This is a genomic window from Streptomyces sp. NPDC002935 (assembly GCF_040611295.1).
GTDB lineage: Bacteria > Actinomycetota > Actinomycetes > Streptomycetales > Streptomycetaceae > Streptomyces.
Genome location: NZ_JBEXNW010000001.1, coordinates 1 through 115343 on the forward strand (window position 1 = coordinate 1; position 115343 = coordinate 115343).

Genomic DNA, 115343 nt, shown 5'->3' on the forward strand with positions numbered 1-115343 from the left:
GGTTGATAGGCCAGATCTGGAAGGCGGGTAACCGCTGGAGGTGACTGGTACTAATAGGCCGAGGGCTTGTCCTCAGTTGCTCGCGTCCACTGTGTTGGTTCTGAAACCACGAACAACCGTCGTAGCCATGCCACGGCTCCGGTTGACAGTTTCATAGTGTTTCGGTGGTCATAGCGTGAGGGAAACGCCCGGTTACATTCCGAACCCGGAAGCTAAGCCTCACAGCGCCGATGGTACTGCAGGGGGGACCCTGTGGGAGAGTAGGACGCCGCCGAACTAAATGTAGAGAGCTGGTCCCCGAACTTCGGTTCGGGGACCAGCTCTTTTTTGTTTTGCGACACTTGGAGTTCACGTTGCGCGACAAACATCCACACCATGAGTACTGCAGCAATGCTCAGGGCCGCAGGCATCGGAACCGGTGACGAGGTCATCGTTCCCGCCTTCGGAAACGTGGAGGTCGCCGACGCCGTGACCCAGGCCGGCGCCACGGTCGTCTTCGCCGACATAGACCCGGCGACGTACTGCCTGGCCCCCCGGGCGATCGAGGCCGTTGTGACGCCCCAGACGGCGGCGGTCGTCGTCGTGCACCGCTTCGGGCGGACCGCCGACATGGTGCGGCTGCGCGAACTCGGCCAGCGGCACGGGCTGCTGGTGCTGGAGCAGGGCGAGTCCGAGGCGCCGTACGACGAGATCGCGCAGCGCAGGGAGCGGGCCGCCTACCTCGACGGACGGCTCAGCGGCGTACGGACACCGAACAGTGGTGACGGGCACACCTACCAGCAGTACGTCGTGCGGGTGCCCGGCAACGGGCGGCCGGACCGGGACGCCTTCGCACGCGCCGTGCGGGCCAGGGGAGTTGAATGCAGGGTGCCGGTGAAGACGCCGGTGCACCGCATGCCCGGGTTCCGCCGGGACGTCCAGCTGCCCGAGACCGAGCGGGCCGCGGACGAGACTCTTTCGCTGCCTGTGGACGGGGCGTTGACGAAGCGGGAGATGCAGCGGATCGTCTCCGCGTGCAACGCGCTCGGCGGATTGCTGCAGCCGGCCTTCTGAACCCGACCGGATCGGTAGGCAGCGGGACTGGTTGGGAGCACGGTTCAGTTCGGGGTATGATCTATTCCGTTGCCGCGAGGGAAACCTCGAAGGCGACATGCCCCCCTAGCTCAGTCGGCAGAGCGTCTCCATGGTAAGGAGAAGGTCAACGGTTCGATTCCGTTGGGGGGCTCCAGCAGAAACGGCCTCCGCCCTTGTGGGCGGGGGCCTTTCGCATGTCCGGGGCCGGCACGGGGGCCGGCGGGACCTCAGTCCGTCTGGAGGCCCGGTACGCGCATCGCCAGAATCGCCATGTCGTCCGACGGGGCGTCGGAGGCGAAGCGTTCGACCGCGCGCATGATGCGCGCGGCGACGGCGCCGGCCGTCAGCCCCGTGCACGTGGTGAGGACGTCCGTGAGGCCGTCGTCGCCGAGCATGCGGGTGCCCTCACGGCGCTCCGTGACGCCGTCCGTGACACAGAGCAGGACATCGCCCGGATCCAGCGTGACCGTCTGCTCGTACAGCTCCAGGTCCTCCATGACACCGAGGAGCGGCTGCGGTTCGGCGGCCGGCTCGACCGTGCCGTCCTGGCGCAGACGCAGCGGCAACGGGTGGCCTGCGCAGACGACCTTCAGGACGGCGCTGCCGTCCTCCTGGGGCCACAACTCGCCGTAGAGGAGGGTCAGGAAGCGGCTGCGGGCGCCCTCGTCGAGGATCGCGGAGTTCAGCCGCTCCAGGACCGCGGGGCCGCCGTAGCCCTCGCGCGCGAGCAGGCGCAGTGCGTGCCGGGCCAGGCCGGTGACCGCCGCCGCCTCCGGGCCCGTACCGCAGACGTCTCCGATGGCGAAGCCGTACGCGCCGTCGCGGATCGGGAAGAGGTCGTAGAAGTCGCCGCCGACTTCGTTGCCCTCGCCGGCCGCCCGATAGATGACCTCGACCTCGACGCCCTCGATCTGGGGGAGCTCCGGGGGCAGGAGGCTGCGCTGGAGGGACTGGCTGATGGCCGTGCGCTCCGAGTACAGGCGGGCGTTGTCCAGGGCGAGGGCCGCTCGACGGGAGAGATCCTCGGCCAACTCCAGGATCTCCTGGCGGAAGTGCTCGTCCGACGGCTTGCCGAGCGTCAGCATGCCGATGACGCGGTTGCGGGCCACCAGGGGGAGGACGACGGTCTCGCCGCCGACGGCCGCGGCCGTCGCCAGTGTCGTACCGATGCCGGAGCTCATCGAGGCCTGCTCGCCGAGGCCCAGGCTGCGCATGGACGTCCGTAGGGCCGCATCGTGGGCCGCCGCGGCCGGTGCCGACCAGACGCGGGCGCCCGGGGTGGGTACCGGGTCGGGTGGGGCGATCTTCGAGAGCAACGCCTTGAGGCCGTCGATGCGTTCCTCGTCCTCGTGCAGGACGTACGAGAGGTACGGATCGGAGGCCTGGTCGGCGATCGTGTAGACGGCGCACCAGGTGGCGAGGGTCGGGACCGTCATCTGGGCCATGAGGGCGAGCGTCTGGTCGCGGTCCAGGGTGCCTGCGAGGAGGTCGGAGGCCTCGACGAGGAAGGACAGCGAGCCGCGGCGCAGGCGTTCAAGCTCGCCGAGGCGGGCCGATTCCACCGCCAGGGCGATGCGGTCGGCGGCGAACTGGAGGCGCAGGGCCTCTTCGTTGGAGTAGCGGCCGGGTGATTCGGCCGCGACGCCGAGGGAGCCGGTGAGGCGGCCCTCGACCTTCAGCGGGACCGTGACGACCGAGCGCATGCCGGTACCGCCGAGGAGGGGTACGGCACCGGGGACGACCGTCAGGTCCTCGTGGACGGCGGGCATCCGGGCCGAGCCGTAGCGTCCGGGGCCCGCCTCGACGGGGACGCGGGCGAAACGCTGGCGCGCGGAGGGCAGGCCGGTGGAGGCGCGTACCTCCAACTCCGTTTCGTCGTCGGTCGCGAGGAGCAGGAAGGCGGAGTCGCCGTCGAGCATGTCACGGGCCCGTTCCACCGTGCGCTGGAGAAGGCCGTCGAGGTCGTCCGGGGCCGGCGATCCGATGAAGACCTCGAACGGGTCCGTGGTCTGGCCCTCGTGGGTGCCCGAGTCGGAGGCGGGCCCGCGCAACGGGGTCTGCAGGACGGCGCGTTCGTGGTCGCGTACCAGGAGGCAGACCGTGGAGGGCTCGCCGCTCGTGTCGCGGACCCGCAGGTGTGAGGCGTACACCGGCGTGACGCGGCCGTCGGCGCAGCGGACGCCGTAACTGCCTTCCCAGCGCGAGAGTTGGAGGGCCTCGACGATGCCGGTACTGGTGCCGGGGGTGTGCGGCCAGGCCGCGAAGTCGGTGAGCGGCTTGCCGGTGACCTGCTCGGCCGCGTAGCCGAAGAGCTCCTCGGCGTCCTCGTTCCAGGCGTTGATGGAGCCCGAGCGGTCGATCTGGACGACCGCCACGCGCACGCGGCCGTCGGCGAGGGGGAGGAGGTGGGCGGGGAGGGAGGGGCCGGCGGTGCGGGTGCCGACCGCGCGTTCGGGGAGGGCGAGCTGGAACCAGACGCGCTTGTTGGTGGGCGTGTACTCGACACCCCAGCGGCCGGCGAGGGCCGCGCACAACTGGAGACCGCGGCCGCCCTCGCGGTCGGGGCTGCCCATGTTGACGGCCGTCGCCTGGAGTGGGATCTCGCGTTCCGGGTAGTGGTCCGCCACCTCGATGCGCACGCCGTCGTCGCTGCGCAGACACAGAACGTCGGCGGAGGTGCCCGCGTGCACGACGGCATTGGTGACCAGTTCGCTGGTCAGAACGACGGCGTCGTCGACGATGTCGGCGAAGCCCCAGCCCTGGAGAGTGTCCCGGACGAACGAGCGGGCCGTCGCGACGGACCGTCCCAGAGGCTCGAAACTGGCGGCCGCGCGCGCGGTGATCACAGAACTCCTTGTCCGGTTGTCGGCATGCGGGGTTCCGTGGCCGACCCGTTCCTGCGTGGGCAGAGCCTGGTTCCCCGTCGGCCGGGGATCCTGAGGCGCTTCCCCAGGATGCAGTCCGGTGGTCATGGTGCGGTGCCCCTCCGATGCCTGCCCGCTCGTACTCGTGCCACCGCCCAGGCCGGACGGGACCGGCGCGGCTGGACAGCCGCTTGCAAGGTTACTTACCTTCGCGGTCCCTGCGGATGCCGGTCACCAGTGTTTCCGTGTTGAAGAGTCCGGAGTTTCCGTTCGGACAGGTGCGTGTGGTTGCGTCCGGCCAGGGCCGGGCTTCCGTCCCGATGGTGTGCGGACGATGTGCGAAGCTGCCGAACTGTTATGGCCTGGTTCAGCCGGGGTGAAACACTGGGCAGGCTCCAGGAGAAGGTCCGGGCAGGTCGAGTGCCTCCCCTGAACACCGAGCAGAAGTACCCGAGTACGCCGAGCAGTATTGGTCGACCCTTGCGGGAGGGACACAGTGGAGTCTGGCGCAGCGACGCGGGGCGGTAGGACGCGCGCGAAAGGCGGACAGTCCCTGAACAGCGGGCGCACACCGCGCAACGGCACCACCGAGGTGGACACGGCGGCCCTGAACCGGCTGCTGGCGGCCCTGGTGTCGATGCGGGACGGCAACTTCCGCAAGCGGCTCACCGTTTCCGGTGACGGCGTGATGTCCGAGATCTCGGCCGTCTTCAACGAGGTGGCCGACCGCAATCTGCACCTGACCGGTGAGCTGTCGCGGGTACGGCGGGTGGTGGGCCGTGAGGGAAAGCTCACGGAGCGGCTGGAAACGGGCGCCGGTGAGGGCGCCTGGGCCGCCGCGATCGATGCCTCGAACGCGCTGGTCGACGATCTCGTACGACCCGTCTCCGAGGTCGGCCGCGTACTGTCCGCGGTCGCGGAGGGCGATCTGTCGCCGCGTATGGACCTGCGCGCGCAGGCCGCCGACGGCAACGGGCATCCGCTGCGCGGTGAGTTCCTGAAGGTCGGGCGGACCGTCAACAACCTGGTCGACCAGCTGTCGACGTTCACCGACGAGGTCACACGGGTGGCCAGCGAGGTGGGAACCGAGGGCAAGCTGGGCGGACAGGCCCGGGTGCGCGGAATGTCCGGTTCGTGGAAGGACCTCACGGACTCGGTCAACACGATGGCGTACCGGCTGACCGCTCAAGTGCGTGACATCGCTCTCGTGACGACGGCCGTCGCCAAGGGTGATCTGTCCCGGAAGGTCACGGTTCACGTGGCCGGCGAGATGCTGGAGCTGAAGAACACCGTCAACACGATGGTCGACCAGCTGTCCTCCTTCTCCTCCGAGGTGACGCGAGTCGCGCGTGAGGTGGGTACCGAGGGTGAGCTGGGCGGCCAGGCGCAGGTGCCCGGTGTTGCCGGCGTGTGGAAGGACCTCACCGATTCGGTGAACCTCATGGCCGGCAACCTCACGGCCCAGGTGCGCGGGATCGCGCAGGTGACCACGGCGGTCGCGAGCGGTGACCTGTCGCAGAAGGTGACCGTCTCCGCGCGCGGCGAGGTCGCGCAGCTCGCCGAAACGATCAACCAGATGACCGAGACGCTGCGGACGTTCGCCGACGAGGTGACTCGCGTCGCCAACGAGGTCGGTGGCGAGGGCAGGCTCGGCGGTCAGGCGAACGTGCCGGGGGCGGCGGGGACGTGGAAGGACCTCACGGACTCGGTCAACACGGTCTTCCGGAACCTCACGACCCAGGTGCGTGACATCGCCGCCGTGACGACGGCTGTGGCCAACGGCGACCTCTCCCAGAAGGTCACCGTCGACGTGGCCGGCGAGATGCTGGAGCTGAAGAACACCGTCAACACGATGGTCGACCAGCTGTCGTCGTTCGGTGTCGAGGTCACGCGGGTGGCGCGCGAGGTCGGCGTCGAGGGTGAACTGGGCGGCCAGGCCCAGGTCCCGGGAGTGGCCGGTACCTGGAAGGACCTCACGGATTCCGTCAACACGGCGTTCCAGAACCTGACGGGCCAGGTGCGCAACATCGCCCAGGTGACCACGGCGGTCGCCAACGGCGATCTTTCGCAGAAGGTCACCGTGGATGTCTCCGGCGAGATGCTCCAGCTGAAGAACACCGTCAACACGATGGTCGACCAGCTGTCGAGCTTCGCCGACCAGGTGACGCGGATGGCCCGTGACGTGGGTACGGAGGGCCGCCTCGGCGGTCAGGCCCGCGTGGACGGCGTGTCCGGTACCTGGAAGGAGCTCACCGACTCCGTCAACTTCATGGCGGGGAACCTGACTTCACAGGTGCGCCAGATCGCCCAGGTCACCACGGCGGTGGCCCGCGGTGACCTGTCGCAGAAGATCGACGTGGACGCCCGCGGCGAGATCCTGGAGCTGAAGAACACCATCAACACGATGGTCGACCAGCTCTCCGCGTTTGCCGACCAGGTGACGCGGGTGGCCCGCGATGTGGGTACGGAGGGTCGCCTCGGCGGTCAGGCGCAGGTGCCCGGCGTCGCCGGTGTGTGGCGCGACCTGACCGACTCGGTGAACGGCATGGCCGGCAACCTCACCGCGCAGGTGCGCAACATCGCGCAGGTCGCGACGGCGGTGGCCCGCGGTGACCTGTCCCAGAAGATCGACGTGGACGCGCGCGGCGAGATCCTGGAGCTGAAGAACACCCTCAACACGATGGTGGACCAGCTCTCGAACTTCGCCGAGCAGGTGACCCGGGTGGCCCGCGAGGTGGGCACGGAGGGCATGCTGGGCGGGCAGGCCGAGGTGCAGGGTGTCTCCGGCACCTGGAAGGACCTCACCCAGTCCGTGAACTTCATGGCCAACAACCTGACCATTCAGGTGCGCAACATCGCCGAGGTCACGACCGCGGTCGCCAAGGGCGACCTGTCGAAGAAGATCACCGTCGACGCCAAGGGCGAGATCCTCGAACTGGTCACCACCGTCAACACGATGGTGGACCAGCTGTCCAACTTCGCCGAGCAGGTGACCCGGGTGGCCCGCGAGGTGGGTACCGAGGGCAACCTGGGCGGGCAGGCGCGGGTGCCGGGTGTCACGGGCATCTGGAAGGACCTGAGCGACAACGTCAACGTGATGGCCAACAACCTGACCAATCAGGTGCGGAACATCTCGCAGGTCGCGACGGCGGTGGCCAACGGCGACCTCACCAAGAAGGTCACGGTCGAGGCGAGCGGCGAGGTCGCCCAGCTCGCCGACACCGTCAACACGATGGTGAAGACGCTGAGTTCGTTCGCCGACCAGGTGACCCGGGTGGCCCGCGAGGTGGGCACGGACGGCATCCTCGGCGGGCAGGCGCGCGTTCCGGGCGTGTCGGGTACGTGGAAGGACCTCACCGAGTCGGTGAACGGGATGGCGTCCAACCTGACCGGCCAGGTGCGCAACATCGCGATGGTCACCACGGCCATCGCCAAGGGCGACCTGACCAAGAAGATCGACATCGACGCGCGCGGCGAGATCCTGGAGCTCAAGACCACCATCAACACGATGGTCGACCAGCTGTCGTCCTTCGCGGAGGAGGTCACCCGAGTCGCCCGTGAGGTGGGCACGGAGGGGCAGTTGGGCGGCCAGGCGCGCGTGCGTGACGTCGACGGCACCTGGCGCGACCTCACCGAGTCGGTGAACGAGATGGCCGGGAACCTGACCCGGCAGGTGCGCGCCATCGCGCGCGTGGCGACCGCGGTGACCCGCGGCGACCTGAACCTGAAGATCGACGTGGACGCCTCCGGCGAGATCCAGGAACTTCAGGACTACATCAACAAGATGATCGCGAACCTGCGCGACACCACCATCGCCAACAAGGAACAGGACTGGCTGAAGGGCAACCTCGCCCGCATCTCCGCCCTGATGCAGGGCCGCCGCGATCTGGACGACGTCGCTTCGCTGATCATGAGCGAGCTGACCCCGGTGGTCTCGGCCCAGCACGGTGCGTTCTTCCTCTCCATGCCGCTGGTCGACGGCAAGGACGCGGGCACCGAGGACGAGGAGGCGTACGAGCTGCGCATGCTCGGGTCGTACGGCTACTCGATGGGTTCCATGCCGACGTCGTTCCGGCCCGGTGAGGCGCTGATCGGGACGGCCGCCCAGGAGAAGCGCACGATCCTGGTGGAGAACGCGCCGAGCGGTTACCTGAAGATCTCCTCCGGGCTCGGCGAGGCGCCTCCGGCGCAGGTCATCGTGCTTCCGGTGCTCTTCGAGGGGACCGTGCTCGGTGTCATCGAGCTGGCGTCCTTCACGCCGTTCACGCAGATCCAGAAGGACTTCCTGAACCAGATCGCCGAGATGATCGCGACGAGCGTCAACACCATCTCCGTCAACACCAAGACGGAGGTGCTGCTCCGGCAGTCGCAGGAGCTCACCGAGCAACTGCGGGAGCGTTCGGCGGAGTTGGAGAACCGGCAGAAGGCGCTCCAGGACTCGAACGCCGAACTGGAGGAGAAGGCCGAGCTGCTCGCCCAGCAGAACCGCGACATCGAGGTGAAGAACACCGAGATCGAGGAAGCCCGGCAGGTCCTGGAGGAGCGCGCCGAACAGCTCGCGGTCTCCATGCGCTACAAGAGCGAGTTCCTGGCGAACATGTCGCACGAACTGCGTACGCCGCTCAACTCCCTGCTGATCCTGGCCAAGCTGCTCGCCGACAACGCGGACACGAATCTCACCCCGAAGCAGGTCGAGTTCGCCGAGACGATCCATGGCGCGGGCTCCGACCTGCTCCAGCTGATCAACGACATCCTCGACCTGTCCAAGGTCGAGGCGGGCAAGATGGACGTGTCGCCGACCCGCATCGCGCTCGTCCAGCTCGTCGACTACGTGGAGGCCACGTTCCGCCCGCTGACCGCGGAGAAGGGGCTCGACTTCTCCGTACGGGTCTCGCCGGAACTGCCCGCCACGCTGCACACCGACGAACAGCGCCTTCTCCAGGTGCTGCGCAACCTGCTCTCCAACGCGGTGAAGTTCACCGACTCCGGAGCGGTCGAGCTGGTGATCCGGCCCGCCGGGGCGGACGTACCGGTGGCGATCCGGGAGCAGCTTCTGGAGTCGGGGTCGCTGCGTGACGCGGACGCCGATCTGATCGCGTTCTCCGTGACCGACACGGGCATCGGGATCGCCGCCAGCAAGATGCGGGTGATCTTCGAGGCCTTCAAGCAGGCGGACGGCACGACGAGCCGCAAGTACGGCGGTACGGGCCTGGGGCTCTCCATCTCACGGGAGATCGCGCGGCTGCTGGGCGGCGAGATCCACGCGCAGAGCGAACCGGGGCGCGGCTCCACCTTCACGCTGTATTTGCCGCTGCACCCGAGCGAACTGCCGCCGCAGGGTTACGGGCAGCTCGCTCCGGCCCTGGAGGCGGGGGAGTTGCTTGCCTCCGAGGCGGAGTTGCAGGACATCGGGATGCCGGCCGAGGTTAAGTCGTACCAGGAGACCCAGAACGGGCCCGCCGCACTGTTCAGGAGGCGCCGCAGGGCGCTGCCCACGGCCGAGCAGCGCACCGCCGTCCCCGGACAGCCGGACGGCTCCGTGGGCGCGGCTCAGGAGCAGTGGGTGGCCGCGGGTCAGCAGGACGCGGGACCGCAGCAGAACCGGGGCATCCGGTTCGAGGGCGAGAAGGTGCTGATCGTCGACGACGACATCCGCAATGTCTTCGCGCTGACCAGCGTCCTGGAGCAGCACGGCCTCTCGGTGCTGTACGCGGAGAACGGCCGCGAGGGCATCGAGGTCCTGGAGCAGCACGACGATGTGACGGTCGTTCTGATGGACATCATGATGCCCGAGATGGACGGCTATGCCACGACTACGGCGATCCGGCGGATGCCGCAGTTCGCGGGGCTGCCGATCATCGCGCTCACGGCCAAGGCGATGAAGGGCGACCGGGAGAAGGCGATCGAGTCGGGTGCCTCCGACTACGTGACCAAGCCGGTCGATCCCGATCACCTGCTGTCCGTGATGGCGCAGTGGATGCGTGAGGAGTGACACACTCGCGTGGGGCGACGCGGGCCGTCACGTTGTGTCGGAGGCCGGGACGCTGTGTGGCACGTCCGTACCGGCGGCTCCGCCTCGGATAACTGACTGTGCCCGAAGCCGTGTAGAAGCGCGGGATACGGGGAACCTTCTGGTCTCCCGCCGCGTTTCTGCTACGTGCACAGTGACATCGCGGTGACAGGGTGTGGCGACAGGCGGGGTGCGGCTAGCATGACCGGCACAAGGACGGGCGGCGCAAGGGAGTCGTCCCCTGGGGCGGCGTCCGGTGCTTCCCCAAGTCCTGTGGACAGGGGAGGCCCCATGCCGGGGCGAGGAGGGCGGGCCATGGTGCAGAAGGCCAAGATCCTCCTGGTCGATGACCGGCCGGAGAATCTGCTGGCGCTGGAGGCGATCCTCTCCGCGCTCGATCAGACACTGGTGCGGGCATCGTCCGGGGAGGAAGCGCTCAAAGCGCTGCTTACGGACGACTTCGCGGTCATTCTGCTGGACGTTCAGATGCCGGGCATGGACGGTTTCGAAACCGCCGCGCACATCAAGCGGCGGGAACGGACCCGGGACATCCCGATCATCTTCCTCACCGCCATCAATCACGGTCCGCACCACACCTTCCGGGGGTACGCGGCCGGCGCGGTGGACTACATCTCCAAGCCCTTCGACCCGTGGGTGCTGCGGGCGAAGGTCTCCGTGTTCGTCGAGCTCTACATGAAGAACTGCCAACTCCGGGAGCAGGCGGCCCTGTTGCGGCTCCAGCTGGAAGGCGGCGGCAAGGCGGCGCTCGGCGAGGCCAAGGAGCCCGCCGGACTCCTCGCCGAACTCTCGGCGCGGCTCGCGGCCGTCGAGGAACAGGCCGAGGCGCTGTCCAAGCAGCTCGACGACGACTCGGCGGACGCGGCGGCGGTGGCGACCGCGGCCCATCTCGAACGCAAACTCACCGGACTGCGCAGGGCGCTGGACGCACTGGAGCCGGGCACGGGGAGCGGGGCACCCTCGGTGCCGTCGCAGAACTGAGGCCTACACGGCCGCGTCCGGGCCGCTCGGACGGTGTGAGGACGCGTCAGTTCCGGTCCCCGGCAAGGGTGACACGATCGGGTGAAGCTGGGGTCCCCCCTGTTCGAGCGAAGTCGAGAACTTGGGGGAGGCACACGTGTCGCTGTCGTCTCCACCGGTAACCTCACACACATGGCCCCACGTCAGTCCGCAGCCAAGAAGCCGCCCGCGAAGAAGGCGGCCGCTCCGACGAAGGCTCCGGCGAAGAAGGCCCCAGCAAAAAAGGCAGCCGCCAAGAAGGCGCCCGCCAAGCGGGCCGCGGCGAAGAAGCCCGCTCCCGCGCCGGCGCCCAACCCGACCTCGGGCGTGTACAGGCTCGTACGCGCCCTCTGGCTGGGCATCGCGCATGCCGTCGGAGCCACTTTCCGTGGCATAGGGCGGGGCGCGAAGGGGCTCGATCCGGCGCACCGCAAGGACGGCCTCGCGCTCCTGCTGCTCGGCCTCGGCCTGATCGTCGCGGCGGGTACCTGGTCCAATCTGCGCGGCCCCGTCGGCGACCTAGTCGAGATGCTGGTCACCGGTGCCTTCGGCCGCCTCGACCTCCTTGTCCCGATACTCCTCGGCACGATCGCGGCCCGGCTCATCCGGCACCCCGAGCAGCCCGACGCGAACGGCCGTATCGTGATCGGCCTGTCCGCGCTCGTGATCGGCGTGCTCGGGCAGGTGCACATCGCCTGCGGGGCGCCCGCGCGCAGCGACGGCATGCAGGCCATAAGGGACGCCGGCGGGCTCATCGGCTGGGGCGCGTCCACTCCGCTGACGTACACGATGGGCGACGTCCTCGCCGTACCCCTCCTCGTGCTGCTCACGATCTTCGGGCTGCTGGTCGTCACGGCGACCCCGGTCAACGCGATCCCGCAGCGGCTGCGGCTGCTCGGCCAGAAGCTCGGCATCGTCCAGGCCGACTTCGACGAGGACGCGTTCCGCGAGGACGAGGAGCGCTACGACGAGCAGTGGCGCGACGGGCTTCCGGCGGGCGCCCGCAGGCGATCGCGCGCCCCCGAGGCGTACGACCCCGACGGTGCGGAGCAGGAGGCGCTCACCAGGCGCCGGAGCCGCCCCCGGCGGCCCGGCGTGCAGCAGCCCGACATGAACCGGCCGATGGACGCCGTGGACGTCGCCGCGGCCGCCGCCGCGGCGCTGGACGGTGCCGTGCTGCACGGGATGCCGCCCTCGCCGCTGGTCGCCGATCTGACGCAGGGCGTCAGGGTGGAGCGTGACGGGTACGAGGAGACGACGCCGGTGCCGGCGGCCCGCGCCAAGGCCGTGCCGGGCGCCAAGCGGCCCAAGCAGGAGGCCCTCCCGGTCGAGTCCGTCGTGCCCGACCTCACCAAGGCCGCGCCCGACGCCCCGCGCGAGCTGCCCCCGCGCGCGGAGCAGCTCCAGCTCTCCGGGGACATCACCTACTCGCTGCCCTCGCTCGACCTCCTGGAGCGCGGCGGCCCCGGCAAGACACGCAGTGCCGCGAACGACGCGGTGGTCGCCTCCCTCCAGAACGTCTTCAGGGAGTTCAAGGTCGACGCCGCCGTCACCGGCTTCACGCGCGGGCCGACGGTCACACGCTACGAGGTCGAGCTCGGCCCCGCCGTGAAGGTCGAGCGGATCACGGCGCTCACCAAGAACATCGCCTACGCGGTCGCCAGCCCCGACGTGCGGATCATCAGCCCGATCCCCGGCAAGTCTGCGGTCGGCATCGAGATCCCCAACACCGACCGCGAGATGGTGAACCTCGGTGACGTGCTGCGGCTCGCGGACGCGGCGGAGGACGACCATCCGATGCTGGTCGCGCTCGGCAAGGACGTCGAGGGCGGCTATGTGATGGCCAACCTCGCCAAGATGCCGCACGTCCTCGTCGCCGGAGCCACCGGTTCCGGCAAGTCGTCGTGCATCAACTGCCTGATCACCTCGGTCATGGTCCGGGCGACCCCCGAGGACGTGCGGATGGTCCTCGTCGACCCCAAGCGCGTCGAGCTGACCGCGTACGAGGGCATCCCGCACCTGATCACGCCGATCATCACCAACCCAAAGCGGGCCGCCGAGGCGCTGCAGTGGGTCGTACGGGAGATGGATCTGCGCTACGACGACCTCGCGGCGTTCGGGTTCCGGCACATCGACGACTTCAACGAGGCCATCAGGAACGGCAAGGTGAAGCTGCCCGAGGGCAGCGAGCGGGAGCTGAGCCCGTACCCGTACCTCCTGGTGATCGTCGACGAGCTCGCCGACCTGATGATGGTCGCGCCGCGCGACGTCGAGGACTCGATCGTGCGCATCACCCAGCTCGCGCGCGCGGCCGGCATCCACCTGGTCCTCGCCACCCAGCGGCCGTCCGTAGACGTCGTCACCGGTCTGATCAAGGCGAACGTGCCCTCCCGGCTCGCCTTCGCCACCTCGTCCCTCGCGGACTCGCGCGTCATCCTCGACCAGCCCGGCGCCGAGAAGCTGATCGGCAAGGGCGACGGACTCTTCCTGCCGATGGGGGCCAACAAACCCACCCGTATGCAGGGCGCCTTCGTCACCGAGGACGAGGTCGCGGTCATCGTGCAGCACTGCAAGGATCAGATGGCGCCCGTCTTCCGGGACGACGTCACCGTGGGCACCAAGCAGAAGAAGGAGATCGACGAGGACATCGGCGACGACCTCGACCTGCTGTGCGCGGCCGCCGAGCTGGTCGTCTCCACGCAGTTCGGGTCCACCTCGATGCTCCAGCGCAAGCTGCGCGTCGGCTTCGCCAAGGCGGGCCGTCTCATGGACCTCATGGAGTCGCGCGGGATCGTCGGGCCCAGTGAGGGTTCCAAGGCTCGTGACGTGCTGGTGAAGGCCGACGAGCTCGATGGGGTGTTGGCCGTGATGCGCGGGGAAGCAGAAGCGTAGAACCCTCGGCGAGGGAAGGCGGGACGGCGCATCACGGCTCGGTGGGTGCGGGGCGGGTCGCTCAGGGAGTGGGCGGCTCGTCGGGTGGATGGCGGAACGTCATGTTCCGACCCGGGCTGAGATGGGAACGTGACTCACCCGTAAGGAGTGAGCGGGCAACCGTTTCCCTTCGTCGCACGTCAAGTTGAGCGAAGGGACGCCACCATGTCCCATCATCAGGATGACCGGCCATTCTGATGGCGTACAAAGTCCCGCCGCCCGGTTGCCCCACCCTTTCGTACCCCCCCTAGACTGAACCTCCAGCACAGGTGGCTACACGCTCGAAAGGCGCCCCCGTGTCCATCGTCAACTCTCCTGATGGCAACTCACCCGAAGACGAGCGTCCGTTCGAAGACGACCGTACGGCCGAGCGGCTCTCGATCGGCCGTGCCCTTCAGAAGGCACGCATCGAGGCCGGTCTGACCGTCGACGACGTCAGTAACGCCACCCGCGTCCGAATCACCATCATCCACGCCATCGAGCAGGACGACTTCGCGTCCTGTGGTGGCGACGTCTACGCGCGCGGGCACATCCGCACCCTCGCCCGCGCCGTCCGTCTCGATCCGGCCCCGCTGCTCGCGCAGTACGACGCCGAGCACGGTGGACGTCCCGCGCCGACGCCCGCCGCCCCGCTCTTCGAGGCGGAACGCATCCGTCCCGAGCGGCGCGGGCCGAACTGGACGGCCGCCATGGTCGCCGCGATCGTCGCGGTGATCGGCTTCGTCGGGTTCACCGTGGTCAAGGGCGGTGACAACGGCGACGACTCCAAGACCCAGGTCGCCGAGGGGTCCACGCCGACCACCAAGAAGTCCGCCTCGCCCAGCTCGGCCGCCACCAAGCCCGCCGACCCGAAGCCGGAGCCGTCCGACAGCGCCATCGCGGCCGCCCCGCAGGACAAGGTGACCGTCCAGGTCTCCGCCCCCGACGGACGCAGCTGGATCTCCGCCAAGGACCACAACGGCCGGGTGCTCTTCGACGGACTGCTGAAGCAGGGCGAGTCCAAGACCTTCCAGGACAGCTCCAAGATCAACCTGATTCTCGGGGACGCCGGAGCGGTCCAGCTGTACGTCAACGGCAAGAAGATCGAGGACGACTTCCAGCCGGGCGCGGTGGAGCGTCTGACGTACACGAAGGGCGACCCGCAGGTCGGATAGGGGTCCGACGGGGTAAGCCGGTACGGGGTTGGCCAAGATCGGCCAACCCCGTCGACGTGGGCTGTCGGTAAGACAAAGTAGTCTTGAGCCCATGCCTGAACGCCGTACCGTCGCACTCGTCACCCTTGGCTGCGCCCGTAACGAGGTGGACTCGGAGGAGCTCGCAGGCCGCTTGGAGGCGGACGGCTGGCAACTCGTGGAGGACGCCGAGGAAGCGGACGTCGCCGTCGTCAACACCTGTGGCTTCGTCGAAGCCGCCAAGAAGGACTCCGTCGACGCCCTCCTCGAAGCCAATGATCTCAAGGGCCACGGCAGAACCCAGGCCGTCGTGGCGGTGGGCTGCATGGCCGAGCGGTACGGCAAGGAACTCGCCGAAGCGCTTCCCGAGGCCGACGGCGTGCTCGGCTTCGACGACTACGCCGACATCTCCGACCGCCTCCAGACCATCCTGAACGGCGGCGTCCACGCCTCCCACACCCCGCGCGACCGGCGCAAGCTGCTGCCGATCAGCCCGGCCGAGCGGCAGAGCGCTGGCGAGGAAGTGGCCCTTCCCGGCCACGGCACCCCCGCGGACCTCCCCGAGGGCGTGGCCCCGGTCTCCGGCCCCCGCGCGCCCCTGCGCCGCCGCCTGGACGGATCCCCCGTCGCCTCGGTGAAGCTGGCCTCCGGCTGCGACCGCCGCTGCTCCTTCTGCGCCATCCCGTCCTTCCGCGGCTCGTTCATCTCGCGCCGTCCCAGCGACGTCCTGAACGAGACCCGCTGGCTCGCCGAGCAGGGCGTCAAGGAAGTGATGCTGGTCTCCGAGAACAACACCTCGTACGGCAAGGACCTGGGTGACATCCGTCTCCTGGAGACGATGCTGCCCGAGCTGGCCGAGATCGATGGCATCGAGCGCGTACGGGTCAGCTACCTGCAGCCCGCCGAGATGCGCCCCGGCCTCATCGACGTCCTGACGTCGACGCCGAACATCGCGCCCTACTTCGACCTGTCCTTCCAGCACTCCGCGCCCGACGTGTTGCGCTCGATGCGCCGCTTCGGCGACACCGACCGGTTCCTGGAACTGCTCGACACCATCCGTTCCAAGGCCCCCCAGGCCGGCGTGCGCTCCAACTTCATCGTGGGCTTCCCCGGCGAGAGCGAGGCCGACCTCGCGGAGCTGGAGCGTTTCCTCACGGGAGCCCGCCTCGACGCGATCGGTGTCTTCGGATACTCCGACGAGGACGGCACCGAAGCGGCGACGTACGAGAACAAGCTGGACGAGGACGTCGTGGCCGAGCGGCTCGCACGCGTGTCCCGGCTCGCCGAGGAACTGGTCGCGCAGCGCGCCGAGGAACGCGTGGGCGAGACCGTGCACGTGCTGGTGGAGTCCCTCGACGACGAGGAGGGCGCGTACGGCCGCGCCGCGCACCAGGCACCGGAGACGGACGGCCAGGTGCTGTTCACGAGCGGCGAGGGTCTGACCGTCGGCCGTATCGTCGAGGCCAAGGTGGTCGGTACGGAAGGTGTCGACCTGGTGGCCGAGCCGCTGCTCCTTGGCTCGCTCGCGTGTACTGAGGAGGCGGCCAGATGACCGGAGTCCCGGCATCCGCGGCAGGCGGCTCCCCCGGCGCCAAAGGTGCGACGGGCGCTCCCGGCGCATCCGGTGCTCCGGGGGACGCGAAGCCGGTGCGGGGCGGGAAGCTGGGCGCTGCGGCCGTCAACCAGGCCAGCCTCTGGAACATCGCCAATATCCTGACCATGATCCGGCTCGTCCTCGTGCCGGGCTTCGTGGCGCTGATGCTGGCCGACGGCGGCTACGACCCCGCCATGCGCGCGTGGGCCTGGGCTGCCTTCGCCGTCGCCATGATCACCGACATCTTCGACGGTCATCTGGCGCGCGCGTACAACCTCGTCACCGACTTCGGGAAGATCGCCGACCCCATCGCCGACAAGGCGATCATGGGCGCGGCGCTGGTCTGCCTGTCCGCCCTCGGTGATCTGCCCTGGTGGGTCACCTTCGTGATCCTCGGGCGGGAGCTCGGGGTCACCCTGCTGCGCTTCGTCGTGATCCGCTATGGGGTCATCCCGGCGAGCCGCGGCGGCAAGCTGAAGACGCTGGCCCAGGGCACGGCGGTCGGCATGTACATCCTGCCGCTGACGGGGGCGCTGGCCTCCCTGAGGTTCTGGGTGATGGCTGTGGCGGTCGTCCTGACCGTGGTCACCGGCCTCGACTACGTGAGACAGGCCATTGTGCTGCGCCGCCGCGGAATCGCCGAGCGGCGGGCCGCTGCCGCGGAGACCGAGAGGTGAGTTCCACGGCCGCCGAAGTGGTGCGACTACTCACGGTGAGGGGCGAGACGCTCGCCGTCGCCGAGTCGCTCTCCGGTGGCCTGGTGGCGGCGGAGATCACCGCGGTGCCGGGTGCCTCGAAGGCGTTCCGGGGCTCGGTGACCGCGTACGCCACCGAACTGAAGCACGAACTGCTGGGCGTGGACGCCACTCTTCTGGCCGAGCGCGGCGCGGTGGATCCGCAGGTCGCGGCGGAGATGGCGACCGGGGTGCGCAAGGCGCTCGGCGCGGACTGGGGGATAGCGACCACCGGCGTCGCCGGTCCCGACCCTCAGGACGGACAGCCGGTCGGTACGGTCTACGTGGCTGTCGACGGGCCCCCCGGGGCGGCTTCCGGCACCGCCCGTGGCGGGAAAGTGGCGCCGCTGCGGTTGAACGGCGACCGGGCGGAAATCCGTATGGAGAGTGTACGCAGCGTACTCGCGCTGCTCCTGCAGGAGCTCGCGGGCGAACAGACCGGGAATGAGCGGGCACAGGATACGGAACAGAACGGGGGGTTTTGATGTTTGCAGCCCTGAGTGAACACGACATCGCTCCCCGCACGGCCGCGGCGCAAGGCGGTACGGTGGGGCGTGAAGGATGCGGCTACGCGGTCCGAGGAGGGAGCCACCGATGATTCTGCTCCGTCGCCTGCTGGGTGACGTGCTGCGTCGGCAGCGCCAGCGCCAGGGCCGTACTCTGCGCGAAGTCTCCTCGTCCGCCCGAGTCTCACTCGGCTATCTCTCCGAGGTGGAGCGGGGGCAGAAGGAGGCATCCTCCGAGCTGCTCTCCGCGATCTGCGACGCGCTGGACGTACGGATGTCCGAGCTCATGCGGGAAGTGAGCGACGAGCTCGCCCTCGCCGAGCTGGCACAGTCGGCTCGGGCAACCGAACCGGTGCCCGCACCGGTGCGTCGCCCGATGCTCAATTCCGTATCGGTGACCGGAGTGCCACCGGAACGGGTCACGATCAAGGCGCCTGCGGAGGCGGTCGACGTCGTCGCCGCCTGACGCTCACCAGCTCGCGTTCCTGAGCTGAGCACGCGTATGCGAAAGCCCCGGCCGGGGCTTCTCCAGGGAGATCTGGAGGAGTCCGGCCGGGGCTTTCGCGTTGCGCGGGGTCCACGTCAGTCCCTGGCGGTTCCTGGTGGTCACTTATGGATGCATTTGCCGGTACCCGGCGCGACCTCCATGGTGGAGGTGCGGCGAGGCAGGTCGCCGGAGTCGTCGTGAATCGGAGGATGTGGATGTACGTCGTGAAGAGCTCCTTGTCCGACGCGGACCTGAAGACCGCCGCCGAGGCGCTGCAGGGTGCCCTGGTGGACCTCTCCCTCGTGGCGAAGCAGGTCCGCTGGAACGTGGTGGGGCCCCGCTTCCAGGCGGAGAACGGGTGACGGCCTCCGAGTCGCTCCGCCCCGGCTGTTGCCGTGTGCCGTCGGTGTGCACTGCTCACGCGTGAGATCGGCGGCCTGGTCCTGGGCCGGAGGAGGGTGCCATGGCAGGCCGAATAGCGCGCCGGGGGGCTGCGCTGGTGCTCGGCGCGCTGTGGTGGTTCAGCGTGCTCCGGCTCGCGCTGGTATCCGACGCCGGGGTGCTCGAAGGAGCGGTCGCGGCGGGTGGGTGGGGGCTCAGCCTGCTGCCGGTCCACTGCGTGCCGAAGTCCCGGGCCGCCGGCGCCGTGGGGTCGGACCGGTGGTGGGACCACTGGCGAGAAGCCTGGCGCCGTTCGCGGGGTCTTCGTGGGTGAGGCCGGGCTTCGAGTGGCGGGCTACCAGGGCATGGCGACGCCGCCGTTGGGGCGGAGTATCTGGCCCGTGGTGAACGCCGACGCGTCCGAGGCCAGGTGCAGCACGGTGTGGGCGATGTCCTCGGGTTCGCCGACGCGGCCCAGCGGTGACAGGCGCGCCATGAACGCCTCCGTGTGTGCCTGCTTCTCGCCGTGACGATCGGTCATGGGGGTGCGGATCCAGCCGGGTGCCACGGCGTTGACGCGAATACCGTGCGGGCCGACCTCGGTCGCCAGCGTCCTCGTCAGCTGTACGACGGCCGCCTTGGCCGCGCTGTAGCAGAGCAGGCCCGGACCGCCGGTGTCGATCGCGCCCGAGGCCATGGTGATGACGCTGCCGCGGACGTTGTTCGCGATCATGGAGCGCGCGGCCTCCTGGCACGCGTACAGCACGCCCTTGAAGTTGACGTTCAGCACCCGGTCGAGGTCCTCGTCCAGGGTCTCCAGGACGGGGCTGCTGTGCATGATCCCGGCGATCGCCGCCATGACGTCGATGCGGCCGCACGACGCGACGGCCTGTTCGAGCTGGGCGCGGTCGGTGACGTCGAGCGGGTGGCTGAGGGCGGTGCCGCCCTGGTCCTTGATCAGCGTCGCCGTCTCGTGCAGGCCCTGCTCGTCGACGTCCGCGCAGTGAAGGGTGGCGCCCGCCTCTGCGAGCAGGAGCGCGGACGCGCGGCCGATGCCGCCCGCCGCGCCGGTGACGAATGCGGTGCGTCCGGTGAGGTCGTACGCGGGGAGGGCCATGAAGGGACGGTACGAGGATTTCTGACGGGTCGTCAATTAGTTGGGCGGAGTTGATGCGTGGTCCGGCGTGCGGCTTCGCACAGGGTCCGGCGTGCGCCCGATCTCGGCCCGGCGTGTGGCCCGGGCGCGTTCTTTTAGTGGCGCCGCCGGTCGGGCGTCGGCGACTCGTACCTGGTGGGGCGGTTCCCCGGGGCGGTGCGCCGGCCGCCTGACGGCGGCGTGGGGCCGGTCTGGCACCGGGGGCACCAGTACGTGGGGCGCTCGCGGGCACCGTCGCCCTGGTTCGCCGAACGGATCGGCGTTCCGCAGCGAAGACACGGGCGAGGGGCGCGGCCGTAGACGAAGAGGTGCTGGTCACGGCGCCCCGTGGTGACGCGGGCCGGACGGTCGCGGTTGAACTCCAGCAGCTTCTTGGCGAGGACCGGGAGTTGGGCGGCGCGGTCGGTGGGCAGGGCGCCGACGGGGAGCCAGGGGGTGGCGCCGAGCAGGAAGCACAGCTCGCTTTTGTAGACGTTGCCGATACCGGCGAGATTCCGCTGGTCGAGGAGGGCCTCGCCGAGGGCGCGGTCCGGTGCGCGAAGGAGGTTCTCCAGGGCCTTGCCCGGGTCCCAGTCCGGACCCAGGAGGTCGGGGCCGAGGTGACCGACCGCGCGGGCCTCGTCAGTGGTGCGGAGCAGTTCCAGTACGGGCAGGCGGTAGCCGACCGCGGTGCGGTCCGGGGTGCCGAGGATGGCCCGGATCTGGTGTGCGGGGCCCCCGCTCCAGCGCCGGCCGGGCTCGTACACCTTCCACGAACCGTCCATCCGCAGATGCGAGTGCAGGGTCAGACCGCCCTCGATTCGGGTCAGGAGGTGCTTGCCGCGCGGGGTGACGTCCAGGACGGCGCGACCGGTGAGGTCGGCCGTGGCGTACTGGGGCACGCGCAGGTCGGATCGGGTCAGTACGTTGCCCGCGAGGGCGACGTGCAGCCGCCTCGCGGCCTGCCAGACGGTGTCTCCTTCGGGCATGACTCCAGGGTGGCACGGGCGGGTGGGGGCTCGGGGGTCAGGCGCGAAGGCGCAGTCCGCGTGGTGTGGCGATGAAGCCCGCTCCCTCCAGGAGGGTGCCGAGGGGGGAGGTGAGGGCCGAGGCGCCGTTGACGCGCTCGACGGTGACCGTGCCGAGCGAGCCCGCGCGGGCGGCGGTGGCGAGGGCCTCCGCCGCGGCATGCAGACGGGTGTCCTCGGTGACCGGTCCGTCCGGGTCCGAGGGCCACGCCAGCAGGGTCTTTCCGCCGCGCTCCATGTAGAGAGTCAGCTCACCGTCGACCAGGACGACCAGCGAACCTGCCTTGCGGCCCGGCTTGTGGCCCGCTTCGGTCGGGGGCTCGGGCCAGGGGAGGGCCGCGCCGTAGGCGTTCGCGGGGTCGGCGGCGGCCAGTACGACCGCCGGGGAGGCGGTGCGGGTGCGGGAGCGGGTGTTCGGGAAACCCGGACTGTTCGGGTAGCCGGAGCTGTTGGTCGGGTACGGCGAGCCGTTGCGGTGGGAGGAGGTGTTCGGGCGGTGGGGGGCGTCGGGGTAGTGGGAGCCGGCCGAGAAGCCGGAATCGGCGGAGTCGGCGGAGAAGGTGTGGTCGTCGCCGAAGGCGAGGTCGGAGTCGGGGCTGAAAGCGGGGTCGGAGTTCGGGTTGAAGGCCGGGCTGCCCAGGAGCCCCGGACCGTCCGCGAGGTCGGCCCTGTCCGCGAAACCGTCGCTGCCGCCGTCGAAGGAGAAGCCGGAATCCGGGAATCCGGGGACGCCTGGGAAACCGGGGGCGTCCGGGAAACCGGGGACGTCCGGGAACCCGTGTGCGCCGGGGGAGTTGTTCGGGAGAGGCGGGTCGGGCAGGGCGTCGCCCCGGTCCCGTGCGTTCGCCGCCGCGCGGAGGCGGTCCACGGCGCCGTCCATGGCGAACTGGGCGGCGCCGAGACCCTCGACCACGTAGCCGCGCCGTGCCTGGCCGCTGTCCTCGAAGGCCGACAGGATGCGGTACACCGCCGAGAAGCCGCCCTCGACGCCCTCCGCGGCGACGGCGCCCCGGGTCACCACGCCGTGCCGGTCGAGCAGGGTGCGGGCCAGGGCGTGGGCGCGCACGGTGGCGTCGGGTTCGCGCTCGGGCAGCAGTGACCAGCGGCCCGCCACGGTGGGGGGTCCGGTACGCGACTGGGGGCGCGCGCCTCCCGTCAGGGAGCCGTAGCGCCCGCGGGGGACCGAGCGCTTGGCGCGGTGGGCCGTGGACCCCGCGGTGCGGCCCGAACCCAGCAGGGAGCGCATCGGCGCGAGCGTGTCGTTCGTGAGGCGCCCGGACCAGGCCAGATCCCAGATCGCGTCGGCGAGTTGCGGATCGGTGGCGTCGGGGTGTGTGGTGGCGCGGACCTGGTCGGCGATCTGGCGGAAGAAGAGGCCGTAGCCCCCGGAGAGGGTGTCGAGGACCGACTGATGCAGTGCGGTCGGCTCCAGGGGGTGCGCGGCCGGAAGGAGCAGGGGGGCGGCGTCCGCCAGATACAGCGAGACCCAGCCGTCCTTGCCCGGCAGCGAACCCGCCCCTGCCCAGACCACCTCCCCGGCGGCCGTGAGCTCGTCGAGCAGCGCGGGCGCGTAACCGGCGACCCGGGACGGCAGGACGAGCTTCTCCAACGCGGACGCCGGCACGGAAGCGCCCTGCAACTGCTCGATGGCGCGCACCAGTCCGTCGATGCCGCGCAGTCCGTGACCGCTGCCGACGTGCTGCCACTGCGGCAGGAACTGGGCGAGCGCGGCGGGTGGGACCGGTTCGAGCTCATGACGCAGCGCCGCGAGCGAACGGCGGCGCAGTCTGCGCAGCACCGCGGCGTCGCACCACTCCTGGCCGATGCCCGCCGGATGGAACTCCCCCTGGACGACCCGGCCGTTCGCGGCGAGCCGATGCAGCGCGCCGTCGGTGACGGCCGTACCGAGACCGAAGCGGGCGGCGGCCGCCGTCGAGGTGAACGGCCCGTGGGTGCGCGCGTACCGGGCGAGGAGGTCGCCGAGCGGATCCTTGACCGGTTCGGTGAATGCTTCCGGGACACCGACGGGCAACGCCGTGCCGAGCGCGTCGCGCAGCCGCCCGGCGTCCTCGATGGCCGCCCAGTGATCGGCTCCGGCGATCCGGACCCGGATGGCGCGGCGGGCGGCGGCCAGCTCCTTGGCCCACTGCGGCTCCGCGCCCCGCTCGGCCAGCTCCGCGTCCGTGAGCGGCCCCAGCAGGCGCAGCAGGTCGGCGACTCCCTCCACGTCCTTGATGCGGCGGTCTTCGGTCAGCCACTGGAGTTCGCGCTCCAGCTCGGCCAGGACGTCGGCGTCGAGGAGTTCGCGCAGTTCGGCCTGGCCGAGGAGCTCGGCCAGCAGGCGCGAGTCCAGCGACAGCGCGGCGGCCCGCCGCTCGGCGAGCGGCGAGTCACCCTCGTACAGGAACTGGGCGACGTAGCCGAAGAGCAGGGAGCGCGCGAAGGGGGAGGGCTCGGGTGTGGTGACCTCGACGAGCCGCACCTTGCGCGACTCGATGTCGCCCATCAGTTCCGTGAGGCCGGGGACGTCGAAGACGTCCTGGAGGCATTCGCGTACCGCTTCCAGGACGATCGGGAACGAACCGAACTCACTGGCCACCTGGAGCAGTTGGGCGGCGCGCTGCCGCTGCTGCCACAGGGGGGTGCGCTTGCCGGGGTTGCGGCGCGGGAGTAGCAGGGCGCGGGCGGCGCACTCGCGGAAGCGGGCGGCGAAGAGGGCCGAACCGCCCACCTGGTCCGTGACGATCTGGTTGACCTCGCCCTTGTCGAAGGCGACGTCCGCCGCGCCGACCGGCGCCTGCTCGGCGTCCCACTCCGTGCCCGCCTTCGTGGGTGCCTGGTCGAGCAGGTCCAGGCTCATCAGGTCGGCGTCGGGCAGCCGCAGCACGATGCCGTCGTCGGCGTGCATGACCTGGGCGTCCATGCCGTACCGCTCGGAGAGCTTGGCCCCCAGGGCGAGAGCCCAGGGGGCGTGGACCTGGGCGCCGAAGGGGGAGTGCACGACGACCCGCCAGTCGCCCAGCTCGTCGCGGAAGCGCTCGACGACGATCGTGCGGTCGTCCGGGATGTGACCGCACGCCTCGCGTTGTTCTTTCAGGTACGCGAGGACGTTGTCGGCGGCCCAGGCGTCCAGGCCCGCGGCGAGCAGCCGGAGCCGGGCGTCGTCCTCGGGGAGCGAGCCGACCTCGCGGAGGAACGCGCCCACCGCGCGCCCCAGTTCGAGCGGACGTCCGAGCTGGTCGCCCTTCCAGAAGGGCAGCCTGCCAGGGACACCGGGCGCCGGGGAGACCAGGACCCGGTCCCGGGTGATGTCCTCGATGCGCCAGGAACTCGTGCCGAGCGTGAAGACATCGCCCACCCGGGACTCGTAGACCATCTCCTCGTCGAGTTCGCCGACCCGGCCGCCGCCCTTCTTGGGGTCGGCCCCCGCGAGGAAGACCCCGAAGAGCCCGCGGTCGGGGATGGTGCCCCCGGAGGTGACGGCGAGACGCTGGGCGCCGGGGCGGCCGGTGATCGTACCCGCGACGCGGTCCCACACCACGCGGGGCCTCAGCTCCGCGAAGGCGTCGGACGGATAGCGGCCCGCGAGCATGTCGAGCACCGCGGTGAACGCCGACTCCGGGAGCGAGGCGAAGGGGGCCGCCCGGCGGACCGTGGTGAGGAGGTCGTCGACCTGCCAGGTGTCGAGCGCGGTCATGGCGACGAGCTGCTGGGCCAGTACGTCCAGGGGGTTGGCGGGGACCCGCAGGGACTCGATGGAGCCCGTGCGCATCCGCTCGGTGACGACGGCCGCCTGCACCAGGTCGCCCCGGTACTTCGGGAAGACGACACCGGTGGAGACCGCGCCGACCTGGTGGCCCGCGCGCCCCACGCGCTGGAGTCCCGACGCCACGGACGGCGGTGACTCGACCTGGATGACGAGGTCGACCGCGCCCATGTCGATGCCCAGTTCGAGGCTGGAGGTGGCGACCACGGCGGGCAGACGGCCGGCCTTCAGATCCTCCTCGACCTGCGCCCGCTGCTCCTTGGAGACCGAACCGTGGTGGGCACGGGCGATGACCGGCGGCGCCCCCTGCGCCGCGCCCGAGCCGCCCATCAACTGGGCCGGCGCGTGCGCCTCGTCCAAGGGCTCGCCGGTCGCCCTCTCGTACGCGATCTCGTTGAGCCTGTTGCACAGCCGCTCCGCCAGGCGACGCGAGTTGGCGAACACGATCGTCGAGCGGTGGGACTGGACGAGGTCCGTGATCCGCTCCTCGACGTGCGGCCAGATGGAGGGCTTCTCTGCGCCCTCCTTGCCGTCGGAGGCCGGGGACCCGCCCAGCTCGCCCAGGTCCTCCACCGGGACGACCACGGTGAGGTCGAACTCCTTGCCGGACGGCGGCTGGACGATCTCCACCTTGCGCTGGGGCGAGAGATAGCGCGCGACCTCGTCCACGGGACGCACCGTCGCGGAGAGGCCGATCCGCCGGGCGGGCTTCGGCAGCAGTTCGTCGAGGCGCTCCAGAGTGAGTGCGAGATGGGCGCCGCGTTTCGTGCCCGCGACCGCGTGCACCTCGTCCAGGATCACCGTCTCGATGCCCGTCAGCGCGTCGCGCGCGGCCGATGTCAGCATCAGGAACAGCGACTCGGGGGTCGTGATCAGGATGTCCGGCGGGCGGGTGGCCAGTGCTCGGCGCTCGGCGGGCGGGGTGTCGCCGGAGCGGATGCCCACCTTCACCTCGGGCTCCGGCAGCCCGAGCCGCACGGACTCCTGCCGGATGCCGGTCAACGGGCTGCGCAGGTTCCGCTCCACGTCGACCGCGAGTGCCTTGAGCGGGGACACGTACAGAACCCGGCAGCGCTTCCTCGGGTCCGCCGGCGGTGGCGTCGAGGCCAGCTGGTCGAGCGCGGCGAGGAACGCGGCCAGCGTCTTGCCGGACCCGGTGGGGGCGACGACCAGCACGTCCGAGCCCGCCCCGATCGCCGCCCATGCCCCGGCCTGGGCCGCGGTGGGCGCGGGAAAGGCCCCCGTGAACCAGCCGCGGGTCGCGGGGGAGAAGCCGTCGAGGGCTCGGTGCGCGGAGCTGACCATGCGTCCATCCTGCACCCGGCCACTGACAATCGCCCTGACCTGCGAGAACGCCTCGGCGGGGCGTCAAACACGTCCGCGAGGCGGGGCGGGGCGGGTGCGGTGAGGCCGTCGGCGGTGGGTCCTCCCGCAGTGGCGGAGAATGAGGACGTGGCAGGTTCGGGGCAGGAACGGGCACGACACTGGCAGTACGCAGAGCTGCCCGGTGTCGATCTGCTGCGGGCCCGCTACGTCGAGAAGATCTTCGTGCGGCACACCCACGAGAACTTCGTCATCGCCGCCGTCGCCGAGGGTGTCGAGGTCTTCCACCACGGCGGCGCCGACCAGTACGCGGGCCCGGGTTCCCTGGCACTCGTCAACCCCGACACTCCGCACACCGGGCGCGCGGGCGTTCCGGAGGGCTGGAGGTACGGCGCCGTGTACCCCTCGCCGGACATGGTGGCCGAGATCGCCGCCGAGACCACCACCCTTCGCGGCACCCCCGGATTCACCCGTCCGGTACTGGACGACCCCTACGCGGCGGGCCTGGTCCACCAGGTGCTCCGGGCCGCGGAGGAGGGCAACGCGCTGGCCGCCGACACCCTGCTGCGGGTCGCCGTGACGCGGCTGCTGCGCCTGAACGGAGGATCGCTGCCGCAGCGGGCCGTGCGCACCGCGGGCGGCCGGCTCGCCGCACGCGCGCGTGGCGTGCTGGAGGAGCGGATGGCCGAGCCACCGACCCTGGAGCGACTCGCCGCCGACCTCGGCACCAGCCCGTTCGCCTTGCTGCGCGCGTTCCGGGACGCCTACGGCATGCCGCCCCACACCTGGCTGACCGACGCGCGGGTACGCCGGGCCCGCCACCTCCTGGACGCCGGTTCCGCGCCCGCCGAGGCGGCCGTCGCCGTCGGCTTCACCGACCAGCCGCACCTCAACCGCCACTTCGGCCGGATCGTGGGCGTCCCCCCGGGCGCCTACCAGCGCGAGCGCAAGAACGTACAAGACGCCGAGGGGCGACTCCTCGTACCGTCCGACGCGTGGCAGAACAGACAGCTCTCGCAGACATACGCAGTGAAGAAGACGGAAAACCCGACGCCGCCGTCGTCCGCGACGCCCTCGGAGTCGGGGTCGCCGTCGGACTGTCCGGTTTCGCCTTCGGGGTGACGTCGGCCGGCAGCGGGCTCACCCTGCTCCAGACCTGCGCGCTCAGCCTCCTGGTGTTCACCGGTGCGTCGCAGTTCGCGCTCGTGGGGGCGCTCGCGGCCGGAGGCAACCCGCTCACCGCGGCCGCGGGCGCGTTCTTCCTCGGGGTGCGCAACGCGTTCTACGGGCTGCGTCTGTCACAGCTCCTCGCGCTCCCGCGCGCGGTGCGCCCGTTCGCCGCGCAGTGGGTGATCGACGAGACCACGGCCGTCGCGCTCGCCCAGCCCACCCGCCGCAGCGTCCGCATCGGCTTCACCGTCACAGGCCTGTCCCTCTACCTGCTGTGGAACCTCACCACCCTGCTCGGCGCGGCCGGGGCCGAGGCCATCGGCGACACCGACGCGTGGGGCCTGGACGCCGCCGGGCCCGCCGTGTTCCTGGCGCTGCTCGCGCCGATGCTGAAGACCACCGCGGAACGCGCCGTCGCGGGAATCGCCGTCCTTCTGGGACTCGGTCTGCTGCCCGTGCTGCCTGCCGGAGTCCCCGTGCTGGTGGCCGCACTGGCCGCCCCCGCCGTTCTCTACGTGACGGGGCGCCGCGGTGCGAGGACCTTCGCCGAAGCACCCACCAGTGAAGCGGGCGAGGCACCGACCGGCGTGTCGAGCAAGACACCGACCGGCGCACCGAACGACGTATCGGAGGAAGACCGTTGAACATCTGGATCGCCATCGGCGCCACCGCCGTCGGCTGCTACGCCGTCAAACTCATCGGTCTGCTGATCCCCGCCGGCGTCCTGGAGCGGCCGCTCGTGCAGCGCCTCGCCGCTCTGCTGCCCGTCGCCCTCCTGGCCGCCCTGACCGCCCAGCAGACCTTCGCCGACGGGCGGGTCCTCGTGGTCGACGCGAAGGCCGCGGGGCTCGCGGCGGCCGCCGTCGCGCTGATCCTGCGCGCCCCTTTCCTGCTGGTGGTCGCCGCGGCCGTGGTGGTGACGGCCGCGGTCCGCGCGATGACAGGCTGACACCCGCACCCAGGCGCCCCGGGCCCCGCATCCGAGCCTCGCACCCGGGCGCGCAGACCTGGCACCGGGCACCCGGGCCCCGCGCCCAGGCACGCAGACCTGGTACCGGGCACCCGGGCCGGAGGCGGCGTCAGCCGATGGACCGGCCGTACGCCCGAAGCGTGCGCAGTGCCTCGATCGTCACCATGGGGCGGCACTCCAGGGAGGTGCTCGGTGCCCACTGACGCCATCGGATCGGCCACCCGCCGTCCTCCTGCTGCTCGTCCGCGAGGTGGTCGAGCGAGCGCGCCATCTCCGCGTCGGTGAACCACGCGCGCGCGAGCGAGCCGGGAGTCGCCGCGTAGTCGTGCGGGAAGTGGTGCTCACCCGGCGCGTAGCCGGGCGCGACCGGGTAGGCCTCCAGGTGGTCGGGGTCCAGGGCGGCGAGCCGGTGCTCACGGACGAGACGGCCCAGCCGGTCGGCGCTCGCCTCCGCGCGCGGGCGGTCGGCCGCGGAGTCCAGGAAGGCGACCGCCGCCTCGATCTCGTACGGATGGGACTTCTCCAGGGACTCGACCGCCTGCCAGCAGAAGTCGGTGGCCCGGAACAGCCAGGCGTGCCATACCTCGTTGCGGTGCAGGAGGCCCACCACCGGGCCGGTGGCGAGGAGTTCGCTCGGCGGATCGTCGACGATCGGCACGAAGGGGGCCGTCGGATAGCCGCGCTGGCTGGGATGGATCGCGGGCAGCGCGCCGTCCGCCGTCGACACGGAGGTCAGATAGCGGCACACACGCTCCACGCGCTGGCCGCCGCAGCGTCCGATCGAGTCGAGTACGCACAGCGCGTGCCCGGTGTGCAGCGGCTGGCTGACGGGGCCGCGCAGATCGGGTTCGAGGGCGTGACCGTACCCTTCGTCGTCGTTGCGGTAGGCGGCCAGCGCGGTCTCGACCGCGTCTGCGCCGCCGTCGAGGAAGTGGTACGCGAAGCGGCGTTGTTCCAGCACGCGCGCGGTGAGCCAGACGAAGTGCTCGGCGCGGGCGAGTGGGGAGTGCGCGGGGGGCGTCTGGGGGAGTGGGGATGCTCCTGTTTCGGCCATGCGTCAGACCGTAGGGCGGAAAGCGGTCTCGGAAAGCGGTCCCGGCTCGGGCCCACTCTCAGGGGCGGGATACTGGAGTCATGCGGTTGACGGTCTTCTGGCAGCGAATGGCTGATCACTTCGGCGAGGGGTACGCCGAGACGTTCGCGCGCGATCATGTGATGACGGAACTCGGCGGGCGCACCGTCCAGGAGGCGCTGAACGCGGGCTGGGAGGCCAAGGACGTGTGGCGCGTGGTGTGCGCGACCATGAACGTTCCGTACGAAAACCACTGAACGGAACCTCAAGTCCGGGGGACGTGGCCCTACTGTCGGTGGCGTGGGCCAGACTTGCGGCGTGGCCCCGACAGACGAGAACACGCAGGTCGACCAGCAGACATCACCGTTCGGCACGACGCCGCCCGACCCGCCGGGCGGGGACGCCGCCGCGCAGGGTGCGCGCATGCCCCGGTGGTTGCCGCGTGCCATGGTGCTCGCCCTCACGCTCGTCGCCGTGTTCCAGCTGGGCAGTTGGGCGTTCCACCAGCTCACCGGGCTGCTGATCAACATCCTGATCTCGTTCTTCCTGGCGCTCGCGATAGAGCCCGCGGTCAGTTGGATGGCCTCACGGGGCATACGCAGGGGGCTGGCCACCTTCCTTGTCTTCCTGGGCTCGTTGATCATGATCGCCGGGTTCATCACCTTGCTCGGCTCGATGCTCGCGGGCCAGATCATCAAGATGATCGAGGGTTTCCCCGACTATCTCGACTCGGTCATCAACTGGATCAACACGCACTTCCAGACCGACCTGAGACGCGTCGACATCCAGGAGGGACTGCTCCACTCCGACTGGCTGCGGAAGTACGTGCAGAACAGCGCCACCGGCGTCCTGGACGTGTCCGGGCAGGTGCTCGGCGGCCTCTTCCAGCTTCTGACGGTCGCGCTGTTCTCGTTCTACTTCGCCGCCGACGGACCGCGGCTGCGGCGCGCGCTGTGCTCGGTGCTGCCGCCCGCCCGGCAGGCCGAGGTGCTGCGCGCCTGGGAGATAGCCGTCGACAAGACCGGCGGCTATCTGTACTCACGAGGCCTGATGGCGCTGATCTCGGGCGTGGCGCACTACATCCTGCTGGAGGCACTGGGCGTGCCCTACGCGCCCGTGCTAGGCGTGTGGGTGGGTCTGGTGTCGCAGTTCATCCCGACCATCGGCACCTATCTGGCGGGCGCCCTGCCGATGCTGATCGCGTTCACGATCGACCCCTGGTACGCGCTCTGGGTGCTCGTCTTCGTCGTGGTCTACCAGCAGTTCGAGAACTATGTGCTGCAGCCCAAGCTGACCTCCAGGACCGTGGACATCCACCCCGCGGTCGCCTTCGGGTCCGTCATCGCGGGCACCGCGCTCCTCGGGGCCGTCGGCGCGCTGATCGCCATCCCCGCCGTCGCCACCCTGCAGGCGTTCCTGGGGGCGTACGTGAAGCGGTACGACGTCACGGACGACCCACGGGTGCACGGGCACCGTACGCGCAGCTCGGTCGGCCTCCTCGCGCGCGTGCGGCGGCTGTTCGGCCGGTGACGTTCACCAGGTGAGGGCCGCGTGGGCACCGGCGACGACGACGGCCGTCGTGTAGCCGCCGACGGCCCCGTACAGGACCCGCTGCTTGACCCTGTCGCTCCAGTCGGTGCGCGACAGCAGCCAGGCCAGCGCGGGCAGCACCAGTACGGCGTGCAGGCTCACTCCGTGCAGCGGCTTGAGCGGAGCCGTCGAGTGGTACGCGGCCTCCTGGTGGCCGGTCCGGGCGAGGACGACCCCGCGCGCGATCATCGCGGCCCCCGAGGCCAGCGCGACGAGCAGGATCGCGAAACCGGAGCGCACGGCGAGCGGCATGCCCAGAGGGCCTGTGGGCCGGCGCCGGAACGAGGCGACCGCGAACACGGTCAGCAGTACGACCAGAACCCCGCCGCCCACCGCGAGCATCATGGACACCGCCGTGTCGAAGCCGGTCTCCATGTCGAGATGCGAGGGCACCCGGCGCCACGCCTGGAGGGTGATCCCGCCGACCTCCACCACACAGTCCGCTGCGAACACGACGAGCAGCGTGGTGCGCAGCCTCGCCTCCACACGCACGTACGACGTGACCCAGGTGATCGCGATCAGGGTCAGCCCGAAGGAAAGCCCGAAGGTGACGGGCTTGCGCCAGGAGACGGGACCGTCCCACGGGCCGCCGTCGACGGCGAAGACCAGCAGATGCAGGCACCCCGAGAGGACGAGCAGGGCGCCCGTCGCGACGCAGAGCCACTCGGCCGGTCGGAGCGCGGGCTTCGGCGGCAGCAGGGGGCGGCTGCTCGTCGGGAGGCTGGTCCTCGTCGTTCGCATGGGGCACAGCCTGCCGGGTGGGCCGGGCGGCGTCGTCGTCCGGCCGAAGACACCGGCGGTACGCCCGGGAGAGTAGCCACGGGCGAGGACCGGTCCGGGGCCGGTGCCTGGACCGGGTGGCGGGCCCGGGACGGGTGCCCGGACGGGGTGTCGGACCCGGGCTGCTGGGACATTCGGGGCGTTGTCGGAGTGTGAACGTAGTCTCGGAGGTGCCGCGTGGTGCGCTTGACACGAAAATCGAACATCCATTCTTATGGAAGTTCCGGCGGAGCTCTCGACGGGGATTTCGGCAGGGTTTCGATGGAGATGTGCCCGAGTTATCCACAGGCCGGACGGGCGTCGGGGCGCATTGTCAGTGGCAGGCGTTAGCGTCTTTGACGTGAAGCGATCGACTCAAGCAAACCGGGTGGAACCCATGGCAGGAACCGACCGCGAGAAGGCGCTCGACGCCGCGCTCGCGCAGATTGAACGGCAGTTCGGTAAGGGCGCAGTGATGCGCCTGGGCGAGCGGCCGAATGAGCCCATCGAGGTCATCCCCACCGGGTCGACCGCGCTCGACGTCGCCCTCGGCGTCGGCGGCCTGCCGCGCGGCCGAGTGGTGGAGGTATACGGCCCGGAGTCCTCCGGTAAGACGACCCTGACCCTGCACGCGGTGGCGAACGCGCAGAAGGCCGGCGGCCAGGTGGCGTTCATCGACGCCGAGCACGCCCTCGACCCCGAGTACGCGAAGAAGCTCGGCGTCGACATCGACAACCTGATCCTGTCGCAGCCCGACAACGGCGAGCAGGCCCTGGAGATCGTGGACATGCTGGTCCGCTCCGGCGCGCTCGACCTCATCGTCATCGACTCCGTCGCCGCCCTGGTGCCGCGCGCGGAGATCGAGGGCGAGATGGGCGACTCGCACGTGGGTCTGCAGGCCCGTCTGATGAGCCAGGCGCTCCGCAAGATCACCGGCGCGCTGAGCCAGTCCCAGACCACGGCGATCTTCATCAACCAGCTCCGCGAGAAGATCGGCGTGATGTTCGGCTCCCCGGAGACCACGACGGGTGGCCGGGCGCTGAAGTTCTACGCCTCGGTGCGACTCGACATCCGCCGCATCGAGACACTGAAGGACGGCACGGACGCGGTCGGCAACCGCACGCGCGTCAAGGTCGTCAAGAACAAGGTCGCGCCGCCCTTCAAGCAGGCCGAGTTCGACATCCTCTACGGGCACGGCATCAGCCGCGAGGGCGGCCTGATCGACATGGGCGTGGAGCACGGCTTCGTCCGCAAGGCCGGCGCCTGGTACACGTACGAGGGCGACCAGCTCGGCCAGGGCAAGGAGAACGCGCGCAACTTCCTGAAGGACAACCCCGACCTCGCCAACGAGATCGAGAAGAAGATCCTGGAGAAGCTGGGCGTCGGTGTGAAGCCCGCGGCGCCCACCGCCGAGCCGGGCGCGGACGCGGCGGTCTCGACAGCCCCGGACGACGCCGCGAAGACGGTGCCCGCTCCGGCTGCCAAGGCCACCAAGGCCAGGGCCGCGGCGGCCAAGAGCTAGTCCATGACACGACGAACCGACTGGGCCGAGTACGCCCACCCCCTCGCCCCCCAGGGGCCGGGGCAGGGGTCCGGCAGGGGCGACGGCGGCTCGGTCGGAGACGGTGACAGGTCGTACGACGGTGCCGGGGGGTACGGCGGTGAGCCGTACGGCGCCGCCGACGGGCTCCATGGCGCCGAGGGTTTCCACGGCGTCGATCCGGACGGTGATCCGGACGGCGGCGGTTCGACGGGCGGTGACGCGCGGTGGGGTGACGGCCTGCCGGGCGGTCACGGTTCGGCGGGCGCGGCCTCCCGGCAAGGTGGACGCGGCGAGGGCGGACCGCGTGGTGGACGAGGGCGTCGGAGGCGTGGCGGTTTCGGTGAGCCGTCCGGCGACCCGCAGGACGGAGGCACCTCCTCCTCGTCGAGGGCCGAGAAGGGGGAGTCCCCAGGGGACCCGGCTGAGCGGGCGCGCGCGATCTGCCTGCGCCTGCTCACCGGGACCCCGCGCACACGGAAGCAACTCGCGGACGCGTTGCGCAAGCGTGAGATCCCGGACGAGGTGGCGGACGCGGTGCTGTCACGGTTCGAGGAGGTTGGGCTGATCAACGACGGCGCCTTCGCGGACGCCTGGGTCGAATCCCGGCACCACGGCCGAGGGCTGGCCAGGCGGGCGCTCGCCCAGGAGCTGCGGACCAAGGGTGTGGAGCCGACGCTGATCGACGAGGCCGTCGGACAGCTCGACTCCGAGCAGGAGGAGGCGACCGCGCGTGAGCTGGTCGCCCGCAAGCTGCGCTCCACACGCGGACTCGACCGCGACAAGCGGCTGAGGCGCCTCGCGGGCATGCTCGCCCGCAAGGGCTACTCCCAGGGCATGGCCCTGCGCGTGGTCCGCCAGGCGCTGGAGGAAGAGGGCGAGGACACGGAAGGGCTCGGGGACGACGGATTCTGATCCCACGGGCTTCCGCGTGAGGGCGCGTCGAGGCACCCGGGTGACCCGGGGCGTCGGAACAGCGTTGTCCGATCACGGGCTCTGGACACGGTGGACGCGCGGGGGCGCCGATCGCGTTCAGGGCCCGGACGTGTGCCCCGACGCCAACTCCCATGAGGGCGACTCCGGCTGACGCCGACCCACCCGGACCCAACGCCCGCTGACGCCGACCCACCCGGATCCAACGCCCGCTGACGCCAACTCCCCCAGACCGGAGTGGGGTTAACCCCCGGTCGAAGACGCCTGGTCACCGCAGTGCACAGACACCTGTGCACAGACGACTGTGTACGCATGGCACAGGGAACCCGGCACACAGGAGACGCCGCCCCCGAAGGGGCCGCCCGCCCCCACCGAACTCTCCGACCTCGCCGCGCTCAAGGCCCTCGCGCAGCCCCGTCGGCAGCGGATCCTGCAGCACCTCACCCTGCACGGCCCTGCCACCTCGGCGACCCTGGCCCGAGAACTGGGGCTCAACACGGGAGCCACCAGCTACCACCTGCGCGAACTCGCTCGCTACGGATTCGTCGAGGAACAGGCCGCGGCGGACGGGCACGGCCGCGAGCGCTGGTGGCGGGCGGTTCCCGGCGACCGACGCTTCCCGCCGCGCAGTCGGCAGAGTCCCAAGATGCGTCTTGTCATGGACGAGTTGAACCACCATGCCTACGCCGCCGACCTCGAACTCTTCGCGCAGGCACAGCTACGGGCCGGTGCGATCGAGGACCCCTGGGCCGACGCCTTCCCTTACTCACGCGGCAGCATCCGGCTCACGCTCCCCGAACTCCGCGCCTTCTTCGAGGAGTACATCGCGCTCCTCAACCGCTACAAGCGCCCGGACGCCGAGACCCCGGCTGGCGCGCGCACCGTACTCACCCGGTTCCTGGCTCTCCCCGCCCCTGACAGCGCACCCGAGAACGAGTCGGCGCCCCACAGCAGAAGAGAGAGTGACCGGTCATGATGCTGCGCTATGCACTGAAGACCGTCCGGGCCCGCAAGGGCGGCTTCCTCGGAGCCTTTCTCGCCCTGATGTGCGCGGCCGCCCTCATCACCGCCTGCGGCACCCTCCTGGAAACCGGCTTGCGCGGCACGATCCGCACCGAGCACTATGCCGCGGCGCCGGTCGTGGTCTCCGCCGACCAGAACGTCCACCAGACGACCGTCAAGCACAAGAAGGGCAAGACCAAGGTCAAACACAAGGCGAAACCGATCGCCGAACGGGCCTGGCTCGCGGACGACCTCGCCGCCCGGCTGCGCCGGATTCCCGGCGTGGCCCGAGTCGTCCCCGAACTGACCTTCCTGGCCCAGCCGTTGACCCCCAACGCGAGCGTCGAGAAGGACCGGCCCGCCTACGGTCACAGCTGGGCATCCGCCGCGCTGACCCCGTACAGGCTCACCACCGGCACCGCGCCCGAGGCCGACACCGACCTCGTCGTCGACCGTCGCTTCGCCGAGCGCGCCCACCTGAAGCCCGGCGACCGGCTCACCGTCCAGTCGACCCGGTCTCCACGCACCTACCGGGTCACCGGAATCGCCGCGCCCGCCACCGACGTGCGCCACCAGACCTCCCTCTTCTTCTCCGCCGCCGAGGCCACGCGGCTGGCCGCGCACCCCGGGCAGGTCACCGCCTTCGGGGTGCTGCCCGACAGCGGCACGGACCTCGCCGTCCTCAAGGAGGACGTGGCCAAGGCGCTGAACGGCACCACCGCGCAGGTCAGTACGGGTGACGACCGTGGACCGGTCGAGTTCCTGGACGCGGCCGCCGCCCGAACCGAACTCGTCAGCATGGGTGGTGCGATGGGCGGCACCTCGCTGCTCGTGGCCGTCCTGGTGGTCGTCGGCACCTTCGCGCTCTCGGTCCAGCAACGCCATCGTGAACTCGCCCTGCTGCGTGCCATCGCCGCCACCTCGGGTCAGATCCGCGCACTCCTGGGCCGGGAAGCCCTGATCGTGGGGGCCGCCGCCGGTGTCACGGGCGCACTCATGGGTCTGCCGCTGGGAAGTTGGCTGCACAGCCGATTCGTCCGGCTGGGCGCCGTCCCGGCCACGCTTCAGCACACCGTCAGTGTCTTCCCACTGCTCGCCGCTGTAGCCGCCACCCTGCTCGGAGCCTGGGCCGCCGCGCGTATCTCGTCCCGCCGCGTCGCCCGCATCCGCCCGGCAGAGGCGCTGGCCGAAGCCCGGATCGAGCGCGCACGCCCCGCCTGGGGACGTGTTTTCGCCGGTCTCGTACTGCTCGCCGCAGGAGCCGTCCTGGTCGCCGTGCTCAGCGTGCTGCGCACCGAGCCCGCCTCGACTCCGGTGACCTTTCTGGCCGTCGTGGTCCTCGCCGGCGCCGTCGCGCTGCTCGGACCGCTGCTGGTCAGGGCGGCCGCGGCCCTGCTCGCGGGCCCCCTGCGGCTGTCCGGACCCGGGGGCCGGCTCGCCCGCGCCAACCTCCGCGGCAACGCCGCCCGCATGGCCTCCGTCGTCACTCCCCTCACCCTCCTCATCGGTATGACCTGCACGGTTCTCTTCGTCCAGCCGACCCTCGGGGACGCCGCCCGCGCCCAGGCCCGCGAGGGCATCCGCGCCGACTGGGTGCTCGCCGCGCAGGGACCCGGCGTCCCGGCCGAAGCCGCCCGTCGGCTGCGTACCCGGCACGACGTCGTCACCGAGGTGGTCCGGACGACCGTCCGCGTGGGCCTCGACAAGTACGCGGCCCAGGGCGTCACTCCGGCCGGCCTGTCCCGCACCTGGGACCCGGACGTCACCGCGGGCTCGTTGAAGGACCTCGGGAACAGCACCGTCGCCGTCAGCGAACTCGCCGCGGACCAGCTCCACTTGACGCCCGGAAGCACATTGCGGCTCACCCTCGGTGACGGCACGCCCGTCCGCCTGACGGTCGCCGCCGTCTACGCCAAGGGCCTCGGATTCGGGGACCTCACCTTCGCCCACGACCTGGTCGCCCGCCATGTCGACAACCCACTCGCCACCTCCGTCCTGGTCAGCACGGCCCGCACACAGACACAACTCGCGACTACGCTCCGTGAGTTCCCGGCGGTGCGTGTTCTCGCTCCGGCCACCGCCGACTCCATCCAGGCGGAGCGCCGACAGGCGAACGCCGAGGTGAACTACCTCGCGATGGGACTGGTCCTGGCCTTCACCGCCATCGCCGTCGTCAACACGCTCGCCATGTCGGTCTCCGAACGGGTCCGCGAGTTCGCGATGCTCCGTCTCGCCGGAGCGACCCGCCGTCAGGTGCTGCGCATGCTGCGGACCGAGGCACTGTCGGTGCTGCTGCTCGCCACGGCGCTCGGCAGCGGTATCGCCCTCGCCGTCCTGACCGCCTTCAGCGTCGGTATGACGGGCACCGCCGCCCCGGCGATCACCCCGCTCGTCCACGTGACGGTCGTCGCGGTCGCCGGACTGCTCGTCCTGGTCGCGACAGCCCTGCCCGCACGCGTGGCCCTGCGGACGCGCCCCGTCGCAGTGGCCACCGCCCAGGAGTGAGAGGTAAGGGGCGGTACGCAAAGGTGGGCGCCCCTTACAACATGGGGCGCCCGGTCCAGATACGAGCGGGCAGTACGTCTCCGTGGGAACGGCTCCGTCCCGCCGGTGTGAGAGACGGTCCCGCTGACGCAGGGGCGATGGTCACCGGTGCGTACACGAGCTGGTCACGCGCGCGTACGGGAGACCGGCTCCCGCGCGTACGGGAGACCGTCGCCGCGGAGTGGTGCGGCCTCCCCCCGGTGAGGCCGTCTCCCGCCGGGCTCCTGCACGTGCGAGAGCCGGCCTCTGTGAGGGTGTGGCGGTCAGCTCGTCGCGTCGGCCGCAACGACCGGAAGACCGGCCTGCTTCCACGCCTGGAAGCCACCGACCAGATCGGTGGCCCGGTGGAGCCCCAACCGGCGCAGGGACGCGGCGGCGAGGCTCGACGCGTATCCCTCGTTGCAGAACACCACGACCCGCAGGTCATGGCTCGTGGCTTCCGGGGCGCGGTGGCTGCCCGTGGGGTCCAGCCGCCACTCCAGTTCGTTGCGCTCGACGACGAGGGCGCCGGGGATCAGGCCGTCGCGTTCGCGCAGCGCGGCGTACCGGGTGTCGACCAGAAGCGCTTCGCCGGCCCGTACGGCCTCGAACGCCTCCTCGGCCTCCACCCGGTCCAGGCCCGCGCGGACCTGTTCCAGCAACGCGTCGATGCCCACGGGCGGCGGGGTGCTCACTGCCAGTCCTCCGGACGCTCGACGTGCTCCAGACGCAGCACCTGGCCCGTACGGCTGTACCGGCGGATCTGCGGGAGCGGCGGGTAGTAGGCGTGGACCGAGATCGCGTGCCTCTCGGTGGACTCGTTGAGTACCTCGTGCACGTGGTGGCGGCCGAAGGAGCGGCCGGTACCCGCGGGCAGCTTTCGTTGCCGGTCGATCTCCTCGGTGAGTTCCAGGGTCTTCCAGCCGTCGGCGGGCAGCCGGGCGGCGAGTGAGTGCTCCTTGAGCTCGCCCGACGCGGTGAGGAAGGCGCCCACCGATTCGGCGTGGTCGTGCCAGCCCGTTCCGGTGCCGGGCGGCCAGCCGATGAGCCAGGCCTCGCTGCCGCCGGGGCCTTCGAGCCGCACCCACGTGCGGCCTTCGGGGTCGAGGGGGAGCGAGGCGATCAGCTCGGCGTCGGCTGCCGTGCGGCGGACGAAGGCGAGCAGGTCGGCCTGGGTGGGGGTATGAGGGGCGGCGGCGACCGCGGCGGAGGCGGAGACGGCGGCGGACGCGGAGACAGAGGGTGACACAGACACTCGGACCGTCCTGAGGGTTCGCGAGAGGAGCGCGCGGTGGCACGAGAGCGGCGCGCGGGGGAAAGGATGCGAAGTCAGAAGGACGGACGACACACGCAGCCCGCATAGCGGACGAGGTCCATATGGACCCTCCGCCACAGGCGCACACAGGTGTCGGTCACGATCCGGAGTACACCATGGTGGCGCAGACCGGTCAACTCACCGTCACCATCTGGACCAGGAATGCTCAAGGATCTGGAAAACCCCAGCTCAGACGGCTACGGACCGTTCAACCGGTTACCGAGCGTTCAACTGCTGCCCGCCGTCGCCTCCGCGGCGGCCTCCGCCTCCGCCGGTCCGCCGAGGGCCGCCTCGGCCGCCTCGTACAGATCGGCCGGGCGGACCCCGCCGAACGCGGTGACGAGGTGTCCGTCGGGGCGGACCAGGAGCACGGTGTGCGCGGCCGCACCCGGGTAGCTCTCCGCGACGAGCAGTTCGGCGGGGTGCGGCAGGGCGGTCACGGCGGCGGCGAGCCGGGGCATGATGCCGGCCGTCACCCAGTGTTTGCGCTCCCACACACCCGTACCCGGGGCGATCAGCACGACGAGCAGGACTCCGCGGCCGAGCCGCTCCCGCAGGGGCACGAACGAGCCGTCCTCCGCGGTCACCCGCACATCGACGACCGGTGCGCCGGGCTCGGTCGCGACGGGGGCGTGCGACTCGGCGTGCGGAGGCGCGAGCGGGGAGTCGGTGTACGCCCCCGGCGCGCCCAGCGGTCCGCGACCCAGGTGGCCGTCCGTGAGCAACGCGTCGTGGCCGCGAGCGGATCCGGGGACGTAGGCGCGCAGACCGCCGCCGCTCCGCAGCAGGGGCAGTACCTGGTCGGCGGCGCGCAGCCGGGCGGCGACCACGGCGCGCCGCTCCGCCTGATAACTGTCGAGGAGTGCTGCGTGCGGGCCGTGGTGCCAGGCGAGTGCCAGCTTCCAGGCGAGGTTGTCGGCGTCTCGCAGCCCTTCGTCCAGGCCCTGGGTGCCGAGGGCGCCGAGCAGGTGGGCGGCGTCGCCGGCGAGGAAGACCCGGCCTACGCGCCACCGGCGGGCGAGCCGGTGGTGGACGGTGTGGACTCCGGTGTCCAGCAGTTCGTACGCGGGCGTGGTGCCCCCGCTCCAGCCTCCGAGGGTCTCCCGGATCCGCGCCACCAGCAGGTCGGGCGTGACCAGGTCCTTGCCCGGGGGCAGCAGCCAGTCCAGACGCCACACGTCCTCGGCGAGGGGACGCGCGGTCACCTCGCCCGCCGAGGGGCCGGACGTCCGCCACGGCGGCATCCGGTGCAGCAACGCCTCGCCGGGCCACGGAAGTTCCGTACGCAAGGCCGCAACGGCGTGCCGTTCGACGGCGGTACGCCCGGGGAAGCGGATGTCCTGGAGCTTGCGCACCGTCGAGCGCGGTCCGTCGCAGCCGACCAGGAAGCTGCCGCGCCACCAGGTGCCGTCGGGTCCCCGGGTGTGCGCTGTGACGCCCGATGTCTCCTGGTCGACGGAGTCGAGGCGGCTGTGCACGGCGACCTTGATGAGCCGCTCGTGGATGATGGCCTCGCGCAGGGCGCCGGTCAGCGCGTGCTGGGCGATGTGCAGCGGGGCGGTGAACTCCTCGCCCTCCAGGGGGCTTTCCGCGCCCCAGGATCCGCCGGTGCCGCGCGCGGCGAGGGCCCCCCGAGGACCCTCGCCCCGCGCGGTCTCGGCGAGCCGGGAACCGGCGGCGCCGTTCGCGCTCTCCGTGCTCCCGGAACTCTCCCCGCCGAACGCGATCTGGCTCATCACCTGCTTGCGTCGCATCGACCGCCATCCGGCCCAATGAAAGCCGGCGTCGTCGAGAGGGAGTCCCGTGAGCCGCTCGACGAGCGCCACCGTGTCCTCGCGCAGCACCACGGTCCGCGCGAGCCGCTGTTCGTCCTTGCCCGGTCCCTCGTCGAGCACCACGGAGGGGACCTCCTGGCGCGCCAGCGCAAGGGCGAGCGTGAGCCCGACGGGCCCTGCTCCGACGATGATCACCGGGTCCACGACGCGGTGCCCCCTGCCCGGAGCTGTGTCCTGAGGGACGTACGGGAACAGGCAGGTGGAGCGGGGTGCACGATCACAGAACGTATGCAACCCATTGCCGCTGCTTGCGTCAAGTGACGGGGGCAGTGGCGATCACGCCACTGCCCCCGTCGTGTCAGATCGATGAACCGTTCATCGGACGACTCGTCAGAATCCGCCCCCGCCCGCTCCCGTCGCCGCGGTACCGGCGATCGACGCGTCGTTCGGGGAGAGCACCGCGCCGGTCGTCTTCTTGCCGCGCCGCAGCCTGCCCTCCAGCCAGGAGGCGAAGCTGGTGATCGCGAAGTTCACCACGATGAAGATGACGGCGACGACGATGAAGCTCGGGATGACGTTGGCGTAGTTGGCCGCGAGCGTGCTGCGCGCGGTGAGGAGTTCCGAGTACCCGATCATCACGCCGCCCAGCGCGGTGTCCTTCACGATGACCACGAGCTGGCCGACGATCGCCGGGAGCATCACCGTGACCGACTGCGGCAGCAGGATGCTGGTCATCGTCTGGCCCTTGCGCAGACCGATCGCGTACGCGGCCTCCGTCTGTCCCTTGGGAAGCGCGAGGATGCCGGCCCGTACGACCTCGGCGAGGACCGAGGAGTTGTAGAGCACCAGGCCGGTGACGACCGCGTAGAACGGACGGTCCTCGCTGGCGATGTTCCCGGACTTGGCGTAGAGCTCGTTCGCGAACAGCATGAGCAGCAGGACCGGGATCGAGCGGAAGAACTCGACCACGGCGCCCGCCGGAACACGCACCCAACGGTGGTCCGACATACGCGCGATACCGAAGACGGCGCCCAGCGGGAGGGCGATCACCATGCTCAGCGCGGCCGCCTTCAGCGTGCCGAGAAGACCCGGCCACAGATACGTGCTCCACGCGTCCGCCGTGGTGAACGGCTCCCACAGGTCCCATTTCAGCTGGCCCTTGTCGTCCATCGCCATCCAGATCCACCACAGGAACAGGGCGAGCAGGACGAAGAAGACCGCCGAGAGGAGCAGATTGCGGCGCTTGGCCCGGGGACCGGGGGCGTCGTAGAGGACGGAGGTCATCGTTTCACCGCCAGTCGCTTGCCCAGCCAGCCGAGAATGAGGCCGGTGGGGAGGGTCAGGACCACGAACCCGAAGGCGAAGAACGCGGCGATGAGGACCGTCTGGGCCTCGTTCTCGATCATCGTCTTCATCAGGCTGGCGGCCTCGGCCACGCCGATGGCGGCGGCCACGGTCGTGTTCTTGGTCAGCGCGATCAGCACGTTCGCCAGCGGGACGATGACCGAACGGAACGCCTGCGGCAGCACGACGAGGCGGAGGGTCTGGCTGAAGCTCAGCCCGATCGCGCGGGCCGCCTCGGCCTGCCCGACCGGGACGGTGTTGATGCCGGAGCGCAGCGCCTCGCAGACGAAGGCCGCGTGATAGCCGACGAGACTGAGCACCGCGAGCCGGAAACCCTGGAGTTCGAAGTTGTCGGGCGCGCCCAGCGTGACACCGAAGATGTCCGCGAGACCGAGCGAGCTGAAGACGATGATGACCGTCAGGGGGATGTTCCGGACGATGTTCACGTAGGCGGTGCCGAACCCGCGCATGAGCGGGACCGGACTGACCCGCATCGCGGCCAGCAGGGTGCCCAGGACGAGGGAGCCGACGGCGGAGAAGACGGTGAGCTTCACCGTCATCCAGAACGCCTCTAGGACGTCGTAACCTTGAAGAAAGTCGAACACGATCTCCCGCGCTTCCGGGTGGTGGCGTACGTGGCGGACGGGGTGGACGCGGCATGCCGCCGCCGCGATCGCGGCGGGCGGCGGCACACCTGCGGAACCCCGCGTGAACCGCGGATTCCTGCGTTGCCCGAGGGTCCCTGCGTGACCTGGTGAACCAGCGTTACTGAACGATCACGCCGATCTTCGGGGCCTGCTCGTTCTTGTACTTCGCGGGGCCGAAGTTCTTCTCGACCGCCGTTTGCCAGGCGCCGTCGGCCACCATCTTCGTCAGCGCCGCGTTGATCTTCTTCTCCAGCTCGGTGTCGCCCTTCTTGACGCCGATGCCGTAGTTCTCGTTGCTCAGCTTGAGGCCGGCGAGCTTGAACTGACCCTTGTACTTGTCCTGCGCGGCGAAGCCCGCGAGGATCGAGTCGTCGGTGGTCACCGCGTCCACGGCGCCGCTCTGCAGGCCCGCGATGCACTCCGAGTAGCCGCTGTACTCACGCAGGTTGGCCTTGGGGGCGATGGTCTTCTTGACGTTCTGTGCCGAGGTGGAACCGGTCACGGAGCAGAGCTTCTTGCCGTTGAGGTCCGTGCCCTTGGTGATGTCCGAGTCGGACTTGACGAGCAGGTCCTGGTGGGCCAGCAGGTACGGGCCGGCGAAGTCGACCTTCTGCTTGCGCTCGTCGGTGATCGAGTAGGTGGCCGCGATGAACTTCACGTCGCCGCGGGCGAGCGCGTTCTCACGGTCGGCGCTCTTGGTCTCGACGAACTCGATCTGGTCGGGCTTGTAGCCGAGCTGCTTGGCCACATAGGTCGCGACGTCCACGTCGAATCCGGCGTAGGAACCGTCCGGCTGCTTCAGGCCGAGACCGGGCTGGTCGTACTTGATGCCGACCTTGATCTTGCCGCCGCCCGAGGGCGAGGACCCGCTGTCGTTCTTGTCGTCCGAACCGCACGCGGTGGCGGTCGCGGCGAGAGCGAGGACGGCGGCCGAGGCGGCGGCTGCCTTGCGGAGCTTCATGGTGAACATCCTTTGAGTGAAGAAGTACGGGCCATCGACGGTCAGGTGACGTGAGTGGTCCCCCGCGCGTGGGGACGTCAGGATCCCCACGCGCGGGGACGTCAGTGGTGAAGGATCTTCGAGAGGAAGTCCTTGGCACGGTCGCTGCGCGGATTGCTGAAGAACTGGTCCGGCACAGCCTCTTCGACGATGCGGCCGTCGGCCATGAAGACGACGCGGTTGGCAGCCGAACGAGCGAAGCCCATCTCGTGGGTGACGACGATCATGGTCATGCCGTCCCGGGCCAGTTGCTGCATGACTTCGAGGACCTCGTTGATCATCTCGGGGTCCAGCGCGGAGGTCGGCTCGTCGAAGAGCATGACCTTGGGGTCCATCGCCAGCGCCCGCGCGATCGCGACGCGCTGCTGCTGACCGCCCGACAGCTGTGCCGGGTACTTGTCCGCCTGCGTACCGACACCGACGCGGTCGAGCAGCCCGCGGGCCTTCTCCTCCGCCGTCCGCTTGTCGGTCTTGCGGACCTTGATCTGTCCCAGCATCACGTTCTCGAGCACGGTCTTGTGCGCGAAGAGGTTGAACGACTGGAAGACCATGCCCACATCGGCCCGGAGCCGGGCGAGCCCCTTGCCCTCCTGGGGCAGCGGCTTGCCGTCGATCGAGATGTCACCCGAATCGATCGTCTCCAGGCGGTTGATGGTGCGGCACAGCGTGGACTTTCCGGACCCGGAGGGTCCGATGACCACGACGACCTCACCACGGGTGATCGTCAGGTCGATGTCCTGGAGCACGTGCAACGCGCCGAAGTGCTTGTTGACGCTCTTCAGGACGACCAGTTCGTCGGTCGCGGGCATGGCGTCCTTGACCACCGATACGTCGGTCATCGCTTTCGGGCTCCGTCCTCGTCGGTTTCGGAGGACAGTAGTAACGCCGTACGACCAGCGTCATTACATCTGAGGGGAACTTGAGCATCACGATCCGGTAGCAATCGGACACGCGTCGTAGCAGCCCGTACAGATGCGCGTACCGGCTGGGTAACGGAAGCCCCACGCAACCCGAAGCCCCTTGACGCCGTCCTTGTCCATCGGCGTGACTTCCTTGGTGCACGCGCGCGTGCACCGCGTTCTACAAGCACAGATCATACGACCGATGAAGCGGAGGGGGCCGGAATGAGACTGCTCCTCGTCGAAGACGACAATCACGTCGCCGCCGCCCTGTCCGCGGTGCTGGCACGGCATGGTTTCGACGTCACACACGCCCGCAGCGGCGAAGAGGCCCTGCAGGCGCTGGTCCCGGAGAGCGACGGGTTCGGCGTCGTCCTGCTCGACCTCGGGCTGCCCGACCAGGACGGCTACGAGGTCTGCGGCAAGATCCGCAAGCGGACCGCCACGCCGGTGATCATGGTCACCGCGCGCGCGGACGTACGGTCCCGCATCCACGGCCTCAACCTCGGCGCCGACGACTACGTGGTGAAGCCCTACGACACGGGGGAACTGCTCGCCCGGATCCACGCCGTCAGCCGGCGCAGCGTCCACGACGACGCGGCGGGCTCCGGTGAGACCATGCTGCGCCTCGGCCCCGTATGCATCGAACTCCCCAACCGCCAGGTCACCGTGGACGGTTCGACGGTCCAGCTGACCCGCAAGGAGTTCGATCTGCTCGCCCTGCTCGCCCAGCGGCCCGGAGTGGTGTTCCGCCGGGAGCAGATCATCAGCGAGGTGTGGCGTACCAGTTGGGAAGGAACCGGCCGCACCCTGGAGGTGCACGTCGCGTCCCTGCGCTCCAAACTGCGCATGCCGGCGTTGATCGAGACCGTGCGCGGCGTCGGGTACCGGCTCGTCGCGCCGGCTTCGTAGCGGGCACGCGTGCGCACACGTCTCCTCCCGCTGCTCATCGTCCTGATGGCAGCCGTACTGCTCGCGCTCGGCATCCCGCTCGCGGCGAGTGTCGCGGCGGCCGAGCAGCAGAGCGTGGTCGTCGACCGCATCGACGACACCGCGCGCTTCGGGGCCCTCGCCCAGTACGTCACCGAGGCTCCCAGCCGCTCCCAGGGAGGCTTCCCGGACGAGCGCGGCGAGACCCTGCGTACCGAACTCTCCCGCTACTACGAGGTGTACGGCATCCGGGCCGGTGTCTTCTACCGCAACGACAAGCCCATGGCCAACGCCCCGGAGACCTGGACCCTGCCCAGGAAGGGAGCGGCCCGCGACGCCTTCAACGAGGCGCTCGTCAGCCGCCGCAGCCATGACCCGGAGCAGGTCTGGCCCTGGCAGCACCACCGTCTCGTCGTCGCCTCCCCGGTCATCAGGGACGGCGACGTCGTCGCGGTCGTCGTCACCGACTCGCCCACCGGCCAGATGCGTTCCAAGACCCTGAACGGCTGGCTGATCATCGGCGCGGGCGAGATCGCCGCGATGCTGCTCGCGCTCGGCGCCGCGCTGCGCCTCACCGGCTGGGTGCTCAGACCCGTGCGCGTCCTCGACGCCACCACCCACGACATCGCGACCGGACGCCTGAAGTCCCGGGTCGCGGCCGCCGGCGGACCGCCGGAACTCCAGCGCCTGGCCCGGTCGTTCAACGAGATGGCGGACAACGTCGAGGACGTGCTGGAGCAGCAGCGTGCCTTCGTCGCCGACGCCTCGCACCAGCTGCGCAACCCCCTCTCGGCGCTGCTGCTGCGCATCGAGCTGCTCGCCCTCGAACTTCCCGAGGGCAACGAGGAGATCGCCTCGGTCCGCACCGAGGGCAAGCGCCTCACCCAGGTGCTCGACGACCTGCTCGACCTGGCGCTCGCCGAGCACGCCGAGGCCGATGTGCGCCTCACCGACATCGGCGCGCTGGCTGCCGAGCGTGTGGCGTCCTGGCAGCCGGTCGCCGAGAGCAGGGGCGTGCACCTGACGGGGAACTGCCCGCCCGTCACCGCGTGGGCCGACCCCGTCACGCTGTCCAGCGCGCTGGACGCGGTGATCGACAACGCGGTCAAGTTCACGCCCGAGGGGGAGAGCGTCGAGGTGAAGGTCGCTTCGAACGGCGAGTCCTCGACCATCGTGGTCACCGACGGCGGCCCCGGCCTCGGCGACGAGGATCTGGCCCGGATCGGCGACCGCTTCTGGCGCAGCGCGGTCCATCAGAACGTCAAGGGTTCGGGCCTCGGCCTGTCCATCTCGCGGGCCCTGCTCGCCGCGGGCGGCGGCTCCATCGCGTACGACCACCACGAACCGCACGGCCTGCGGGTGACGGTGACGGTGCCGAGGTCGGGTCCGGTGGCCTGAGAGGCCCTGCGGGGCTCCGAAGACGGCACGGGGGCGCTGTCCTGCGGACGGCCCGAGCCTGAAGCCGAGCGGCGGCGCGCGCTCGATTTCAGCGGCCGAGTGCTACGGCTTCGGCTGGTGGGTGAGGTCGCGGCTTCGGTCGTCGGGCGGCGTCGTGGCTTCAGCAGCCGGATGGAGCTGCCGGATGGAGCTGCCCGATGGAGCAGCCGGATGGTGCTGCCGTGGGTTACGGCTTGATCGACCGGTAGTAGCGGCGCGCGCCCTCGTGCAGAGGCAGCGGGTCCGTGTAGATCGCGGTGCGCAGGTCCACCAGCTGGGCCGCGTGCACCACGGCACCGATGTGGTCGCGGCTGGCGATCACCGTGCGGGTGAGCTCCTCGGTGAGTTCCGGATCCGCGTCCTCCCGGGTGATCAGGAAGTTGGCGACGGCCAGCGTCTGTACGGGGGAGCCGCGCTGCGCCTTGGGATAGGCGTCGGCGGGCATCACGGCGGACCGGTAGTAGCGGGAGGCACCGCCCTGCTCGTGCAGCTTCTCGATGAGGTCGCCGCCGATCGGCACCAGCCTGATGTCGTCGGCCTTCGAGAGCTCCAGCACGGCGCTCGTGGGCAGTCCGCCCGACCAGAAGAAGGCGTCGATCTTGTGCTGCTTGAGCAGGTCGGGCATGGTCGCGATGCCGTTGTCGAGGGGCTTGATGTCCGTGTCGGGGTCCAGCCCCGCCGCCTGGAGCACATGGTTCGCGATCAGCCGCACCCCGGACCCGCTCGGCCCGACGGCGACCGTCTTGCCCTTGAGGTCCGCCACGGACCGCACGGACGACGAGAGCGGGACCACCAGGTGCACATAGTCGTCGTAGAGCCGCGAGCAGCCGCGCAGCCGGCCCGATCCCGGTTTGTTCTGGAGTATGTACGTCTCCACGGCGTCGGCCGCCGCGATGGTGAAGTCGGCCTTGCCCGTGGCCACCCGCCGGACGTTCTCCTGCGATCCGTCGCTGTTCAGCAGCTGCACGTCCAGGCGTGGCATGTCCTTGGCGATGGCGCCCTGGAGGAGCTTGCCGTACATCTGGTAGACCCCGGTCGGGGTGCCCGTACTGAAGGTGATCGTCCCGCTCGGGGACTCCTCGCCCAGCGGCAGCAGCCACCACAACAGCAGCCCGACGACCGCGAAAGCGGTCGCCGAGCCGAACAGCGCGCGGCGTCGGCCGATACGGGGGAGTGCCTGGAACATGCGCGCGATCCTGCCAGTCCGCGGGCGGTCCTGGCCAGGGCGGGACTCACATGGGGGTTCCGGCGGATCGATAGGCTCGCCGGATGCAGTCGTCCTCCCTGCCCCAGGTCCCGCTTCCCTCCTCTCCGGCCCCTTCCCCGGCCGACAGCGCTTCCGGAGCCTCCCCTTCTCCGGCGGGGTCTCCGGCGTCCCTGGTCCGTGAGTTCCATCTCGCCTTCGGCCTCGATGCCCGCGATACCCCGACCGAGGTCTCCCCGAAGCTCGCCGCACACCGCGGTGAACTGCTGGCCGAGGAGGCCGCGGAGGTCGTCGAGGTGTCGGTCGACGGCCCGCTCGACCGGCTGGCGCACGAGCTCGCCGACGTCGTGTACGTGGCGTACGGCACCGCCCTGGTCCATGGGATCGACCTCGACACGGTGATCGCCGAGATCCACCGGTCCAACATGACGAAGCTGGGCCCCGACGGCCACGTCGCCCGCCGGGCCGACGGCAAGGTGCTCAAGGGCGAGCACTACCGGGCACCGGACGTGTCGGAAGTCCTGCGGCGGCAAGGGTGGAGCGCCCCGGACGCGTAGCTTTCCGGACGCGTAGCTCTCCGGACGCGTAGCTCTCCGGACGCGTGGCGTCCCGGACGCGTGGCGCCCAGAGGGCGAGGCGACTCCCGCGCTCCCGCCCGCCGGCCGACCGCCCTCTCGGCCGCTCACCTCTTCTGGCCGCCCCCGGCACCTCTCCGCCGGCCACGGCCCCCTTTTGACCACGGCCCCCTTTCGACCACGGCCCCCTTCCGGCCCGGGAGGCGGCTTGCTAGCTTCTCGAAACGCGGCCCACCCCTCTCCAAGGAGCACGCCTTCGCCGCTCCGTGACCCGGCCGCCAGGAACCGCACGGCCGCCGCCACCGTCGGGGCGCCCACCAGCGACGACCAGGAGAGCGCATGAACGAACCGGCCGAACTCGATCTGCCCGTCGACAGCGGAACCCTCCGCGTCCTGCGGTTCGGCCGGGGGCCGCGGATCGCACTCGCGGCACACGGCATCACCGCCTCCGGGATGGCCTTCGGCGCCCTGGCCCGCCGACTCCCCGACGAGTGGAGCCTGTTCGCGCCCGACCTGCGCGGACGCGGCGGCAGCGCCGACACCCCCGGCCCGTACGGCCTCGACCGGCACGCCACGGATCTGTGCCGCCTGGCGGAGGACCTGGGCGCGGGTCGCCCGGTCGCCCTGACCGGGCACTCGATGGGCGCGTACATCGCGCTGCGCGCGGCCGCGCGCCGGCCCGAGGTGTTCGACCGGCTGCTGCTCGTGGACGGCGGGCTGCCCCTCCCCGTGCCACCGGGCGCCGACCTCGACGGAATCCTCGACGTCACCCTCGGCCCGGCGCTGGCCCGCCTCAGCCGGACGTTCGGGACCGACCAGGACTACGTCGAGTTCTTCCGCGCCCATCCGGCGCTCGGCCCCGAATGGAACGCGGACATCGAGACCTACGTCCGCTACGACCTCACCGGGCCCCAGGGCGCTCGGCGTTCGAAAGCGCGTGAGGAGGCCGTGCGGCACGACGGGCGCGACCTGCTGGCCTCCGCCGACCTGTTCTCCGCCGACCTCGCGCGGCTCTCCGTCCCGGCTCTGCTGCTGCACGCGCCGCGCGGGCTGCTCGGTCAGGAGCCGCCGATGCTGCCGGCGGCCGTCGTCGAACGCTGGACCGGCCGGTCCCCGAACCTCCCCGCCGAGCTGATCGAGGGTTCCAACCACTACACGATCATGCTCGGAGCCGCCGCGAAGACGGTCGCGGAGCGGCTCGTCGGACTCGGCGAGTGATCATGGCCCCGCACCTCCCATGCCCGCATGCCGTGTAATGCCGTGCACCTGACAGGCGCAGTCCGGCGTCCGAACGTACTCCAGGTACCGCCTACCCTTGTCACATGAGCAGCGGCGACCGGAGTCAGGCAGTGGACGTTCAGGAATCCAAGACGTACGAAGTGCGCACCTACGGGTGTCAGATGAACGTCCATGACTCCGAACGGCTCTCCGGGCTCCTTGAGGGCGCCGGTTACGTGCGGGCGCCCGAGGGCTCGGACGGCGACGCGGACGTCGTCGTCTTCAACACCTGCGCCGTGCGCGAGAACGCCGACAACAAGCTCTACGGCAACCTCGGCCGCCTGGCGCCGATGAAGACGAAGCGCCCCGGCATGCAGATCGCCGTCGGCGGCTGCCTCGCCCAGAAGGACCGCGACACCATCGTGAAGCGGGCGCCCTGGGTGGACGTCGTCTTCGGCACGCACAACATCGGCAAGCTGCCGGTCCTCCTGGAGCGCGCCCGCGTCCAGGAAGAGGCGCAGATCGAGATCGCCGAATCCCTGGAGGCCTTCCCCTCCACGCTGCCGACCCGCCGCGAGAGCGCGTACGCGGCCTGGGTGTCGATCTCCGTCGGCTGCAACAACACCTGCACCTTCTGCATCGTCCCGGCGCTGCGCGGCAAGGAGAAGGACCGCAGGACCGGCGACATCCTGGCCGAGATCGAGGCCCTGGTCGGTGAGGGCGTCTCCGAGATCACCCTGCTCGGCCAGAACGTCAACGCGTACGGCAGCGACATCGGCGACCGCGAGGCCTTCGGCAAGCTGCTGCGCGCCTGCGGGCAGATCGAGGGACTGGAGCGTGTCCGCTTCACCTCGCCGCACCCGCGCGACTTCACTGACGACGTGATCGCCGCCATGGCCGCGACGCCGAACGTGATGCCGCAGCTCCACATGCCGATGCAGTCCGGATCGGACACCGTCCTGAAGGCGATGCGCCGCTCGTACCGCCAGGACCGCTTCCTCGGGATCATCGAGAAGGTCCGGGCCGCCATCCCGGACGCGGCGATCACCACCGACATCATCGTGGGCTTCCCCGGTGAGACGGAGGAGGACTTCGAGCAGACCCTGCACGCGGTCCGCGAGGCCCGCTTCTCTGCGGCCTTCACGTTCCAGTACTCCAAGCGCCCCGGCACCCCGGCGGCCACCATGGAGGGGCAGATCCCCAAGGAGGTCGTCCAGGCGCGCTACGAGCGTCTCGTCGCCCTCCAGGAGGAGATCTCCTGGGACGAGAACAAGAAGCAGGTCGGCCGCACCCTGGAGCTGATGGTCGCCGAGGGCGAGGGCCGCAAGGACGGCGCCACCCACCGTCTGTCCGGCCGCGCCCCCGACAACCGCCTGGTCCACTTCACGAAGCCGGACGCAGAGGTCCGCCCCGGCGACGTGGTCACCGTCGAGATCACCTACGCCGCCCCGCACCACCTGCTCGCCGAGGGCGCTGTCCTGGACGTGCGCCGCACGCGCGCGGGAGACGCCTGGGAGAAGCGCAACGCCGCCGAGGCAGTCAAGCCGGCGGGCGTCATGCTGGGGCTGCCGAAGATCGGCGCCCCGGAGCCGCTGCCGGTCGCCACGGGCAGCGGCTGCGGCTGCGACTGACGGGCGCCCTCGCCCGAACGCTCACGGAACCGGAGTGGGCAGGGGACCAGGGCGCGGATCCGCAAGGGGGCCGGGGTCGGCTCACGGAACCGGAGCGGGGCCAGGGCGGATCGTCGGCTGACAGCGTTACGCTGCGGATCATGCTTGTAGCCGCCGCAGTCTGCCCCTGCCCTCCGCTGCTCGTCCCCGACGTCGCAGCCGGCGCCGCACCCGAGTTGGACGTCGCGCGCGCGGCGTGCACGGACGCGCTGGGCGTGCTCGCCGCATCCCGACCCGACCTGCTGATCGTCGTCGGCCCCGCCGGTCAGAGTGGTCGCGGACCGCATCCGGAGGGCACCCGCGGCTCCTTCAGCGGCTTCGGCGTCGGCCTCGAGGTACGCCTCGGTCGCCCGCACGCGGGGAGCGCGAGCCGCGACGACTCGGAACGCGAGTTGCCGCCCTCCCTCGCCGTCGCCGCCTGGCTGCTGGAGCGCACCGGCTGGTCCGACGCCCCGGTGGAGGGGCTCGGAGTGGGGGAAGCGCTGGAGGCCGAGCGGTGTGTCCAAGCGGGGGAGCACATCGGCGGGCGGGCCGAGCGGGTGGCGATGCTGGTGATGGGTGACGCCAGCGCGTGCAGGACGCTCAAGGCGCCCGGCTATCTCGACGAGCGCGCGGCCGGCTTCGACGCGGAGGCCGCGCGGGCGCTGGGCGCCGCGGACGTGGCCGCCCTCAAGGCGATGGACACCGCTCTGGCACACGAGCTGAAGGTCGCGGGGCGCGCCCCCTGGCAGGTCCTCGCGGGCGCGGCCGAGGGCGCGGGGCTCGGCGGCGCCCTGCTCTACGACGACGCTCTGTACGGGGTGGGATATCTGGTGGCGGCCTGGTCGTAGGGGTCGCGCCGAGCACGTTGTGACGCGTTGGGCCGTACGGGCATGAGCGCGGCCGGAGCCCGGCCCGCGGACCCTCCGGCGGTTCCCGGACACGGACGCGCCGTCAGCCGTCAGCGGTCGGCCGTCAGTTGTCAGCGGGCAGTCATCAGCCGTGCAGGCGCCGGGCGGCACCTGGCGCCCGCTGTACGGGCCGTCAGCCGTACGAGCCGTCAGGTGCCTGTGAGGGCGCCTGCACCGGCACCTGACGGCGCGGACGGACGCTCGTGCCCTCACCTTGCCGTGCCCTGCACTGCCGGCCCGGACACGGCGGACGGCCGGAAGCCTGAGCGCTTCGCGGCCGTCCGACGATGTGTGGGTCGTTCAGGATGTCTGAGGCGGAGTCGGCATGTCCGGCGGGGTCGGTCCCCCGCCGCCGTCCTTGTGCGCCAGGCGGTCCATGGCGTCCTTGGCCTTGCCCGTGCCCGTCCGGATCTTGCCGCTGTACTTGTGCTTGGTCTTCTCGTCGACCACCTTCGCGGCCTTGTCGAGGCCGTGAGTGACCTTGTGCCCGTGCTGCTGCGCGAGCCCGGAGACCTTGTCCTTGGCGGGCTCCAGCTTGGCTTTCAGATTGTCCATCAGACCCATGGTTCGCCTTCCCTCGCGGGACAGTTACCTGCGGGCACCCTCGCCGGCCTCGTTGTCGGCGGCCTGATCGGCGGTCTGCTGCTTGGGGATGTCGACGTCCTCCGCGGTGTCGGCCTCGGCGGTCCCCGCCGTCGCCTCGCCCTCGATCTCGGACGAATCATGCGACTCTGCCGCCGCCTCCGCCTCGGTGTCGGCCGGCTGCGCGGCGGCTTGCGCCTCGGCGGTCGCCGCCTCCTCCGTAGCCTTTGACCTCCGGAGAAGCCGTGCAAAAACGCCCATATCCACTCCATACGTTACTCGTGAGGGCGAAATTCCGCGTTGCCCGGTGCGCCCCATTGCGTCGCCCGGGTCGCCGGTTCTCGCAACCGGCGGGTGGAATCCCGCAACAGGCAACGAACCTGGACCCCTGGCGTCACGCGACTCGTTGGAGGAGAGGTCCCGGGGTTTGCGAGACTGGGACCGTGAGTAGCGCACCCCCCGCCCCCCGGGTCATCGCCGTCGTCGGACCGACCGCGGCAGGAAAGTCCGATCTGGGCGTTTTCCTCGCCAGGCGTCTCGGAGGCGAGGTGGTCAACGCCGACTCGATGCAGCTGTACCGAGGGATGGACATCGGCACCGCCAAGCTGACGCCCGACGAGCGTGGCGGCATCCCGCACCACCTCCTGGACATCTGGGACGTGACGGTCACCGCCAGCGTCGCCGAGTACCAGCGGCTCGCCCGTGCCCGCATCGACGCGCTGCTCGCCGAAGGGCGCTGGCCGATCCTGGTGGGCGGCTCAGGGCTGTACGTCCGCGGGGCCGTCGACAACCTGGAGTTCCCCGGCACCGACCCCGAGGTGCGCGCCCGCCTGGAGGAGGAGCTCACCCTGCGCGGCTCCGGAGCTCTGCACGCGCGGCTCGCGATGGCCGACCCCGAGGCCGCGCACGCGATTCTGCCCAGCAACGGCCGCCGTATCGTCCGCGCCCTCGAAGTGATCGAGATCACCGGCAAGCCCTTCACCGCCAATCTGCCCGGCCACGACTCCGTGTACGACACCCTCCAGATCGGGGTCGACGTCGCGCGACCCGAACTCGACGAGCGCATCGCGCGCCGGGTGGACCGGATGTGGGACGCCGGGCTCGTGGACGAGGTGCGCACGCTGGAGGCGCGCGGCCTGCGCGCCGGGCGCACGGCATCACGCGCGCTCGGGTATCAGCAGGTCCTCGCGGCGCTCGCCGGGGAGTGCACCGAGGGCGAGGCCCGCGCCGAGACCGTTCGCGCCACCAAGCGCTTCGCGCGCCGTCAGGATTCATGGTTCCGACGCGACCCCAGGGTGCATTGGCTCAGTGGGGCTGCGGCGGATCTCACAGAACTTCCGGAACTCGCACTGGCGTTGGTCGAACGACCGGTCACAGCCTGATCACGTCATGGCATCGGGACGCTCAGGCCGTCATCCGGGCCTCTGACGCCGTGCCATCATCGAGCTTCGATCGACCAGTGAAGTCCGAGTTGGGAGGGCGCGTGGCGATGGAGGCCGGCCCTCGCGACACTGCACGAGGCACTGAGCACGGTGCTGATCCGGACGGAGTTCGTCTGACCATCGATCCGGACGCCGATTCCGGCGTCGAGCCGGAGCTGGGCGGAGACCGCCTGAGCTCCGACGGACCCGAGGACACCCCCGGCGGGGTGATCGCCGACGGCCCCGAGCCCGGCGCGATGTCCCCGGAGCCAGCGGTCGAGGTCGAGCTGCGCCCGCAGCGTCTGCTGCGTATTTGGCAGCTCGCGCCCATCGTGGGACTGGCCGCGATCGGCTCCCTGATGTTCGCCTTCCCGCTCGCCTTCGAGTTCGGTGACGGCGGTGCCGTGGTCGCCATGCTCGGCCTGCTGATCTGCTCGTGCGCCGCCGGCTGGGGCATGATGGCCGCCCGCCGCGTCGGCTACGCCCTGCCCGGCTTCCCGCAGCGCGGCTCCGGCCGCCGCCCGGACTGGCGAGTGGTGATCGCGTACATCGTGGTCGTCGCCGCGGTGGCGGTGCTCGCCGTGTGGCGCGTGGCCCGGCTGCGCTGACTCCTCGGTCCCACGGTCCCGGTTCGCCGACGCGTGGGCCCGGACCCCGGGCCCTCGGTCTGGCGGCACGGCACGGCGCGGACGGGAGTTTCGTACCGACCTTCGCCCGCGCGGACGGGAGTGACGCACCGACCCTCAGCCCCGCGTGGACCGGCGCGCCGGACGGACCCGGCCCCCGCGCGCGACGGGAGCACGGGAGCACGGAAGAGTCGTACCCCTCCCCGCGAACGGCAGCGCCGTACGGACACCCGCCCCGCGCCGGCCGGACTGTCGTACCGACCCCTTACGATCGAGGAATGAGCACGCGGATCGCCTTCCTCAAGGGGCACGGGACCGAGAACGACTTCGTGATCATCCCGGACCCGGAGAATGTCATCGACCTGCCTCCCGCCGCCGTCGCCGCCCTGTGCGACCGCCGCGCGGGCATCGGCGGCGACGGCCTGCTGCACGTCGTGCGGTCCGCCGCGCACCCCGAGGCCAAGGGGATGGCGGCCGAGGCGGAGTGGTTCATGGACTACCGCAACGGTGACGGCTCGGTCGCCGAGATGTGCGGCAACGGAGTGCGTGTGTTCGCCCGCTACCTCCAGCGCGCCGGGTATGTGACCGAAGGCGATACCGCGGTCGCCACGCGCGGGGGCTTGAAGACCGTGCACGTCGCCAAGGACGGAGACGTCACCGTCGGCATGGGCAAGGCACTCCTCCCCGAAGGAGACGTCACGGTGAGCGTCGGCGAGCGCAGCTGGCCCGCACGCAACGTGAACATGGGCAACCCGCACGCCGTCGCCTTCGTTGACGACCTCGCGCACGCCGGTGATCTGTTCACGCCGCCGCCGTTCACCCCGGCGTCGGCGTACCCGGACGGCGTCAATGTCGAGTTCGTGGTCGACCGGGGGCCCCGCCATGTCGCCCTGCGGGTCCACGAGCGCGGCTCCGGAGAGACCCGATCCTGCGGCACGGGCGCGTGCGCCGTGGCCGTCGCCGCGGCCCGCCGAGACGACGCCGACCCCTCCGTGACCGGCACCCCGGCGACGTACACCGTCGACGTGCCCGGCGGACGCCTGGTGATCACCGAGCACGCGGACGGCGAGATCGAGATGACGGGCCCCGCCGTGATCGTCGCCGAGGGCGAGATCGACGCGGAGTGGCTGGACGACGTGCGGCGCTGAGCCGAGCGGCCGGGGGACGGGGGACGGGCGTGATCTGTCGCCCACCGCTGCGGCGCCGTACGTCCGCGCCGTCTCTTCCAGAAGTTCGAAACCGTAAACCCAAAAACCTTCGCTCGAATGGGTGATCCGTTTCACGCTCGGCGAGAGGCGGTCAGCCGGGCGTGGTGGGGTCGGTAGCATCAAGCACCGGCACGGACGGGGGACCGACACCATCCCCTGAGCCGAGTACGCCATGGGGCACCCGTCCGCCGGTCTTACGCAGCCGGAGGTGCCCATGAGTGCGGAGGCGACGAATCCCGCGACGCCAGGCCCTGCAACGCCCGCCCCCCAGCGCTCGGCCTCGCTCGAGCCGGGAGTGCCCCCGGTGCACCGCAGGAAGGGGCGTCCCCGGATCGACCTGCGCCGACTGGGGCGGGCCGCCCTCCTCGGGCCCGCGACCCGCGACCGGCTGCCGGACGCGATCGGGCATGTGGCCGAGGCGCACCGCGCCCATCACCCCGACGCCAAGCTGGAGCCCCTGCGCCGCGCGTACGTGCTCGCGGAGTCCTCGCACCGCGGCCAGATGCGCAAGAGCGGCGAGCCGTACATCACGCACCCGCTCGCCGTGACCCTGATTCTCGCCGAACTCGGCGCAGAGACAACGACGTTGACCGCCTCTCTGCTCCACGACACCGTCGAGGACACGGAGGTGACGCTGGATCAGGTTCGGGAGGAGTTCGGCGACGAGGTCTGCTATCTCGTCGACGGCGTCACCAAGTTGGAGAAGGTCGACTACGGCGCCGCCGCCGAACCGGAGACCTTCCGGAAGATGCTGGTCGCGACGGGCAACGACGTCCGGGTGATGTCGATCAAACTCGCGGACCGGCTGCACAACATGCGCACCCTCGGCGTCATGCGCCCAGAGAAACAGGCGCGGATCGCCAAAGTGACCCGGGACGTGCTGATCCCGCTCGCGGAGCGCCTCGGCGTCCAGGCGCTCAAGACCGAACTGGAAGACCTCGTCTTCGCGATCCTGCACCCGGAGGAGTACGAGCACACACGGGAGCTCGTCGACGACAACGCGAGCCACGACGACAACCCCCTCGAGGAGATCGCGGAGGAGGTGCGCGTGGTCCTGCGCGACGCCGGGATCCCGGCCGAAGTCCTCATAAGGCCACGCCACTTCGTCTCCGTGCATCGCGTGTCGCGCAAGCGCGGCCCGATGCGCGGCGCCGACTTCGGACGGCTTCTGGTGCTCGTGAACGAGGACGCCGACTGCTACGGCGTCCTCGGCGAACTGCACACCTGTCTCACCCCGGTGGTCTCGGAGTTCAAGGACTTCATCGCCGTCCCCAAGTTCAACCTGTACCAGTCGCTGCACACGGCCGTCACCCGCGGCGACGGCCAGGTCGCCGAAGTCCTCATCCGCACGCACCAGATGCACAAGGTCGCCGAGGCCGGAGTCATCGCGCTAGGCAACCCCTACGCACCGCCGTCGGAGGAACAGCCGGACGGCGGCGGGGAACGCCCCTTCGACGGCGAGCGCGCCGACCCCACCCGCCCCGGCTGGCTCTCACGGCTGCTCGACTGGCAGCAGGGCGCCCCGGACCCGGACACGTTCTGGTCGACACTGCGCGAAGACCTCGCCCAGGACCGCGAGATCACCGTCTTCCGCGCCGACGGAGGATCGTTGGGCCTTCCGGAGGGCGCCAGTTGCGTCGACGCGGCGTACGCGCAGTACGGCGAGGACGCGCACGCCTGCATCGGGGCCCGGGTCAACGGCCGCCTGGCGACGCTGAGTACGGTCCTGAAGGACGGCGACACCGTTCAGCTCCTCATGGGCCAGGACCCCGCCTCCGAGCCGTCCAGGGAGTGGCTGGAGCACGCGCACACGGCCGCGGCGCGGATCGCCATCCAGCGCTGGATGGCCACGCACCCCGCACCCGGCGCCGAGGAGACGACCGGGACCTCCGCCACGGGCCCCAGACCGCCCGTCGAGGCCCCGGCGCGCCCCGCCGAGGCGCAGGTCGCCCGCCCCGCGAGTGCCGTCGCCGACCCGCCCGGCGCGTCCGTACGCATGGCAGGCTGCTGTACGCCCGTACCACCCGACGAGGTGACCGGGTTCGCCGTTCGCGGGGGAGTGGTCACCGTGCACCGCGTGGAGTGCGCCGGAGCGGCGCGCATGAAGAGCGCGGGGCGCGCGGAGGTCGGCGTGCGCTGGGGGGACACCACCGAGTGCCGCGTCACTCTGGTCGCCGAATCCTTCGGGCGCCCGCATCTGCTCGCCGACCTCACCGAGGCCATCGCCGCGGAGGGTGTCGCCGTCGTCTCGGCGACCGTCGAACCCCCCAGCCAGCAGCGGGTGCGCCATACCTACACGCTCCAACTCCCGGACGCGGCCCGCCTCCAGGGCCTGATGCGCGCGATGCGCAATGTGCCCGGCGTGTACGACGTGAGCCGGGCCCAGCATCCGGCGACGGCGGCCCAGTAGACACCGCGCGCCGGGCGCCCGGCGCCGGCCACCGGACGCTGGATCCAATGAGCCTGGTGAACGACTCGTTCGGGTGGGCCGGGCGCGAGTCGTCACCGCGGAACCGGTGCGCGCTGGTAGCGGTGGTCCATGCTTGTCAACCCCACCGCCACGCCCGCACGCCCGAGGAGCCGCCGCGTCTCGGCGGCCCTGCTCGCCTCGGCCGTCTCCGTCTGCCTGATCGCCGCGAGCGCCCCGGACGCCGCCGCGCCCCTGGGGATCGGTGACCGGCTCTTCCCCACCCTCGGAAACCCCGGCTACGACGTCGAGTCGTACGACCTCGTCTTCACCTACCCCGGTACCAACGACAAGCCGCTCAAGGCCGTCACCACGATCGATGCCCTGACCATGGCCCCGCTCGACCGTGTGAACCTCGACTTCGCGCACGGAACGGTGCGATCGGTCGAGGTCAACGGAGCGTCCGCCGATTTCGCGAGCGCCGGTGACGACCTGGTGGTGACGCCGGCCGAACCGCTGTCCGCCGGGAGCCCGCTGCACATCACCGTGCGTCACACCAGTGACCCGATCAGTGCCAAGGACCAGGACGGCGGCTGGGTACGGACCAAGGACGGGCTCGCGATGGCCAACCAGGCCGACGCCGCACACCTGGTCTTCCCGTGCAACGACCACCCCTCCGACAAGGCGATGTTCACCATCCACGTCACGGCGCCCGACGGGTACACGGCCGTGGCCAACGGTCTGCCCGAGGGAACCGACCGGACCCGTGGGGCCACGACCTGGACGTATCGCACCGAGCACCGCATGGCCACCGAGCTGACCCAGGTGTCCATCGGCCGCTCCCGCGTGCTGCACCGCGAGGGGCCGCACGGCCTGCCGGTACGCGATGTCGTCCCCACCGGCGACCGCGCGGTACTCGAACCGTGGCTCCGGAAGACCCCCGCCCAGATCGCCTGGATGGAAGGCAAGGTCGGGCGGTACCCCTTCGAGACCTACGGCCTGCTGATGGCGCAGGCGCAGACCGGCTTCGAGCTGGAGACGCAGACGCTCTCGCTCTTCGAGAAGGGCCTCTTCACCGAGCCCGCGTACCCGAAGTGGTACGTCGAGTCGATCATGGTGCACGAGCTGTCCCACCAGTGGTTCGGCGACAGCGTCAGTCCCCGCACCTGGTCCGACCTGTGGCTCAACGAAGGACACGCCACCTGGTACGAGGCCCTGTACGCCGAAGAGAAGGCGCACAAGCCCATGGAGACGCGGATGAAGGCGGCCTACCGGCTGTCCGACTCCTGGCGCGCCTCCGGCGGTCCGCCCGCGAAGCCCAAGGGGCCCAAGCCCGGCCACAAGATCAGCATCTTCCGTCCGAACGTCTACGACGGGGCGGCCCTGGCCCTGTACGCGCTGCGCCAGGAGATCGGGCGCCCGGCGTTCGAGCGCCTGGAGCGGACCTGGGTGAGCGTCAACCGCGACGGGGTGGCCTCGACGGCCGACTTCGTCGACCTCGCCTCCGCCGTCGCGGCCCGTGATCTGAGGGGGTTCTTCAAGGCGTGGCTGTACGACGAGAAGACACCGCCGATGCCGGGGCACCCGGACTGGAAGAGCGACGCCCCCAAGGCGCGAAAGGGCGCGTGAGGCGGCGACGCCCGCGGGCCCCTGAATCAAGGGAACCGGGGGCACGGCGGCACCCCGCCGGGGCGATGTCCGCGGGTGCCCGGCGGGCGCCGATAAGTCGCGTGACGAGACGGGCCGTACCGTGCGACCATCTTCGAGCCGGCGGCGCGGCCCCCTTCGGAGGGTTGGCCCGGCCGGAACCGGGAATCTCCCGGTGGCCCCGGGCGTTGTTTTCTTTGACGGGCGACTCTCGTCGGCCCGCGGCTCTCCCCATCTACGTAAGGATCCAATGACCTCCTCTTCTTCCCCTTCCCAGGACGCGCAGAATTTCGCGCAGAACTACCCCGAAGGTCTTCGGGCCGATGCCCTGATGGAAGAGGACGTCGCCTGGAGCCACGAGATCGACGGAGACCGGGACGGCGAGCAGTTCGACCGCTCCGAGCGCGCGGCCCTGCGCCGTGTGGCGGGCCTCTCCACCGAGCTCGAGGACGTCACCGAGGTCGAGTACCGACAGCTCCGTCTGGAGCGCGTCGTCCTCGTCGGTGTCTGGACCTCGGGAACCATTCAGGACGCGGACAACTCGCTGGCCGAGCTGGCCGCACTCGCGGAGACCGCGGGAGCGCTCGTGCTCGACGGCGTCGTCCAGCGCCGCGACAAGCCCGACGCGGCCACGTACATCGGTTCCGGCAAGGCCAACGAGCTCCGGGACATCGTGATCGAGACCGGCGCCGACACAGTGATCTGTGACGGTGAGCTGAGCCCCGGCCAGCTGATCCACCTCGAAGACGTCGTCAAGGTCAAGGTCATCGACCGCACGGCCCTGATCCTCGACATCTTCGCCCAGCACGCCAAGTCCCGAGAGGGCAAGGCACAGGTCGCGCTAGCGCAGATGCAGTACATGCTGCCGAGGCTGCGCGGCTGGGGCCAGTCGCTGTCCCGTCAGATGGGCGGCGGCAAGGGCGGCGGCCTCGCCACCCGTGGTCCCGGTGAGACCAAGATCGAGACGGACCGGCGCCGTATCCGCGAGAAGATGGCGAAGATGCGCCGGGAGATCGCGGCCATGAAGACGGGCCGCGAGATCAAGCGCCAGGAGCGCCGCCGCAACAAGGTGCCCTCGGTCGCCATCGCCGGATACACCAACGCCGGCAAGTCGTCCCTGCTCAACCGCCTCACAGGCGCGGGCGTCCTCGTCGAGAACGCGCTGTTCGCGACCCTCGACCCGACCGTGCGCCGGGCCGAGACCCCGAGCGGGCGGCTGTACACGCTGGTCGACACGGTCGGTTTCGTACGGCACCTGCCGCACCACCTGGTCGAGGCGTTCCGCTCCACCATGGAGGAGGTCGGCGACTCCGACCTGATCCTGCACGTGGTGGACGGTTCGCACCCGGCTCCGGAGGAGCAGCTGGCAGCGGTGCGCGAGGTCATCCGTGACGTGGGCGCGACCAAGGTGCCCGAGATCGTGGTGATCAACAAGGCGGACGCGGCGGACCCGCTGGTGCTCCAGCGGCTGATGCGGAACGAGAAGCGCTCCATCGCGGTCTCGGCCCGTACCGGCCAGGGCATGGACGAGCTGCTCGCCCTGATCGACAACGAGCTGCCGCGTCCCTCGGTCGAGATCGAGGCGCTCGTGCCGTACACGCACGGCAAGCTGGTCGCGCGCGCCCACACCGAGGGCGAGGTGATCTCCGAGGAGCACACCGCGGAGGGCACCCTGCTCAAGCTGCGGGTCCACGAGGAGCTGGCGTCGGACCTCGCACCGTACGTCCCGGCGCCCGCGCTCCGGTAGGCACGGCCGTACCGGATCCACACGCCGGTCAGCACCACGGCAGCGGATCCACGAAGGCCCGCCCCCTCGCCGAGGGGGCGGGCCTTCGTCGTGGACGCGCCTCCACGGAAGCGCGGGATGCCTACTGGCCGCCGTACCGCTTGCTCATCTGCTCGTAGAGCGCCTGGGCTCCCTTGCCCAGCTGCGGTCCCGCCAGCCAGGTGTTGCCGGCCGGGCCGATCGAGGTGTTCGAGACGAGCTCGGTCCTGCCGTCGACGACCCGGAACCAGCCGCCGCCGGACGAACCGCCGGTCATGGTGCAGCCGATGCGGTACATCGTGGGCAGGGCCGGGTCCAGCGACAGACGGCCCGGCTGGTCGACACACTTGAACATGCTGAGGCCGTTGTACGGCGGCGCGGCCGGGTAGCCCCAGGCGCCCATCGTGCCGGCGTCCTGGGCGGACGGCGCGGAGAAGTCCACGTCCAGCGCGTTGCCGACGGTCTCCTCCAGGGACTTGCCGCCCTGCTCCGGCTTCACATGCAGCACGGCGTAGTCGTACGGGGCGCCCGCGCCGCCCGTCTCGTCGCCGCCGGAGATCCACTCGTCGGAGGTCGAGGCCCAGTCCGCCCACCACTGGCCGTACGGAGCGACCTCCGAGGCCGTGGCGCTGCCGAGCTGCGCCTCGGACCTGCCCTGGTCGTTGTAGGACGGGACGAAGGCGATGTTGCGGTACCAGCCACCGCCGCCACCGGCGTGCACGCAGTGGCCCGCGGTCCACACGAGGTTGGACCTGCCGGGGTGGTTCACGTCCTTGACGACCGTGCCCGAGCAGACCATCGAGCCCTCGGGGGAGTCGAAGAAGACCTTGCCGACCGGCGCGGCGTGGTCGTGGTACGGGGTCTTCTCGGCCTTGGCGGGGACGGGCGCCGGCTCCGGGTCGCTGACGCCCTGGTCGGCCGCCGCGTCCTTCGCGGAGATCGTCTTGTCCGGGTCCTTGGCGGCCTTCATCCGATCGGGCTTCCACAGCCCGTCGATCACCGGGTTGACGAAGTCCTTGGCCTCACTGAGCCACTTGTCCTTGTCCCAGTTCTTCCAGGCGCCGTTCTTCCACTGGTCGACATCGACGCCGTGCTCTTTGAGCTTGTCCCTGATGCCGTCCGGGATCTCGATCTTGTCGTCGCCGCTGTCGGATCCCTGCGACGCGGAGGCGGTGGAGCCGCCGCTCGCCTTGTCGTCACCGGAGTTGCAGGCGGTCGCGGTGAGCGCCAGGGCGGCCAGGAGGCCGGTGGCGGCGAAGACCGTACGACGCCGTCGTGTGGAACGCATGGTGCTGAAACCCCCGTTGAAGCTCAGTGTCTGTGCCGGGCGGGCGTGGGGCGACTCTCCGGGGAACCGCCCGAACACGACACCCCGCTGTGCCCGCTCGGTTGGGGACGAACGGCGGTGGTCCGGTGACAGTTCCCGTGAACCGTCCCACCGCCGTGCGTCCGAACCCTGTCACGTCGTCCGCGTCACCGCCCGGCGAACTTCCCGCTCACCGAGTCGTACACGCCCTTGGCCACATCGCCCAGCCGCGGACCCGCCAGCCAGCCGAACTTGACCGGGCCGATCGAGGTGTTGGACACCAGCGCCGGCTTGCCGTCGGAGCCCGCGGCCACCCAGCCGCCGCCGGAGGAACCGCCGGTCATGGTGCAGCCGATGCGGTACATCGTCGGGTCGGCCTGCGCGACCGACAGCCGTCCCGGCTTGTCCGTGCACTGGTACAGCTTCTGGCCGTCGAACGGCGCCGCGGCCGGGTAGCCGGTCGCCGTGATGCTCGACACCTTCGGCACGGCCGGAGCGTTGAAGTTCACCGGCAGCGCCGAACCCACCGTCTCCTCGAGGGACTTGCCGCCGCTGCCCTTCTCCGGCGTCACATGCAGCACGGCGAAGTCGTACGAGGCTCCCTGGCCGCCCGTGGAACCGCCCTGCTCGATCCACTGGTCCGAGGTCTGCGCCCAGTCGCTCCACCAGACGCCGTACGGAGCGACCTCCTGCCGCGGGGCGCTCTCCATCTCCGCCGCCGTCTTGCCGGCGTCGTTGTACGAGGGCACGAAGGCGATGTTGCGGTACCAGCCGCCCTTCTTGCCGGCGTGCACGCAGTGGCCCGCCGTCCACACCAGGTTGGACTTGCCCGGGTGCGCCGGGTCCTCGACCACCGTCGCCGAGCAGACCATCGTGCCCTCGGGGGAGTCGAAGAACACCTTCCCCGCCTCGGGCACGTTGGCGTGGTAGGACGTCTTCACTGCCTGCGCCGTCACCGGGGCCGGTTCCGGGTCGGTGACGCCCTGGTCACCGGTGAGGTCGGCGTCGTCGACGCCCTTGTTCTTGTCCGGGTCGTCGGCGCCGCGCATCCGGTCCGGGTCCCAGAGGTCCTTGATGATCGGGTTGATGAAGTCGTCGGCCTCGCGCAGCCAGTCGTCCTTGTCCCAGTTCTTCCAGGCGCCGTTCTTCCACTTGTCGACATCGATGCCGTGCTCTTTGAGCTTGTTCTTGATGTCGTCCGGGATCTTGATCTTTCCGTCGCTGCCCTGGGACGCGGAGGCGCTGGACTGGCCGCTCGCGTTGTCATCGCCCGAGCCGCAGGCGGTGGCGGTCAGGGCAAGGGCGGCGGTGAGGCCGACGGCGGCCAGCACGGGGGACGTTCTGCGGCGCGCGCTCCTGCCTCGACGAGCGGCGAAGGGCGGGCGTATGGATCGCATGGTGTAACTCCCCCTGAGCGTATGGGAACTGTGCGGTGCGTGGGCGGGTGCCTGAGCGGTTCGTTCGGTACGACCGAACGGCACCAAAGACTATGCGGTCGCTGTGGGGGACGTCCGACGGAACCGCAACGGTTCAGCTACGGGGGGCCGGACGCGAGCGGCAACGGTTCCTTCACACCAGGAACTTGGAATTCACCCGCTTCCCAACGCGAGCAGCGTCGTTGGTACGTACGGGGGGCGTGCCGCCTGCGTTCGAAACCCCCGCCAACTCGCCTCTGGACAGCGGGAGGACCTGAAGTCGTGGCCGTGACCGAGTCAACGGTGGTGCCGGTGGGGGCGCCCGGGGAACCCGAGGGAGCGCGGGATGGTGGTGCCGGAGCGGCCGAGAGGGCGCGCGCGGCGCACGAGGGGATTCTGCGGCGCCAGTCGGCGCGCGAATCGGCGGCACGAACCTACGCGCGCGCCCTTCCGATCGTTCCGGTGCGAGCACGCGGGCTGACGATCGAGGGCGCCGACGGACGCCGCTACCTCGACTGCCTCTCCGGCGCCGGGACCCTGGCCCTCGGACACAACCATCCCGTGGTCCTGGAAGCGATCAGAAAGGTTCTCGACTCGGGGGCGCCCCTGCACGTCCTGGACCTGGCGACACCGGTGAAGGACGCGTTCACCACCGAACTGTTCCGCACGCTGCCCCCGCGTTTCGCCGAGCGCGCGCGGGTCCAGTTCTGCGGACCGGCCGGGACGGACGCCGTCGAGGCCGCGTTCAAACTGGTGCGCACGGCCACCGGCCGCACCGGCATGCTCGCGTTCACCGGCGCGTACCACGGGATGACCGCGGGCGCGCTCGAGGCCTCCGGTGGTGCGATGGACGTACGCGTCGCGCGCCTGCCCTATCCGCAGGACTACCGCTGCCCGTTCGGCATCGGCGGCCTCCAGGGCGCCGAACTCGCCGCGCGCTGGACGGAGTCCCTCCTCGACGACCCCAAGTCGGGCGTGCCGCTCCCCGCCGGGATGATCCTGGAACCCGTCCAGGGCGAGGGCGGGGTGATTCCCGCGCCGGACGTGTGGACGCGGCGGATGCGTGAGATCACGGCGACACGGTCCATCCCGCTGATCGTGGACGAGGTCCAGACAGGAGTGGGCCGGACCGGAACCTTCTGGGCGATGGAACACAGCGGGATCACCCCGGACGTGATGGTCCTGTCCAAGGCCATCGGCGGCAGCCTGCCGCTGGCCGTCGTCGTCTACCGCGACGACCTCGACGTCTGGCAACCCGGCGCCCACGCGGGCACGTTCCGCGGCAACCAACTGGCCATGGCCGCCGGCACGGCCACCCTCGCGTACGTCCGCGAGAACGGCCTCGCCGAACGCGCGGCCACCGTCGGGGCCCGCATGCTCACCCAACTGCGCGGCCTCGCGGCGGAGTTCCCCTGCATCGGCGATGTCCGTGGCCGTGGCCTGATGATCGGCCTCGAACTCGTGGACCCCGAAGGGCCGCCGCACACCACCCCCGACGGCCCGCGCCCCGTCGCTCCCGAACTCGCCGCCGCCGTCCAGCGGGAGTGCCTGCGCCGAGGCCTGATCGTGGAACTCGGAGGTCGCCGTTCGAGCGTCGTGCGCCTCCTTCCTCCCCTGACGATCAGTGACGAACAGACGTCCGCCGTGCTCGACCGGCTCGCCGACGCGGTGCGGGCGGTGGCGCAGGGGGACCGGCGGCTCGGGAGGGACGGGCCACGGGGTGCCGACGGGTCGCGGTGACGGTCTGACCGGCACGGCAGGGCGCGTACCACGTCGGGCGGAGCTCGGTGGAACCTCGGCCGGCAGGCCGCGGCCTCGGCGAGCGCCCGTCGGCGACGGAACCCCCGGACCCGCCGCCGACCCCATCCGACCTCACCCCCCGACCGGTGTCCCCTTCGCAGCAGCCGACCAGGGAAAGCCAAGAGCCCAACGCGACCCGGTACCGCCCCGGTTCGTCGCCGCGCGAGCCCGTACGACCTTCAAGGAATTCTCGTGAACGCCACCCCCGCACCCGACAGTCGTCCCCCCACGTACGAGCGAGCGGCCCCTGCCACACCGACCGCGCACCTGTCGCCGGCGGATGCGGTCCCCCGGCAGAAGGAGGGGGCCCAGGCTCCCGAGCGGCTCCGCCAGGCCACCGCCGACCTGCCGACCACCTCCGACCTGCCGGGCACCGCCGACCTGCTGGAACACCCCGACACCCGGACGGCGGCCCAGGCGGCGGCGGTCGAGAACCTGCTGCGCTGCTGGGTACGCGAGAACGACCTGCCCGCCCCCGACGGCGGCACCCTGCGCATCGCCCTGCCGGCCAGCGGCGTGACCCTGCTCGTTCCCGTCCACCACTGGTCCGCCTCCGGCTGGCACCGCTTCGGCCTTCCCCGCCTCGCCGACGCTCCCGACGAAGCACCAGTCGCCGACGCGGTGACCGTGGCCGCCCTCTTCGCGCGGCAGTCGGCCACCGGAGCATCTGCCGCGGGCACGAGCTTCCCCGCACCCTCCGCGGAGCGCGCGGGAGTCGCACCGAGCCACCCCGAAGCCCGGCATCCGGACAGCCCGGCCGGTGAAGGCACCGACCTCGTCGACCGTGTCGCCGACTCGGTCCGGCGCACCGCGGTGTTCATCAGGGACCGCAGGGAGCACCCCACCGACGCACCCGACCTCTTCCTCGCCGCGGAGCAGGCACTCCTGCTCGGCCACCCACTGCATCCGACACCGAAGGGACGCGACGGCCTCTCCGAGGCTGAAGGCAGGCTCTACTCGCCCGAGTTGCGCGGCTCCTTCCCCCTGTACTGGATGGCGATCGCCCCCTCGGTGCTGGCGGCCGACTCGGCGTGGACGGAGCGCGGCCGCCCCGTATCGGCGGAGCAACTGACCGGGCGCCTGGCCGGTGCCGGCCTGGCACTCCCCGACGGGTACGCCGCCGCGCTGCCGCTGCACCCCTGGCAGATGCGCGAGGTCAAGCACCGTCGTGAGACCGCGGCCCTGCTAGACGCCGGACTGCTCCAGGACCTCGGTCCGCAGGGCACCCCATGGCACCCGACCTCGTCCGTCCGTACCGTCTACCGCTCCGGCGCCCCCGCGATGCTGAAACTGTCGCTGGGCCTGCGCATCACCAACTCCCGTCGTGAGAACCTCCGCAAGGAACTCCACCGTGGTGTGGAGGTCCACCGCCTGTTGCGTGGCGGGCTGTTCAAGCAGTGGCAGGCCGCCCACCCTGGCTTCGACATCGTCCGCGACCCGGCCTGGCTCGCCGTCGACGGCCCGGACGGCAGCCCGCTTCCCGGGCTCGACGTGATGATCCGCCACAACCCGTTCGGCCCGGCCGACGACGTCGGCTGCGTCGCGGGACTCGTCTCACCCCGGCCGCGCCCCGGACCCGGCCCGCACAACCCGGCAGAGGGCGGCCGCCTCATGCGGTCCCGGCTGGCCGAGATCGTCACCGGGCTCTCCGGTCGCACCGGACGCCCGCGCGGCGCCGTCGCCACCGAGTGGTTCCTGCGCTACCTCGAACAGGTCGTACGCCCCGTGCTCTGGCTGGACAGCGAGGCGGGCATCGCTCTGGAGGCGCACCAGCAGAACACCCTGCTCCTGCTGGACGCGGAAGGCTGGCCCACGGGCGGCCGTTACCGGGACAACCAGGGCTACTACTTCCGCGAGTCCCGACGCGCGGAACTCGACACCCGGCTGCCCGGCATCGGGGCGCACAGCGACACCTTCGTCTCCGACGCGGTCACCGACGAACGCTTCGCCTACTACCTCGCCATCAACAACGTGTTCGGTCTCATCGGTGCGTTCGGCTCCCAGCGGCTCGCCGACGAGAGGCTGTTGCTCGCCGCGTTCCGGCGCTTCCTCACCGACGTCGCCACCGGTCCGACCCGACTGCGCACGCCCCTGCCCGCCCTCCTGCTCGACTCACCCGTCCTGCGCTGCAAGGCCAATCTGCTGACCCGGCTGCACGGCCTCGACGAACTCGTCGGTCCCGTCGACACCCAGTCCGTCTACGTCACCATCTCCAACCCCCTTCATTCCTGAGGAACGTGACCCACCCGTCTTCTGAGAGGAGCGTCGTCGTGCCTCCCACCGACGCGAGCACCGACGCCGGCACCGCCCGCGCCACCCGACTCGACCCCGGAACCCGCCCCGACCCCGGATACCACGCGGGCACCGGCTCGGACCCCGGTGACGGCACAGACTGCGAGGACACGCTCGATCTGCGCCTCCCCGACGAACTGATCGCGCTGTTCGCCGGGGACACCGGAGCTCGGGACGGGACCACGAACGAGGATGATCTGCTCGACCAGGTCGGCGGCTGGGGACCGGCCATGACTCCCATCGGCGTCTTCCACCTCGTCCGAGTGCGTGCCGAGCGCGATCTCCCTCTCATCACCCGCTGGATGAACGACCCCGCCGTCGCGGCGTTCTGGGAACTGGCGGGACCCGAGTCGGTGGTCGAGGAACATCTGCGCCGACAACTGGACGGCGACGGACGCTCTGTTCCGTGCCTCGGGGCGCTGGACGGCACCCCGATGAGCTACTGGGAGATCTACCGCGCGGATCTCGACCCCCTGGCGCGCCACTACCCGGCCCGCCCCCACGACACCGGAATCCACCTCCTCATCGGCGGTGTCGCCAACCGCGGGCGAGGACTCGGCTCCACCTTGCTCAGAGCCGTCGCCGACCACGTACTGGACAAACGCCCCTCGTGCGCTCGCGTCGTCGCGGAACCCGATCTTCGCAACACCCCCTCCGTGTCCGCTTTCCTGAGCGCCGGCTTCCGGTTCTCCGCCGAGGTCGATCTGCCCGACAAACGGGCAGCCCTCATGGTCCGGGACCGGGCCCTGCGCGATCTGTTGTAGAGCCGTCACTCTTGGTACACCGCTCGTGCCGATCCGGTTCCCTGTCGAGGAGTTCCCGTGTCGAATCCATCCGCCACCCCGGCCGCCGGAGAGACGCCCGCCCTCTACGACCCGCCCGAGCTGCGCGCAGATCGCTGGGAGCAGGCCGGCCGCCGCCTGCTCGCGAAGATGATCGGTGAGTTCGCGTACGAGGGGATCATCGAGCCGGAGCCGGAGGGGGTGCCGGAGCACTCGTTCTCGCCCGCGCCCTCGTCCTCACCGGCGCTATCGTCGGCCCCCGCTGCCTCACCCCCGTCCCCCTCCTCCGCCGTGAAAGCGGCCCCCACCGGCTTCCGTGGCACCCCGTACGCTCTGCGTCTCGACGCGGGCGGCAGTCTGTCCTTCCGGGCCCGGCGTACCGCGTACGACAGCTGGCGCGTGGAACCCGACTCCCTCACCCTCACGGACAGAGGGGCGGAACCCCGGCCGTTCAGCGACCCCGTCGGCTTCCTCACGCGCGCCCGCGGCACGCTGGGGCTCGACGGGGCGACGCTCGGGCACGGCATCCGCGAACTGAGTACGACGCTGGCAGCGGACGCGCGCCTCGACCACGAAGCCCTCACCGTCGCCGAGCTGGCCGACCTGGGATACGCGGAACTGGAAGGCCACCAGACCGGGCACCCGTGGATCGTGCTGAACAAGGGCCGCCTCGGCTTCTCCGCGCGGGACGCCGGGCACTGGGCACCGGAGGCTCGCAGAGCGACACCCCTTCCCTGGATCGCCGTGCACACCGGGCTCGCCACCTACCGCGGCGTCGGCGGCCTGGACACCGCGGACCTCCTCTACGCACGCGAACTCGCCCCCGCCACACGGGAGTCCTTCGACGGTGCGCTCCGCGCGCGCGGGCTCGCCCCGGAGTCGTACCTCTATCTGCCCGTGCACCCCTGGCAGTGGGACGACGTCGTCCTGCCCCTCTTCGCTTCTCACATCGCCACGGACGCGATCGTGCCGCTGCACTCGGACGGCGATCTCCGGCTGGCCCAGCAGTCCGTCCGTACGTTCCTCAACGTCTCGCGTCCGGACCGGCACACCGTGAAACTGCCGCTGTCCGTCCTCAACACCCTGGTGTGGCGCGGCCTTCCGACCAGGCGAACGCTCGCCGCGCCCGCCGTCACCACCTGGATGCACGCCCTGCGCGCCGGGGACCCGTTTCTGCGGGACACCTGTGGGGTGATCCTCCTCGGCGAGGTCGCCTCCGTGACTGTGGGACATCCGGTCTACGACGCCCTCCCCGAGGTGCCCTACCAGTACAGGGAACTGCTCGGGGCGATCTGGCGTGAGCCGGTCTCTCGCCACCTGGCTCCCGGTGAACGCGCCCGCACCCTGGCCGCCCTGCTGCACACCGACCTGGAGGGCCGTTCCTTCACCGCCCAGCTGGTGGCCCGCTCCGGACTCACGCCGAGGGCCTGGCTGCGCCGTCTCTTCGCCGTGCTCCTGCCGCCGCTGCTGCACTTCCTGTATCGGTACGGCACTGTCTTCAACCCACATGGCGAGAACGCGATCGTTGTCTTCGACGACCATGACGTTCCCGTGAGGCTCGCTGTGAAGGACTTCGTGGACGACATCAACGTGAGTGCGGAACCTCTGCCCGAGCACGCCTCCATGCCGGACGAGGTACGGCGGGTCCTGCTCACCGAGCCGCCGGCCTTCCTGATCCAGTTCATCCACTCCGCGCTCTTCGTCGGAGTGTTCCGCTACCTCGCGCCGCTCTGCGAGGAACAGCTGGGTGTTCCCGAGGATGAATTCTGGTCCCTCGTACGAGGGGAGATCATCCGCCACCAGACACGCTTCCCCGAGCTCAAGGACCGTCACGAGATGTTCGACCTGCTCACCCCGCGTATCGAGCGGCTGTGCCTGAACCGCAACCGGCTGCACCTGGACGGCTACCGCGATCGCCCGGCGCGCCCGCACGCCGCCGTTCACGGCACCGTCCCGAACCCCCTTCACCAGCTGTGATCCCCCGGCCCGCACGCGGCTTGATCACGCCTTCGGATCCGCCCTTGATCGCTCGGTTGTCAGTGGCGCCCCGTAGGCTGGCAGCGCTATGACAAAGCCCTCCCTCCCCGAACTCCTGCATGCTGCCGTCACTGCCGTCGGCGGTACGGAGCGCCCTGGCCAGGTGACCATGGCCGAAGCCGTCGCCGGGGCCATCGACGACAGTTCCCACCTGCTGGTCCAGGCCGGCACCGGCACCGGAAAGTCGCTCGGCTACCTGGTGCCCGCGCTCGCGCACGGGGAGCGGGTGGTCGTGGCGACCGCCACCCTGGCCCTCCAGCGGCAGCTGGTGGAGCGGGACCTGCCGCGCACCGTCGACGCGCTGCACCCGCTGCTGCGCCGCCGCCCCGAATTCGCGATGCTGAAGGGCCGGTCGAACTACCTGTGCCTGCACCGCCTGCACGAGGGCGTGCCGCAGGACGAGGAAGAGGGCCTCTTCGACCAGTTCGAGGCGGCCGCGCCCACCAGCAAGCTGGGCCAGGACCTGCTGCGGCTGCGCGACTGGTCGGACGAGACCGAGACCGGTGACCGCGACGACCTCACACCCGGTGTCTCCGACCGGGCCTGGGGCCAGGTGTCGGTGTCGTCCCGGGAGTGCCTGGGCGCCACGAAGTGCGCCTACGGAGCCGAGTGCTTCGCCGAGATGGCCCGCGAGCGGGCCAAGCTCGCGGAGGTCGTCGTCACGAATCACGCGCTGCTCGCGATCGACGCCATCGAGGGCGCCCCGGTCCTCCCGCAGCACGAGGTACTGATCGTCGACGAGGCGCACGAGCTCGTCTCCAGGGTCACCGGCGTCGCCACCGGCGAGCTCACACCCGGCCAGGTCAACCGTGCCGTGCGCCGCGCCGCGAAGCTCGCCAACGAGAAGGCCGCCGACCAGCTCCAGACCGCCGCCGAGGGCTTCGAGCGCCTGATGGAGCTGGCCCTGCCGGGACGCCTGGAGGAGATCCCGGAGGACCTGGGATACGCGCTGATGGCGCTGCGCGACGCCGCCCGCACGGTGATCACGGCCATCGGCTCCACCCGCGACAAGTCCGTCCAGGACGAGGACGCCGTGCGCAAGCAGGCACTGGCGTCCGTCGAAGCGGTACACGCCGTGGCGGAACGCATCGCCAACGGCTCCGAATGGGACGTCGTCTGGTACGAGCGCCACGACCGCTTCGGAGCCTCGCTCCGGGTCGCTCCGATGAACGTGTCCGGGCTCCTCAGGGAGAAGCTCTTCGCCGACCGCTCCGTCGTCCTGACGTCAGCGACCCTCAAGCTCGGCGGCGACTTCAACGGCGTGGGAGCGTCGATGGGGCTCGCCCCGGAGGGCACGGAGGGCGAGGACCTTCCCCAGTGGAAGGGCGTCGACGTCGGCTCGCCCTTCGACTATCCCAAGCAGGGCATCCTCTACGTCGCCAAGCACCTGTCGCGCCCCGCGCGGGACGCCGACCGCGGTGACATGCTCGACGAGCTCACGGAGCTGATCCAGGCCGCAGGCGGCCGCACGCTCGGTCTGTTCTCCTCGATGCGCGCGGCCCAGCTCGCGGCGGAGGAGCTGCGGACCCGCCTCCCCGAATACCCGATCCTGCTCCAGGGCGAGGAGACCCTCGGCGAGCTGATCAAGAACTTCGCGGCCGACCCGAAGACCTGCCTCTTCGGCACGCTCTCGCTCTGGCAGGGCGTGGACGTGCCGGGCACCAGCTGTCAGCTGGTCGTCATGGACAAGATCCCCTTCCCCCGCCCCGACGACCCGCTCATGAGCGCCCGCCAGAAGGCGGTGGAGGACAACGGGGGCAACGGCTTCATGGCCGTCGCCGCCACCCACGCCGCGCTCCTGATGGCCCAGGGCGCCGGCCGCCTCGTACGAGCCTCGGGGGACCGGGGCGTGGTCGCCGTACTGGACCAGCGTCTGGCCACGGCTCGCTACGGCAGCTATCTGAAGGCCTCGCTCCCCGACTTCTGGTACACAACGGACCGCAACCAGGTCCGCAGATCCCTCGCCGCGATCGACGAGAAGGCGAGGGCGATCGAGGAGACGGCAGGGCAGGCCGCCGAGCCCGCGAGTGAGCCGGAGGACGCGTAGCACCCAAGGGCCCGGCCCATGCCCCCTGGACCTGGTACACGAGCCATGTGGAGCCTTGAGCCCCGTCTCCGGGACCCGCACGGAAGTCCGAGCCACGTGGAGCCTCGCGTCGGGGACCTGCATGGAGCCCGAGCCACGTGGAGCCCAGGGCTCCCGGCCTATGGGGCGCATGGAACCCCGGCACCCCGCGGCCGAAGGACCAGTGGAGTCCGGTCAGGGCCCCCGGCCAGAAAACGCACAGGACCCCGGAACCGGCGCAGTTGGTTCCGGGGCCCGGTCAGGGGCGGGGGCGGAGGACCGCCCATCGCGGTGTCACACCCGACGCAGCACGGCCACGACCTTGCCGAGGATGGTTGCCTCGTCGCCGGGGATCGGCTGGTACGCCGAGTTGTGCGGCAGCAGCCACACGTGCCCGTCCTCGCGCTTGAAGCGCTTCACCGTGGCTTCGCCGTCGAGCATCGCGGCGACGATGTCGCCGTTCTCGGCGACCGGCTGGCGGCGGACCGTCACCCAGTCCCCGTCACAGATGGCGGCCTCGATCATCGAGTCACCGACGACCTTCAGGACGAACAGCTCACCGTCGCCGACCAGCTGGCGCGGGAGAGGGAACACGTCCTCGACCGATTCCTCGGCGAGGATCGGGCCACCGGCGGCGATACGGCCGACGAGCGGCACATAGGACGCGGCCGGCTTGCCCGCCGTGTCCGTCGGCTGCACCGACGACTGGTCGGAACCCCGCACCTCGTACGCGCGCGGGCGGTGCGGGTCTCGGCGCAGGAAGCCCTTGCGCTCCAGGGCCATCAGTTGATGCGCGACCGAGGAGGTGCTGGAAAGGCCGACGGCCTGACCGATCTCCCGCATCGACGGCGGGTAGCCGCGCCGCTGCACGGAGTCCCGGATCACCTCGATCACCCGGCGTTGCCGGTCCGTGAGTCCCGAGCTGTCGGCCCGGATGCCTGGAGGTCGGCCAGGCAGCGAGCGCTTGGGCCCCTCATGATTCGCGGCTTCGTTCATCGCATGCACCGGCTCGAGTCGGCCCTGGGAGCGCTCCTGGGCAGTGATGGTGGCGCTGTCTGCGGTGGTGGTCACGTCGGCCCCTCTCGATGGTCTCCCTGCTGGACAACGGTAGTTGCTTTCGAAAGGTTGCGCCAAACACACGTTCGAGTGAAAAAACGTGTATTGCCTGACGTGATCATGTGTCTGGGTGTATGGCTGCCGACGCGCCTAGCGGACAAAAGGGCTCATTGCTGTACCCTTCACCGCCGGAGGCGGCAGCCGTGCCGGCTGACCTGGGCCGTCGTCCAGTCTGCCATCCGATGGCCGACCGGCCGGGGACCGGCCCCCTTCCGTGCGCCGCCCACGCTATCCCCGAGTGTCCGGGATGGGTATGCCTGTGCGGCACGTGCCCTTACGTGTACGACACGCGGGTCGTGGGCGAATTCATGAGCCAGGCCCCACATCTAGTGGTTGGATTGCGGGAGCATCCCAGAAGTTGTGGTCCCCCGGGTCTTCGGACCCTTGGGTATCGCCTATGCTTGAGGCTGCTTCGAGGGGCCCGGGAGGTCCCGAGAGGTCTCTGAGTCGTGCTGTGAAGGAGGGTTGGAGCCATGCACTGCCCCTTCTGCAGGCACCCTGACAGCCGCGTCGTCGACAGTCGTACGACCGACGACGGCACGTCGATCCGAAGGCGCCGCCAGTGCCCCGACTGCTCTCGTCGTTTCACGACGGTGGAGTCGTGCTCACTGATGGTGGTGAAGCGCTCCGGTGTCACCGAGCCCTTCAGCCGGATCAAGGTCATCAACGGCGTGCGCAAGGCCTGCCAGGGGCGGCCTGTCACCGAGGACGCGCTCGCCCAGCTCGGCCAGCGGGTCGAGGAAGCCGTGCGAGCCACCGGAAGCGCCGAGCTGACCACCCACGACGTGGGGCTGGCCATACTCGGACCCTTGCAGGAACTCGACCTCGTGGCCTACATGAGGTTCGCGTCCGTGTACCGGGCCTTCGATTCGCTCGACGACTTCGAAGCCGCCATCGCGGAACTCAGGCAGGTGAATCAGCGCCCCGCCGTGGACGAGGACGACCCGGACGTGGTGCGCGAGCAGACCGATCATGGGCCCGGAGGAACCGCTGAGGTTCCCGTGCCCGCCACCGCCGTCGACTGACCGCGGGCCGGACCCTTCGGGGCGTCCGGCCCCGCCTTCGGGCGGCGACCACAGACCTGCTGCGAGAAGCCGCATCAGCGGCGCGCGCAGTATCAGACACACACCGTGCCGCGGGAAGTTCGCGGCACTTCAGGGCGTTTTAGCCTGAACAGGGAGGCGGCATGACAGAGACGGCGAGCGGTCCGGCGGCACGAGGTTCCCGCACCAAGAGCGGGGCCAAGGCCGGCAAGGGACTGCGCATCGAGCGCATTCACACCACCCCCGGCGTGCACCCGTACGACGAGGTGGAGTGGGAGCGCCGTGACGTCGTCATGACCAACTGGCGCGACGGCTCGGTCAACTTCGAGCAGCGTGGCGTCGAGTTCCCCGGCTTCTGGTCGGTGAACGCGGTCAACATCGTCACCAGCAAGTACTTCCGCGGTGCCGTCGGCACCCCGCAGCGCGAAGTGAGCCTCAAGCAGCTCATCGACCGCATCGTGAAGACGTACCGGAAGGCCGGTGAAGACAACAAGTACTTCGCCTCGCCCGCCGACGCCGAGATCTTCGAGCACGAGCTGGCGTACGCCCTCCTGCACCAGATCTTCAGCTTCAACAGCCCCGTTTGGTTCAACGTCGGGACGCCCCAGCCCCAGCAGGTCTCCGCCTGCTTCATCCTGGCCGTCGACGACTCCATGGAGTCGATCCTCGACTGGTACAAGGAAGAGGGCATGATCTTCAAGGGCGGCTCCGGCGCCGGCCTGAACCTCTCCCGCATCCGCTCCTCCAAGGAGCTCCTCTCCTCGGGCGGCAACGCCTCGGGTCCCGTCTCCTTCATGCGCGGTGCCGACGCCTCCGCAGGAACGATCAAGTCGGGTGGCGCCACCCGCCGCGCGGCCAAGATGGTCATCCTCGACGTCGACCACCCCGACATCGAGGACTTCATCGAGACCAAGGTCAAGGAGGAGGAGAAGATCCGCGCCCTCCGTGACGCGGGCTTCGACATGGACCTGGGCGGCGACGACATCACGTCCGTCCAGTACCAGAACGCCAACAACTCGGTCCGCGTGAACGACACGTTCATGAAGGCCGTCGAGTCGGGCGGAACGTTCGGTCTCACCTCGCGCATGACCGGCGAGGTCATCGAGGAGGTCGACGCCAAGTCGCTCTTCCGCAAGATGGCCGAGGCCGCCTGGGCCTGCGCCGACCCGGGCATCCAGTACGACGACACGATCAACAACTGGCACACGTGCCCGGAGTCCGGCCGTATCAACGGCTCGAACCCGTGCAGCGAGTACATGCACCTGGACAACACGTCCTGCAACCTCGCCTCGCTGAACCTGATGAAGTTCCTCAAGGACGACGGCAAGGGCCGTCAGTCCTTCGAGATCGAGCGCTTCGCCCAGGTCGTCGAGCTGGTCATCACCGCGATGGACATCTCCATCTGCTTCGCGGACTTCCCGACTGAGAAGATCGGCGAGAACACCCGCGCCTTCCGTCAGCTGGGCATCGGCTACGCCAACCTCGGCGCCCTCCTGATGGCGACCGGCCACGCGTACGACTCCGACGGCGGCCGCGCGCTCGCGGGCGCCATCACCTCCCTGATGACGGGTAGGTCGTACAAGCGTTCCGCCGAGCTCGCCGCGGTCGTCGGCCCGTACGACGGCTACGCCCGCAACGCGCAGCCGCACCAGCGCGTCATGAAGCAGCACGCCGACGCCAACACCACGGCCGTCCGCGTGGACGACCTGGACACCCCCATCTGGGCCGCCGCCACGGAGGCCTGGCAGGACGTGATCCGCCTCGGCGAGAAGAACGGCTTCCGCAACGCGCAGGCCTCCGTCATCGCCCCGACCGGCACCATCGGTCTCGCGATGTCCTGCGACACCACCGGTCTCGAGCCCGACCTCGCGCTGGTCAAGTTCAAGAAGCTGGTCGGCGGCGGCTCGATGCAGATCGTCAACGGCACCGTGCCGCAGGCCCTGCGCCGCCTGGGTTACCAGGAGGAGCAGATCGAGGCGGTCGTCGCCCACATCGCCGAGAACGGCAATGTCGTCGACGCCCCGGGCCTCAAGCACGAGCACTACGAGGTCTTCGACTGCGCCATGGGCGAGCGCTCCATCTCCGCGATGGGCCACGTCCGCATGATGGCCGCGATCCAGCCGTGGATCTCCGGCGCGCTCTCCAAGACGGTCAACCTGCCGGAGACGGCGACCGTCGAGGACGTCGAAGAGGTCTACTTCGAGGCGTGGAAGATGGGCGTCAAGGCGCTCGCGATCTACCGCGACAACTGCAAGGTCGGCCAGCCCCTCTCCGCCAAGACCAAGGAGAAGGAAAAGGTCGAGGTCACGGCGAAGGCCGAGGAGACCATCCGTACCGCGGTCGAGAAGGTCGTCGAGTACCGCCCGGTCCGCAAGCGCCTCCCCAAGGGCCGTCCCGGCATCACCACCTCCTTCACGGTGGGCGGCGCCGAGGGCTACATGACCGCCAACTCCTACCCGGACGACGGTCTCGGCGAGGTCTTCCTGAAGATGTCGAAGCAGGGTTCCACCCTCGCGGGCATGATGGACGCCTTCTCGATCGCCGTCTCGGTCGGTCTGCAGTACGGCGTGCCCCTGGAGACGTACGTCTCGAAGTTCACCAACATGCGCTTCGAGCCGGCCGGCATGACGGACGACCCGGACGTGCGGATGGCGCAGTCGATCGTCGACTACATCTTCCGCCGCCTGGCACTGGACTTCCTGCCCTTCGAGACGCGCTCCGCACTCGGCATCCACTCCGCCGAGGAGCGCCAGCGTCACCTGGAGACGGGCTCCTACGAGCCGTCCATCGACGATGTCGAGCTCGACGTGGAGGCGCTGGCCCAGTCCGCGCCCCGCGCGCAGGAGCTGAAGGCGGTCGCCGCCCCCAAGATCGAGGCGGCGGTGGCCGAGCCCGCCCTGAAGCAGGTCCACACCAGCGCCGAGCTGGTGGAGATGCAGCTGGGCATCCAGGCCGACGCCCCGCTGTGCTTCTCCTGCGGTACGAAGATGCAGCGGGCCGGTTCCTGCTACATCTGCGAGGGTTGCGGTTCGACCAGCGGTTGCAGCTGACGCCGAGCGCCTTCCGGGCGTGAAGTAGCTGGTCAGGGCGGTGCAGTTGATGGTCGACTGCACCGCCCTCGGCGTTCGCCGACCGGGAGCGGCCGTGCCGGCGGGCAGCCCCGTCGTGCGGAGCGGGGCAGGGAGCCGCGGGTGGCGCGGTGCGATGCTCCGGGCGGCGGCGGAATTCGGGTCACCCGCGAAACGATCACCGGCTAGTCTCCCTCAGCGCGCACGGGGCGCGATGGGGGAGAGTGGGGACATGGCCGACAGCGCGGCCGGTTCGAAGAACGGCGCCGGCGCCGGGGCCCAGGCCGTCTCCGCGGTGATGATGGTCGCGTTGGTGACGGCGGGCATCTGGCTCCTGGCGCAGGTCCTCCCGCAGAACAGCGGCGCCGCCAGTGAACCGGCCACCTGCTCGAAGGAGGACAGCAGGCCGCCGGCGAGATACGTCTCCGGAACGCAGCTCTGCGAAGCACTGAACCGCAAGGACCTTCCGGCCATGCTCGGGACGCCGGACGAACACGCGGAGACCGCCTCCGGAAGCGGGGGCCACACCACCGTGGCCGGTGACGCCAAGGTCGCCGGTCCCGAAGCGAACGTCACGCTCAAGTCCTACTCCGTGAAGCTCTCGGCCTCCTACGACCGGCTCTCGGTGGCCGACTGGACCGAGCTGCTGGGCGCGTCCGCGGAGCCTAGGACGATCCTGGGCCACCCGGCGGTCCTCTACTCGGACCGGACCATCGCCATCACCTTCGGTTCCGACAAGGCGGACGCCGGTCCCGGCGGCATAGCCCGCCGCCTGGTGGTAGCCAAGGACGCGAAGGACGGCGGTGGCGCGTTCGAGGTCGCCATCTGGCGTCAGGACGATGTGACGCCGGACGACGCGGCCCTCCTCCGGGTCGCCGAGGCGGTGCTGCCGACGGTCCCGGGCTGGAACAAGGCCTGAGCGCCGGTCGCGACGACAGGGCCCGGAGCCCGGAACCGGCGCGCGTCAGGAGGGAAGGCGCTGCGCCGGCGTCCGGACGGGGGAGCGTTCCTCACGCTTCCTGCGGGCTGCCCATGACCCGTGCGAAGGTCGCCGGGTCCGTGTCGTAGCCGCGGATGCCCGCGTGGAACGTCCACTCCCCGGAGTGGTCGCGTACGAACTCCCCGATGGTCGCGGCCGTCGCGCCCAGGACATCGCCGAAGTCGCCCTCCGTCAGGACGGTGTAGCCCTCACGCAGACGGAAGCCGGGGTTGAGGACACCGACGAACGTCTTCGCCGCCGTACGCTGCTGGATGAGCACGCCGACCACCACGCGCGCGTAACGGGTGTCCAGGCGGTCGAGCTCCAGGGTCATGACCTCGTCCCAGCCGAAGCCCTTGCCGTCCTTGCTGTCGCGGTTCAGATAGATGGTGCCGTCCGGCGAACGGCTGCCGAAATACACCACATAGGCCGGATCTCCCTGCGGTGCGGACGCCAGATACGTCGCCGCGATGATGTCCAGGTCGGTCGCGGGCTCACCGACAGGACTTGGATCCCACTTCACCGCCAACTCGGCCTTGCGGATGCCCTTGTTGAGACCGTTCACCGGATGTCCCCTCCCCGTTCCTCAACAACCACCGGCCCAACTCCCCTGCGGGCATGGCCGGTTGTCCATCGTGCCACGCGTGCCGGGGCGTTCGCGCGGATCTATCCCGCCGGAGCGTGACCGGCGCCACGTTCCGTGGCCTTACGATGGCGCGGTGCTGGTCAAGTGGATTCGCTGCACCGTGGTCGATCGCCGCGGTTTCGAACGGGGGCAGCGAAGGTGGGCGGGGCTTCTGGGGGAGCCGGGATTCCGGGGACAGGGCGGAGGATGGAGTGTGAGGCGGTCCGGCGTCGCGCACATCTTCGCCTTCTGGGAGAGCCGTGCCTTCTACGACTCATTCATGGCCCGGTCCCATGACCGGCTCGCGGCCTCACAGTCGGGCACCTTCAAGGACTCCCAGGTCAAACTGTTCGACTACCGCTTCGACGTGAAGACCGGCTTCGAGCCGCGCTTCACGGACGCCGATGTGGTGCGGGTCGCGCACTGCCGTGTCCACGAGGACCGCGCCGAACACTTCGCGCTGATGCAGGAGAAGGTCTGGAACCCCGCGATGGCGGGTTCGCCCGGCATGGTGCGGGGCCTGTTCGGCGAGGCGCCCGGCAGCGAGTTCCTGGTCCTGTCGATGTGGCACTCGGCCGCCGAGCACGGCAAGTACCGCGCCGAGCGGGTGGAGAGGCTGGCGCTGCGTGCCCAGATCGAGGCCGACATAGCCGCCCTCGCGGGCGACATCGTGCAGCTGGAACCCGGCTGGATCGTCTGACGGACTCCTGCGGGGTCCCTGATGTGCGGAAACGGTGTGATCTACGCCGTATCGGGCCGTACGACTGCTCGAACCGCGCCGACACGATCTAGGGTCTTGGCATGGCACGACCACGGCGCATCGTCCTTGTCCGGCACGGCGAGTCGGTGGGCAATGCCGATGACACCGTGTACGAACGCGAGCCCGACCACGCTCTGGCGCTCACCGAGACGGGGTGGCAGCAGGCGGAGGACACCGGCAAACAGCTGCGCGAAATCTTCGGCCAGGAGCGCGTAAGCGCTTACGTCTCCCCGTACCGGCGCACCCACGAGACGTTCCGCGCCTTCCATCTCGACCCCGGACGCGTCCGGGTGCGCGAGGAGCCGCGACTGCGTGAGCAGGACTGGGGCAACTGGCAGGACCGTGACGACGTACGTCTTCAGAAGGCCTGTCGCGATGCGTACGGGCACTTCTTCTACCGGTTCGCGCAAGGCGAGTCCGGTGCCGACGTGTACGACCGGGTGGGCGGCTTCCTGGAGAGCCTGTACCGGAGTTTCGAGGCCCCCGACCACCCGCCGAACGTGCTCCTGGTGACCCATGGCCTGGCCATGCGGCTGTTCTGTATGCGCTGGTTCCACTGGACGGTCGCCGAGTTCGAGTCGCTCTCGAACCCGGGGAACGGCGAGACGAGGATGCTCGTTCTGGGGGAGGACGGGAGATACACCCTCGATCGTCCCTTCGAGCAATGGCGTGAACCGGAATCGTACGGAGTCACCGGATAGAGTGGCAGGGCGATGATCGTTGACTCCTCTCCCGACGGGCGCTTGGACCGGGCCCTTGCCAGCCTGCGCGGACTCGCGCTGGGGGACGCGCTGGGCTCGCAGTTCTTCGTGCCCGCGAACTACCCGCTGCTGAAGCGCCGGGAGCTGCCGCCCCGCCCCTGGCAGTGGACCGACGACACAGAGATGGCCTGCTCCGTGGTCGCGGTTCTGGGTACGCACCACCGCATCGACCAGGACGAGCTGGCCCGCTCCTTCGCCGATCACCACGACTTCGACCGGGGCTACGGCCCCGCGGTCAATCGGCTGCTGCGGCAGATCCGGGAGGGCGGCGACTGGCGCGAGCTGGCATCGGCCCTCTTCAAGGGGCAGGGCTCCTGGGGCAACGGCGCCGCGATGCGCATCGCCCCTCTGGGTGCCTGGTACGCCGACGACCCGGAGCAGGCGACCCACCAGGCGGAGATCTCCGCCTATCCCACCCACCAGCACCGCGAGGCCGTGGTCGGCGCCATGGCCGTCGCCGCTGCCGCCGCGCTGGCCGCCGACCCGGCGGGCCCGCCGAGCGCCGAGGCCCTGCTCGACGGCGTCATCGCGCTCGTACCGCGCAGCGCCGTGGGCGCCGGGCTGCGGCGCGCCAGGGACATGCTCGACTACGGCGACGCCGGGACTGTGGCCGCGGTGCTGGGCTGCGGACGGCGTACGTCGGCTCACGACACCGTTCCCTTCGCCCTCTGGTCGGCCGCCCGCGCCCTGGGCGACTACGAGGAGGGCTTCTGGGTCACCGCCCAGGTCGGCGGCGACGTGGACACGACCTGCTCCATCGTGGGCGGTGTGGTCGCCTCCGGGAAGGCGGGAGCACCCCCCGGGGCGTGGCTGGAAGCCACGGAGGAGCTGCCGCGATGGGTGCCCGGACCTGCCCACGGACGAACGGCCGGCGACGCGTAGAGCGCACGGCTGAGGGGGTTCACGGGCCGGTGAGGTGCGCGCCCCGTCGACCTGTGGCGTGTGGGTGGCGCCGAGGGCCGCCGAGGGCGTGCGGGCGGAGCGAGGGCATGCTTCAGGGGTCTCCTGAACGCCGTCCCGGCGGCCGCCCCGGAGAGAAGCCGCTGGGCTGTGTCACAGGCTTGCTACAGCCCCGCGGCCCCATCGTGAGCCCCGTTGCCCGTGGATACCCTGTGCGCCACGCCGCCCGTTGATCATGGCGGCGTGTGCCGACAAGTACCGGTCGGCAGCCTCCCTGCCGCAGTGGCGTGTCGTGGGCTGCCCGAGACCGGCTGGGAGGGGATCCCTTGTCCGACATACCGTCCACGCCCGAGCCGAGAGACGAGGCATCGGCGAAGCGGAAGAGCCCGGGGGCGAGCAAGGAGGTTCCGGAGGTCGAGAAGCGGCTTCCGGAGACATCGGAGCCGGAGGATTCCACGGATCCGGCCGAGCCGGAATCCACGGGGCGGCCGAGCGCCGAATCCGGCGCCAAGGGGAAGGCGGCCGCAGCGGGGGGCGCGGAAGAACCCGGGGACGAGGATGAGCCCGGGGACGAGGATGAGCCCGGGGACGAGGATGAGCTCGGGGACGAGGAAGAGCCTGAGGGCCAGGCCTACGAGGAGACCGACGAAGGTGTCGGCCAGGGGCCCGCGGAACAGGCCGCTGGTAAGGCCGACGGAGACGAAGAACCCGAGGAGCGGGACGCCCCAGCGGCGGCCGGGGACGACAGGCCCCGGGCGAGCTCGGTCCGGAGTGCCGACGGAAACGTGAAGCCCCGGGCGCAGGCCGCCCGAGCGGTTCAGGGAACCCCCGGCAGAGCGCACCCGGCGCCCACCCCCGGCCTCTGGCTGGCCGATCTTCAGGTCACGCGGCCCGCCCCGGTGCGTACGTCCACGCTGTGGGCCGTGCTCGCTACCGGAGTGCTGAGCATGCTGCTCCTCGACGACGGTCTGGCGATCAACCTCCTGCTGGTGGCGATACCCGCCTCGCTCGCCGCGTACTTCGCGGGCCGGGCCGCGGGACGCCGCACGCGCGCGTGGACCCTGGTCTGGGCCATCGGCGGCATCGGTCTGCTGAGTGTGCCCGCTCTGCGGGACGCGGACTGGCCGTCGTTCCTCGCCGTCGTCTCGGCGATCGCCCTCGGTTCGCTCGCGCTGCACGGCGGACGCACCTGGCCCGCGGTTCTGCTGGGCCCCATCGGTGTGTTCAACTCCGTGGTCACGGGCCCCGCCTGGGGCTGGCGCGGGCTGCGGGAACGATTCGGCGGTGCCCGTCGCAGCGTGGGCGTCGGGCTCCGCGCCTTCGTGGTGACCGCGGTCCTGCTGCTGGTCTTCGGGGCGCTGTTCGCCGGGGCCGACGCCGCCTTCGCCAATCTGCTGGGCGACCTGGTGCCGGACACCTCCGTCGCCGGCGGACCCTGGCGCCTGGTGCTGCTGGTCCTCGGTCTCGTCGGAGCGCTGGCCGCGGCCCACACGGCCGCCGCGCCGGCGCAGTGGGACCGGGTCGTCGTGCCCGCCGGGCGCCCTCGCAACCGTGTCGAGTGGGCCCTGCCACTGATCGTGCTCACCGTGCTTTTCGCGGCCTTCAACGCGGTTCAGCTAGCCGTCCTGTTCGGTGGCTATGACGCCGTACTGAAGAAGACCGGCCAGACGTACGCCGAGTACGCGCGCCAGGGCTTCTGGCAGCTGCTGCTCGTCACGCTGCTGACCCTGCTCGTCGTGGTCTTCGCGCTGCGCTGGGCGCCGCGGGCCGAGGCGGGCGACCGGAACCTGGTGCGGGGTGTGCTGGGAACCCTCTGCGGCCTGGCGCTCGTTGTCGTGGCGTCCGCTGTGCGACGTATGGACATGTATGTGGAGGCTTATGGGCTGACGCGGCTGAGAGTGTCGGTGATGGCCGGGGAGCTGTGGCTGGGCCTGGTCATCGTGCTCATCATGGCGGCCGGTGTGTGGGGCGCCCGCTGGCTGCCACGTGTCGTCGCGGCCAGTGCGGCGGCCGGGGTGCTCGCGTTCGGGCTGATGTCGCCCGACGGTCTGATCGCCGAGCGCAATGTCCAGCGGTACGAGGACACGGGCAAATTCGACCTCCAGTACGCGCAAGACCTGTCCGCCGACGCCGTACCCGCCCTCGACAAGCTCAAGGAGCCGATGCGTTCCTGCGCGCTGAGCTCGATCGCCGATGACCTGGGCGCGGACGACGCGCCCTGGTACGCCACCAGTTGGGGCGAGGCCCGAGCCCGGGACATCCTCCGCGACCGCCCTCCGGCCACGTCCGCCGACTGGGACAGGTGCAACGAGTTGGCGAACGACCTCATGTACCGCTGAGCGGCCTGACGTCGGCATGCGCCCCTGAGTGACGGGTCGGGCTTGTGCGCGCGTCCCTCGCCGAGTGCCGGTGCGTCGCGTGTGGCCGTCGCGCCGCGTGTGCCGTTGCTTCGGCAGAGACGCCCGTCCTCGGCCTCGTACTGCGGAGGCCGGACCGCGGTCGCCGTGGGGCTCACGGACCGCGGCGCGGCCTTCCGCGGTTCCGTCCTCAGCCCGCGGCGGGTCCCGCCGTACCGGCGAGGGCGTCCAGATCGCTCTTGCGGACCCTGATCACCAGCGCCGCGGTGATCAGGGCGAGCAGGGCCATCGCCACCGCCGGTACGAACGCGGTCGAGATTCCTTGAGCGAGCACTTCGTGGTCCCAAGGGGCCGGCAGCTGGTGGGTCTTGGCGAACTCAGCCTTCTGCTCGGCCGAGCCGTCCGCCAGGAACCTCGGCATCTGCTTCTCCGCCTCGTCGCGGCCGGCCGAACCGAAGACCGTGGTGAGGATGGCGAGGCCGAGCGAACCGCCCACCTGCTGCGTGACATTGAGCAGACCCGAGGCCGCGCCCGCCTCGTGCTGGGCGACACCGGAGACAGCGGTCACCGTCAGCGTCACGAAGTTCAGGCCCATGCCGAAGCCGAACAGCAGCATCGGACCGAGGACTCCGCCAGCGTACGAGCTGTCGGGACTGATGAAGGTCAGCCAGCCGAGCCCGAGGCCGACGAGCGTCGAGCCGACGATCATGAACGGCTTGGGGCCGAGCACCGGCAGGAACCGCTGCGAAAGACCCGCGCCGACCGCGATCGCGACCGTCACCGGAAGGAAGGCCACACCGGCGGAGATCGGGCTGTACCCCAGCACGTTCTGCACGAAGAGCACGATGTAGAAGAACATGCCGAACATCGCGGCCGCGAGGCTCAGCATGATCAGATATGTGCCCGAACGGTTGCGGTCGGCGAACATCCTCAGCGGGGTGATGGGCTCCTTGGCCCGGGTCTCGATGGCCACGAAGGCCAGCAGCAGAGCCACGGCCGCGCCGAACGACCCGATCGTCAGACTGTCCCGCCAGCCCTCCTCCGCGGCGCGGATGAACCCGTACACCAGGGACGCCATGCCGGCCGTCGAGGTGAGCGCGCCCGCGATGTCGAAACGTCCCGGGTGGCGTTCGGACTCGTTGATGTACATCGGCGCGAGGACCGCGATCAGGATGCCGATGGGCACGTTGACGAAGAGGACCCACCGCCAGTCGAGCCACTCCGTGAGCATGCCGCCGGCGAGCAGACCGATCGCGCCACCGCCGGCCGAGACCGTCGCGAACACGGCGAACGCCCGGTTCCGCTCCGGGCCTTCGGGGAACGTGGTGGTGATCAGGGCCAGCGACGTCGGCGACGCGATCGCGCCACCGACACCCTGCAGGGCGCGCGCCGCCAGCAACTGCCAGGGCTCCTGGGCGAGGCCGCCGAGAAGCGAGGCGAAGGTGAACAGCAGGATGCCGGTCATGAAGACCCGGCGCCGACCGAGGATGTCACCGGCCCGCGCGCCGAGAAGCAGCAGGCCACCGAAGGTGAGGGTGTACGAACTGATCACCCATGTCAGGTCGGTCGTACTGAACTTGAGGGCGTCTTGAATGTGCGGGAGTGCGATGTTCACAATCGTCGCGTCGAGTACCACCATGAGTTGGCAGGCCGCGATGACGGTGAGCGCGATGCCGGGATGCCCCTCCCGGCGGGCCGCACCAGGCTTGGAGTCCTTAATCAACTGAGAGGTTGTCACTATGCTTCCCCCACAAGTGCGTTAGTGAACGCTCGCGTTCACTGCCGCGTCAACGGTAGTGAGTCCCCGTCAGTGAACGCAAGCGTTCACTGAAGTCGCTGTCCGAAGACGTCAATTCGATCGCCCGCTCCTCACCGAAGCCTGAACTCCCCGACTTTTGCTCCCCTGCACGACGGAGACACTCTGATGGTTACCTCGCGTTGGACGGCCGCCCCCGCTCAGGCGGCCTCCTCGCGCCGGCGCGGCGCCGTGCTCGAGCGCGCGATCCTGGAGGCGGCGCTGGAACAGCTCGGCACGGTCGGCTGGAACGGCCTCACCATGGAGGGCGTGGCCGCGCGCGCCCAGACCGGCAAGGCCGCGGTGTACCGCCGCTGGCCGTCCAAGGAGGACCTGGTCGCGGACGCGCTCCAGGCGGGACTGCCGAACCTGACGAAGGCTCCCGACCTCGGCGCCGTCCGTGAGGACCTGCTCGAACTGTGCCGAGGTGTACGCGAGGCGATGTTCTCGCGGCCGGGATTCGCGCTTCGCTCGGTCCTTCACGAATGCGACGCGAAGCAGGTCGAGCGCTTCAACCGCGTGATCCACGGTGGGGTCGTCGAGCCCACGCTGAACCTGCTCCGCGAGGTCATTCGTCGCGGTATCGAGCGGGGAGAGGTGCGTCCCGACGCCGTGAACTCGTATGTCTTCGACGTTATCCCGGCGATGATGATGTACCGCTCCAAGGTGTGCGCGAGTGAATGGAGCGATCAGGACCTTCAGGAGATGATCGACCAGCTGATGGTCCCGCTCCTGCGCGCGCGGGTCGCCTGAGGCTCCGCCGCGGGCTCCCCGGCCGCTCGGGGAGCCCGGGTGTCGCGAGGGGCTCCGGGCGGCGTAGTCTGAGGACGCCATGCCGTACGAACCACCCACCCACACCGTCGAGCGCTCCCTCCGCGCCACGACCGGAGCGAAGGTCATCGCCGGTGTCGACGAGGTGGGGCGCGGTGCCTGGGCCGGACCCGTCACCGTCTGTGCCGCTGTCACCGGACTGCGCCGCCCGCCCGAAGGGCTCACCGACTCCAAGCTCCTGACCGTCAAGCGCCGGACCGCGCTCGCCGTGGAGTTGGAGAAATGGGTGACGTCGTACGCCCTCGGGCACGCCTCCCCCGAGGAGATCGACCGCCTGGGGATGACGGCCGCCCTGCGCCTCGCGGCAGGACGCGCCCTGGAGGCCTTGCCGGTCCGCCCCGACGCGGTCATCCTCGACGGGAAGCACGACTATCTCGGAGCTCCCTGGCGGGTCCGTACGGTGATCAAGGGCGACCAGTCCTGTATCTCCGTCGCGGCAGCCTCGGTGATCGCCAAGGTTCAGCGCGACAAAATGATGGCCGAACTGGGTGTCGACCATGCAGACTTCGGTTTTGCGGCCAACGCCGGGTACCCGTCGCCGGTCCACAAAGCCGCACTGGAGGAGCGGGGACCCACCCCGTACCACCGGTTGTCGTGGGCGTATCTTGATGCGCTGCCCCAGTGGCGGCATCTCAAGAAGGTCCGCAGCTGGGCGGACGGAAACGTTCCGGAGATCGAGGGCCAGCTCGGCTTCGATTTCTGACGATTCCGTTCGCACTCATGTGCCACCCGCCGAGTCGGGTCGCACCGGCGTTTGATAGATATCAGCTCATGCCTCTCCTTCCCGAGGAGCCTCAGATTCACGAGAGTGCCCAGGGTCCCCGCGTCACTCCGGCCAGTGGCCGCACCGCGCCGACCCCTCGCCCCGTACCCGGTCCCCGTCCCGCGGCTCCGCCGCGTCCCGGCCGTCCGGGTCCTGTCCGGCCGATGCCGGCCCAACGCGCCCCGCGCGAGCCCGTCGTGGCCACGCCGGGGCCGTCCGCCAAGGCGGCGGCACCCGCTGCCGCCACCCCGCAGATCCAGCTCATCCCGGCCTCGGCCGAGGGTGCGCTGGACGCCGCCGAAGAAGCCGTCGACCTGCTGTTGGAGTCGGGCCGCTCCCCTGGTGAGGTGCTGGTGATCACCACCGGCGATCCGCACCCGTGGGCCGCGCACGAACTCTCCTTCGGCGAGGCCGCTTACTGGGCGCAGCACGACGCCGGCGACGACGTCTTCTACGCCGGTGCCTCCGTCGCGGGCCGGGCCGTGTCCCGCTCCGTGGTCGTGGTCGCGGTCAACGGCGGTTCCGGCGAGGCTGTCGCCACCGCCCTGCCGCTGGCCCTTGGCCGGGCCGGCGCCCTGCTGATCGTCTGCGGCGACCCGCAGCAGATCAACTCGGTCCTGGGCACAGGCGTCTGAGCGCGTTCCGGACCTTGTCCGGAACGCGCCCGGCGGGACGTTGAGGGTGCCGCCAAGGCGGCACCTGCACGGCGGTCACTTCGGCGTACCCGCAACGCGTCCACGCGCGCGGGGCGTCCTGCCCATCGCTCGTTCGTGTGGCGCGAGGTGCCCTGGTGCGACGCCCGGCGCCATGGCTGCGGGGTCGTGGCCTGCGGGATTTCCTCGCTCTTGGCGGGTGTCATCGGGATGGAGACCGGTCTCTCTCCGTTCGCCCTCCAGTGGCATGCGTGCGCACATCACCCGGCGTGACCCCCGTTGCCCGGTGCGGGCCCTCGCATGGTCGAGGACGGGTGTGCGCCCGGCACCCGATCCGCGCGTCAGTGGCGTACCTGCGCACGGTTGGTACGGCGCTGAAGCGGGTCTGCCGACCTGGGTGGTCTGTCGACATAGGTGGCCCGCCATCCCCCGGGGCGCGCCGGTGCCCAGCGACCCGCCCGCTCCTCAGCGGGCGGCCGCCCGGCGCATGACCTCCGATGCGGCGCCTCCCGTGCGGGGCAGCGGCGGCAGCATCTCGCCCGCGAAGAACTCCGGGGCCGAGTCGGAGTTGGGACGACGTCCGCCGCGACCCTCGCCGAGAACCTGCCAGCCGTCACGCGTCAGGGTGATGTACGCCCCGCACCGCAGTCCGTGGAGGGTGCAGGCATCCCGCAGTCCCCACATCCAGGCCCCGTCCTCCTCCGTCCAGCGCGCGTCGCCGTCGCGGCAGTACAGCAGGACGGCCGTACGCACGGGAGAGCGGCGCCGCAGGTCGTGCGGGATGACCCGGCGCAGCTGCGCGAGCAGCGCGTTGCGGAACATCCAGCCGTCGGCCGGTGCCGAACGGCGGGTGAAGGAGGCGCTCGCCATCAGTCGCTCGTCCGGATCGAGCACTGCCACGATCGCGGTAGACGGTCTGGGCCGGTGCCGAGCGTGCAGCCCGCTGACAACCTCACGGGGATCGCGCAGAAGCGGAATTCCGGCCGAGGCCCATTCGGCGGGTTCGAGCATGCGGGCCAGTGGGTTGGCGGAAGCGGCGGACAGGTCGGGAGAGGTCGACATGGATACCGCCGAGGACGGAGCGAATCCGAAGGTCACGGTCCTCCCTTCGGCTACGTGCCCATACAGCGGGCGGGGTCGGACTTGGGGGATGGCACGCCGCAGCAGAGCCCTACCGGACCACGGGCGAACCGTGCGGGGAGCGGACCTCAATTCTTCCTGTCGAACTGGGTTGCGGCAACGAGCAATTGGGGCCACAGACCGGTTTCGGACGATTGGTGTCTTATATACCTGCCCCAGTGTTTCGAATCGCGACACGCGCGTCACGCCTGTACGGCGAGGACCAGCGGCAACACCCCGGGGGCACCCGCTCTGCGAAGCATTCTCGATGCCACCGCCAGCGTCCAGCCCGTCTCCGTGGCGTCGTCCACGAGAAGTACCGGGCCACCTGCGTCTTTCAGGGCGTCGGCCAGCCGCGGCGGCACGGTCAGCGCCCCGTCCAGCGCCTTCAGCCGCTGAGCGCTGTTGCTCCGGGAGATCTGCGACACCTCGCCGACGTACTCCACGGATCCCAGGAGCGGCAGCCGGCCGATCTCCGCGATCCGCGCACCGAGCGACTGGATCAGCTGGGGCCGCGAGCGCGAGGCGATGGTCACCACACCGACCGGACGCGGCTGTGCGTCGGGCTGTCCGGAGGCCCAGCCGCCCGGGCCTTTCGCCCAGTCGGCCAGAACGCCGACCACGGCCTTGGCGACATCGTCCGGAACGGGCCCGTCAGGGGCCTGCGGGGCGAGCATCGGCCGCAGCCGGTTGCCCCAGCCGATGTCCGAGAGTCGTCCCAGGGCGCGCCCGGGAGCGGCCTGTTCGCCGACCGGGATACGCCCCTTCAGGTCGACGCCGACCGCCGGCAGCCCGGTCGGCCACATCTTCCGGGGCTCGACGTCGACGCCGGCGCGGCCGAGTTCGCCGTTCGCCGCGTCCAGCGCCGTGGGGGAGACGGACGCCTGGAACCGGCCGCCGGCGCAGTTGTCGCAGCGCCCGCACGGTGTGGCCCCCTCGTCGTCCAGCTGCCGCCGCAGGAACTCCATACGGCAGCCGGTCGTCGAGACGTAGTCCCGCATGGCCTGCTGCTCCGCCGCCCGCTGCTTGGCGACCCAGGCGTAGCGCTCGGTGTCGTACGTCCAGGGCATGCCCGTGGAGATCCATCCTCCCTTGACCCGGTGGACGGCTCCATCCACGTCGAGCACCTTGAGCATGGTCTCCAGGCGGGACCTGCGCAGCTCCACCAGCGGTTCGAGCGCGGGCAGCGAGAGCGGCCGCCCGGCCTGGGCCAGCACGTCCAGGGTGCGCCGCACCTGCTCCTCGGGAGGGAAGGCGATCGAGGCGAAGTACTCCCAGATCGCCTGGTCCTCCTTGCCCGGCAGGAGCAGCACCTCCGCGTGTTCCACACCGCGGCCCGCGCGTCCGACCTGTTGGTAGTAGGCGATGGGGGAGGAGGGGGAGCCCAGGTGCACCACGAATCCCAGGTCGGGCTTGTCGAAGCCCATGCCCAGTGCCGACGTGGCGATCAGGGCCTTGACGCGATTGGCGAGCAGGTCCTCCTCGGCCTGCTGGCGGTCCGCGTTCTCCGTCTTCCCGGTGTACGACGCCACGGTGTACCCGCTCTGGCGCAGGAACGCGGTGACCTCCTCGGCCGCGGCGACGGTGAGCGTGTAGATGATGCCGGAGCCCGGCAGGTCGTTCAGATGCTCGGCGAGCCAGGCCATCCGGTGCGCCGCGTCCGGCAGCCGCAGCACGCCGAGACTCAGGCTCTCCCGGTCCAGCGGGCCGCGCAGGACGAGCGCGTCGGTGCTCACCCCGGTGCCCAGCTGCTCGGCGACATCGGCCGTCACGCGCGCGTTGGCCGTCGCGGTGGTGGCCAGCACCGGGGTGTCGGGCGGGAGGTCGGCGAGCATGGTGCGCAGACGACGGTAGTCCGGCCGGAAATCGTGGCCCCAGTCGGAGATGCAGTGCGCCTCGTCGACCACCAGGAGGCCGGTGGCCGCGGCCAGCTTGGGCAGTACCTGGTCGCGGAAGTCGGGATTGTTCAGCCGCTCCGGACTCACCAGGAGGACGTCGACCTCGCTCGCCGCCACCTCGGCCTGGATCGTCTCCCATTCCTCCGTGTTGGCGGAGTTGATCGTCCGCGCGACGATTCCGGCGCGGGCCGCCGCCTCCACCTGGTTGCGCATCAGCGCGAGCAGCGGCGAGACGATCACCGTGGGCCCGGCACCCAGCTCGCGCAGCAGCGCCGTCGCGACGAAGTACACCGCGGACTTGCCCCAGCCGGTGCGCTGCACGACCAGCGCTCTGCGCTTGTCGGCCACCAGCGCCTCGATGGCGCGCCACTGGTCCTCGCGCAGCCGCGCCTCGCCCGCCCGGGCACCGACGAGGCGGGCCAGGACGGTGTCGGCCGCGGCCCGCAGGTCGTCGCGGGCGGTGTCGTGTGCGTTGTCGGTGGCTACGGGTCGCGGGTCTTCGTTGGTCATGGCTCCATGCAACCCGATGGGTCGGACAAAGCGCGAACGAGCCCGTCGAGCTGTGGACAACTTCTGGCGTGATCATGTTGATGGTTATCCACAGGTCGAACCGGAATCTCGCGATCCGCGGGATGGTCACCGCATGACGAATCACGACGAAGCGGCCGGCACTTCCGGCGACGAGAACATCAGCGCGGTCGGTGGATGCGGCCGGAACCCCCTGCACGACCGATCCGGTGACGAAGGCGATCACGGCGGCCGGAGCGGGGCGGGCGGCCACGCCGACGACGGGTGGAAGGGCCCGGGCGGACGATCCGGACGCGAGGGCCGGGACCGCCGGGCCCGTCGGACCGGCGCGGAGGCCCCCGGAAGTACGGCCCTTCCTGGCGTGCTGCACCACGGGGGTGGCGCGGGCCTCGTCGGCGGCGACCACCATGGCGGCGTCCTGGGTGCCCAGGGCGGGGAACATCAGGTGACTCTGCGCACCCCGGCGGAGCTGGCCGACGCGCTGCCCTATCTCCTCGGGTACCGCCCCGAGGACAGCATCGTGCTGGTCGCCCTGCACGACCGGGAGCGGCGGGGCCGCTTCGGCGGCCGGGCCCGCCTCGGCATCCCCGGCCACGCCGAGGACTGGCCGTCCGTCTCCGACCAACTGGCGCAGGGTCTGGTGAAAGGCAGCGAACGGCGGGGCGCCCGCCCCGAGAGCATGGTGGCGTACCTCTGTCAGGAACCGGCGAGCGGTGAATCGGGGCGGGAGGTCATGGAACGCCTGCGCCCGCTCGCGCAGCTGCTGCGGACGGCCTGCGGACGCCTCGACGTTCCGGTGATCGAGGCTCTCTGCATCTCGGACGGCCGCTTCTGGTCGTACACCTGCCCTGGCCAGGGGTGCTGTCCGCCCGAAGGCACGTCGATGGGCCTGCCCGGGACGTCGGTCCTCGCCGCCGCCGCGACATACGCGGGCCTTCAGGTACGCGGATCGCTGAGGGACCTGAGGGCCAGGTTTCTTCCCTGGGAGTCGACGGCCGCGCTGAGCCAGGAGGTGGCGCTCGACACGGCCAGCATGGCCCTCGTGCCGAGGATTCTGGAGGACGACAGCCGCGCGGAGGTGGCTGAGGAGGCTCTGTCGCTGGCCCGGCGGATCAGGGACCGGCTCGCGGTGGCTCCTCCTGTGTCGGGAGCGCGTCCCGCGGACCTGCGCGACGACGGCCTCCTGGAGAACGACGAGGCCGCCACACTGATCCTCGGCCTCCAGGACCGCACCACCCGTGACCGTGCCGCGCAGTGGATGGAGGGCGACGAGGCCGGCCCGGCGCTGCGCCTGTGGCGAGCACTGGCCCGCCGCTGTGTCGGTCCTTACCGTGAGCACGCCGCGGCACCCCTCACCCTGGCGGGGTGGGTCGCCTGGTCCATGGGGGACGAACTGGAGGCACGGGAAGCGCTCGCCATGGCACTCGGCGCCGATCCCGACTATCTGTTCGCCCGGCTTCTCCATCAGGCATGCAATGAGGGTCTGGATCCGGAGTCCGTCCGACGCTGCCTGCGCGCGGAGCGTACGGGGGGTGACTCGACCGAAGCGGAGCAGCCGATCGATTCCGGCGCGCCGCTCCCCTCGGCCGACCCGGCGCGCGCCTCCCACGCGCCGGACACCCGTTCCTCGGGACCCGCCGCTCGTCGTCGCCGCCGGACCCGCTCGACCGCGAGCGGCGGAGGCCGTCCGGGCCGACGTGCCCCCGGGACCGTGAGTGCCCAAGGGCGTCGCCCGGCCGGCGACGCCTCACCGGCCGGGGACGTACCGGGGCGAGCGGTGGAGAGCGCCGACGGTAGGCCGCGCGCGTGGGGCGAGGGCGGTCGGCGTGGCGCGGAGGAGGACAGGTGAGGGGTGGGGCGCGGCACGTCGGGCACGGACCCGGGACGAACCCGGGACGGAGGCCGAACCGCCCACTCGGCGGCCGAGGCCGGACGTGATTCCCGCCGCCCTGGGGGCGGGCCGCGCCCCGATCGTGCCGCTGCCGATCGTCGCGTTTCCCGGCGGCCACGTCACCCCCTGTGTGGCGGGCCTCCCCTCGACGGGTGCCCGGGAGACGCGTCGGCCGCCCCACCGCCATTCGGTCGGCTTCCCCGGTCAAAGGCGTGACCCCGGACAGGGCTGTCCCGTTCACCTGAGTGGCGGAATCCGTGGCCGGGGCGCGCCCCCGCAACGCCCCCGACCCCGCGGAGCCCCCACTAGAAGCCGAACGCGCTCCAGGCGCACCGAGCGCGGAGAAAGCCACCCCATGCCCATGCCTCATCCGTCCTCGGCCCCCGACGGCGGCCGCACGCCCGGGCGCGAGTCCGCTCAGCCCGTCAGACCCAGGGGCGCCCCCGCGGCCCCACGAGCGGGCCGGGACGCCGGTGCGCCCTCCTCCCCGGGAGAGCGCGGCCCGAGCGTCCCCCAGACATCCCTGCCCGTCCCAGGCCGAACGGCGGACCTGCCGCCCGCCCACACCGCCCTGATCTGTGTCGCTCTTCCAGGACTGGTGATCTCCACGGAGGAGGGACAGCTGAACGGTCGAGGGCTGGAGGGCTTCTACATGGCGGGCAGACGCCTGTTGTCCCGTTGCCAGGTGCGGGTCGCGGGCCGGGAACCGCTCGCCATGCGCGCCCGCATGCTCGCGGCTGACCGAGCCCGCTTCGTGGGAACGCTGCGCTCATCACCCGACGTCGGCCCGGACCCGGACGTGGTCGTCGAAAGAACACGCCATGCCGACGGCACCGAGCGGATCATCCTGCGGAGCTCGGCCCCTCGCACACTGCGCCTGCCCCTCGAGGTCGCCCTCGGGACGGATCTCGCGGAACTGGGCTCGGTCGCCTCGGGCCGAGCCGGACCCGAGCTGCCGGCCAGCGTCCACGCCTCCGGCCTCCGCTGGGCCTGCGCCACGGGGACCGCGACCGTCACCGCCGACCCGTCACCCGCCGACGCCCTGGCCTCGGCCGGACTGCTGCGCTGGAAAGTCGAACTGCCACCGGGGGGCACCCTCAGTGTGGAACTGCGCGTCCGGCCGGACAGCCAGGGGCCGACCAAGGCGGCGGGTCGCGGCGCGGCGAGCCCGTTCGCCCAGGCCCGGGCAGTGAGCGACGGGCCCGGGGCCGAAGCTCTCCTGCGCACCTGCGTCGAAGACCTCCAGGCACTGCTGCTGCGAGACCCCCGGCATCCCACCGACATGCACCTCGCGGCGGGAGCTCCATGGCGCTGCGGGCTGGCGCCGGCCGAGGCGCTGGCCGCGGCCCGGATGACGCTGCCGCTCGGTACGCGGCTCGCCGCGGGCACTCTCCGGACCCTCGCCCGCACCCAACTCGCCGGTCCGGGGCCACGCTCCGGACTGATTCCGGGACCGCTCCGGGACGGTGGGCCCCACCTGCCTCCGGGCTGCACGGCGACCGAGGCGACACTGCTCTTCCCCGTGCTTCTCGCGGAAGCCCGGCGCTGGGGTCTGGCCGCGCGGGAGGTCGAGGAGCTGCTGCCCGCGGCCGAGCGGTGTCTCGACTGGCTGCGCACCACGGTCGGCGACAGCACGTACCTGCCGGACCCACAGCCGGGCGGACCGTTTCGCTGCGAGACGCAGGCACACGCGCACCGTGCGGCGCTGCTCGGCGCCGATCTGCTCGACGCGCACGGCCGGACCGGTGGCACAGGGCTGCGTCAGTGGGCCCAGTCGATGCGGGCAGCGTTCCGGGACGACTTCTGGATCGAGGACCTGGGCGGTGGCCGACCCGCCGCCGCCCGCACCTTGGACGGGCGCCTCGTGCCCCAGCTCGGTTCGAGCACCTCCCATCTCCTCGACACAGGCCTGCTGGGCTCCGGAGAGCTGGCCCCCGGTCTGCTCGACAAGGCCCGGACCGAACAGCTCGCGCGGCTGCTCGGCAGCCCGGCCATGGACTCGGGCTGGGGGTTGCGCAGCCTCGAAGCCAAAGAGGTGGCGTACAACCCGTTCGGCCATCGCAGCGGGGCCGTGCGCGTTCAGGAGACGGCCGTCGCCATCACGGGGCTCGCCGCCGCGGGCCATGAGAAGGAGGCCGGCGCACTGCTGCGCGGCGTCCTCGCGGCTGCCGAGTCCTTCGGCCACCGGCTGCCCGAGATGTACGCGGGTGAGCAGCGCACACAGGGGAGCACCCCGCTTCCCCATCCGGCGGCCTCCCGGCCCGCCGCCACCTCCGCGGCCGCCGGGGTGCTCCTGCTCAGCTCCCTGGCCGGGATCCGCCCCGATGCGCCGGCGGGGACCGTGACCCTGCGCCCGTTCCCGGGTGCTCCACTGGGCGAGATCGCTCTGACGGGCCTGCGGATCTCGGGCGCCCCCTTCTCCGTACGCGTCAGCAGACTCGGACTCGCCATGGTCGAGGAGGCGGGCGACGGACTGCAGTTGGGGGCGTGACGTCGTGGGACGCCTCTCGGAGCGAGCGCCCTCGGTGACGAGGTGCCGTACCGGACGGAAGTCGATCAACCGTGGACAGGGCTGCCGAAGGAGGTGTTTATCGTCAGGCAGACGACTATGATCGCGGCATGCCCTACGACCCGTCAGCGTTTCCGCCCTTCGCCGTGACCGTGGACCTGGTCGTGCTGACCGTGCGCCGCCATGCCCTGTGCGCGTTGGCGGTACGACGGGGCGAGCAGCCGTTCCAGGGGCGATGGGCCCTGCCCGGCGGCTTCGTACGGACCGACGAGGATCTCGCCCAGGCCGCCGCACGCGAGCTGGTCGAGGAGACCGGGCTGTGCGCCCACGACCCCTCCGTGCCCGCGCAGGACAACGGCGCGCACCTCGAGCAGCTCGCGACCTACGGCGACCCCAAGCGTGACCCCCGGATGCGGGTGGTCAGCGTCGCGCATCTGGCGCTGGCCCCCGACCTGCCCGCGCCCCGGGCGGGCGGCGACGCGAACAGTGCACGCTGGGCACCGGTCGAAGAACTGCTGCAGCAGGGCGGCTACGGGCGCGACGGTGAGCAGGCGGCGCCCCTCGCCTTCGACCACGCACAGATCCTCTCGGACGGCGTGGAGCGGGCCCGATCCAAGATCGAGTACTCGTCGCTCGCGACCGCCTTCTGCCCGACCGAGTTCACGGTGGGCGAGCTGCGCCGCGTCTACGAGGCCGTGTGGGGCGTGGCGCTCGACCCGCGCAACTTCCACCGCAAGGTGACGGGCACGCCGGGCTTCCTGGTGCCCACTGGGGGCACGACCACGCGCCAGGGCGGCCGCCCCGCCCAGCTGTTCCGCGCGGGCGGCGCCACGCTGCTCAACCCGCCGATGCTGCGTCCCGAGGTCTGAGAGGGCGGCGAACACGGTTCTGGGCCCTGGAGCCTTTGTGTGTTCGCGAGAGTTGCGAAGCCTGCCGGAGACGAGCCGCAAGGTGCCCGGAAAATCCGAAATGTCGCGCTATCTTGCTTTGAGTGATCCAGGCCATCGGACTGACCAGCAACTCCCGCAAAGCGCGTCCGCCCGCCGTTGACGACGTGTCCTTCGAGGCGCGCACGGGCCACGTCACAGCGCTCCTCGGGGCCCCGGGCGCGGGCAAGACGACGGCGCTGAAGCTCATGCTCGAACTCCGGCAGGGCCGCGGAATCACCTACTTCCGAGGTCGGCCGCTGCATCGCATCCCCCGTCCCTCGCACGAGGTCGGCGTGCTCATGGGCGAGGTGCCGGGCCATCCCGCCCGCACGGTTCGCGGTCAGCTCCGCATGCTGTGCGCCGCCGCCGGTGTGCCCGTGCGTCGCGCGGACGACGTGCTCGAAGTGGTCGGGCTCGTGAGCCTCCGCGACGAACGTCTGGGCACGCTCTCCCGCGGCATGGACCGCCGGCTCGGACTGGCCTGCGCGCTCCTGTCCGACCCGCACGCCCTCGTGCTCGACGACCCCGCGGACGGACTGTCGGCCAGGGAGGGCCACTGGCTGCACGGGATTCTGCGCGCTCACGCGGCTCAGGGCGGCACGGTGCTGTTCACCACGGACGACCCCAAGGAGGCCGCGCGAACCGCCGACCGGGTCGTCACGCTGGAGCAGGGCCGCCTCGTCGCCGACCAGGAGGTCGCCGACTTCGCCCGCACCCGGCTCCGGCCACGGGTCGCCGTCCGCAGCCCGCACGCCACCCGGCTCGGCTCCCTCCTGACCAAGGAGGCCCGCACGGCGCAGCGCTCCGTCGAAGTCGTGCGCGAGGAGGGCAACCGGCTCTCGGTGTACGGCAGCACCTGCGCCGATGTCGGCGAGACCGCCTTCCGGCACGGCATCCTCGTACACCAACTCGCCGACGAGACAGGCGACATGGGGCCCGCGCCGACCCCGTCCGCCCAGGAGGGCAAGCACCCGTCCGACGAGCCGCACCCCTCAGAGACGCTGCCCGTGAACGACCTTTCCCCTCTCCCGCCACCCATCGCCGTACGCCAGTCCCCGAGCCCGCTGCGTCCCCTGCGCTACGAACTGCGCAGAGCCGCCGGTGTCGGCACCGGATACCTCACCGCGGCCGCCGTTCTCGTCACCTCGGTCCTCCTGTCCGTCCTCCTGGCCAGAATGGGTCACACACCGCAGCCGCGACTGCTGGCCGCGTGGCCGCGGGAACTCCCGCTGCCGCCCGCCGCGCTCGGCGCCGGGCTGCTGGGCGCCGTCGCCTTCGGCGAGGAGTTCCGCCACCCTGCCCTGGCCGCGGACCGCGGCACGGTCCCGCGCCGGCTGGGACTGCTGACCGCCAAGCTCCTCGTCGCTTCGGTCACCGCGCTGTTGCTGGCGTTCCTCACAGTGGGATGCGACCTCGAAATGCTCTACCTCGTCTACGGACGAGAGCTCACCGGAGTTCCGCCGGACTGGCTGTCCCTGAGCGTGAGTTGGCTCGGCCTCGTGGTGGGGTGCGCCTGGGCGGGCGTGCTGGCGGCCGGCATCTTCCGTTCCACCGCCGCCGGTCTCGCGGCGGTGCTCGCCGTGCCGATCGTCGTCGTACCGCTCGTACAAAAGGCCTTGCAGGGGCCGTCTGTACGGACGGCGGCAGGGCTCCCTGAGAGGCTCCGGGAAGTGGTTCTCATGCAGTGGCCGTTCGGTGGGGAGCGCTACCTGGCGGCCGGTGTCCGGGTACTCGCCCAACCTGTGGGCGGAGCGCTGATGTTGTCGCTGACGGCGCTGCTCTGCGCATATCTGCTCACGACCCTGCGGAGCCGGGTCCGATGACGACCGTCCGCGCCCTTCCGTTCCCGCTGTGCGCACAACTCCCCGAAGAACGCTCATTTCTTTCCGATAAGGCGTCAATTGCGACGGGGTGAGCGATCACCCTTTCGTGTGCTTTTCACCAAAGACCTCAAGGGAGTTGGAGACGGCGCCGACAAAAGACCCGTGAGTACCCTTGCGCAGACCATGATGACCGCCGCCCGTTCTTCAGACTCCGGCCTCGCCGGCCCGGGCGAACTCGACCGTTACCCCTACGCCGACGCTCCCGGTGTCGACCGCGTGCCCGCCCCCGTGTGGGAGAGCGCCGAGCCGGAGCTCGGCCGCGTCGGCCGACGCGCCGCGGGCAGCCGCGGACGCGGGCTGCACGGCCAACTCGTCCAGCAGCTGGGCCAGATGATCGTCTCCGGAGACCTCGGCGCGGACCGTCCGCTCGTCCCCGAGGAGATCGGCCAGCGGTTCGAGGTCTCCCGGACCGTCGTCCGCGAGTCGCTCCGCGTCCTGGAGGCCAAGGGGCTGGTCAGCGCCCGCCCGAACGTCGGCACCCGCGTGCGTCCCGTCAGCGACTGGAACCTGCTTGACCCGGACATCATCGAATGGCGGGCCTTCGGACCGCAGCGGGACGACCAGCGGCGCGAGCTGAGCGAGCTCCGCTGGACCATCGAGCCGCTCGCAGCACGCCTCGCGGCCGGACACGAGCGGGAGGAGATCCAGCAGCGGCTCGGCGACATGGTCGAGATCATGGGCCACGCCATGGCGCAGGGTGACTCCCTCACCTTCTCGCGGGCCGACGCCGAGTTCCATTCGCTGCTCATCCAGCTCGCGGGCAACCGGATGCTGGAGCACCTCTCCGGGATCGTGTCGGCGGCGCTCCAGGTCTCCGGCGCTCCGGTCACCGGCTGTGACCGTCCGAACGAGGCCTCGCTGGGACACCACGCCCGGATCGTCGACGCCCTCGCGGCCGCCGACGGCGCGGCGGCCGAGACGGCCATGCGGCAGCTGCTCACCGTCCACCCCGAGGTGGAGCGTGTCGTGCCCGCGCCGCGCGAGCACTGATCGCGCACCGAGGGTGACGCGGTCCGGAGCGTGTGCGCGTCCGTGGCATCGCCAGGCCGGCGACCCATCGCTCGTCGGGACCCCATCGAATCCTTCGCGGATTGGGTGGGGTCCCGACGGTGCGACCGGGTGGCGGATCACGACCTGACCTGGTCTGACAGGATCTGGCACCTTTTGAGCGCTTACGGGGTGTGACTCGGGCCACGCAGATTGGGCGTAACGCTCTTCGGGGCAGCGCGATGACCTAAGAGGTGATAGCCGAGGAAGGAATACAGACGCCGTTCGAGGCGCTGTGCATCTTCCCGGCCCCAGCCCGCGCCGTCGGCCCATCCCCAGTCGGCGGTCGTCGGTTCTCGTCCACAATGGACGGAGCCGGAAGCCGTTTTCCAACGTTCCGAGAGGTTGTTCGTGTCGGCCAGCACATCCCGTACGCTCCCGCCGGAGATCGCCGAGTCCGTCTCTGTCATGGCGCTCATCGAGCGGGGAAAGGCTGAGGGGCAGATCGCCGGCGATGACGTGCGTCGGGCCTTCGAAGCTGACCAGATTCCGGCCACTCAGTGGAAGAACGTTCTGCGCAGCCTCAACCAGATCCTCGAGGAAGAGGGTGTGACGCTGATGGTCAGTGCCGCTGAGCCCAAGCGCACCCGAAAGAGCGTCGCAGCGAAGAGTCCGGCCAAGCGCACCGCCACCAAGACAGTGGCGGCCAAGACGGTGACTGCCAAGAAGGCCACCGCCACCGCGGCTCCGGCATCCCTCGCCGACGATCCGGCCGAGGATGCGTCCGCCGGCAAGGCCCCTGCTGCCAAGAAGACGACGGCGAAGAAGGCCGTCGCCAAGAAGACCGTCGCCAAGAAGACGGCGGCCAAGAAGACGAGCGCCAAGAAGGACGACGCCGAGCTCGTCGACGACGAGGCGACCGAGGAGACCCCGGCCAAGCCCGGTGCCGAGGAGCCCACCGAGGACGGTGCCCAGGGCTTCGTCCTGTCCGACGAGGACGAGGACGACGCGCCCGCGCAGCAGGTCGCCGCCGCCGGTGCCACCGCCGACCCGGTCAAGGACTACCTCAAGCAGATCGGCAAGGTCCCGCTGCTCAACGCCGAGCAGGAGGTCGAGCTCGCCAAGCGCATCGAGGCCGGTCTGTTCGCCGAGGACAAGCTGGCCAACGCCGACAAGCTCGCTCCCAAGCTCAAGCGCGAGCTGGAGATCATCGCCGAGGACGGCCGCCGCGCCAAGAACCACCTCCTGGAGGCCAACCTCCGCCTGGTGGTCTCCCTGGCCAAGCGCTACACCGGTCGCGGCATGCTCTTCCTGGACCTCATCCAGGAGGGCAACCTCGGTCTGATCCGCGCGGTCGAGAAGTTCGACTACACCAAGGGCTACAAGTTCTCGACGTACGCCACCTGGTGGATCCGTCAGGCGATCACCCGCGCCATGGCCGACCAGGCCCGCACCATCCGTATCCCGGTGCACATGGTCGAGGTCATCAACAAGCTCGCGCGCGTGCAGCGTCAGATGCTCCAGGACCTGGGCCGCGAGCCCACCCCGGAGGAGCTGGCCAAGGAACTCGACATGACCCCTGAGAAGGTCATCGAGGTCCAGAAGTACGGCCGCGAGCCCATTTCGCTGCACACCCCGCTGGGCGAGGACGGCGACAGCGAGTTCGGTGACCTCATCGAGGACTCCGAGGCCGTCGTCCCGGCCGACGCGGTCAGTTTCACGCTCCTGCAGGAGCAGCTGCACTCCGTTCTCGACACCCTGTCCGAGCGCGAGGCGGGCGTCGTCTCGATGCGCTTCGGTCTCACCGACGGTCAGCCGAAGACCCTCGACGAGATCGGCAAGGTGTACGGCGTGACCCGTGAGCGGATCCGCCAGATCGAGTCCAAGACCATGTCGAAACTGCGTCACCCGTCGCGCTCCCAGGTGCTGCGCGACTACCTCGACTAGGCCTCGGCCGTACGTCATCGAGGGCCCGACTCCCGCTGGGGAGTCGGGCCCTCGACGTATACGCGGAGTGCGCACGCTCGCTCACTGGATCACTCTGGGTGTTCCACGACCATCCCAGAGTGAGGAGCGCGCATGCGCCGTCCCTATGCCCCGGTGCTGGCCCTTGCGGCCGCCGCAGCGGTGATATCGCTGACGTCCCCCGCCCCGGCGGCCGCCGACAGCGTTGTCATCGGAAGTCATCCGGTCAAGATCTCCGAGAGTCCGTGGACGGTGGTGCTGTCCAGCCGTGACCGGTTCGGGGGTACGCGCGCGGGCCAGTTCTGTGGAGGAGTGGTCGTCGGCCCGACCACCGTCCTGACCGCGGCCCACTGTCTGGGCGACGAGGTGCTGGGGGCGCCACCGCGCCAGGCGCGCGATCTGAAGGTCATCGCGGGGCGCGAGGATCTGCAGGCCGACGACGGGGTGGAGATCCCCGTACGCGACATCTGGGTCAACCCGCACTACGACAGTTATTCGAACGCCGGGGACTTCGGTGTGCTGACGCTCGCCGAGCCGCTGCCCGCCGCTTCCGCGATCCGCATGGCGCCCTCCGGGGACCCGGCGTACGAGCCGGGAACCGCTGCCGTGGTCTACGGCTGGGGCGACCTGACCGGCGTCGGCGACTACGCGCGCAGCCTGCGGGCCGCGGACGTACATGTGCTTCCCGACGCCTCGTGCGAGCGGGCCTATCCCGGCGGCGCGGAGGGGAACTACGGCGCGGCGTCCATGGTGTGCGCCGGAGAGCCCGCAGGCGGCCGTGACGCCTGCCAGGGGGACAGTGGCGGGCCGCTGGTCGCCCAGGGGCGCCTCATCGGCCTGGTGTCGTGGGGGAGCGGCTGTGGGCGCGCTGAGAGCCCGGGCGTCTACACGCGGGTCTCGGAGGTCGTCCGGGCGCTCGGTGCGAGCCGCTGAGCGCATCCTGCGATGCTGTACGAGTGCGGGCGGCCACTCCCTGTGTCCAGGGGGTGACCGCCCACTCACCGGCCTGTCGCCGGCACCCGCTCGTCGTTGATGCGAAGGGTCAGTGTTCTTCGTCGTTGACGCTTTCGGGAACGGTCGTGAGCCGCTCCGTCTCGTCCTGTATCTCAGCGGCGATCTTCTTGAGTTCCGGCTCGAACTTGCGACCGTGGTGGGCGCAGAAGAGCAGTTCTCCGCCGCTCAGGAGGACGACGCGCAGATATGCCTGGGCGCCGCAACGGTCGCAGCGGTCAGCGGCCGTCAGCGGGCTCGCGGGGGTCAGAACAGTAGTCACGTCGCCTCTTCTCTAGCTCGACGAGCTGTCGTACCAGGGTCAACATCCAACCAGGCCGAAAACGTTCCCGCTCGCGGCTTTTCCTCGAAAATTTCTTTCGAGCCGGCTGTCTGTTGCCGGTTGGCGGCGAATGAGCCGTATTGCGTGTCTTCGTGTCTGTACGGGTTCGCGCTGTCTGTCAGGTGTCAGTCCTCCCGGCTGGATTGCCGGTTGTTCATGAGGACGTGCCCGGAGCCTAAATGGTTCATGCCTGGAAGGGAACGTGATATGTACTTCACTCCATCGAGGGATCGAACACCCATGCGACGCTGGACTAGCATGAGTTCATGCGAGGGTGGCGTTACAACGGCTCTACCAGGCCTCGGTACCCTCTGAGCGGCGACCGAAGCCGGGCCCTTACCCAAAAGGGTCCCCCCTGAAATTCAGCGAGGAGCGAACCGCGTGACCGCCGAGACGTCCGTGCCGTCCACAGCGCTGCTGACCGGAGCAGACCGGGACGGTTCCAACTACACCGCGCGGCACCTGCTCGTCCTTGAGGGGCTCGAGGCCGTGCGCAAGCGCCCGGGCATGTACATCGGGTCGACCGACAGCCGCGGCCTGATGCACTGCCTCTGGGAGATCATCGACAACTCCGTGGACGAGGCCCTCGGGGGCTACTGCGACCACATCGACGTCATCCTGCACGACGACGCCTCCGTCGAGGTGCGGGACAACGGCCGCGGCATCCCCGTCGACGTGGAGCCCAAGACCGGCCTCTCCGGCGTCGAGGTCGTCATGACCAAGCTGCACGCCGGCGGCAAGTTCGGCGGCGGCTCGTACGCCGCCTCCGGCGGCCTGCACGGCGTGGGCGCCTCCGTGGTGAACGCGCTCTCCGCCCGCCTCGACGTCGAGGTGGACCGCAGTGGCAACACCCACGCCGTGAGCTTCCGCCGCGGCACCCCGGGTGCCTTCAAGGCCGACGGCCCCGATGCCGCCTTCGACGCGACGAGCGGGCTGCGCAAGGTGAAGCGGGTCCCGAAGACGCGCACCGGCACGCGCGTGCGCTACTGGGCCGACCGCCAGATCTTCCTCAAGGACGCCAAGCTCTCCCTTGAGCACCTCCACCAGCGAGCCCGCCAGACCGCCTTCCTGGTGCCGGGCCTGACCATCGTCGTCCGTGACGAATACGGTCTCGGCGAGGGCGGCAGCAAGGGCGAGGAGTCGTTCCGCTTCGACGGCGGAATCAGCGAGTTCTGCGAGTACCTGGCCGCCGACAAGCCGGTCTGCGACGTCCTCCGCTTCTCCGGACAGGGATCCTTCAAGGAGACCGTCCCGGTCCTCGACGACCACGGGCAGATGACTCCGACCGAGGTCACCCGTGAGCTGGGCGTCGACGTCGCGATGCGCTGGGGCACGGGTTACGACACCATCCTGAAGTCGTATGTGAACATCATCGCCACGCCCAAGGGTGGCACCCATGTCGCCGGCTACGAGCAGGCCGTCGCCAAGACGATGAACGAGGTCCTGCGGGCCAAGAAGATGCTGCGGGTCGCCGAGGACGACATCGTCAAGGACGACGCGCTGGAGGGCCTCACGGCCGTCGTCACCGTGCGTCTCGCCGAGCCGCAGTTCGAGGGGCAGACCAAGGAGGTCCTCGGCACCTCGGCTGCCCGTCGCATCGTGACCAACGTGGTGACCAAGGAGCTCAAGGCGTTCCTGACCTCCACGAAGCGGGACGAGGCGGCGCAGGCTCGGGTCGTCATGGAGAAGGCCGTCGCCGCCGCTCGTACGAGGATCGCCGCCCGTCAGCACAAGGACGCGCAGCGCCGGAAGACGGCTCTGGAGTCCTCCTCGCTGCCCGCCAAGCTCGCCGACTGCCGCAGTGACGACGTCGAGCGCAGCGAGCTGTTCATCGTGGAGGGAGACTCCGCGCTGGGTACGGCGAAGCTGGCCCGGAACTCCGAGTTCCAGGCGCTGCTGCCGATTCGGGGCAAGATCCTCAACGTTCAGAAGGCGTCCGTGACGGACATGCTGAAGAACGCCGAGTGCGGTGCGATCATCCAGGTCATAGGGGCGGGTTCCGGGCGGACCTTCGACATCGACGCGGCGCGCTACGGGAAGATCATTCTTCTCGTCGACGCCGATGTCGACGGCGCGCACATCCGGATCCTGCTGCTGACGCTGTTCCAGCGCTACATGCGGCCCATGGTCGAGGCGGGGCGAGTGTTCGCCGCGGTCCCGCCGCTGCACCGCATCGAGCTCAGCCAGCCCAAGAAGGGGCAGGACAAGTACGTCTACACGTACTCGGACCGTGAGCTGCGGGACACGGTGCTGGAGCTGCAGCGCAAGGGCGTGCGCTACAAGGACTCGATCCAGCGGTACAAGGGTCTCGGCGAGATGGATGCCGATCAGCTGGCCGAGACGACGATGGATCCGCGGTTCCGGACCCTTCGCCGGATCAACATCTCCGACCTGGAAGCCTCCGAGCAGGTGTTCGATCTGCTGATGGGGAACGATGTGGCGCCGCGCAAGGAGTTCATCTCCAGCTCGGCCGCCACGCTGGATCGCTCGCGGATCGACGCGTAGCCCTCCGGGCGATCGTTCCTGTTCGTGGTGGGTCGGGGCCGTGCCGGTACCTCCCTGCCCGTCGCCGCTGGATCAGACGTGGCTTCTCAAGGAGCCGCTCTCGATCCGAGCGTGAGCGACGGACATGGGGATGTACCGGCACGGCCCCTTCCGCTTCCACGCGCGGTCGGCCCGCGGCTGTGCGGGGGCTGGGCCCGGGGCTCCACCCGTGGGTGGAGTGAGGGGGCGGTCGGGGATCCACCCACGGTCCACCCGGGCTCCGATCTGGTGAGGCCGTGATTTCCGTAGCGTCGTGGTGTCGGCAGCGCTCGCTGCGGACACCACTTCCTCGCTCACGGAGGCCGCGCGTGTCCGGGCTCGTCAATGCTGTGGTGATCTGCGCCGTCGCCGTACTGGTGATCGCGCGCCAGTTCCGCGCCCGCCGGATCAGCGCGGACAGGCGCTGGTGGATCGTGCCCGCCGTTCTCGCCTTCATGGCGCTGCGAGGACCCGGAGTGATCGACCCGCACCACGAGGACGCGGCGTCCTTCCTGCTGGGCGCCGAGCTGCTCATAGGACTCGCCATCGGAGCCGGGTGGGGATGGACGACCCGGATATGGACGGAACCGGACGGCGTCGCGTGGAGCAAGAGCACCAAGGCAGCCGGCGCCATATGGACAGCGGGCATCTGTCTGCGCCTCGGTCTGTTCGGCATCGGTGCCCTGCTCGGTGTGCGCCAGGACTCCTCTGCCCTGCTGCTCGGCCTGGCCGCCACCCTGCTGGTCCGCTCCGGGTTCGTGGCCTGGCGGGCGCAGTCCCTGCAGCCGACGCCGAACGGGCAGGGCCCTGAGTACGGTGACGGCGTGGCCCTGGCCCGGCTGAAGGAGCGCGTGTGACGGACAACACCTGGATGCGCTGGCCCTCCCGCGAGGCCCTCTCCCGGCAGGGTGTGCACCAGGCCCGCCGCGTATTCACCCGGGTCACGCGTGCCATCGCCCTCACCGCACTCATTGCGACGACGCTGACGAACACGGAGCTGAACGGCTGGGCCCTCGCCGGAGGCATCACCGGAATCCTGGTGTGCGGGTTTCTCGCCTGGGGGTTCTGGCGGACCACGCTGGAGCATCGCCTGCTGCCGTCCCTCGGGCTGCTCGCGCTGCTGCTGGCGATCGCGGCGGTCGGCCAGGCTGTGGGTTTCCGGATTCCCGCGCTCGTCCTGTGGTGCGGCTGTGCCGTCAGTGCCCTCGAACGGCTGCCTCTCGCGGCGGCGCTGCCCGCCACCGCGCTCGCGCTGAGCGCGTACGCGGCGGTCAACGACGACGTCTGGCTGACCACAGCGGCTACCACCGTGGGGCTCGCTCTCGCGGGGTATGTGCTGCGCCTCGACGCGGAGGCGCGGGGGAGTGCGCAGCGGCTGCTGGCCCAGGAGCGCGCGGCCAGGCTGGCCGAGGCGGAGTCGGCGGCGCTCGCGGAACGCTCGCGGATCGCGCGGGAGATCCACGACGTGCTGGCCCACAGTCTCTCGGCGCAGCTTGTCCATCTGGAGGCGGCGCGGCTGCTCATCGAGAGGGGAGCGGACCGGGAGACGATCCTCGAACGGGTCGTGGCGGCACGGGGAATGGCCCGCGATGGGCTCGCGGAGACCCGGCAGGCGCTCTCCGCGCTCCGGGGCGAGATGTCTCCGCTGGAGGACTTCCTCGGCGAACTCGTCACCACCGCCGACGGCGCGGACGTCACGGTTACGGGTGAACGCCAGTCGCTGCCGGCGGAGGCTTCCCAGGCGGTGCGCAGAGTGGCGCAGGAGGCGCTGACGAACGTACGCAAGCACGCTCCGGGTGCCAGGATCCGCATCCGGCTGGACTACGGCGAGCACGAAGTGACGCTGGACGTACGGGACTCGGGTGGAAAGCCGGGCGAGCTCAGCGGTTCGGGGGCCGGGTACGGTCTGCTGGGCATGCGGGAGCGTGCCGAGCTGCTGGGCGGCTCGCTGGATGCCGGACCGGACGACGAGGGGTTCGTGGTGACGTTGAAGGTGCCGGTATGACGGAGCAGAAGGAGGGCGGGAGGCCGGCGCGAGTTGTGGTCGCGGACGATCAGACGGTCGTGCGCGAAGGCATCGTGATGCTGCTGGGCCTGCTGCCCGGCGTCGAGGTCGTCGGAGCGGCCGGTGACGGGGACGAAGCGGTGGAGCTGGTGGCCGAACTCGCGCCGGACGTCGTGCTGATGGACCTGCGCATGCCCCGCTGCGACGGGGTCGAGGCGACCCGGCGCATTCGGGCCGGGTACCCCGAGACGCAGGTCGTCGTCCTCACGACGTACGCGGACGACGAGTCGTTGTTTCCCGCGCTCCGAGCCGGGGCCCGCGGCTATCTGACCAAGGACGCGGGCGGCGACGAGATCGTGCGGGCGGTGGAGAGTGTGCTCTCCGGGGACGCGGGGCTCTCACCGAGCATCCAGCGCCGACTGCTGGAGCGGCTGTCGGATCCGGAACCGGAGCCCGGCCCGCCCCCGGAGGCGCCGGACGGGCTCACCTCGCGCGAGACCGAGGTGCTCCTGCTGATCGCCGAGGGCCTCAGCAACCAGGAGATCGCCCGCAAGCTGCATGTGTCCACGGCCACCGTGAAGACCCACATCAACAATCTCTTCGCCAAGACGGGCCTCAAGGACCGTGCTCAGGCCGTCCGTTACGCCTATGGGAAGGGTCTCGTACGGCCGCCGGCGGGATGAAGTCACCTGATGGGGTGAAGAGCGCGGAGAGAAGTGTCCGGGATCTTCCCGATCTGCACATCCTTGGGCACGCGGCCGAAACGGGTCGCGGACAAGGAGAGTTCGGTGGACAAGCACGACGGCGGCGGCACGGGGGAGGTCCGGTTCGAGGACCCCTGGTACGACGCGCTCGCTTCCGGCTGGGGTGAGGTGGACGGCACGGGTGCGCTCGCTCCCGCCGTGCCGGCAGCCCGCTCGGAGCACGAAGGTCGAACGGGCGGGGCGGCCGACGTCTATCTGGAGGTCCAGCGCAGTGCTGCCTTCCAGGAAGTGCGCGGTCGGTACCGCAGGTTCGTGATCCCGGCCGGCGCCGTCTTCTTCACCTGGTACGTGGCCTATGTGGTGACCGCGACGACGGCGCCGGGGTTCATGGCGCGGCCGGTCGCCGGCGCGGTGAACGTGGCGCTGCTCGCGGGGCTCGGGCAGTTCCTCACGACCTTTCTGCTCGCGTGGGCCTACGCACGGCACGCGCGGTTGCGCAGGGACCGGGCGGCGCTGGATCTGCGCTGGGACACCCAGGAGCTGACGCGGAACGCCAGAGGTGGTGAGCGGTGAGCGGCAACCATCAGACCCTGGCGCTGCTGCTGTTCAGCGCGTTCGTCGCGGTGACGCTGGCGATCACGACGTGGGTGAGTCGCAACCGGCATGGTTCGGCGGAGGAGTTCTATGTCGGCGGGCGGTTGTTCTCGCCGATGGAGAATGGTTTTGCCATTTCCGGGGACTACATGTCGGCCGCTTCCTTCCTCGGAGTGACCGGACTCATCTCGCTGTATGGCTACGACGGACTGCTGTACGTCGTGGGATTCTTCGTGGCCTGGCTGGTCGTTCTGTTCCTGGTCGCCGAACTGGTGCGCAACTGCGGGCGGTTCACGCTCGCCGACGTCGTCGCGGCTCGGATGGACGAGCGGCCGGTTCGGATCGCGGCCGGAACTTCCTCCGTGGTGGTGTCCGTTCTGTATCTGGTGGCGCAGATGGTGGGTGCGGGCAGCCTGGTCTCGCTGCTCCTGGGAGGTACGAGCGACGCGGCGCGCAACTGGACGGTGATCGGTGTCGGCGCGCTCATGGTGATCTATGTGTCGATGGGAGGGATGCGGGCGACCACCTGGATCCAGATCGTCAAGGCGGTTCTGTTGCTGAGCGGGACCGTCACGCTCACCGTGCTGGTCCTGATGCGGTTTCACGGGGACATCAACGAACTGCTGCGTTCGGCTGCGGAGCGCAGCGGCCACGGCAAGGCCTTTCTCGCGCCCGGGTTGAGGTACGGCGGGGACTGGACGGCGCGCTTCGACTTCATGAGCCTCGGGCTCGCGCTGGTGCTCGGCACCGCCGGACTGCCGCACATCCTGTCGCGCTTCTACACCGTGCCGACGGCGCGAGCCGCGCGGCGCTCGGTGGTGTGGTCGATCGGGCTCATCGGCGGCTTCTACCTGATGACGATCGTGCTGGGCTTCGGCGCGGCCGCCGTCGTCGGTCCGGAGGCGGTGCGCGGGTCCAACGCCGCGGGGAACACCGCGGTTCCGTTGCTGGCCCTCGATCTGGGCGGCGGAGCCAACTCCACGGGTGGAACGGTTCTGTTCGCGATCGTCGCCGCCATCGCCTTCGCCACCATCCTCGCGGTGGTCGCCGGGATCACGCTCGCGTCCTCGGCAGCCGTGGCCCACGACCTGTATGCCTCGATGCGTCGCCGCCACGCGAAGCCGCACAGCGAGGTCGCGGTGGCGCGCGCCGCGTCGGTCGGCATCGGCGTGATCGCCATCGCCCTGGGTCTCCTCGCCCGAGACCTCAACGTGGCCTTCCTGGTGGGCCTCGCCTTCGCGGTCGCCGCGTCCGCGAACCTGCCGGTGCTGCTGTACTCCCTGTTCTGGCGGTCCTTCACGACGCGCGGTGCCGTATGGGCCGTATACGGCGGCCTGGTGCCCTCCCTGTTGCTCGTGCTGTTGTCGCCGGTGGTTTCGGGGAGCCCCGAATCACTGTTCCCGGGCGTTGACTTCCAGTACTTCCCGCTCCAGAACCCGGGTCTCGTCTCGATCCCCCTGGGCTTTCTCGCGGGCTGGCTCGGCACCGTCACCTCGGCGGAGCCGCCGGACGAGGCCAAGCACGCCGAGATCGAAGTCCGCGCGCTCACGGGCGCCGGGGCCGTCTGAGGGCGCTCTGAGCGGCGTACGCGACCATCCTGGGGCCCGTTATGGGGAGGTGCGCCATGGTGGCGGCCGTACTCGCTGTCCATGGCACGGGCCTCGGACGGACCCGTCGCGGCGTGCACGCAACGGATGTTCGCGCCGTGGACGGGTACGCCCCGGAGGGGCTTGCGGGGTCCCGCGTCCGCGGCGTGATCCACAGGACAGCCTCCGGCCTTGGCTGTGTGGGTTCAAGGTGCTCAAGGCGCCACCCACGCGTAGCGGTGTTCGGGGCGTCCTGTGTCGCCGTACTTGAGGGAGAGGCGCAGTCGTCCCGCCTGCTCAAGGTGGCGCAGATAGCGCTGGGCGGTGGATCGGCTGAGGCCGGTCTCGCCGGCCACTTCGTGGGCCGACAGCGGGTGGCTCGCGTGGTGCAGCACGTCGCAGATCAGGTCCGTCGTCGGCTCGGAATGACCGCTGGGCAGCCCGGGGGAGGACGGCGCGGGCGCGGTGCGCAGGGCGCCGAAGATCCGGTCGACCTGCTCCTGGCCCGCCACGCCGCGGCCGCCCACCCGGTCGACGGTGCGGCGCAGGGCGGCGTACGAGTCGAGGCGGGTGCGCAGGGCGGTGAAGGTGAACGGCTTGACCAGGTAGTGCAGGGCGCCCAGACGCATCGCCGCCTGGACGGTGGCCACATCGCCGGCCGCGGTGATCATGATGACGTCGGTGCCTTGACCCTTTTCCCGCATCTGGTGGACGAGTTCGAGGCCCGTCCGGTCCGGCAGATAGTGGTCGAGCAGCACCAGGTCCATGGGCGCACGCTCGACCGCGGCCAGGGCCTGGGCGGCACTGTGCGCGCGGGCGGCCACCCGGAATCCGGGAACCTTCCCCACGTACCTCGCGTTGATCTCGGCGACGCGGAAGTCGTCGTCCACGACCAGGACGTCAATCATCGGGCCTCTTTCTCTCAAGGCCTGGGCGAGTGTTGCGCCCGTGTTTCGGCTCCGCTGTTGTAGCGCGAGCAAAATGAGCACAACAGTCTCTTGCGAGCAGAAGAATTCCTTGCGCCCAGAAGACTGACGCTGTGGCCCGCGCCACATCTACGGTCCCGGCCATGAGCACAGACACCGGCCCCGCCATCGAGCTGCGGGGCGCGAGCAAGATCTTCAAGACCCCGTCGGGGGGTTTGCACACGGCCGTCAGGGAGCTTGACCTGACCATCGGCCGGGGCGAGTTCGTGGCCGTCGTCGGCCCCACCGGCTGCGGGAAGTCCACCACGCTGACCCTGGTCAGCGGTCTTGAGGAGCCCACCGAGGGCGAGGTCCTGGTCGCCGGAGAGCCGGTCGCCGGCGTCGGCGCAAAGGTCGGCTTCGTCTTCCAGCAGGACGCCACTTTCCCCTGGCGTACGGTCCTGTCCAACGTGATGGCCGGGCCCCGCTTCCGCGGCGTGCCCAAGGCGGAGGCGAAGGAGCGGGCCCGGGAATGGCTCGCCCGGGTCGGACTCACCGCGTTCGAGGACCGCTATCCGCACCAGCTCTCCGGCGGCCAGCGCAAGCGCGTCGCCCTCGCCGCGACCTTCGTCAACGACCCCGAGATCCTGCTGATGGACGAGCCCTTCTCGGCTCTCGACGTGCAGACCAGGGCGCTGATGTCCGACGAACTGCTCGAACTGTGGGAAGGCACGGGCGCGTCGGTCGTCTTCGTCACCCACGACCTGGAGGAGTCCATCGCGCTCGCCGACAAGGTCGTCGTGATGACCGCGGGCCCCGCGACCGTGAAGCAGGTCTTCGACATCGATCTGCCGCGTCCCCGCAAGGTCGAATCGGTGCGCCTGGAACCGCGGTTCATCGAGATCTACCGCGAGATCTGGGAGTCCCTCGGCGAAGAGGTCCGCATCACCCGCGAGAGGGGTGCCGCTCATGTCGCCTGAGGTACTCAGCACGCCGGTCGTCGACACGGCCAAGATCCCGGGCCGCGCGCACTCCCGCGCCCGTGCCGCCCGCAGACGCAAGATCGTGGTGGGCGCCGCCCGGGTGCTGCTCCTGGTCGCCGTGCTCGGTCTGTGGGAGGTGCTCTCGCGGGCCAAGGTCATCGACCCGTTCAACTTCTCGATGCCCTCGAAGATCTGGGAACAGATCCACACCTGGGTGACCCACGGAACCGCGCTCGGCTCCCTGGGCGAGCAGATCTGGTACACGCTTCACGAGGCCCTGCTCGGCTGGGTCATCGGTGTGATCGCCGGCGTGATCTTCGGCATCGCCCTGGGGCGGATCACCTTGCTCGCAGACATTCTTGGTCCATACATCAAGGTGCTCAACTCCATACCGAGGATTGTCCTTGCGCCCATCTTCGTGATCTGGTTCGGGCTCGGACCGGCCTCCAAGGTCGCCTCGGCCGTGGTGCTCGTCTTCTTCCCGGTGTTCTTCAACGCCTTCCAGGGCGCCCGGGAGGTCGACAGGAACCTGGTGGCCAACGCCCGGATCCTCGGCGCGAGCGACCGCCGGGTGACGCTTCAGGTCGTCATTCCGTCCGCCACCTCGTGGATCTTCACCAGCCTCCACGTCAGCTTCGGCTTCGCGCTCATCGGCGCGATCGTGGGCGAGTACATCGGCGCCACCAAGGGCATCGGCCTGCTCGTCGCGCAGTCGCAGGGCACCTTCAACGCGGCCGGGGTGTACGCCGCGATGGTCATCCTCGCCGTCGTCGCCCTCCTCGCCGAAGGGCTGCTGACCTTCGGCGAACGCCGCATCTTCCGCTGGAAGCCGTCGGAATCCGACCGCTGACCCCGCTGACCCCGCCGGCCCCGCTGGGCAGGCACGCACGAACCCGCCCGTAGGCACGCACGATCCCTCCGTACGCAGGCACCGCCGTACGCACGCACGACCTCTCCTCCACTCACAAGGACGTGAACCACCATGCGCAAGACCGCCAGATACTCCGCGCTGGCAGCCGCCGGTCTGCTCGCTCTCACCTCGCTCACCGCCTGCGCCAATGACGCGGCGAGCACCACGGCCGACTCCGGCAGCGGCGGGGGAGGCGGCAAGGGGGAGCACGTCAAGATCATGGTCGGCGGCCTGGACAAGGTCATCTACCTGCCGGCGATGCTCACCCAGCGGCTCGGCTACTTCCAGGACGAGGGTCTCGACGTCCAACTCCTCAGCGAGCCGGCCGGTGTCCAGGCCGAGACCGCCCTCGTTTCGGGGCAGGTGCAGGGGGCCGTCGGCTTCTACGACCACACGCTCGACCTGCAGACCAAGGGCAAGGCCGTCGAGTCCGTCGTGCAGTTCTCGCACGCTCCGGGTGAGGTCGAGATCGTCTCCAACAAGCGCTCGGGCGACATCACTTCACCCAAGGACTTCAAGGGCAGGAAGCTCGGTGTCACCGGACTCGGTTCCTCGACCGACTTCCTCACGAAGTACCTCGCGGTCAAGAACGGGGTGAAGGT

88 protein-coding genes, 1 tRNA gene, 1 rRNA gene and 1 pseudogene (1 of these 91 running past the window's edge) are annotated in these 115343 nt (G+C 70.5%); 65 read left to right on the forward strand and 26 right to left on the reverse strand.

The features are described 5' to 3' along the window. The first annotated feature begins 160 nt into the window (after positions 1–160). The 3 genes from rrf (at position 161) to ABZX90_RS00015 (ending at position 1228) form a co-directional block, all read left to right on the forward strand. Positions 161–277 (forward strand): 5S ribosomal RNA (gene rrf, locus ABZX90_RS00005). A 113-nt stretch (positions 278–390) separates the two neighbouring features. Then, positions 391–1053: a DegT/DnrJ/EryC1/StrS family aminotransferase gene (locus ABZX90_RS00010; protein ID WP_351121744.1), complete on the forward strand. Its 663-nt coding sequence runs from the start codon at positions 391–393 to the stop codon at positions 1051–1053. A 99-nt stretch (positions 1054–1152) separates the two neighbouring features. Next, positions 1153–1228, forward strand: a tRNA-Thr gene (locus ABZX90_RS00015). A 73-nt stretch (positions 1229–1301) separates the two neighbouring features. Here ABZX90_RS00015 and ABZX90_RS00020 read toward each other — a convergent pair. Beyond that, the gene (locus ABZX90_RS00020) at positions 1302–4046 is read right to left on the reverse strand and encodes a SpoIIE family protein phosphatase (RefSeq protein WP_351121702.1); all 2745 of its coding nucleotides are present in this window, start codon (positions 4044–4046) and stop codon (positions 1302–1304) included. 388 nt (positions 4047–4434) lie between these two features. On the opposite strand from ABZX90_RS00020, the gene ABZX90_RS00025 reads away from it, so the two are divergent. The 10 genes and pseudogenes from ABZX90_RS00025 to ABZX90_RS00070 all read left to right on the forward strand — a co-directional run bounded on the left by ABZX90_RS00025 (position 4435) and on the right by ABZX90_RS00070 (position 19104). After that, positions 4435–9930 (forward strand): HAMP domain-containing protein, encoded by a 5496-nt coding sequence (locus ABZX90_RS00025; RefSeq protein ID WP_351121700.1) that lies wholly within the window; start codon positions 4435–4437, stop codon positions 9928–9930. A 333-nt stretch (positions 9931–10263) separates the two neighbouring features. Further along, the gene (locus tag ABZX90_RS00030) at positions 10264–10947 is read left to right on the forward strand and encodes a response regulator (protein WP_028802361.1); all 684 of its coding nucleotides are present in this window, start codon (positions 10264–10266) and stop codon (positions 10945–10947) included. A gap of 171 nt (positions 10948–11118) precedes the next feature. Further along, positions 11119–13857 (forward strand): DNA translocase FtsK, encoded by a 2739-nt coding sequence (locus tag ABZX90_RS00035; RefSeq protein ID WP_355200450.1) that lies wholly within the window; start codon positions 11119–11121, stop codon positions 13855–13857. Positions 13858–14192: 335 nt separating this feature from the next. After that, on the forward strand, positions 14193–15050 hold the full coding sequence (locus ABZX90_RS00040) for a RodZ domain-containing protein (protein WP_355200452.1): 858 nt from the start codon (positions 14193–14195) through the stop codon (positions 15048–15050). Positions 15051–15141: 91 nt separating this feature from the next. Continuing rightward, positions 15142–16620 carry a 30S ribosomal protein S12 methylthiotransferase RimO gene (gene rimO / locus ABZX90_RS00045; RefSeq protein ID WP_351121691.1) on the forward strand — a complete coding sequence of 493 codons (1479 nt, stop codon included), beginning with the start codon at positions 15142–15144 and terminating at the stop codon, positions 16618–16620. After that, entirely contained in the window at positions 16617–17339 is a 723-nt protein-coding gene (pgsA, locus tag ABZX90_RS00050; protein ID WP_351121688.1) for a CDP-diacylglycerol--glycerol-3-phosphate 3-phosphatidyltransferase, read from the forward strand. Before rimO ends, pgsA begins: the two co-directional genes overlap by 4 nt. After that, complete coding sequence (locus ABZX90_RS00055; protein WP_355200455.1) at positions 17336–17881, forward strand: CinA family protein; 546 nt, start codon at positions 17336–17338, stop codon at positions 17879–17881. The genes pgsA and ABZX90_RS00055 overlap by 4 nt, the downstream gene beginning before the upstream one ends. A gap of 109 nt (positions 17882–17990) precedes the next feature. After that, entirely contained in the window at positions 17991–18368 is a 378-nt protein-coding gene (locus ABZX90_RS00060; RefSeq protein ID WP_351121682.1) for a helix-turn-helix transcriptional regulator, read from the forward strand. 236 nt (positions 18369–18604) lie between these two features. After that, positions 18605–18733 (forward strand): annotated as a pseudogene (locus ABZX90_RS00065) (DNA starvation/stationary phase protection protein); the annotation flags it as partial. A gap of 119 nt (positions 18734–18852) precedes the next feature. Further along, positions 18853–19104, forward strand: a complete 252-nt coding sequence (locus tag ABZX90_RS00070; protein WP_355200457.1) for a hypothetical protein — start codon at positions 18853–18855, stop codon at positions 19102–19104. A 21-nt stretch (positions 19105–19125) separates the two neighbouring features. Here ABZX90_RS00070 and ABZX90_RS00075 read toward each other — a convergent pair whose 3' ends face one another. From ABZX90_RS00075 to ABZX90_RS00085, 3 genes are all read right to left on the reverse strand, one after another. After that, positions 19126–19887, reverse strand: a complete 762-nt coding sequence (locus ABZX90_RS00075) for an SDR family NAD(P)-dependent oxidoreductase (RefSeq protein WP_355200459.1) — start codon at positions 19885–19887, stop codon at positions 19126–19128. 134 nt (positions 19888–20021) lie between these two features. Continuing rightward, a complete protein-coding gene (locus ABZX90_RS00080) occupies positions 20022–20894 on the reverse strand; it encodes a DNA-formamidopyrimidine glycosylase family protein (protein ID WP_355200461.1) in 873 nt (290 codons plus the stop codon). Between the two features lie 37 nt (positions 20895–20931). Next, positions 20932–26004 carry an ATP-dependent helicase gene (locus ABZX90_RS00085; RefSeq protein WP_355200463.1) on the reverse strand — a complete coding sequence of 1691 codons (5073 nt, stop codon included), beginning with the start codon at positions 26002–26004 and terminating at the stop codon, positions 20932–20934. A 147-nt stretch (positions 26005–26151) separates the two neighbouring features. Here ABZX90_RS00085 and ABZX90_RS00090 point away from each other — a divergent pair, with 147 nt between their 5' ends. The 3 genes from ABZX90_RS00090 to ABZX90_RS00100 are packed head-to-tail and all read left to right on the forward strand — an operon-like array spanning position 26152 to position 28141. Continuing rightward, complete coding sequence (locus ABZX90_RS00090) at positions 26152–27144, forward strand: AraC family transcriptional regulator (RefSeq protein ID WP_351121668.1); 993 nt, start codon at positions 26152–26154, stop codon at positions 27142–27144. Next, positions 27045–27836 carry an AzlC family ABC transporter permease gene (locus ABZX90_RS00095; protein ID WP_351121741.1) on the forward strand — a complete coding sequence of 264 codons (792 nt, stop codon included), beginning with the start codon at positions 27045–27047 and terminating at the stop codon, positions 27834–27836. Before ABZX90_RS00090 ends, ABZX90_RS00095 begins: the two co-directional genes overlap by 100 nt. Then, a complete protein-coding gene (locus tag ABZX90_RS00100; protein WP_351121665.1) occupies positions 27833–28141 on the forward strand; it encodes an AzlD domain-containing protein in 309 nt (102 codons plus the stop codon). The genes ABZX90_RS00095 and ABZX90_RS00100 overlap by 4 nt, the downstream gene beginning before the upstream one ends. Before the next feature lie 130 nt (positions 28142–28271). On the opposite strand, the gene ABZX90_RS00105 is transcribed toward ABZX90_RS00100, so the two are convergent. Beyond that, complete coding sequence (locus ABZX90_RS00105) at positions 28272–29216, reverse strand: hypothetical protein (RefSeq protein WP_355200466.1); 945 nt, start codon at positions 29214–29216, stop codon at positions 28272–28274. Positions 29217–29296: 80 nt separating this feature from the next. Between ABZX90_RS00105 and ABZX90_RS00110 the strand changes: the two genes are divergently transcribed. Both ABZX90_RS00110 and ABZX90_RS00115 read left to right on the forward strand, forming a co-directional pair. Beyond that, entirely contained in the window at positions 29297–29491 is a 195-nt protein-coding gene (locus tag ABZX90_RS00110) for a DUF3046 domain-containing protein (RefSeq protein ID WP_351121659.1), read from the forward strand. A gap of 61 nt (positions 29492–29552) precedes the next feature. Next, the gene (locus tag ABZX90_RS00115; RefSeq protein WP_351121657.1) at positions 29553–30764 is read left to right on the forward strand and encodes an AI-2E family transporter; all 1212 of its coding nucleotides are present in this window, start codon (positions 29553–29555) and stop codon (positions 30762–30764) included. Positions 30765–30767: 3 nt separating this feature from the next. On the opposite strand, the gene ABZX90_RS00120 is transcribed toward ABZX90_RS00115, so the two are convergent. After that, on the reverse strand, positions 30768–31565 hold the full coding sequence (locus tag ABZX90_RS00120; protein WP_355200468.1) for a hypothetical protein: 798 nt from the start codon (positions 31563–31565) through the stop codon (positions 30768–30770). 415 nt (positions 31566–31980) lie between these two features. On the opposite strand from ABZX90_RS00120, the gene recA reads away from it, so the two are divergent. From recA to ABZX90_RS00140, 4 genes are all read left to right on the forward strand, one after another. Further along, entirely contained in the window at positions 31981–33105 is a 1125-nt protein-coding gene (gene recA, locus ABZX90_RS00125; RefSeq protein ID WP_351121651.1) for a recombinase RecA, read from the forward strand. Positions 33106–33108: 3 nt separating this feature from the next. Then, the gene (recX, locus tag ABZX90_RS00130) at positions 33109–34038 is read left to right on the forward strand and encodes a recombination regulator RecX (protein WP_351121648.1); all 930 of its coding nucleotides are present in this window, start codon (positions 33109–33111) and stop codon (positions 34036–34038) included. 322 nt (positions 34039–34360) lie between these two features. Then, a complete protein-coding gene (locus tag ABZX90_RS00135) occupies positions 34361–35032 on the forward strand; it encodes a helix-turn-helix domain-containing protein (RefSeq protein ID WP_355200471.1) in 672 nt (223 codons plus the stop codon). After that, positions 35029–37563 carry an ABC transporter permease gene (locus tag ABZX90_RS00140; protein ID WP_355200473.1) on the forward strand — a complete coding sequence of 845 codons (2535 nt, stop codon included), beginning with the start codon at positions 35029–35031 and terminating at the stop codon, positions 37561–37563. The genes ABZX90_RS00135 and ABZX90_RS00140 overlap by 4 nt, the downstream gene beginning before the upstream one ends. 302 nt (positions 37564–37865) lie before the next feature. Here the strand turns inward: ABZX90_RS00140 and ABZX90_RS00145 are convergent, their stop codons facing one another. The 8 genes from ABZX90_RS00145 to ABZX90_RS00180 form a co-directional block, all read right to left on the reverse strand. Beyond that, positions 37866–38276, reverse strand: a complete 411-nt coding sequence (locus ABZX90_RS00145; protein ID WP_355200475.1) for a rhodanese-like domain-containing protein — start codon at positions 38274–38276, stop codon at positions 37866–37868. After that, the gene (locus ABZX90_RS00150; protein WP_355200477.1) at positions 38273–38836 is read right to left on the reverse strand and encodes a cysteine dioxygenase; all 564 of its coding nucleotides are present in this window, start codon (positions 38834–38836) and stop codon (positions 38273–38275) included. The genes ABZX90_RS00145 and ABZX90_RS00150 overlap by 4 nt, the downstream gene beginning before the upstream one ends. Before the next feature lie 74 nt (positions 38837–38910). Next, positions 38911–38997: a putative leader peptide gene (locus ABZX90_RS00155; protein ID WP_318722129.1), complete on the reverse strand. Its 87-nt coding sequence runs from the start codon at positions 38995–38997 to the stop codon at positions 38911–38913. Positions 38998–39123: 126 nt separating this feature from the next. Further along, on the reverse strand, positions 39124–40875 hold the full coding sequence (locus ABZX90_RS00160; protein ID WP_355200479.1) for an FAD-dependent monooxygenase: 1752 nt from the start codon (positions 40873–40875) through the stop codon (positions 39124–39126). 186 nt (positions 40876–41061) lie between these two features. Next, positions 41062–41955, reverse strand: coding sequence for an amino acid ABC transporter permease (locus ABZX90_RS00165; protein ID WP_351121630.1), 894 nt, complete (start codon positions 41953–41955; stop codon positions 41062–41064). Continuing rightward, positions 41952–42620 (reverse strand): amino acid ABC transporter permease, encoded by a 669-nt coding sequence (locus ABZX90_RS00170; protein ID WP_351121737.1) that lies wholly within the window; start codon positions 42618–42620, stop codon positions 41952–41954. Before ABZX90_RS00170 ends, ABZX90_RS00165 begins: the two co-directional genes overlap by 4 nt. A 160-nt stretch (positions 42621–42780) precedes the next feature. Continuing rightward, positions 42781–43623 carry a glutamate ABC transporter substrate-binding protein gene (locus ABZX90_RS00175; protein ID WP_355200481.1) on the reverse strand — a complete coding sequence of 281 codons (843 nt, stop codon included), beginning with the start codon at positions 43621–43623 and terminating at the stop codon, positions 42781–42783. A gap of 101 nt (positions 43624–43724) precedes the next feature. Further along, entirely contained in the window at positions 43725–44501 is a 777-nt protein-coding gene (locus ABZX90_RS00180; protein ID WP_351121625.1) for an amino acid ABC transporter ATP-binding protein, read from the reverse strand. A 285-nt stretch (positions 44502–44786) separates the two neighbouring features. Between ABZX90_RS00180 and ABZX90_RS00185 the strand changes: the two genes are divergently transcribed. Beyond that, a complete protein-coding gene (locus ABZX90_RS00185; protein WP_351121622.1) occupies positions 44787–45473 on the forward strand; it encodes a response regulator transcription factor in 687 nt (228 codons plus the stop codon). Between the two features lie 9 nt (positions 45474–45482). Next, a complete protein-coding gene (locus ABZX90_RS00190) occupies positions 45483–46889 on the forward strand; it encodes a HAMP domain-containing sensor histidine kinase (protein WP_351121619.1) in 1407 nt (468 codons plus the stop codon). A 226-nt stretch (positions 46890–47115) separates the two neighbouring features. On the opposite strand, the gene ABZX90_RS00195 is transcribed toward ABZX90_RS00190, so the two are convergent. Then, positions 47116–48114, reverse strand: a complete 999-nt coding sequence (locus ABZX90_RS00195) for a TAXI family TRAP transporter solute-binding subunit (protein ID WP_355200484.1) — start codon at positions 48112–48114, stop codon at positions 47116–47118. A gap of 83 nt (positions 48115–48197) precedes the next feature. On the opposite strand from ABZX90_RS00195, the gene ABZX90_RS00200 reads away from it, so the two are divergent. The 4 genes from ABZX90_RS00200 (at position 48198) to ABZX90_RS00215 (ending at position 52425) form a co-directional block, all read left to right on the forward strand. After that, entirely contained in the window at positions 48198–48689 is a 492-nt protein-coding gene (locus ABZX90_RS00200) for a MazG nucleotide pyrophosphohydrolase domain-containing protein (protein WP_351121613.1), read from the forward strand. A gap of 357 nt (positions 48690–49046) precedes the next feature. Then, on the forward strand, positions 49047–49925 hold the full coding sequence (locus ABZX90_RS00205) for an alpha/beta hydrolase (RefSeq protein ID WP_351121611.1): 879 nt from the start codon (positions 49047–49049) through the stop codon (positions 49923–49925). Positions 49926–50029: 104 nt separating this feature from the next. Beyond that, positions 50030–51556 carry a tRNA (N6-isopentenyl adenosine(37)-C2)-methylthiotransferase MiaB gene (miaB, locus tag ABZX90_RS00210; protein WP_355200487.1) on the forward strand — a complete coding sequence of 509 codons (1527 nt, stop codon included), beginning with the start codon at positions 50030–50032 and terminating at the stop codon, positions 51554–51556. A gap of 140 nt (positions 51557–51696) precedes the next feature. Next, positions 51697–52425 (forward strand): class III extradiol dioxygenase subunit B-like domain-containing protein, encoded by a 729-nt coding sequence (locus tag ABZX90_RS00215; protein WP_355200489.1) that lies wholly within the window; start codon positions 51697–51699, stop codon positions 52423–52425. Positions 52426–52785: 360 nt separating this feature from the next. On the opposite strand, the gene ABZX90_RS00220 is transcribed toward ABZX90_RS00215, so the two are convergent. Together ABZX90_RS00220 and ABZX90_RS00225 are read right to left on the reverse strand one after the other, a co-directional pair. Then, on the reverse strand, positions 52786–53049 hold the full coding sequence (locus ABZX90_RS00220) for an antitoxin (protein ID WP_351121604.1): 264 nt from the start codon (positions 53047–53049) through the stop codon (positions 52786–52788). A gap of 24 nt (positions 53050–53073) precedes the next feature. Continuing rightward, complete coding sequence (locus ABZX90_RS00225) at positions 53074–53328, reverse strand: hypothetical protein (protein WP_355200492.1); 255 nt, start codon at positions 53326–53328, stop codon at positions 53074–53076. A gap of 182 nt (positions 53329–53510) precedes the next feature. Between ABZX90_RS00225 and miaA the strand changes: the two genes are divergently transcribed. From miaA to hflX, 6 genes are all read left to right on the forward strand, one after another. Further along, positions 53511–54449: a tRNA (adenosine(37)-N6)-dimethylallyltransferase MiaA gene (gene miaA, locus ABZX90_RS00230; protein ID WP_355200494.1), complete on the forward strand. Its 939-nt coding sequence runs from the start codon at positions 53511–53513 to the stop codon at positions 54447–54449. A 107-nt stretch (positions 54450–54556) separates the two neighbouring features. Continuing rightward, positions 54557–55096 carry a hypothetical protein gene (locus ABZX90_RS00235; RefSeq protein ID WP_351121735.1) on the forward strand — a complete coding sequence of 180 codons (540 nt, stop codon included), beginning with the start codon at positions 54557–54559 and terminating at the stop codon, positions 55094–55096. Between the two features lie 296 nt (positions 55097–55392). Next, the gene (gene dapF, locus ABZX90_RS00240) at positions 55393–56262 is read left to right on the forward strand and encodes a diaminopimelate epimerase (RefSeq protein WP_351121598.1); all 870 of its coding nucleotides are present in this window, start codon (positions 55393–55395) and stop codon (positions 56260–56262) included. A 274-nt stretch (positions 56263–56536) separates the two neighbouring features. Further along, positions 56537–58732, forward strand: coding sequence for an HD domain-containing protein (locus ABZX90_RS00245; protein ID WP_355200496.1), 2196 nt, complete (start codon positions 56537–56539; stop codon positions 58730–58732). A 129-nt stretch (positions 58733–58861) separates the two neighbouring features. After that, positions 58862–60358, forward strand: a complete 1497-nt coding sequence (locus tag ABZX90_RS00250) for a M1 family metallopeptidase (protein ID WP_355200498.1) — start codon at positions 58862–58864, stop codon at positions 60356–60358. Positions 60359–60626: 268 nt separating this feature from the next. Further along, positions 60627–62123: a GTPase HflX gene (hflX, locus tag ABZX90_RS00255; protein WP_355200500.1), complete on the forward strand. Its 1497-nt coding sequence runs from the start codon at positions 60627–60629 to the stop codon at positions 62121–62123. A gap of 121 nt (positions 62124–62244) precedes the next feature. On the opposite strand, the gene ABZX90_RS00260 is transcribed toward hflX, so the two are convergent. Together ABZX90_RS00260 and ABZX90_RS00265 are read right to left on the reverse strand one after the other, a co-directional pair. Beyond that, positions 62245–63429 carry a hypothetical protein gene (locus ABZX90_RS00260; protein ID WP_355200502.1) on the reverse strand — a complete coding sequence of 395 codons (1185 nt, stop codon included), beginning with the start codon at positions 63427–63429 and terminating at the stop codon, positions 62245–62247. A gap of 185 nt (positions 63430–63614) precedes the next feature. Further along, positions 63615–64844, reverse strand: a complete 1230-nt coding sequence (locus tag ABZX90_RS00265) for a hypothetical protein (RefSeq protein ID WP_351121584.1) — start codon at positions 64842–64844, stop codon at positions 63615–63617. Positions 64845–65255: 411 nt separating this feature from the next. Here ABZX90_RS00265 and ABZX90_RS00270 point away from each other — a divergent pair, with 411 nt between their 5' ends. The 5 genes from ABZX90_RS00270 to ABZX90_RS00290 all read left to right on the forward strand — a co-directional run bounded on the left by ABZX90_RS00270 (position 65256) and on the right by ABZX90_RS00290 (position 73820). After that, entirely contained in the window at positions 65256–66602 is a 1347-nt protein-coding gene (locus tag ABZX90_RS00270) for a diaminobutyrate--2-oxoglutarate transaminase family protein (protein WP_355200856.1), read from the forward strand. Positions 66603–67007: 405 nt separating this feature from the next. Next, positions 67008–68894, forward strand: a complete 1887-nt coding sequence (locus ABZX90_RS00275) for an IucA/IucC family protein (RefSeq protein WP_355200858.1) — start codon at positions 67008–67010, stop codon at positions 68892–68894. Between the two features lie 38 nt (positions 68895–68932). Continuing rightward, positions 68933–69718, forward strand: a complete 786-nt coding sequence (locus ABZX90_RS00280) for a GNAT family N-acetyltransferase (RefSeq protein WP_355200504.1) — start codon at positions 68933–68935, stop codon at positions 69716–69718. A 57-nt stretch (positions 69719–69775) separates the two neighbouring features. After that, on the forward strand, positions 69776–71713 hold the full coding sequence (locus ABZX90_RS00285) for an IucA/IucC family siderophore biosynthesis protein (protein WP_355200506.1): 1938 nt from the start codon (positions 69776–69778) through the stop codon (positions 71711–71713). 88 nt (positions 71714–71801) lie between these two features. Continuing rightward, a complete protein-coding gene (locus ABZX90_RS00290) occupies positions 71802–73820 on the forward strand; it encodes an ATP-dependent DNA helicase (RefSeq protein ID WP_351121578.1) in 2019 nt (672 codons plus the stop codon). Between the two features lie 312 nt (positions 73821–74132). Here the strand turns inward: ABZX90_RS00290 and lexA are convergent, their stop codons facing one another. Further along, a complete protein-coding gene (gene lexA / locus ABZX90_RS00295; protein WP_266763403.1) occupies positions 74133–74909 on the reverse strand; it encodes a transcriptional repressor LexA in 777 nt (258 codons plus the stop codon). A gap of 518 nt (positions 74910–75427) precedes the next feature. Here lexA and nrdR point away from each other — a divergent pair. From nrdR to ABZX90_RS00310, 3 genes are all read left to right on the forward strand, one after another. Beyond that, a complete protein-coding gene (gene nrdR / locus ABZX90_RS00300; protein ID WP_355200509.1) occupies positions 75428–75979 on the forward strand; it encodes a transcriptional regulator NrdR in 552 nt (183 codons plus the stop codon). Positions 75980–76140: 161 nt separating this feature from the next. Further along, positions 76141–79047, forward strand: coding sequence for a vitamin B12-dependent ribonucleotide reductase (locus ABZX90_RS00305; RefSeq protein ID WP_351121573.1), 2907 nt, complete (start codon positions 76141–76143; stop codon positions 79045–79047). Positions 79048–79297: 250 nt separating this feature from the next. After that, on the forward strand, positions 79298–79984 hold the full coding sequence (locus ABZX90_RS00310; protein WP_351121571.1) for a DUF6215 domain-containing protein: 687 nt from the start codon (positions 79298–79300) through the stop codon (positions 79982–79984). Positions 79985–80075: 91 nt separating this feature from the next. Here ABZX90_RS00310 and ABZX90_RS00315 read toward each other — a convergent pair whose 3' ends face one another. Beyond that, entirely contained in the window at positions 80076–80609 is a 534-nt protein-coding gene (locus ABZX90_RS00315; RefSeq protein WP_351121568.1) for a TerD family protein, read from the reverse strand. Between the two features lie 154 nt (positions 80610–80763). Between ABZX90_RS00315 and ABZX90_RS00320 the strand changes: the two genes are divergently transcribed. The 4 genes from ABZX90_RS00320 to ABZX90_RS00335 all read left to right on the forward strand — a co-directional run bounded on the left by ABZX90_RS00320 (position 80764) and on the right by ABZX90_RS00335 (position 85429). Further along, entirely contained in the window at positions 80764–81369 is a 606-nt protein-coding gene (locus ABZX90_RS00320; RefSeq protein WP_351121566.1) for a YdbC family protein, read from the forward strand. Positions 81370–81470: 101 nt separating this feature from the next. Next, positions 81471–82130, forward strand: coding sequence for a phosphoglycerate mutase family protein (locus tag ABZX90_RS00325; protein ID WP_351121564.1), 660 nt, complete (start codon positions 81471–81473; stop codon positions 82128–82130). A 12-nt stretch (positions 82131–82142) separates the two neighbouring features. Beyond that, on the forward strand, positions 82143–83072 hold the full coding sequence (locus ABZX90_RS00330) for an ADP-ribosylglycohydrolase family protein (RefSeq protein WP_355200513.1): 930 nt from the start codon (positions 82143–82145) through the stop codon (positions 83070–83072). An 884-nt stretch (positions 83073–83956) separates the two neighbouring features. Further along, on the forward strand, positions 83957–85429 hold the full coding sequence (locus ABZX90_RS00335; RefSeq protein WP_355200860.1) for a DUF4173 domain-containing protein: 1473 nt from the start codon (positions 83957–83959) through the stop codon (positions 85427–85429). A gap of 208 nt (positions 85430–85637) precedes the next feature. On the opposite strand, the gene ABZX90_RS00340 is transcribed toward ABZX90_RS00335, so the two are convergent. Beyond that, a complete protein-coding gene (locus ABZX90_RS00340; RefSeq protein ID WP_351121560.1) occupies positions 85638–87185 on the reverse strand; it encodes an MFS transporter in 1548 nt (515 codons plus the stop codon). Positions 87186–87371: 186 nt separating this feature from the next. On the opposite strand from ABZX90_RS00340, the gene ABZX90_RS00345 reads away from it, so the two are divergent. From ABZX90_RS00345 to ABZX90_RS00355, 3 genes are all read left to right on the forward strand, one after another. Beyond that, on the forward strand, positions 87372–87995 hold the full coding sequence (locus ABZX90_RS00345) for a TetR/AcrR family transcriptional regulator (RefSeq protein ID WP_351121557.1): 624 nt from the start codon (positions 87372–87374) through the stop codon (positions 87993–87995). Positions 87996–88074: 79 nt separating this feature from the next. Beyond that, positions 88075–88776, forward strand: a complete 702-nt coding sequence (locus tag ABZX90_RS00350; protein WP_351121555.1) for a ribonuclease HII — start codon at positions 88075–88077, stop codon at positions 88774–88776. Between the two features lie 68 nt (positions 88777–88844). Next, entirely contained in the window at positions 88845–89471 is a 627-nt protein-coding gene (locus ABZX90_RS00355; protein ID WP_355200516.1) for a hypothetical protein, read from the forward strand. 483 nt (positions 89472–89954) lie between these two features. Here the strand turns inward: ABZX90_RS00355 and ABZX90_RS00360 are convergent, their stop codons facing one another. After that, complete coding sequence (locus ABZX90_RS00360; protein WP_351121549.1) at positions 89955–90587, reverse strand: hypothetical protein; 633 nt, start codon at positions 90585–90587, stop codon at positions 89955–89957. A gap of 224 nt (positions 90588–90811) precedes the next feature. Next, positions 90812–93016, reverse strand: coding sequence for a RecQ family ATP-dependent DNA helicase (locus ABZX90_RS00365; protein ID WP_355200518.1), 2205 nt, complete (start codon positions 93014–93016; stop codon positions 90812–90814). A 133-nt stretch (positions 93017–93149) separates the two neighbouring features. Between ABZX90_RS00365 and ABZX90_RS00370 the strand changes: the two genes are divergently transcribed. The 7 genes from ABZX90_RS00370 to ABZX90_RS00400 all read left to right on the forward strand — a co-directional run bounded on the left by ABZX90_RS00370 (position 93150) and on the right by ABZX90_RS00400 (position 104131). After that, on the forward strand, positions 93150–94883 hold the full coding sequence (locus tag ABZX90_RS00370; RefSeq protein WP_355200520.1) for a DUF4192 domain-containing protein: 1734 nt from the start codon (positions 93150–93152) through the stop codon (positions 94881–94883). A gap of 694 nt (positions 94884–95577) precedes the next feature. Continuing rightward, positions 95578–97416, forward strand: coding sequence for a glycogen debranching N-terminal domain-containing protein (locus tag ABZX90_RS00375; protein WP_351121722.1), 1839 nt, complete (start codon positions 95578–95580; stop codon positions 97414–97416). 128 nt (positions 97417–97544) lie between these two features. Next, a complete protein-coding gene (locus ABZX90_RS00380) occupies positions 97545–98303 on the forward strand; it encodes an NUDIX hydrolase (protein ID WP_351121542.1) in 759 nt (252 codons plus the stop codon). Between the two features lie 122 nt (positions 98304–98425). Next, positions 98426–100186, forward strand: a complete 1761-nt coding sequence (locus ABZX90_RS00385) for an ABC transporter ATP-binding protein (RefSeq protein WP_355200522.1) — start codon at positions 98426–98428, stop codon at positions 100184–100186. A 162-nt stretch (positions 100187–100348) separates the two neighbouring features. Further along, on the forward strand, positions 100349–101236 hold the full coding sequence (locus ABZX90_RS00390; RefSeq protein ID WP_351121537.1) for an FCD domain-containing protein: 888 nt from the start codon (positions 100349–100351) through the stop codon (positions 101234–101236). Between the two features lie 408 nt (positions 101237–101644). Beyond that, entirely contained in the window at positions 101645–103180 is a 1536-nt protein-coding gene (locus tag ABZX90_RS00395) for an RNA polymerase sigma factor (protein ID WP_351121534.1), read from the forward strand. 132 nt (positions 103181–103312) lie between these two features. Further along, positions 103313–104131, forward strand: coding sequence for a serine protease (locus ABZX90_RS00400; RefSeq protein ID WP_355200524.1), 819 nt, complete (start codon positions 103313–103315; stop codon positions 104129–104131). Between the two features lie 109 nt (positions 104132–104240). Here the strand turns inward: ABZX90_RS00400 and ABZX90_RS00405 are convergent, their stop codons facing one another. Further along, the gene (locus ABZX90_RS00405) at positions 104241–104471 is read right to left on the reverse strand and encodes a hypothetical protein (protein WP_351121529.1); all 231 of its coding nucleotides are present in this window, start codon (positions 104469–104471) and stop codon (positions 104241–104243) included. A gap of 441 nt (positions 104472–104912) precedes the next feature. Between ABZX90_RS00405 and ABZX90_RS00410 the strand changes: the two genes are divergently transcribed. The 6 genes from ABZX90_RS00410 (at position 104913) to ABZX90_RS00435 (ending at position 111925) form a co-directional block, all read left to right on the forward strand. After that, the gene (locus ABZX90_RS00410) at positions 104913–107036 is read left to right on the forward strand and encodes a DNA topoisomerase IV subunit B (RefSeq protein WP_355200527.1); all 2124 of its coding nucleotides are present in this window, start codon (positions 104913–104915) and stop codon (positions 107034–107036) included. A 347-nt stretch (positions 107037–107383) separates the two neighbouring features. Further along, complete coding sequence (locus ABZX90_RS00415) at positions 107384–107911, forward strand: DUF1453 domain-containing protein (protein WP_355200529.1); 528 nt, start codon at positions 107384–107386, stop codon at positions 107909–107911. After that, complete coding sequence (locus tag ABZX90_RS00420; RefSeq protein ID WP_351121521.1) at positions 107908–109059, forward strand: histidine kinase; 1152 nt, start codon at positions 107908–107910, stop codon at positions 109057–109059. Before ABZX90_RS00415 ends, ABZX90_RS00420 begins: the two co-directional genes overlap by 4 nt. Continuing rightward, positions 109056–109742, forward strand: a complete 687-nt coding sequence (locus tag ABZX90_RS00425) for a response regulator transcription factor (RefSeq protein ID WP_351121518.1) — start codon at positions 109056–109058, stop codon at positions 109740–109742. Before ABZX90_RS00420 ends, ABZX90_RS00425 begins: the two co-directional genes overlap by 4 nt. Before the next feature lie 105 nt (positions 109743–109847). Further along, positions 109848–110336: a DUF485 domain-containing protein gene (locus ABZX90_RS00430; RefSeq protein ID WP_351121515.1), complete on the forward strand. Its 489-nt coding sequence runs from the start codon at positions 109848–109850 to the stop codon at positions 110334–110336. Next, complete coding sequence (locus ABZX90_RS00435; RefSeq protein WP_351121512.1) at positions 110333–111925, forward strand: cation acetate symporter; 1593 nt, start codon at positions 110333–110335, stop codon at positions 111923–111925. Before ABZX90_RS00430 ends, ABZX90_RS00435 begins: the two co-directional genes overlap by 4 nt. A 233-nt stretch (positions 111926–112158) precedes the next feature. Here the strand turns inward: ABZX90_RS00435 and ABZX90_RS00440 are convergent, their stop codons facing one another. Next, a complete protein-coding gene (locus ABZX90_RS00440) occupies positions 112159–112851 on the reverse strand; it encodes a response regulator (RefSeq protein ID WP_351121509.1) in 693 nt (230 codons plus the stop codon). Between the two features lie 161 nt (positions 112852–113012). Here ABZX90_RS00440 and ABZX90_RS00445 point away from each other — a divergent pair, with 161 nt between their 5' ends. The 3 genes from ABZX90_RS00445 to ABZX90_RS00455 form a co-directional block, all read left to right on the forward strand. Next, entirely contained in the window at positions 113013–113828 is an 816-nt protein-coding gene (locus tag ABZX90_RS00445) for an ABC transporter ATP-binding protein (RefSeq protein ID WP_351121507.1), read from the forward strand. Continuing rightward, positions 113818–114681, forward strand: coding sequence for an ABC transporter permease (locus ABZX90_RS00450; RefSeq protein ID WP_351121505.1), 864 nt, complete (start codon positions 113818–113820; stop codon positions 114679–114681). The genes ABZX90_RS00445 and ABZX90_RS00450 overlap by 11 nt, the downstream gene beginning before the upstream one ends. A 132-nt stretch (positions 114682–114813) precedes the next feature. After that, positions 114814–115343: the beginning of an ABC transporter substrate-binding protein gene (locus tag ABZX90_RS00455; protein ID WP_355200533.1), read on the forward strand. The gene runs 532 nt beyond the window's last position; the window shows 530 of its 1062 coding nt (coding positions 1–530); the start codon lies at positions 114814–114816; the stop codon falls past the right edge of the window.

What these genes read in the sequence shown, in the direction of transcription:
- recA (WP_351121651.1), top strand. Translation starts at nt 31,981, where the DNA reads ATGGCAGGAACCGACCGCGAGAAGGCGCTCGACGCCGCGCTCGCGCAG.
- ABZX90_RS00030 (WP_028802361.1), top strand. Translation starts at nt 10,264, where the DNA reads ATGGTGCAGAAGGCCAAGATCCTCCTGGTCGATGACCGGCCGGAGAAT.
- miaB (WP_355200487.1), top strand. Translation starts at nt 50,030, where the DNA reads ATGAGCAGCGGCGACCGGAGTCAGGCAGTGGACGTTCAGGAATCCAAG.
- ABZX90_RS00425 (WP_351121518.1), top strand. Translation starts at nt 109,056, where the DNA reads ATGACGGAGCAGAAGGAGGGCGGGAGGCCGGCGCGAGTTGTGGTCGCG.
- ABZX90_RS00235 (WP_351121735.1), top strand. Translation starts at nt 54,557, where the DNA reads ATGGAGGCCGGCCCTCGCGACACTGCACGAGGCACTGAGCACGGTGCT.
- ABZX90_RS00355 (WP_355200516.1), top strand. Translation starts at nt 88,845, where the DNA reads ATGCCTCTCCTTCCCGAGGAGCCTCAGATTCACGAGAGTGCCCAGGGT.
- ABZX90_RS00075 (WP_355200459.1), bottom strand. Translation starts at nt 19,887, where the DNA reads ATGGCCCTCCCCGCGTACGACCTCACCGGACGCACCGCATTCGTCACC.
- ABZX90_RS00200 (WP_351121613.1), top strand. Translation starts at nt 48,198, where the DNA reads ATGCAGTCGTCCTCCCTGCCCCAGGTCCCGCTTCCCTCCTCTCCGGCC.
- ABZX90_RS00215 (WP_355200489.1), top strand. Translation starts at nt 51,697, where the DNA reads ATGCTTGTAGCCGCCGCAGTCTGCCCCTGCCCTCCGCTGCTCGTCCCC.
- ABZX90_RS00225 (WP_355200492.1), bottom strand. Translation starts at nt 53,328, where the DNA reads ATGGGCGTTTTTGCACGGCTTCTCCGGAGGTCAAAGGCTACGGAGGAG.
- ABZX90_RS00020 (WP_351121702.1), bottom strand. Translation starts at nt 4,046, where the DNA reads ATGACCACCGGACTGCATCCTGGGGAAGCGCCTCAGGATCCCCGGCCG.
- ABZX90_RS00365 (WP_355200518.1), bottom strand. Translation starts at nt 93,016, where the DNA reads ATGACCAACGAAGACCCGCGACCCGTAGCCACCGACAACGCACACGAC.
- ABZX90_RS00175 (WP_355200481.1), bottom strand. Translation starts at nt 43,623, where the DNA reads ATGAAGCTCCGCAAGGCAGCCGCCGCCTCGGCCGCCGTCCTCGCTCTC.
- ABZX90_RS00310 (WP_351121571.1), top strand. Translation starts at nt 79,298, where the DNA reads ATGGCCGACAGCGCGGCCGGTTCGAAGAACGGCGCCGGCGCCGGGGCC.
- ABZX90_RS00080 (WP_355200461.1), bottom strand. Translation starts at nt 20,894, where the DNA reads ATGCCCGAAGGAGACACCGTCTGGCAGGCCGCGAGGCGGCTGCACGTC.
- ABZX90_RS00140 (WP_355200473.1), top strand. Translation starts at nt 35,029, where the DNA reads ATGATGCTGCGCTATGCACTGAAGACCGTCCGGGCCCGCAAGGGCGGC.
- ABZX90_RS00220 (WP_351121604.1), bottom strand. Translation starts at nt 53,049, where the DNA reads ATGGGTCTGATGGACAATCTGAAAGCCAAGCTGGAGCCCGCCAAGGAC.
- ABZX90_RS00305 (WP_351121573.1), top strand. Translation starts at nt 76,141, where the DNA reads ATGACAGAGACGGCGAGCGGTCCGGCGGCACGAGGTTCCCGCACCAAG.
- ABZX90_RS00375 (WP_351121722.1), top strand. Translation starts at nt 95,578, where the DNA reads ATGGCGGGCAGACGCCTGTTGTCCCGTTGCCAGGTGCGGGTCGCGGGC.
- ABZX90_RS00105 (WP_355200466.1), bottom strand. Translation starts at nt 29,216, where the DNA reads ATGGCCGAAACAGGAGCATCCCCACTCCCCCAGACGCCCCCCGCGCAC.
- ABZX90_RS00110 (WP_351121659.1), top strand. Translation starts at nt 29,297, where the DNA reads ATGCGGTTGACGGTCTTCTGGCAGCGAATGGCTGATCACTTCGGCGAG.
- ABZX90_RS00265 (WP_351121584.1), bottom strand. Translation starts at nt 64,844, where the DNA reads ATGCGATCCATACGCCCGCCCTTCGCCGCTCGTCGAGGCAGGAGCGCG.
- ABZX90_RS00035 (WP_355200450.1), top strand. Translation starts at nt 11,119, where the DNA reads ATGGCCCCACGTCAGTCCGCAGCCAAGAAGCCGCCCGCGAAGAAGGCG.
- ABZX90_RS00380 (WP_351121542.1), top strand. Translation starts at nt 97,545, where the DNA reads ATGCCCTACGACCCGTCAGCGTTTCCGCCCTTCGCCGTGACCGTGGAC.
- ABZX90_RS00245 (WP_355200496.1), top strand. Translation starts at nt 56,537, where the DNA reads ATGAGTGCGGAGGCGACGAATCCCGCGACGCCAGGCCCTGCAACGCCC.
- ABZX90_RS00260 (WP_355200502.1), bottom strand. Translation starts at nt 63,429, where the DNA reads ATGCGTTCCACACGACGGCGTCGTACGGTCTTCGCCGCCACCGGCCTC.
- ABZX90_RS00325 (WP_351121564.1), top strand. Translation starts at nt 81,471, where the DNA reads ATGGCACGACCACGGCGCATCGTCCTTGTCCGGCACGGCGAGTCGGTG.
- ABZX90_RS00250 (WP_355200498.1), top strand. Translation starts at nt 58,862, where the DNA reads ATGCTTGTCAACCCCACCGCCACGCCCGCACGCCCGAGGAGCCGCCGC.
- ABZX90_RS00350 (WP_351121555.1), top strand. Translation starts at nt 88,075, where the DNA reads ATGCCGTACGAACCACCCACCCACACCGTCGAGCGCTCCCTCCGCGCC.
- pgsA (WP_351121688.1), top strand. Translation starts at nt 16,617, where the DNA reads ATGACCGGAGTCCCGGCATCCGCGGCAGGCGGCTCCCCCGGCGCCAAA.
- ABZX90_RS00085 (WP_355200463.1), bottom strand. Translation starts at nt 26,004, where the DNA reads ATGGTCAGCTCCGCGCACCGAGCCCTCGACGGCTTCTCCCCCGCGACC.
- ABZX90_RS00205 (WP_351121611.1), top strand. Translation starts at nt 49,047, where the DNA reads ATGAACGAACCGGCCGAACTCGATCTGCCCGTCGACAGCGGAACCCTC.
- ABZX90_RS00185 (WP_351121622.1), top strand. Translation starts at nt 44,787, where the DNA reads ATGAGACTGCTCCTCGTCGAAGACGACAATCACGTCGCCGCCGCCCTG.
- ABZX90_RS00060 (WP_351121682.1), top strand. Translation starts at nt 17,991, where the DNA reads ATGATTCTGCTCCGTCGCCTGCTGGGTGACGTGCTGCGTCGGCAGCGC.
- ABZX90_RS00445 (WP_351121507.1), top strand. Translation starts at nt 113,013, where the DNA reads ATGAGCACAGACACCGGCCCCGCCATCGAGCTGCGGGGCGCGAGCAAG.
- ABZX90_RS00120 (WP_355200468.1), bottom strand. Translation starts at nt 31,565, where the DNA reads ATGCGAACGACGAGGACCAGCCTCCCGACGAGCAGCCGCCCCCTGCTG.
- ABZX90_RS00290 (WP_351121578.1), top strand. Translation starts at nt 71,802, where the DNA reads ATGACAAAGCCCTCCCTCCCCGAACTCCTGCATGCTGCCGTCACTGCC.
- ABZX90_RS00345 (WP_351121557.1), top strand. Translation starts at nt 87,372, where the DNA reads ATGGTTACCTCGCGTTGGACGGCCGCCCCCGCTCAGGCGGCCTCCTCG.
- nrdR (WP_355200509.1), top strand. Translation starts at nt 75,428, where the DNA reads ATGCACTGCCCCTTCTGCAGGCACCCTGACAGCCGCGTCGTCGACAGT.
- ABZX90_RS00370 (WP_355200520.1), top strand. Translation starts at nt 93,150, where the DNA reads ATGACGAATCACGACGAAGCGGCCGGCACTTCCGGCGACGAGAACATC.
- ABZX90_RS00400 (WP_355200524.1), top strand. Translation starts at nt 103,313, where the DNA reads ATGCGCCGTCCCTATGCCCCGGTGCTGGCCCTTGCGGCCGCCGCAGCG.
- dapF (WP_351121598.1), top strand. Translation starts at nt 55,393, where the DNA reads ATGAGCACGCGGATCGCCTTCCTCAAGGGGCACGGGACCGAGAACGAC.
- ABZX90_RS00440 (WP_351121509.1), bottom strand. Translation starts at nt 112,851, where the DNA reads ATGATTGACGTCCTGGTCGTGGACGACGACTTCCGCGTCGCCGAGATC.
- recX (WP_351121648.1), top strand. Translation starts at nt 33,109, where the DNA reads ATGACACGACGAACCGACTGGGCCGAGTACGCCCACCCCCTCGCCCCC.
- hflX (WP_355200500.1), top strand. Translation starts at nt 60,627, where the DNA reads ATGACCTCCTCTTCTTCCCCTTCCCAGGACGCGCAGAATTTCGCGCAG.
- ABZX90_RS00330 (WP_355200513.1), top strand. Translation starts at nt 82,143, where the DNA reads ATGATCGTTGACTCCTCTCCCGACGGGCGCTTGGACCGGGCCCTTGCC.
- ABZX90_RS00010 (WP_351121744.1), top strand. Translation starts at nt 391, where the DNA reads ATGCTCAGGGCCGCAGGCATCGGAACCGGTGACGAGGTCATCGTTCCC.
- rimO (WP_351121691.1), top strand. Translation starts at nt 15,142, where the DNA reads ATGCCTGAACGCCGTACCGTCGCACTCGTCACCCTTGGCTGCGCCCGT.
- ABZX90_RS00195 (WP_355200484.1), bottom strand. Translation starts at nt 48,114, where the DNA reads ATGTTCCAGGCACTCCCCCGTATCGGCCGACGCCGCGCGCTGTTCGGC.
- ABZX90_RS00450 (WP_351121505.1), top strand. Translation starts at nt 113,818, where the DNA reads ATGTCGCCTGAGGTACTCAGCACGCCGGTCGTCGACACGGCCAAGATC.
- ABZX90_RS00180 (WP_351121625.1), bottom strand. Translation starts at nt 44,501, where the DNA reads ATGACCGACGTATCGGTGGTCAAGGACGCCATGCCCGCGACCGACGAA.
- ABZX90_RS00165 (WP_351121630.1), bottom strand. Translation starts at nt 41,955, where the DNA reads ATGACCTCCGTCCTCTACGACGCCCCCGGTCCCCGGGCCAAGCGCCGC.
- ABZX90_RS00070 (WP_355200457.1), top strand. Translation starts at nt 18,853, where the DNA reads ATGGCAGGCCGAATAGCGCGCCGGGGGGCTGCGCTGGTGCTCGGCGCG.